At 36.4% G+C, this 109,610-nt stretch carries 158 protein-coding genes and 10 pseudogenes (1 of these 168 only partly in view); 146 read left to right on the forward strand and 22 right to left on the reverse strand.

Annotated elements, in window-relative coordinates:
* Positions 1–698 precede the first annotated feature (698 nt).
* The 7 genes and pseudogenes from NYE62_RS09115 to NYE62_RS09145 form a co-directional block, all read right to left on the reverse strand.
* Positions 699–853, reverse strand: a pseudogene (locus NYE62_RS09115) (hypothetical protein); the annotation flags it as partial.
* Between the two features lie 587 nt (positions 854–1,440).
* Entirely contained in the window at positions 1,441–1,716 is a 276-nt protein-coding gene (locus tag NYE62_RS09120; RefSeq protein WP_327973096.1) for an HU family DNA-binding protein, read from the reverse strand.
* A gap of 256 nt (positions 1,717–1,972) precedes the next feature.
* Positions 1,973–2,611, reverse strand: coding sequence for a hypothetical protein (locus tag NYE62_RS09125; RefSeq protein WP_342497399.1), 639 nt, complete (start codon positions 2,609–2,611; stop codon positions 1,973–1,975).
* Between the two features lie 221 nt (positions 2,612–2,832).
* Positions 2,833–3,735 carry an NUMOD3 domain-containing DNA-binding protein gene (locus NYE62_RS09130; protein WP_020954167.1) on the reverse strand — a complete coding sequence of 301 codons (903 nt, stop codon included), beginning with the start codon at positions 3,733–3,735 and terminating at the stop codon, positions 2,833–2,835.
* 185 nt (positions 3,736–3,920) lie between these two features.
* Positions 3,921–5,795 (reverse strand): annotated as a pseudogene (locus NYE62_RS09135) (hypothetical protein); the annotation flags it as partial.
* Positions 5,796–5,835: 40 nt separating this feature from the next.
* Complete coding sequence (locus tag NYE62_RS09140) at positions 5,836–6,015, reverse strand: hypothetical protein (protein ID WP_014417885.1); 180 nt, start codon at positions 6,013–6,015, stop codon at positions 5,836–5,838.
* Positions 6,016–6,134: 119 nt separating this feature from the next.
* On the reverse strand, positions 6,135–6,371 hold the full coding sequence (locus NYE62_RS09145; protein ID WP_021493593.1) for a helix-turn-helix domain-containing protein: 237 nt from the start codon (positions 6,369–6,371) through the stop codon (positions 6,135–6,137).
* Positions 6,372–6,549: 178 nt separating this feature from the next.
* Between NYE62_RS09145 and NYE62_RS09150 the strand changes: the two genes are divergently transcribed.
* From NYE62_RS09150 to NYE62_RS09200, 11 genes are all read left to right on the forward strand, one after another.
* Positions 6,550–6,834 (forward strand): hypothetical protein, encoded by a 285-nt coding sequence (locus tag NYE62_RS09150; RefSeq protein WP_124692900.1) that lies wholly within the window; start codon positions 6,550–6,552, stop codon positions 6,832–6,834.
* Complete coding sequence (locus NYE62_RS09155) at positions 6,834–7,946, forward strand: cell division protein FtsZ (protein ID WP_342497400.1); 1,113 nt, start codon at positions 6,834–6,836, stop codon at positions 7,944–7,946. Before NYE62_RS09150 ends, NYE62_RS09155 begins: the two co-directional genes overlap by 1 nt.
* A 989-nt stretch (positions 7,947–8,935) precedes the next feature.
* Positions 8,936–9,115: a hypothetical protein gene (locus NYE62_RS09160; protein ID WP_338706756.1), complete on the forward strand. Its 180-nt coding sequence runs from the start codon at positions 8,936–8,938 to the stop codon at positions 9,113–9,115.
* Positions 9,116–9,418: 303 nt separating this feature from the next.
* On the forward strand, positions 9,419–9,655 hold the full coding sequence (locus NYE62_RS09165; RefSeq protein WP_053574274.1) for a hypothetical protein: 237 nt from the start codon (positions 9,419–9,421) through the stop codon (positions 9,653–9,655).
* Between the two features lie 80 nt (positions 9,656–9,735).
* Positions 9,736–10,968, forward strand: coding sequence for a hypothetical protein (locus NYE62_RS09170; RefSeq protein ID WP_053574275.1), 1,233 nt, complete (start codon positions 9,736–9,738; stop codon positions 10,966–10,968).
* Positions 10,969–11,278: 310 nt separating this feature from the next.
* Positions 11,279–13,150: an LPD29 domain-containing protein gene (locus NYE62_RS09175; protein ID WP_253600103.1), complete on the forward strand. Its 1,872-nt coding sequence runs from the start codon at positions 11,279–11,281 to the stop codon at positions 13,148–13,150.
* Between the two features lie 53 nt (positions 13,151–13,203).
* Entirely contained in the window at positions 13,204–14,805 is a 1,602-nt protein-coding gene (locus NYE62_RS09180; RefSeq protein WP_342497401.1) for a DNA N-6-adenine-methyltransferase, read from the forward strand.
* 157 nt (positions 14,806–14,962) lie between these two features.
* A complete protein-coding gene (locus NYE62_RS09185) occupies positions 14,963–15,394 on the forward strand; it encodes a hypothetical protein (RefSeq protein ID WP_215601717.1) in 432 nt (143 codons plus the stop codon).
* Between the two features lie 136 nt (positions 15,395–15,530).
* The gene (locus NYE62_RS09190) at positions 15,531–15,848 is read left to right on the forward strand and encodes a hypothetical protein (protein WP_342497402.1); all 318 of its coding nucleotides are present in this window, start codon (positions 15,531–15,533) and stop codon (positions 15,846–15,848) included.
* Positions 15,849–15,948: 100 nt separating this feature from the next.
* The gene (locus NYE62_RS09195; protein WP_342497403.1) at positions 15,949–16,278 is read left to right on the forward strand and encodes a hypothetical protein; all 330 of its coding nucleotides are present in this window, start codon (positions 15,949–15,951) and stop codon (positions 16,276–16,278) included.
* 81 nt (positions 16,279–16,359) lie between these two features.
* Complete coding sequence (locus tag NYE62_RS09200) at positions 16,360–16,542, forward strand: hypothetical protein (RefSeq protein WP_342497404.1); 183 nt, start codon at positions 16,360–16,362, stop codon at positions 16,540–16,542.
* 215 nt (positions 16,543–16,757) lie between these two features.
* Here the strand turns inward: NYE62_RS09200 and NYE62_RS09205 are convergent, their stop codons facing one another.
* Positions 16,758–17,849 carry an acyltransferase gene (locus NYE62_RS09205; protein ID WP_342497405.1) on the reverse strand — a complete coding sequence of 364 codons (1,092 nt, stop codon included), beginning with the start codon at positions 17,847–17,849 and terminating at the stop codon, positions 16,758–16,760.
* A gap of 468 nt (positions 17,850–18,317) precedes the next feature.
* Here NYE62_RS09205 and NYE62_RS09210 point away from each other — a divergent pair, with 468 nt between their 5' ends.
* From NYE62_RS09210 to NYE62_RS09255, 10 genes are all read left to right on the forward strand, one after another.
* Positions 18,318–18,590 carry a hypothetical protein gene (locus tag NYE62_RS09210; protein ID WP_113766192.1) on the forward strand — a complete coding sequence of 91 codons (273 nt, stop codon included), beginning with the start codon at positions 18,318–18,320 and terminating at the stop codon, positions 18,588–18,590.
* 79 nt (positions 18,591–18,669) lie between these two features.
* Positions 18,670–19,107 carry a hypothetical protein gene (locus NYE62_RS09215; protein ID WP_199022564.1) on the forward strand — a complete coding sequence of 146 codons (438 nt, stop codon included), beginning with the start codon at positions 18,670–18,672 and terminating at the stop codon, positions 19,105–19,107.
* A gap of 93 nt (positions 19,108–19,200) precedes the next feature.
* Entirely contained in the window at positions 19,201–19,404 is a 204-nt protein-coding gene (locus tag NYE62_RS09220; protein ID WP_014470137.1) for a helix-turn-helix transcriptional regulator, read from the forward strand.
* Between the two features lie 116 nt (positions 19,405–19,520).
* Entirely contained in the window at positions 19,521–19,712 is a 192-nt protein-coding gene (locus tag NYE62_RS09225) for a hypothetical protein (RefSeq protein WP_342497406.1), read from the forward strand.
* Positions 19,713–19,745: 33 nt separating this feature from the next.
* Positions 19,746–19,922 carry a hypothetical protein gene (locus tag NYE62_RS09230; protein ID WP_342497407.1) on the forward strand — a complete coding sequence of 59 codons (177 nt, stop codon included), beginning with the start codon at positions 19,746–19,748 and terminating at the stop codon, positions 19,920–19,922.
* Between the two features lie 42 nt (positions 19,923–19,964).
* Positions 19,965–20,282 carry a hypothetical protein gene (locus tag NYE62_RS09235; RefSeq protein ID WP_020954144.1) on the forward strand — a complete coding sequence of 106 codons (318 nt, stop codon included), beginning with the start codon at positions 19,965–19,967 and terminating at the stop codon, positions 20,280–20,282.
* Between the two features lie 12 nt (positions 20,283–20,294).
* A complete protein-coding gene (locus tag NYE62_RS09240) occupies positions 20,295–20,768 on the forward strand; it encodes a hypothetical protein (protein WP_020954143.1) in 474 nt (157 codons plus the stop codon).
* A 50-nt stretch (positions 20,769–20,818) separates the two neighbouring features.
* On the forward strand, positions 20,819–21,415 hold the full coding sequence (locus tag NYE62_RS09245) for a hypothetical protein (RefSeq protein WP_020954142.1): 597 nt from the start codon (positions 20,819–20,821) through the stop codon (positions 21,413–21,415).
* A 33-nt stretch (positions 21,416–21,448) separates the two neighbouring features.
* Positions 21,449–21,676 (forward strand): hypothetical protein, encoded by a 228-nt coding sequence (locus tag NYE62_RS09250; RefSeq protein ID WP_020954141.1) that lies wholly within the window; start codon positions 21,449–21,451, stop codon positions 21,674–21,676.
* A gap of 426 nt (positions 21,677–22,102) precedes the next feature.
* On the forward strand, positions 22,103–22,327 hold the full coding sequence (locus NYE62_RS09255; protein WP_020954140.1) for a hypothetical protein: 225 nt from the start codon (positions 22,103–22,105) through the stop codon (positions 22,325–22,327).
* 14 nt (positions 22,328–22,341) lie between these two features.
* On the opposite strand, the gene NYE62_RS09260 is transcribed toward NYE62_RS09255, so the two are convergent.
* Positions 22,342–22,524 (reverse strand): hypothetical protein, encoded by a 183-nt coding sequence (locus tag NYE62_RS09260; protein ID WP_342497408.1) that lies wholly within the window; start codon positions 22,522–22,524, stop codon positions 22,342–22,344.
* A gap of 70 nt (positions 22,525–22,594) precedes the next feature.
* Between NYE62_RS09260 and NYE62_RS09265 the strand changes: the two genes are divergently transcribed.
* From NYE62_RS09265 to NYE62_RS09335, 15 genes are all read left to right on the forward strand, one after another.
* Positions 22,595–22,846, forward strand: a complete 252-nt coding sequence (locus NYE62_RS09265; RefSeq protein ID WP_147785901.1) for a hypothetical protein — start codon at positions 22,595–22,597, stop codon at positions 22,844–22,846.
* 2 nt (positions 22,847–22,848) lie between these two features.
* Positions 22,849–23,064, forward strand: a complete 216-nt coding sequence (locus NYE62_RS09270; protein WP_342497409.1) for a hypothetical protein — start codon at positions 22,849–22,851, stop codon at positions 23,062–23,064.
* 11 nt (positions 23,065–23,075) lie between these two features.
* On the forward strand, positions 23,076–23,207 hold the full coding sequence (locus tag NYE62_RS09275; RefSeq protein ID WP_014417905.1) for a hypothetical protein: 132 nt from the start codon (positions 23,076–23,078) through the stop codon (positions 23,205–23,207).
* 100 nt (positions 23,208–23,307) lie between these two features.
* The gene (locus NYE62_RS09280; RefSeq protein ID WP_014470150.1) at positions 23,308–23,844 is read left to right on the forward strand and encodes a hypothetical protein; all 537 of its coding nucleotides are present in this window, start codon (positions 23,308–23,310) and stop codon (positions 23,842–23,844) included.
* 17 nt (positions 23,845–23,861) lie between these two features.
* Positions 23,862–24,524: a UPF0489 family protein gene (locus tag NYE62_RS09285; RefSeq protein WP_014470151.1), complete on the forward strand. Its 663-nt coding sequence runs from the start codon at positions 23,862–23,864 to the stop codon at positions 24,522–24,524.
* Positions 24,525–24,561: 37 nt separating this feature from the next.
* Entirely contained in the window at positions 24,562–24,900 is a 339-nt protein-coding gene (locus NYE62_RS09290; RefSeq protein ID WP_342497410.1) for a hypothetical protein, read from the forward strand.
* Between the two features lie 154 nt (positions 24,901–25,054).
* Positions 25,055–26,209, forward strand: a complete 1,155-nt coding sequence (locus NYE62_RS09295) for an AimR family lysis-lysogeny pheromone receptor (RefSeq protein ID WP_342497411.1) — start codon at positions 25,055–25,057, stop codon at positions 26,207–26,209.
* 28 nt (positions 26,210–26,237) lie between these two features.
* A complete protein-coding gene (locus tag NYE62_RS09300; RefSeq protein WP_142671704.1) occupies positions 26,238–26,363 on the forward strand; it encodes a lysogeny pheromone AimP family peptide in 126 nt (41 codons plus the stop codon).
* Between the two features lie 125 nt (positions 26,364–26,488).
* Complete coding sequence (locus NYE62_RS09305; RefSeq protein ID WP_181461935.1) at positions 26,489–26,644, forward strand: hypothetical protein; 156 nt, start codon at positions 26,489–26,491, stop codon at positions 26,642–26,644.
* Between the two features lie 149 nt (positions 26,645–26,793).
* Complete coding sequence (locus tag NYE62_RS09310; RefSeq protein WP_014472000.1) at positions 26,794–27,006, forward strand: hypothetical protein; 213 nt, start codon at positions 26,794–26,796, stop codon at positions 27,004–27,006.
* Between the two features lie 14 nt (positions 27,007–27,020).
* The gene (locus NYE62_RS09315; RefSeq protein WP_014471999.1) at positions 27,021–27,251 is read left to right on the forward strand and encodes a hypothetical protein; all 231 of its coding nucleotides are present in this window, start codon (positions 27,021–27,023) and stop codon (positions 27,249–27,251) included.
* 38 nt (positions 27,252–27,289) lie between these two features.
* The gene (locus NYE62_RS09320) at positions 27,290–27,454 is read left to right on the forward strand and encodes a hypothetical protein (RefSeq protein ID WP_165867604.1); all 165 of its coding nucleotides are present in this window, start codon (positions 27,290–27,292) and stop codon (positions 27,452–27,454) included.
* 9 nt (positions 27,455–27,463) lie between these two features.
* Positions 27,464–28,522 (forward strand): tyrosine-type recombinase/integrase, encoded by a 1,059-nt coding sequence (locus tag NYE62_RS09325; RefSeq protein WP_342497412.1) that lies wholly within the window; start codon positions 27,464–27,466, stop codon positions 28,520–28,522.
* A 76-nt stretch (positions 28,523–28,598) separates the two neighbouring features.
* The gene (locus tag NYE62_RS09330) at positions 28,599–29,948 is read left to right on the forward strand and encodes a DNA sulfur modification protein DndB (protein ID WP_241458243.1); all 1,350 of its coding nucleotides are present in this window, start codon (positions 28,599–28,601) and stop codon (positions 29,946–29,948) included.
* 20 nt (positions 29,949–29,968) lie between these two features.
* A complete protein-coding gene (locus tag NYE62_RS09335; RefSeq protein WP_094032751.1) occupies positions 29,969–30,952 on the forward strand; it encodes an integrase in 984 nt (327 codons plus the stop codon).
* A 220-nt stretch (positions 30,953–31,172) separates the two neighbouring features.
* On the opposite strand, the gene NYE62_RS09340 is transcribed toward NYE62_RS09335, so the two are convergent.
* Entirely contained in the window at positions 31,173–31,394 is a 222-nt protein-coding gene (locus tag NYE62_RS09340; RefSeq protein ID WP_045207905.1) for a helix-turn-helix transcriptional regulator, read from the reverse strand.
* A 165-nt stretch (positions 31,395–31,559) separates the two neighbouring features.
* On the opposite strand from NYE62_RS09340, the gene NYE62_RS09345 reads away from it, so the two are divergent.
* The 25 genes from NYE62_RS09345 to NYE62_RS09465 all read left to right on the forward strand — a co-directional run bounded on the left by NYE62_RS09345 (position 31,560) and on the right by NYE62_RS09465 (position 41,381).
* Positions 31,560–31,859: a hypothetical protein gene (locus NYE62_RS09345; RefSeq protein WP_045207904.1), complete on the forward strand. Its 300-nt coding sequence runs from the start codon at positions 31,560–31,562 to the stop codon at positions 31,857–31,859.
* Between the two features lie 74 nt (positions 31,860–31,933).
* The gene (locus NYE62_RS09350; protein ID WP_045207902.1) at positions 31,934–32,179 is read left to right on the forward strand and encodes a hypothetical protein; all 246 of its coding nucleotides are present in this window, start codon (positions 31,934–31,936) and stop codon (positions 32,177–32,179) included.
* Positions 32,180–32,544: 365 nt separating this feature from the next.
* Positions 32,545–32,910 (forward strand): hypothetical protein, encoded by a 366-nt coding sequence (locus NYE62_RS09355; RefSeq protein WP_342497413.1) that lies wholly within the window; start codon positions 32,545–32,547, stop codon positions 32,908–32,910.
* On the forward strand, positions 32,907–33,131 hold the full coding sequence (locus tag NYE62_RS09360) for a hypothetical protein (protein ID WP_047936196.1): 225 nt from the start codon (positions 32,907–32,909) through the stop codon (positions 33,129–33,131). Before NYE62_RS09355 ends, NYE62_RS09360 begins: the two co-directional genes overlap by 4 nt.
* Positions 33,128–33,529 carry a hypothetical protein gene (locus NYE62_RS09365; RefSeq protein ID WP_146284101.1) on the forward strand — a complete coding sequence of 134 codons (402 nt, stop codon included), beginning with the start codon at positions 33,128–33,130 and terminating at the stop codon, positions 33,527–33,529. Before NYE62_RS09360 ends, NYE62_RS09365 begins: the two co-directional genes overlap by 4 nt.
* A gap of 12 nt (positions 33,530–33,541) precedes the next feature.
* Complete coding sequence (locus NYE62_RS09370; RefSeq protein WP_043867112.1) at positions 33,542–33,799, forward strand: hypothetical protein; 258 nt, start codon at positions 33,542–33,544, stop codon at positions 33,797–33,799.
* A gap of 4 nt (positions 33,800–33,803) precedes the next feature.
* Positions 33,804–33,941 (forward strand): hypothetical protein, encoded by a 138-nt coding sequence (locus NYE62_RS09375; protein ID WP_342497414.1) that lies wholly within the window; start codon positions 33,804–33,806, stop codon positions 33,939–33,941.
* Between the two features lie 13 nt (positions 33,942–33,954).
* A complete protein-coding gene (locus NYE62_RS09380; RefSeq protein WP_241457956.1) occupies positions 33,955–34,617 on the forward strand; it encodes a dUTP diphosphatase in 663 nt (220 codons plus the stop codon).
* Positions 34,617–35,036, forward strand: coding sequence for a YopX family protein (locus tag NYE62_RS09385; protein ID WP_342497415.1), 420 nt, complete (start codon positions 34,617–34,619; stop codon positions 35,034–35,036). Before NYE62_RS09380 ends, NYE62_RS09385 begins: the two co-directional genes overlap by 1 nt.
* Before the next feature lie 74 nt (positions 35,037–35,110).
* A complete protein-coding gene (locus NYE62_RS09390; protein ID WP_124692815.1) occupies positions 35,111–35,323 on the forward strand; it encodes a hypothetical protein in 213 nt (70 codons plus the stop codon).
* A gap of 166 nt (positions 35,324–35,489) precedes the next feature.
* A complete protein-coding gene (locus NYE62_RS09395) occupies positions 35,490–35,678 on the forward strand; it encodes a hypothetical protein (protein ID WP_334751313.1) in 189 nt (62 codons plus the stop codon).
* Positions 35,679–35,888: 210 nt separating this feature from the next.
* On the forward strand, positions 35,889–36,065 hold the full coding sequence (locus tag NYE62_RS09400; protein ID WP_342497416.1) for a hypothetical protein: 177 nt from the start codon (positions 35,889–35,891) through the stop codon (positions 36,063–36,065).
* A complete protein-coding gene (locus tag NYE62_RS09405; protein WP_342497417.1) occupies positions 36,062–36,232 on the forward strand; it encodes a hypothetical protein in 171 nt (56 codons plus the stop codon). The genes NYE62_RS09400 and NYE62_RS09405 overlap by 4 nt, the downstream gene beginning before the upstream one ends.
* A complete protein-coding gene (locus tag NYE62_RS09410; protein WP_342497418.1) occupies positions 36,229–36,540 on the forward strand; it encodes a hypothetical protein in 312 nt (103 codons plus the stop codon). The genes NYE62_RS09405 and NYE62_RS09410 overlap by 4 nt, the downstream gene beginning before the upstream one ends.
* Positions 36,537–36,674 carry a hypothetical protein gene (locus NYE62_RS09415; RefSeq protein ID WP_176428396.1) on the forward strand — a complete coding sequence of 46 codons (138 nt, stop codon included), beginning with the start codon at positions 36,537–36,539 and terminating at the stop codon, positions 36,672–36,674. Before NYE62_RS09410 ends, NYE62_RS09415 begins: the two co-directional genes overlap by 4 nt.
* A 12-nt stretch (positions 36,675–36,686) precedes the next feature.
* Entirely contained in the window at positions 36,687–36,899 is a 213-nt protein-coding gene (locus NYE62_RS09420; protein ID WP_217898731.1) for a hypothetical protein, read from the forward strand.
* Between the two features lie 150 nt (positions 36,900–37,049).
* On the forward strand, positions 37,050–37,256 hold the full coding sequence (locus NYE62_RS09425; protein ID WP_332274855.1) for a hypothetical protein: 207 nt from the start codon (positions 37,050–37,052) through the stop codon (positions 37,254–37,256).
* 49 nt (positions 37,257–37,305) lie between these two features.
* Positions 37,306–38,481, forward strand: a complete 1,176-nt coding sequence (locus NYE62_RS09430) for an ATP-dependent RecD-like DNA helicase (protein ID WP_236824402.1) — start codon at positions 37,306–37,308, stop codon at positions 38,479–38,481.
* A 49-nt stretch (positions 38,482–38,530) separates the two neighbouring features.
* Complete coding sequence (locus tag NYE62_RS09435; RefSeq protein ID WP_265463624.1) at positions 38,531–38,845, forward strand: hypothetical protein; 315 nt, start codon at positions 38,531–38,533, stop codon at positions 38,843–38,845.
* A 193-nt stretch (positions 38,846–39,038) separates the two neighbouring features.
* A complete protein-coding gene (locus tag NYE62_RS09440) occupies positions 39,039–39,242 on the forward strand; it encodes a hypothetical protein (protein WP_110124776.1) in 204 nt (67 codons plus the stop codon).
* A 43-nt stretch (positions 39,243–39,285) separates the two neighbouring features.
* A complete protein-coding gene (locus NYE62_RS09445; protein ID WP_169539258.1) occupies positions 39,286–39,540 on the forward strand; it encodes a hypothetical protein in 255 nt (84 codons plus the stop codon).
* Positions 39,541–39,571: 31 nt separating this feature from the next.
* Positions 39,572–39,913 (forward strand): hypothetical protein, encoded by a 342-nt coding sequence (locus NYE62_RS09450; RefSeq protein WP_169539259.1) that lies wholly within the window; start codon positions 39,572–39,574, stop codon positions 39,911–39,913.
* 108 nt (positions 39,914–40,021) lie between these two features.
* The gene (locus NYE62_RS09455) at positions 40,022–40,696 is read left to right on the forward strand and encodes an SLOG family protein (protein WP_166851895.1); all 675 of its coding nucleotides are present in this window, start codon (positions 40,022–40,024) and stop codon (positions 40,694–40,696) included.
* A 15-nt stretch (positions 40,697–40,711) separates the two neighbouring features.
* Complete coding sequence (locus NYE62_RS09460; protein ID WP_048355014.1) at positions 40,712–40,975, forward strand: hypothetical protein; 264 nt, start codon at positions 40,712–40,714, stop codon at positions 40,973–40,975.
* A gap of 175 nt (positions 40,976–41,150) precedes the next feature.
* A complete protein-coding gene (locus tag NYE62_RS09465; protein WP_205164328.1) occupies positions 41,151–41,381 on the forward strand; it encodes a hypothetical protein in 231 nt (76 codons plus the stop codon).
* 39 nt (positions 41,382–41,420) lie between these two features.
* On the opposite strand, the gene NYE62_RS09470 is transcribed toward NYE62_RS09465, so the two are convergent.
* On the reverse strand, positions 41,421–41,681 hold the full coding sequence (locus tag NYE62_RS09470; protein ID WP_205164329.1) for a hypothetical protein: 261 nt from the start codon (positions 41,679–41,681) through the stop codon (positions 41,421–41,423).
* Between the two features lie 120 nt (positions 41,682–41,801).
* Here NYE62_RS09470 and NYE62_RS09475 point away from each other — a divergent pair, with 120 nt between their 5' ends.
* The 3 genes from NYE62_RS09475 to NYE62_RS09485 all read left to right on the forward strand — a co-directional run bounded on the left by NYE62_RS09475 (position 41,802) and on the right by NYE62_RS09485 (position 43,968).
* Positions 41,802–42,290 (forward strand): deoxyuridine 5'-triphosphate nucleotidohydrolase, encoded by a 489-nt coding sequence (locus NYE62_RS09475; RefSeq protein ID WP_342497419.1) that lies wholly within the window; start codon positions 41,802–41,804, stop codon positions 42,288–42,290.
* Positions 42,291–42,564: 274 nt separating this feature from the next.
* Entirely contained in the window at positions 42,565–43,386 is an 822-nt protein-coding gene (locus tag NYE62_RS09480) for a hypothetical protein (RefSeq protein ID WP_342497420.1), read from the forward strand.
* Positions 43,387–43,554: 168 nt separating this feature from the next.
* On the forward strand, positions 43,555–43,968 hold the full coding sequence (locus tag NYE62_RS09485) for a hypothetical protein (RefSeq protein WP_205164332.1): 414 nt from the start codon (positions 43,555–43,557) through the stop codon (positions 43,966–43,968).
* Positions 43,969–44,033: 65 nt separating this feature from the next.
* Here the strand turns inward: NYE62_RS09485 and NYE62_RS09490 are convergent, their stop codons facing one another.
* Together NYE62_RS09490 and NYE62_RS09495 are read right to left on the reverse strand one after the other, a co-directional pair.
* The gene (locus tag NYE62_RS09490) at positions 44,034–44,846 is read right to left on the reverse strand and encodes an ATP-dependent DNA ligase (protein WP_342497421.1); all 813 of its coding nucleotides are present in this window, start codon (positions 44,844–44,846) and stop codon (positions 44,034–44,036) included.
* Between the two features lie 69 nt (positions 44,847–44,915).
* Positions 44,916–45,590, reverse strand: a complete 675-nt coding sequence (locus NYE62_RS09495) for an SOS response-associated peptidase (RefSeq protein WP_199022590.1) — start codon at positions 45,588–45,590, stop codon at positions 44,916–44,918.
* 70 nt (positions 45,591–45,660) lie between these two features.
* Here NYE62_RS09495 and NYE62_RS09500 point away from each other — a divergent pair, with 70 nt between their 5' ends.
* The 20 genes from NYE62_RS09500 to NYE62_RS09595 all read left to right on the forward strand — a co-directional run bounded on the left by NYE62_RS09500 (position 45,661) and on the right by NYE62_RS09595 (position 63,833).
* Positions 45,661–45,882 carry a hypothetical protein gene (locus NYE62_RS09500; protein WP_342497422.1) on the forward strand — a complete coding sequence of 74 codons (222 nt, stop codon included), beginning with the start codon at positions 45,661–45,663 and terminating at the stop codon, positions 45,880–45,882.
* Between the two features lie 360 nt (positions 45,883–46,242).
* Positions 46,243–46,389, forward strand: coding sequence for a hypothetical protein (locus NYE62_RS09505; RefSeq protein ID WP_342497423.1), 147 nt, complete (start codon positions 46,243–46,245; stop codon positions 46,387–46,389).
* A gap of 5 nt (positions 46,390–46,394) precedes the next feature.
* Positions 46,395–46,832, forward strand: a complete 438-nt coding sequence (locus NYE62_RS09510) for a YopX family protein (protein ID WP_311379261.1) — start codon at positions 46,395–46,397, stop codon at positions 46,830–46,832.
* Between the two features lie 37 nt (positions 46,833–46,869).
* Entirely contained in the window at positions 46,870–47,157 is a 288-nt protein-coding gene (locus tag NYE62_RS09515; RefSeq protein WP_342497424.1) for a hypothetical protein, read from the forward strand.
* Positions 47,158–47,290: 133 nt separating this feature from the next.
* Positions 47,291–48,115 (forward strand): poly-gamma-glutamate hydrolase family protein, encoded by an 825-nt coding sequence (locus NYE62_RS09520; RefSeq protein ID WP_342497425.1) that lies wholly within the window; start codon positions 47,291–47,293, stop codon positions 48,113–48,115.
* Positions 48,112–49,854, forward strand: coding sequence for a right-handed parallel beta-helix repeat-containing protein (locus NYE62_RS09525; RefSeq protein WP_342497426.1), 1,743 nt, complete (start codon positions 48,112–48,114; stop codon positions 49,852–49,854). Before NYE62_RS09520 ends, NYE62_RS09525 begins: the two co-directional genes overlap by 4 nt.
* A 38-nt stretch (positions 49,855–49,892) precedes the next feature.
* The gene (locus tag NYE62_RS09530) at positions 49,893–50,270 is read left to right on the forward strand and encodes a hypothetical protein (RefSeq protein ID WP_342497427.1); all 378 of its coding nucleotides are present in this window, start codon (positions 49,893–49,895) and stop codon (positions 50,268–50,270) included.
* A 192-nt stretch (positions 50,271–50,462) separates the two neighbouring features.
* Positions 50,463–50,846 carry a hypothetical protein gene (locus NYE62_RS09535; RefSeq protein ID WP_342497428.1) on the forward strand — a complete coding sequence of 128 codons (384 nt, stop codon included), beginning with the start codon at positions 50,463–50,465 and terminating at the stop codon, positions 50,844–50,846.
* A gap of 138 nt (positions 50,847–50,984) precedes the next feature.
* Entirely contained in the window at positions 50,985–51,359 is a 375-nt protein-coding gene (locus tag NYE62_RS09540) for a hypothetical protein (protein ID WP_342497429.1), read from the forward strand.
* Between the two features lie 28 nt (positions 51,360–51,387).
* Positions 51,388–52,302, forward strand: a complete 915-nt coding sequence (locus NYE62_RS09545) for a hypothetical protein (RefSeq protein WP_022553129.1) — start codon at positions 51,388–51,390, stop codon at positions 52,300–52,302.
* 87 nt (positions 52,303–52,389) lie between these two features.
* Positions 52,390–53,361 (forward strand): ATP-binding protein, encoded by a 972-nt coding sequence (locus tag NYE62_RS09550; RefSeq protein ID WP_022553130.1) that lies wholly within the window; start codon positions 52,390–52,392, stop codon positions 53,359–53,361.
* A 42-nt stretch (positions 53,362–53,403) separates the two neighbouring features.
* Entirely contained in the window at positions 53,404–53,874 is a 471-nt protein-coding gene (locus tag NYE62_RS09555; protein ID WP_342497430.1) for a hypothetical protein, read from the forward strand.
* 14 nt (positions 53,875–53,888) lie between these two features.
* Positions 53,889–55,403, forward strand: coding sequence for a replicative DNA helicase (locus NYE62_RS09560; protein ID WP_342497431.1), 1,515 nt, complete (start codon positions 53,889–53,891; stop codon positions 55,401–55,403).
* Positions 55,404–55,418: 15 nt separating this feature from the next.
* Positions 55,419–56,555, forward strand: coding sequence for a hypothetical protein (locus NYE62_RS09565; protein WP_342497432.1), 1,137 nt, complete (start codon positions 55,419–55,421; stop codon positions 56,553–56,555).
* Positions 56,555–58,285: a single-stranded-DNA-specific exonuclease RecJ gene (gene recJ, locus NYE62_RS09570; protein WP_342497433.1), complete on the forward strand. Its 1,731-nt coding sequence runs from the start codon at positions 56,555–56,557 to the stop codon at positions 58,283–58,285. Before NYE62_RS09565 ends, recJ begins: the two co-directional genes overlap by 1 nt.
* A 12-nt stretch (positions 58,286–58,297) precedes the next feature.
* A complete protein-coding gene (locus NYE62_RS09575) occupies positions 58,298–62,227 on the forward strand; it encodes a DNA polymerase III subunit alpha (protein WP_342497434.1) in 3,930 nt (1,309 codons plus the stop codon).
* Between the two features lie 26 nt (positions 62,228–62,253).
* Positions 62,254–62,961, forward strand: coding sequence for a 3D domain-containing protein (locus NYE62_RS09580; protein WP_342497435.1), 708 nt, complete (start codon positions 62,254–62,256; stop codon positions 62,959–62,961).
* An 11-nt stretch (positions 62,962–62,972) separates the two neighbouring features.
* On the forward strand, positions 62,973–63,176 hold the full coding sequence (locus NYE62_RS09585; protein ID WP_014417936.1) for a YorP family protein: 204 nt from the start codon (positions 62,973–62,975) through the stop codon (positions 63,174–63,176).
* Between the two features lie 4 nt (positions 63,177–63,180).
* Positions 63,181–63,339 (forward strand): hypothetical protein, encoded by a 159-nt coding sequence (locus NYE62_RS09590; protein ID WP_094032728.1) that lies wholly within the window; start codon positions 63,181–63,183, stop codon positions 63,337–63,339.
* Positions 63,336–63,833 (forward strand): AAA family ATPase, encoded by a 498-nt coding sequence (locus NYE62_RS09595; RefSeq protein WP_053574338.1) that lies wholly within the window; start codon positions 63,336–63,338, stop codon positions 63,831–63,833. The genes NYE62_RS09590 and NYE62_RS09595 overlap by 4 nt, the downstream gene beginning before the upstream one ends.
* A gap of 199 nt (positions 63,834–64,032) precedes the next feature.
* Here the strand turns inward: NYE62_RS09595 and NYE62_RS09600 are convergent, their stop codons facing one another.
* A complete protein-coding gene (locus NYE62_RS09600; protein WP_342497436.1) occupies positions 64,033–64,218 on the reverse strand; it encodes a hypothetical protein in 186 nt (61 codons plus the stop codon).
* A gap of 141 nt (positions 64,219–64,359) precedes the next feature.
* Between NYE62_RS09600 and NYE62_RS09605 the strand changes: the two genes are divergently transcribed.
* The 30 genes and pseudogenes from NYE62_RS09605 to NYE62_RS09750 all read left to right on the forward strand — a co-directional run bounded on the left by NYE62_RS09605 (position 64,360) and on the right by NYE62_RS09750 (position 78,272).
* Positions 64,360–64,575 (forward strand): hypothetical protein, encoded by a 216-nt coding sequence (locus tag NYE62_RS09605; protein ID WP_095353282.1) that lies wholly within the window; start codon positions 64,360–64,362, stop codon positions 64,573–64,575.
* A 37-nt stretch (positions 64,576–64,612) separates the two neighbouring features.
* Positions 64,613–64,840, forward strand: coding sequence for a hypothetical protein (locus tag NYE62_RS09610; RefSeq protein WP_053574333.1), 228 nt, complete (start codon positions 64,613–64,615; stop codon positions 64,838–64,840).
* A 14-nt stretch (positions 64,841–64,854) separates the two neighbouring features.
* Positions 64,855–65,052, forward strand: a complete 198-nt coding sequence (locus NYE62_RS09615; RefSeq protein WP_020954086.1) for a hypothetical protein — start codon at positions 64,855–64,857, stop codon at positions 65,050–65,052.
* 187 nt (positions 65,053–65,239) lie between these two features.
* Positions 65,240–66,001 (forward strand): hypothetical protein, encoded by a 762-nt coding sequence (locus NYE62_RS09620; RefSeq protein ID WP_342497437.1) that lies wholly within the window; start codon positions 65,240–65,242, stop codon positions 65,999–66,001.
* Positions 66,002–66,527: 526 nt separating this feature from the next.
* Entirely contained in the window at positions 66,528–66,758 is a 231-nt protein-coding gene (locus NYE62_RS09625) for a hypothetical protein (protein WP_124692953.1), read from the forward strand.
* Positions 66,759–66,956, forward strand: coding sequence for a hypothetical protein (locus tag NYE62_RS09630; RefSeq protein ID WP_124692954.1), 198 nt, complete (start codon positions 66,759–66,761; stop codon positions 66,954–66,956).
* Positions 66,953–67,484, forward strand: a pseudogene (locus NYE62_RS09635) (hypothetical protein). Before NYE62_RS09630 ends, NYE62_RS09635 begins: the two are co-directional and overlap by 4 nt.
* A 31-nt stretch (positions 67,485–67,515) precedes the next feature.
* The gene (locus NYE62_RS09640; RefSeq protein WP_020954083.1) at positions 67,516–67,695 is read left to right on the forward strand and encodes a hypothetical protein; all 180 of its coding nucleotides are present in this window, start codon (positions 67,516–67,518) and stop codon (positions 67,693–67,695) included.
* A gap of 16 nt (positions 67,696–67,711) precedes the next feature.
* Positions 67,712–68,161 carry a hypothetical protein gene (locus NYE62_RS09645; protein ID WP_225046053.1) on the forward strand — a complete coding sequence of 150 codons (450 nt, stop codon included), beginning with the start codon at positions 67,712–67,714 and terminating at the stop codon, positions 68,159–68,161.
* Positions 68,162–68,563, forward strand: a complete 402-nt coding sequence (locus NYE62_RS09650; RefSeq protein WP_342497438.1) for a hypothetical protein — start codon at positions 68,162–68,164, stop codon at positions 68,561–68,563.
* Positions 68,564–68,589: 26 nt separating this feature from the next.
* Positions 68,590–69,030 carry a hypothetical protein gene (locus NYE62_RS09655; protein WP_342497439.1) on the forward strand — a complete coding sequence of 147 codons (441 nt, stop codon included), beginning with the start codon at positions 68,590–68,592 and terminating at the stop codon, positions 69,028–69,030.
* A 240-nt stretch (positions 69,031–69,270) separates the two neighbouring features.
* Positions 69,271–69,600: a hypothetical protein gene (locus NYE62_RS09660; RefSeq protein ID WP_113766142.1), complete on the forward strand. Its 330-nt coding sequence runs from the start codon at positions 69,271–69,273 to the stop codon at positions 69,598–69,600.
* Between the two features lie 106 nt (positions 69,601–69,706).
* On the forward strand, positions 69,707–69,925 hold the full coding sequence (locus NYE62_RS09665; RefSeq protein WP_335432063.1) for a hypothetical protein: 219 nt from the start codon (positions 69,707–69,709) through the stop codon (positions 69,923–69,925).
* Positions 69,885–70,187 carry a DUF1653 domain-containing protein gene (locus NYE62_RS09670; RefSeq protein WP_335432287.1) on the forward strand — a complete coding sequence of 101 codons (303 nt, stop codon included), beginning with the start codon at positions 69,885–69,887 and terminating at the stop codon, positions 70,185–70,187. Before NYE62_RS09665 ends, NYE62_RS09670 begins: the two co-directional genes overlap by 41 nt.
* 13 nt (positions 70,188–70,200) lie before the next feature.
* On the forward strand, positions 70,201–70,473 hold the full coding sequence (locus tag NYE62_RS09675) for a hypothetical protein (protein ID WP_142295831.1): 273 nt from the start codon (positions 70,201–70,203) through the stop codon (positions 70,471–70,473).
* A gap of 46 nt (positions 70,474–70,519) precedes the next feature.
* Positions 70,520–70,669: a hypothetical protein gene (locus NYE62_RS09680; protein ID WP_176428393.1), complete on the forward strand. Its 150-nt coding sequence runs from the start codon at positions 70,520–70,522 to the stop codon at positions 70,667–70,669.
* 18 nt (positions 70,670–70,687) lie between these two features.
* Positions 70,688–71,038: a hypothetical protein gene (locus tag NYE62_RS09685; RefSeq protein WP_094032718.1), complete on the forward strand. Its 351-nt coding sequence runs from the start codon at positions 70,688–70,690 to the stop codon at positions 71,036–71,038.
* Positions 71,035–71,430, forward strand: coding sequence for a class Ib ribonucleoside-diphosphate reductase assembly flavoprotein NrdI (gene nrdI, locus NYE62_RS09690; RefSeq protein WP_141137944.1), 396 nt, complete (start codon positions 71,035–71,037; stop codon positions 71,428–71,430). The genes NYE62_RS09685 and nrdI overlap by 4 nt, the downstream gene beginning before the upstream one ends.
* A pseudogene (locus NYE62_RS09695) lies at positions 71,393–72,112 on the forward strand (ribonucleotide reductase N-terminal alpha domain-containing protein); the annotation flags it as partial. The gene nrdI and the pseudogene NYE62_RS09695, both read left to right, overlap by 38 nt.
* A gap of 253 nt (positions 72,113–72,365) precedes the next feature.
* Positions 72,366–72,788, forward strand: a pseudogene (locus NYE62_RS09700) (ribonucleotide-diphosphate reductase subunit alpha); the annotation flags it as partial.
* Between the two features lie 280 nt (positions 72,789–73,068).
* Positions 73,069–74,025 (forward strand): annotated as a pseudogene (locus NYE62_RS09705) (ribonucleotide-diphosphate reductase subunit alpha); the annotation flags it as partial.
* A gap of 19 nt (positions 74,026–74,044) precedes the next feature.
* On the forward strand, positions 74,045–74,347 hold the full coding sequence (locus NYE62_RS09710; RefSeq protein ID WP_342497440.1) for a hypothetical protein: 303 nt from the start codon (positions 74,045–74,047) through the stop codon (positions 74,345–74,347).
* A 31-nt stretch (positions 74,348–74,378) separates the two neighbouring features.
* Positions 74,379–75,359, forward strand: coding sequence for a class 1b ribonucleoside-diphosphate reductase subunit beta (nrdF, locus tag NYE62_RS09715; RefSeq protein ID WP_094032796.1), 981 nt, complete (start codon positions 74,379–74,381; stop codon positions 75,357–75,359).
* Positions 75,356–75,604: a thioredoxin domain-containing protein gene (locus NYE62_RS09720; protein WP_342497441.1), complete on the forward strand. Its 249-nt coding sequence runs from the start codon at positions 75,356–75,358 to the stop codon at positions 75,602–75,604. The genes nrdF and NYE62_RS09720 overlap by 4 nt, the downstream gene beginning before the upstream one ends.
* The gene (locus NYE62_RS09725) at positions 75,604–76,110 is read left to right on the forward strand and encodes a hypothetical protein (RefSeq protein ID WP_094032715.1); all 507 of its coding nucleotides are present in this window, start codon (positions 75,604–75,606) and stop codon (positions 76,108–76,110) included. The genes NYE62_RS09720 and NYE62_RS09725 overlap by 1 nt, the downstream gene beginning before the upstream one ends.
* A 49-nt stretch (positions 76,111–76,159) precedes the next feature.
* Positions 76,160–76,522 carry a hypothetical protein gene (locus NYE62_RS09730; RefSeq protein ID WP_094032714.1) on the forward strand — a complete coding sequence of 121 codons (363 nt, stop codon included), beginning with the start codon at positions 76,160–76,162 and terminating at the stop codon, positions 76,520–76,522.
* Positions 76,523–76,595: 73 nt separating this feature from the next.
* Positions 76,596–77,024 carry a dUTP diphosphatase gene (locus tag NYE62_RS09735; RefSeq protein ID WP_342497442.1) on the forward strand — a complete coding sequence of 143 codons (429 nt, stop codon included), beginning with the start codon at positions 76,596–76,598 and terminating at the stop codon, positions 77,022–77,024.
* Between the two features lie 109 nt (positions 77,025–77,133).
* On the forward strand, positions 77,134–77,298 hold the full coding sequence (locus NYE62_RS09740) for a hypothetical protein (protein ID WP_165913814.1): 165 nt from the start codon (positions 77,134–77,136) through the stop codon (positions 77,296–77,298).
* 117 nt (positions 77,299–77,415) lie between these two features.
* Positions 77,416–77,814 (forward strand): hypothetical protein, encoded by a 399-nt coding sequence (locus tag NYE62_RS09745; protein ID WP_342497443.1) that lies wholly within the window; start codon positions 77,416–77,418, stop codon positions 77,812–77,814.
* A 158-nt stretch (positions 77,815–77,972) separates the two neighbouring features.
* Positions 77,973–78,272 carry a hypothetical protein gene (locus tag NYE62_RS09750; protein ID WP_327942566.1) on the forward strand — a complete coding sequence of 100 codons (300 nt, stop codon included), beginning with the start codon at positions 77,973–77,975 and terminating at the stop codon, positions 78,270–78,272.
* A gap of 453 nt (positions 78,273–78,725) precedes the next feature.
* Here NYE62_RS09750 and NYE62_RS09755 read toward each other — a convergent pair whose 3' ends face one another.
* A complete protein-coding gene (locus NYE62_RS09755; RefSeq protein ID WP_327942565.1) occupies positions 78,726–79,334 on the reverse strand; it encodes a DUF1643 domain-containing protein in 609 nt (202 codons plus the stop codon).
* A 70-nt stretch (positions 79,335–79,404) separates the two neighbouring features.
* Here NYE62_RS09755 and NYE62_RS09760 point away from each other — a divergent pair, with 70 nt between their 5' ends.
* From NYE62_RS09760 to NYE62_RS09785, 6 genes are all read left to right on the forward strand, one after another.
* Positions 79,405–80,244, forward strand: coding sequence for a thymidylate synthase (locus NYE62_RS09760; protein WP_342497444.1), 840 nt, complete (start codon positions 79,405–79,407; stop codon positions 80,242–80,244).
* Entirely contained in the window at positions 80,244–80,798 is a 555-nt protein-coding gene (locus NYE62_RS09765) for a dihydrofolate reductase (protein WP_095353306.1), read from the forward strand. Before NYE62_RS09760 ends, NYE62_RS09765 begins: the two co-directional genes overlap by 1 nt.
* An 81-nt stretch (positions 80,799–80,879) precedes the next feature.
* The gene (locus NYE62_RS09770) at positions 80,880–81,236 is read left to right on the forward strand and encodes a hypothetical protein (protein WP_061573841.1); all 357 of its coding nucleotides are present in this window, start codon (positions 80,880–80,882) and stop codon (positions 81,234–81,236) included.
* Positions 81,237–81,304: 68 nt separating this feature from the next.
* Positions 81,305–81,652 carry a hypothetical protein gene (locus tag NYE62_RS09775; protein ID WP_342497445.1) on the forward strand — a complete coding sequence of 116 codons (348 nt, stop codon included), beginning with the start codon at positions 81,305–81,307 and terminating at the stop codon, positions 81,650–81,652.
* Positions 81,649–82,434, forward strand: coding sequence for a hypothetical protein (locus tag NYE62_RS09780; RefSeq protein ID WP_342497446.1), 786 nt, complete (start codon positions 81,649–81,651; stop codon positions 82,432–82,434). Before NYE62_RS09775 ends, NYE62_RS09780 begins: the two co-directional genes overlap by 4 nt.
* A 218-nt stretch (positions 82,435–82,652) precedes the next feature.
* Positions 82,653–82,931: a hypothetical protein gene (locus NYE62_RS09785; protein ID WP_342497447.1), complete on the forward strand. Its 279-nt coding sequence runs from the start codon at positions 82,653–82,655 to the stop codon at positions 82,929–82,931.
* A gap of 120 nt (positions 82,932–83,051) precedes the next feature.
* Here the strand turns inward: NYE62_RS09785 and NYE62_RS09790 are convergent, their stop codons facing one another.
* Positions 83,052–83,270, reverse strand: a complete 219-nt coding sequence (locus tag NYE62_RS09790; protein WP_328182085.1) for an alpha/beta-type small acid-soluble spore protein — start codon at positions 83,268–83,270, stop codon at positions 83,052–83,054.
* Positions 83,271–83,421: 151 nt separating this feature from the next.
* On the opposite strand from NYE62_RS09790, the gene NYE62_RS09795 reads away from it, so the two are divergent.
* The 7 genes from NYE62_RS09795 to NYE62_RS09825 all read left to right on the forward strand — a co-directional run bounded on the left by NYE62_RS09795 (position 83,422) and on the right by NYE62_RS09825 (position 86,418).
* Positions 83,422–84,249, forward strand: coding sequence for a metallophosphoesterase (locus NYE62_RS09795; protein ID WP_342497448.1), 828 nt, complete (start codon positions 83,422–83,424; stop codon positions 84,247–84,249).
* Positions 84,250–84,282: 33 nt separating this feature from the next.
* Complete coding sequence (locus NYE62_RS09800; RefSeq protein WP_342497449.1) at positions 84,283–84,477, forward strand: hypothetical protein; 195 nt, start codon at positions 84,283–84,285, stop codon at positions 84,475–84,477.
* Between the two features lie 39 nt (positions 84,478–84,516).
* On the forward strand, positions 84,517–84,768 hold the full coding sequence (locus NYE62_RS09805; protein ID WP_342497450.1) for a hypothetical protein: 252 nt from the start codon (positions 84,517–84,519) through the stop codon (positions 84,766–84,768).
* A 52-nt stretch (positions 84,769–84,820) separates the two neighbouring features.
* On the forward strand, positions 84,821–85,240 hold the full coding sequence (locus NYE62_RS09810) for a hypothetical protein (protein ID WP_342497451.1): 420 nt from the start codon (positions 84,821–84,823) through the stop codon (positions 85,238–85,240).
* Positions 85,209–85,640 carry a hypothetical protein gene (locus tag NYE62_RS09815; RefSeq protein ID WP_342497452.1) on the forward strand — a complete coding sequence of 144 codons (432 nt, stop codon included), beginning with the start codon at positions 85,209–85,211 and terminating at the stop codon, positions 85,638–85,640. The genes NYE62_RS09810 and NYE62_RS09815 overlap by 32 nt, the downstream gene beginning before the upstream one ends.
* Before the next feature lie 380 nt (positions 85,641–86,020).
* The gene (locus tag NYE62_RS09820; protein ID WP_342497453.1) at positions 86,021–86,206 is read left to right on the forward strand and encodes a hypothetical protein; all 186 of its coding nucleotides are present in this window, start codon (positions 86,021–86,023) and stop codon (positions 86,204–86,206) included.
* A gap of 26 nt (positions 86,207–86,232) precedes the next feature.
* The gene (locus NYE62_RS09825; RefSeq protein WP_322823946.1) at positions 86,233–86,418 is read left to right on the forward strand and encodes a hypothetical protein; all 186 of its coding nucleotides are present in this window, start codon (positions 86,233–86,235) and stop codon (positions 86,416–86,418) included.
* Here the strand turns inward: NYE62_RS09825 and NYE62_RS09830 are convergent.
* Positions 86,408–86,647, reverse strand: coding sequence for a helix-turn-helix transcriptional regulator (locus NYE62_RS09830; RefSeq protein ID WP_014470254.1), 240 nt, complete (start codon positions 86,645–86,647; stop codon positions 86,408–86,410). The genes NYE62_RS09825 and NYE62_RS09830 overlap by 11 nt on opposite strands.
* A 97-nt stretch (positions 86,648–86,744) precedes the next feature.
* On the opposite strand from NYE62_RS09830, the gene NYE62_RS09835 reads away from it, so the two are divergent.
* The 8 genes and pseudogenes from NYE62_RS09835 to glnA all read left to right on the forward strand — a co-directional run bounded on the left by NYE62_RS09835 (position 86,745) and on the right by glnA (position 94,246).
* A complete protein-coding gene (locus NYE62_RS09835) occupies positions 86,745–87,344 on the forward strand; it encodes a Holliday junction resolvase RecU (RefSeq protein WP_342497454.1) in 600 nt (199 codons plus the stop codon).
* Positions 87,341–87,487 (forward strand): hypothetical protein, encoded by a 147-nt coding sequence (locus NYE62_RS09840; protein WP_021493449.1) that lies wholly within the window; start codon positions 87,341–87,343, stop codon positions 87,485–87,487. Before NYE62_RS09835 ends, NYE62_RS09840 begins: the two co-directional genes overlap by 4 nt.
* A gap of 84 nt (positions 87,488–87,571) precedes the next feature.
* Positions 87,572–89,275 carry a recombinase family protein gene (locus tag NYE62_RS09845; RefSeq protein ID WP_342497455.1) on the forward strand — a complete coding sequence of 568 codons (1,704 nt, stop codon included), beginning with the start codon at positions 87,572–87,574 and terminating at the stop codon, positions 89,273–89,275.
* A pseudogene (locus tag NYE62_RS09850) lies at positions 89,241–89,666 on the forward strand (stage V sporulation protein K); the annotation flags it as partial. The gene NYE62_RS09845 and the pseudogene NYE62_RS09850, both read left to right, overlap by 35 nt.
* A gap of 129 nt (positions 89,667–89,795) precedes the next feature.
* Positions 89,796–91,058 carry a GTPase HflX gene (gene hflX / locus NYE62_RS09855; RefSeq protein ID WP_042635219.1) on the forward strand — a complete coding sequence of 421 codons (1,263 nt, stop codon included), beginning with the start codon at positions 89,796–89,798 and terminating at the stop codon, positions 91,056–91,058.
* A 16-nt stretch (positions 91,059–91,074) separates the two neighbouring features.
* On the forward strand, positions 91,075–92,340 hold the full coding sequence (locus NYE62_RS09860) for an aminotransferase class I/II-fold pyridoxal phosphate-dependent enzyme (protein WP_007410367.1): 1,266 nt from the start codon (positions 91,075–91,077) through the stop codon (positions 92,338–92,340).
* Positions 92,341–92,449: 109 nt separating this feature from the next.
* Positions 92,450–92,854 (forward strand): MerR family transcriptional regulator, encoded by a 405-nt coding sequence (locus tag NYE62_RS09865; RefSeq protein WP_007410366.1) that lies wholly within the window; start codon positions 92,450–92,452, stop codon positions 92,852–92,854.
* Positions 92,855–92,911: 57 nt separating this feature from the next.
* Positions 92,912–94,246 carry a type I glutamate--ammonia ligase gene (glnA, locus tag NYE62_RS09870; protein ID WP_007410365.1) on the forward strand — a complete coding sequence of 445 codons (1,335 nt, stop codon included), beginning with the start codon at positions 92,912–92,914 and terminating at the stop codon, positions 94,244–94,246.
* A 305-nt stretch (positions 94,247–94,551) separates the two neighbouring features.
* On the opposite strand, the gene NYE62_RS09875 is transcribed toward glnA, so the two are convergent.
* Positions 94,552–94,764, reverse strand: a complete 213-nt coding sequence (locus NYE62_RS09875; RefSeq protein WP_260854736.1) for a hypothetical protein — start codon at positions 94,762–94,764, stop codon at positions 94,552–94,554.
* A 95-nt stretch (positions 94,765–94,859) separates the two neighbouring features.
* Here NYE62_RS09875 and NYE62_RS09880 point away from each other — a divergent pair.
* From NYE62_RS09880 to NYE62_RS09920, 9 genes and pseudogenes are all read left to right on the forward strand, one after another.
* Positions 94,860–95,106: pseudogene (locus NYE62_RS09880) on the forward strand (ArpU family phage packaging/lysis transcriptional regulator); the annotation flags it as partial.
* Between the two features lie 108 nt (positions 95,107–95,214).
* Positions 95,215–95,844 (forward strand): hypothetical protein, encoded by a 630-nt coding sequence (locus tag NYE62_RS09885; RefSeq protein ID WP_041482194.1) that lies wholly within the window; start codon positions 95,215–95,217, stop codon positions 95,842–95,844.
* 670 nt (positions 95,845–96,514) lie between these two features.
* Positions 96,515–97,099, forward strand: coding sequence for a hypothetical protein (locus NYE62_RS09890; RefSeq protein ID WP_342497456.1), 585 nt, complete (start codon positions 96,515–96,517; stop codon positions 97,097–97,099).
* Positions 97,100–97,319: 220 nt separating this feature from the next.
* Positions 97,320–97,913, forward strand: coding sequence for a hypothetical protein (locus NYE62_RS09895; protein WP_144664668.1), 594 nt, complete (start codon positions 97,320–97,322; stop codon positions 97,911–97,913).
* Positions 97,914–97,973: 60 nt separating this feature from the next.
* Positions 97,974–98,309 carry a phage holin family protein gene (locus NYE62_RS09900; RefSeq protein ID WP_064107798.1) on the forward strand — a complete coding sequence of 112 codons (336 nt, stop codon included), beginning with the start codon at positions 97,974–97,976 and terminating at the stop codon, positions 98,307–98,309.
* A 42-nt stretch (positions 98,310–98,351) separates the two neighbouring features.
* Positions 98,352–99,217, forward strand: a pseudogene (locus NYE62_RS09905) (N-acetylmuramoyl-L-alanine amidase).
* Positions 99,218–99,278: 61 nt separating this feature from the next.
* A complete protein-coding gene (locus NYE62_RS09910) occupies positions 99,279–99,869 on the forward strand; it encodes a DUF1668 domain-containing protein (RefSeq protein WP_342497457.1) in 591 nt (196 codons plus the stop codon).
* 101 nt (positions 99,870–99,970) lie between these two features.
* Positions 99,971–100,597, forward strand: a complete 627-nt coding sequence (locus NYE62_RS09915; protein WP_342497458.1) for a kelch repeat-containing protein — start codon at positions 99,971–99,973, stop codon at positions 100,595–100,597.
* A 4-nt stretch (positions 100,598–100,601) separates the two neighbouring features.
* Positions 100,602–100,715 (forward strand): annotated as a pseudogene (locus NYE62_RS09920) (peptidoglycan-binding domain-containing protein); the annotation flags it as partial.
* A 52-nt stretch (positions 100,716–100,767) separates the two neighbouring features.
* Here the strand turns inward: NYE62_RS09920 and NYE62_RS09925 are convergent.
* The 4 genes from NYE62_RS09925 to NYE62_RS09940 all read right to left on the reverse strand — a co-directional run bounded on the left by NYE62_RS09925 (position 100,768) and on the right by NYE62_RS09940 (position 106,367).
* The gene (locus tag NYE62_RS09925; RefSeq protein ID WP_144664880.1) at positions 100,768–101,208 is read right to left on the reverse strand and encodes an SMI1/KNR4 family protein; all 441 of its coding nucleotides are present in this window, start codon (positions 101,206–101,208) and stop codon (positions 100,768–100,770) included.
* A 14-nt stretch (positions 101,209–101,222) separates the two neighbouring features.
* Positions 101,223–103,049: a T7SS effector LXG polymorphic toxin gene (locus NYE62_RS09930; protein WP_144664879.1), complete on the reverse strand. Its 1,827-nt coding sequence runs from the start codon at positions 103,047–103,049 to the stop codon at positions 101,223–101,225.
* Positions 103,050–103,110: 61 nt separating this feature from the next.
* A complete protein-coding gene (locus NYE62_RS09935; RefSeq protein WP_186314452.1) occupies positions 103,111–104,166 on the reverse strand; it encodes a DUF4917 family protein in 1,056 nt (351 codons plus the stop codon).
* A gap of 1,106 nt (positions 104,167–105,272) precedes the next feature.
* The gene (locus NYE62_RS09940) at positions 105,273–106,367 is read right to left on the reverse strand and encodes an L-dopachrome tautomerase-related protein (protein WP_342497459.1); all 1,095 of its coding nucleotides are present in this window, start codon (positions 106,365–106,367) and stop codon (positions 105,273–105,275) included.
* A gap of 559 nt (positions 106,368–106,926) precedes the next feature.
* Between NYE62_RS09940 and NYE62_RS09945 the strand changes: the two genes are divergently transcribed.
* Positions 106,927–108,318 carry an MFS transporter gene (locus NYE62_RS09945; RefSeq protein WP_063095190.1) on the forward strand — a complete coding sequence of 464 codons (1,392 nt, stop codon included), beginning with the start codon at positions 106,927–106,929 and terminating at the stop codon, positions 108,316–108,318.
* 42 nt (positions 108,319–108,360) lie between these two features.
* On the forward strand, positions 108,361–109,610 hold the 5' portion of the coding sequence (gene xynB / locus NYE62_RS09950) for a xylan 1,4-beta-xylosidase (RefSeq protein WP_342497460.1). The gene runs 352 nt beyond the window's last position; the window shows 1,250 of its 1,602 coding nt (coding positions 1–1,250); it begins with the start codon at positions 108,361–108,363; its stop codon lies off the right edge, out of view.

The raw sequence follows: 109,610 nt of genomic DNA on the forward strand, positions 1-109,610 counted from the left end.
CACGTAGGTACGCAAAATCTACAGGGAATACGCTGATTACGGGTTCAGCGATTGAAACCTTTGTAGTCGACAAACTATAAGTAAGCCGAAAATAACAAAAGACGTCATAACGACGTCTTCAGGAACTCCTTGTACACCATGGTACATGAGCATAAAAACCGGATTGTCCTTCTACACCTGGCAGATGAGCTAATTCATTTATAGGCTGCGAATGAAGGAAATCAATCCTGTGTTATTGCCAACTACTCAATCATAAAATGGGTTAAGTAGTCGCCGAACAACCTCTGAATTCGCAGTGAAACACTTGATTAGTAGCTGGCTTTGGAAGGAATCCCAAAGCTGGACGTATCGAGGTGTCTTTTGTGTCTCCCACGCGGGATTAAACGGCTACTCTCGTTTAATGAATTCAAAAACAAATTACGAGAAGGAAAGACCCTAATAAGCCTTCTCAATGGCATTTTTAATGCTCTTGTCAGGTTACACGCCTTATTGAGAAACAAAGCGTCCCAAACGCTCGCCGTTTATTTTGCACAGTTTTCTCTGACCCGTGTAAGGAGGTATGTGCATGGGAAAGGTAAGGCTCCATTCAGAACATTGAAGGAGATAAAGTGAAATAAAGTGAACGTGTTGCTAAGTGAAATTGAAAAGGCAAGACCGAAAATAATCCTTTCCTGCAAAATGGGAGCGATGATCAAGCGCCCAAAAACCATTTCACTTATTTTACGAGTATAGAAGACTCGCTAACCGGAAAAGTTTTGATTACCGCATAATAAGCATCAAAGCTTACAAGGGCATTATTTAAAGGGAAGGGAGACGCGTCTGCCTTACCTAAGTGTAAGCCGAAGCTATACACCGCAATTAATTTTCAGGCTACATGTCACCCATAATAAGACTGTGATGGGATTCACCCTACATAAACAGCATTTTTCAGCTTGTGTAGCAAAGGTCTTACCGACATGTTTAGCCTGATAATAGCCATTTACCTGTCTCTTTAAGATAAAGACATCCGAGTTAACCTCGAACCCTCATAAATGACCATTATCCGACTAACCACAATGACCAGTTGTAGTTGTAAAGTCGAATTTAATGATTTTGTTCGTATGAAAGTGAGAATAAACATGTTTAGAAAAGGCTTCATCCACGATGGGGCAATACCCCGCTAATATCCACTTATCCGAAACCCTGGCATTCCAAGTCCTCAAACAAATGAATATTAGCGGAGAACTGATATCCCACATATCAGTAAACAGCTTATTATTGACGACACCCCAATGCCATCAATAAAAGAACTCTAATTAATTAAACTGGAGATGAACACATGCGAAAAGAGGGGAGGGCGACAATTTCCTCCATAACATCTAACTCTGCCACTTTTAGGAGCATAAGCTCTATGTGACAAAGCGTGCAGGAAGCCTTTCCTGTCGTCCTCATTAATTTTTATTAAGCTTTCACTGCGTCTTTTAGAGCTTTAGCAGCCTTGAAGGCAGGTGACTTTGTAGCCGGAATATCAATTTCCTCACCCGATTGTGGATTTCTCCCTTTGCGAGCTGCGCGTTCACGAACTTCAAATGTTCCCACTCCAGGAATCTTGATTGATTCACCTTTTGTTAGTGTTTCAACGACCACATTAAATACTGCTTCTACTTTAGGTGTTGCTTCTTTCTTAGAAACTCCTAATTTTTCTGCAACTGCTCCTACAAATTCAGTTTTGTTCATGTTTTAATTCCTCCTAGTGATTTTGTTTATTTTTGTGTTAAGATATAATTACGGTAACGTTTGTGTTTCTTTTGAAAAATGGGAGACGTACTCACCCTTATATGTGGAAATTAGCTTTCTTTCTCCCTTATGGCGATTATCTCAAAAGGGGCTTTAAGACCAGTCATATCAAGGGCTCAAGGCGCTTTTTTTGTTAAACTTTTTCCGGTAAAATCGCTGTACCCCTTGGGGGAGTAAGGCTCAGGTCACTTTCTATTTAGGTAGCAGAGCGATATTTGGTTTTATTCTTATGCCATTTTTCTCTTTGTCGTTCTTTTTCTCTTTTATTAAAACAGCTAGTGCAATATTTTTTGCGGTTAGAAGAGGATTTGATTATTTTTAAACAAGAACTGCATTTAGTTGTATTCTTTAAGTTCTTACGTAAATTCACTAGGATTGTATCCCCGAAACATTCCCATAATGTTGATTTGAATTTGCTTTTCTTTTTATATAAATGCTTAACTAAAACATCAGTAACATATTGCTCGTCGCTATGAATCTTTAATAACCTGTCTTTAATGACCTCATAGACATAAAGTTTTTGTCCAGGCTTAATGTCTTCATCGTTCATGAGCCATTTCTTGTTCTGGTCTAATCGTTTGTATTCACGAATAATTGCATCGTCCAATTTAATCTCCCTGTTCTTGAGCAGGAAGCGATAATCAAATTTTCCTGCCACTGCTGCGAAATTAATTCGGTCAGAAGGGATAATGGAGTCTAACTTATTTACTGTGCTTTCATTAATTAACTCAACGCTATGTTCTTCTTTATCCTTTGCATTGATGAAGAAGTGGGGGACTTTATTTTTTATGTAATCTTTAATTTTTTCATCAACATGATCAGGTCGGGTAGGCATGAATAAGGTTTTTGCGAACTTTGATACCCTCGGTTTCCCGATATTTTATTAGGGAATAGACCATATCATCATCTGTGCTAGACAGATGGTCAGCGCTTCATAATAAGGAATTTCACCTTATTATTACTCCATAAAGGATGGTCGTTGCACCTTCATTTACAAGTGCTTCCCAGCATGATGTAAACGCTTGGCACAGGGTTTTCATATAATACATTCTACATTCATTTTACATTTTTATAGGTTCTTCCTTGTTTAATTCCATAGACAACATTGGGTTTTATGTTACACATTTTTGCAACATGGGGTGCTGATAACCCTTTTTTAAGAAGTTCTCTTATGCAAAATACTTCTTTTGAAGTAAGAGTGCTTTTCTTCTTGCTTTTGTATTTAAGAATAAAGTCGTCCCACCCAGTAACATGAATATGATTCCATACTTTACACTCTAATATTGATTTAACGATGGGGTAGGAAACACACATTGACTTTGATACTTCGAACATCTTTTCTCCATTAATCAATCGAACTTTTATCTCGTATGCTTTCGTTTCATTTATTTTTGAGGATTTATTTTTTGACCCTAAATGAGACTGACGCATCTTTAATCTAGATTCTGGCGAATGCCTTTTATTCATTCTAGATTGTAAAAGCTTTTCCTTATGCTGCGGAGAGAGCTTTCTGCCAATTCTCGCTTTACTCATTTTGGCTTTAGTCTCATCACTAAGCTTTCTTCCGGTGTTATTAATCCTATTCTTTTCCCCAATAATTCTTTTGGTGGAGTCAGACATCTTACAATTACTCTTGCCCTCTCCGCCGGTGGTCATGTTAAAGCCATTTAAATAGGCACCTAGTTCGTTTATGTAGTGAGTTTCTAATTCGTTCATATCTGAGTTTGGATCAACTGTTTGCAATACATGAAATTGGAAATCGTTTTCTCCATATTTATTCCAGGTATTCTGCAAATGTCGATTACAGTGCGAATTGTTTTTCAGCTTCCAAGTGTGATGCCAGTAACGCTTAATAAATTTCATCTTAGTTTTCCCCACATATATTAAGCCGGTGCTTATCTGCTCAATCTTATATATCCCGCTTAAATATTTATGCTCATCCTCATTTATAAACTTCACTTTGTCACCCCCTTGTTTTAAATATCATTGTTCAAAAATGTAAAATGTATTAATTAGAATTCCCCTGTTAGCACACTCATTGACGATCATTTCCTATCGCTACTTTTCGCTGAATGTACACCCTAGATTTCTAGGTTCACTGACTTTTCATCCGCATATCGCTATGCGACGCGACTATAAATTTAATCGATAGTAAAGTTATTTTCCATGCATAACCATTTGATCACGTCCAGATTTATATTGTCACTGTTCCATATCTTAGTGATGTTGTTGCTGTACTCCCCGATATTGATCCCATAAGCAAGAGTTAGTGCTTCATAGATGTTCCTGCTATTAATCTCTTGTTTCTGTGCTACAGACATTTCATAATACAACGGAACAATGTTTTCCATATTACGCTTGGCAATATTGACGATTAACTCATCAGAAATAATCAAGGCCTTATCCCCGTCATTGTCAAACTGCAGCAACTTAGATATCGGATCATGAATGCTTGTGTAAACACCTGGGGTAATGAACCACTTTTCATATTTCTCATCTTTTTTGTTCCGCCTAACACCATGTTCTCTATATAAGTGAGGGGAGCGGAGGATATCAATATACCCTTCATCATATAAAGAACAATGGACATCACTTCCTGAAAGCAGTCCTTTTGGATTCTGCATATTCAGAAATAATTTTTCGCAGAAAGCATATAGATCAGGGCATAAGTATGTATAACGAGCACCGTCAACAAGCAATTTTCCTGATTTGGCATCTTTAATCATGCTTTTCTTTTTATTTTTAATAATTTCTTTCGTGTGATCATCGTTAAGAAGTTCTGGATATAGAAGCAAAGCGTCCTGAAGAGCTGTCCGATGTTTCTTTTTCTCCGTAGCTCCAAGAACTCTTAACATGGTTTCTTTGTCAGTTCCCAATGTGGTTATTTCTTTTACAGTCTTTGAGCTCATTTGAATTAATTCTTCATCCGAGATATCTGTAAGTGTCTGGAGCATTTGATAAGTGAGTTTACCTTCAACAGAAGGGTCTTCTTCGTTGAGTTTTGCCCCTAAGCATCCATATTTTTTATAATTGCCTTGATATTCTTCCCACGATGAATAATACTTCCACATTTTAAACTGGCTTTTAGTGAAGATAATTTGAACATCATCTTTCACTACGTCCCATTCCTTGCCGTATATATCAGTTACTTTAAAAGCTTTGTTTTCCTCAGCAAATTTACGAAAATCAAAAGGGACTAATAAACCCTTTACCCACGGGAGCCTTACCATGAAGCTTTTACGACTTAGAGTGGGGAGTATCATTCCGCAGCCATCTGTATGCTCAATGGGAATGTTCATTGTTTTTCGTGTGATTTCGTAGGTGTCTCGGTCAATATAGTCAACAAGGCTTGATACATCCGTTTCTAGGTCGTTGACAACAATTGCTTTATCAATATCGATCTCCCAAGGGCTACTGGCGCTGTTTGATAGGGCCATATAGCTATTCCATTTGTTAATGCTGCTCCCTCCAAGGGAATTAATCTTTTCAATGCTCAAGCCACAGGTCAAAGCATCCTGATACTTGTCGTAGGTGCTTTTTTTAATGAAACATGATTTCTTTGTGCGAATTTGACCGGCGCTGCTCGTGAAATAAACGTATTTTTCATTGTTATGTAAAAATCCTTGATCAATAATGTCCTTCAATACTTCAAAATGATAAGTTTGTACAACCATGATTTCCTCTGAAAGGGTGTTTTCTTTAATCCCTAATGTTCGGGTCAACACTGAATCAAATAATGAAATCACTTTGTTGTCTCTTAAACTGTCAGTTCGAAGTGTTCTTATGTCATTATGTTCATCGAATGCAGAGTAGAGGCATTCTTTAAGGTATGTAATTCTTTGCGCAATGTATTTCTTATGTCTATTATGTACACTAACTAATGTCTTAAGATAATCTCTGTATCTATAAGACTTCAAAATCCTATTATGTAATGAATTTTCTTTGTCATTATAAAATGCTGATGTGTCCACACTGTATATGTGAACTTGCTTAGACAATCCATCCTTTTTTCTTTTCAATAAATCCCCTCCGTATATTTTATTTTTACTCTAAAAGTGCTTAATATTCGCTATTAAGATATTGATTTACTAAACTTCGATATGTAAAGCTTTGCTTATTAATCTTTCCGTACCATTTGTAATCCTGATAAAGGTATTCTTCTTCGGGTGTTGCTGTCCCATCGACTACTTTTCCCTCAATAAACCCCATTAAATGACTAAATAAATACTGCTTTTTCATCTTACACCTCCATACTATTTTATTTTTACTCTTAAAATGATTAAAATAAAGACCACTTCATGTGGTTGTGTTTTTATTATATATTTTATTTTTACTCTTGTAAATATAAAAATCCAAAGTTAATTGGATTTAATTTCGATCAATTCAAAAAGATCGTCAACTTTACAATTTAGAATATGTGCCATTAATAAAAGATTGTATGTACTAGGGAGGACGGTTGCAAATCCCTCGCTGTCATTTTTACACCATCTAGATATACTTGCTCTTTCAGCTTTTATTTGCTCTGCTAACCAGCCTTTTTCGATACCTTTGCTGTTTAGAAATGAATCCAACTTACTTTTAACCCTATATTCCATTTAAATCATCCTTTTGCTGTTTGAATAAATTTTATAAAATGACTGGTTTACATACAAGCAGAGTATGATTATTTGCATTAAGATACAAAAATATTTGCATTTAAATGCAAATAAACAATATAATAATCGTATATCAACCAAGATACTTCAAAATCATCAGATATTAAGGAGGGGTTACATGGATACTTATTTTGATTCAGTCATTGACAACTTAACTCGAAATGATTTGTATATTCTAGGCTTATTAAGCGATGAAGGGGCTGATTTAAAGTTTAAATCAATTAGGAAAAAAACCATTCAAGCTAAAACTCAACTAACTGATGCTACTTTTAGAAAGAGCATTGATCGTCTGGAAGCCTTGCAGTTTATTAATATAGTGAAAAACAGTAAAGAGCATACAATTTTTATTACTCAATATGGTCAAGAAGCTTTGAGTTATCAATTAGAAGGGGAGAGGGTTTGATGTTTGGATTTATTGGAGTTGGTCAGGCCGGTGGAAGTGTAGCAGATGAAGCGATGAAGAGAGGATTTCATTCTGTCGCAATAAATTATTCACGTTCAGACCTTAATTCATTGGTCAATATTCAAGATAAGCTTCATCTGGTAGGGACAGAAGGAGTAGGTAAAGACAGAAGCGCAGCAGCGAAACATATGAAAAATAACTGGGAGTCCTCAATTGAGTTTATAAAGAATACAATGGAAAAACCTTCAGTACAAGTTATTTTTGTTGTTTTCTCTGCAGCTGGTGGAACCGGTTCAGGGGTAGCTCCTATATTATTAGAATTGTTAAACGAATGTCTTACACATAAAACAATAGTGGCTGTACCAATCCTTCCTGACAATAATGAGGTATTGGTTAACCAGATGAATTCACTGGAGCTACTTGATGACTTATCTATGCCAGAAACATGTGTTTTACCTTTGGATAATCAAATGGTTTTGGGTAAATATGAAGGAAAGATTTCAGAGAGCAGGCTTTACAAGGAGACAAACAAGATGTTCCTTGATTTAATTGAAGTCTTACTCAATTACACGGATAGAGGATCAAAGATCAGTACATTAGACAGGAAGGATTTAAATCAGCTTTTTGACACACCAGGAATCATGACTATTGCTCAAACAGACCTCAATGAATTTACAAATGAGGGTAAGTATTTTGATAAGCTGCATGACGATATACAAAAGTCGTGGAACAATTCGATATTCACTCCTGTTGAGTTTACAAATGTGATGAGAGCTGGAGTTATTCTGGATGTTCATGAATTCTTAACAGAGCATATTTCGTATAATGAACTGTTTAATGTCTTTGATAACAAGATGCCCCTAGACTTATTTAAAGGACATTATGATAAAGGTAATAGGGCGATAACGATCCTTAGTGGATTAAACTGGATCAATGAGCGGATGAAGCGGTTAGATGATTTAATTGAAAATGGGAACACTGGGATTAAAGAAACAACTGTTTATAAAGCTAAGAATCGACGTAGAGAGGATTTATTTAAACCGAAGAAACTGGAGAACAAGGAATCGAAAAAGACCTCGTATATGGAGGCACTGAAGAGACTAAAACGCTAATTTTAAAGGGAAGCTACCTACTAAGGTGGCTTTTTTATTTTGATTTTTAATGACCCCCTGGTGATCGTGAGCTGAAAAAGTGCTTATCGTAAATGAAGATCGGAAAGGGGTAATTAGTTGAAATAGCAATGTTTTAGGGCTGTCAAAGGGGACAATAGGTGTTTTGTGATCGTAAAACGTAGGCAGGAGAGCGGAAAAGTGGTCGTTGAATTATAAATATGATGAAAAAGAGGAGAATGAGGGATGGAAAAACATTGATATTATAAGCTTTTACGATAGCGATTACGATGCGAAAATAGGCTGAAAAATGGGAAAGTGAAAAAATAAGTTGGGTGTGGAAATGGAAGTGCTAGGGGTACGTTTGTTCCTGTTTTTAACCCTTTAGATGTTAATATACCCCCTATATATTGGTATTGAATTCCCTATATAAGATACGTTATGTAGGGTTTTTATGATTTGGCTGATAAATTTAGATTTCTAACACAATTTCAAATGAAAAACAATATTTATTTTTGAAAAAATAATAAAGCGGTCAATTTAAAAGTGAATACCTATTCATTAAAATAAATCGTGTGTATAACGAAAGGGAACGAATCGAAGTGTTATCTATCCTATATAATTTCCATCTAATCCACACACCTATTTTATATTCACTCTAATCATATTCCCTCATCTCATTACATCTACAACATTACAGATCCTCAGCTTACCTAATCATCTCCATCCAATTCCTTCACCACACATCATCATATATCCATCCCATAACACACTAACAACACCATCAGAAGCATTCTAATACACCTAGAATCAATTTTAAATTAATCATAGTATCATTGGGTGTCCAATCCACATACACGCCTTATACAGCCTATAAACACCCATAAATAATGTCCGAAATAATTTGAAAAAATCCTTTTTAAGAGTAAAAATAAAATGACTTTGTAGGAAAAATGTGTTATAATAGAGTTATAGGAAAGGAGGTGAAAAGAGTGCTTGAGAAAGTGGGTATAACAATTGCTTTCCTTATTCCTATCACGGTTTTAATCATCAACTGTTTAACGATAGCTGAGAAGATTCAAAACCTGATGAAGAATAAGAAAAGCAAAAAGAAAAAGCGTACACGCAAGCGCCTCCGTAGCAAGAGACAACGCCAACGTATACGCAGATAACACGCTAAAGGGGATTAAGTTCCCCTTTAGTTACTACCCATATTATAACATGGACAAGCACATTGTAAATATGAAACGATTCTCATTATGGTTTACGAACATAACATTTATTGTTTTATTCTTATTGTTCCTCTTCATCAAAGATTACTTCAGCAGCGGAACACAGTCGCTTATTACAGGTATCTTCATAGTAACGTGTATCATCATCATTTTATTATGGATTGCTTACTTTGTATACGCCAAAAGAAGGTAAACAAATCTAGCTAACATCATGCTATACTAAGCTTATTAGAGGTGAGCGGAATGGAAAAGATCCTTGAAGCAATACAGCAACTTTCCAGGGATATTAACACAATTAAGCAGGACGTTAAGGATATTAAAGAAACGGTTAAACGGATCGAAGAAAATGAACCTGAAGAGGTTGTATCCATGCTTAAGATTATTAACAAGAATATTGAAAGTGACCACCGATACAATGATAAGAAATTTTCTGGACTTGAAAGACGTATTCATGATCTTGAAGAAAGAATCAACAATTGAATTTCATATATGAGAAGGAGCGGTAAAATATTTATCCGTTCCTTTATTTTTAATATTAAAGGGGGAAGTCTATATTTATTATGAATAAAATTAAAATAATTGATTCTATAATGGGATCAGGTAAGACAAGTTACATGATACAAAAAATGAATGAAGCACCTACAGACGATAAGTTTATTTTTATTACACCTTATCTTGATGAGGTAAAGAGGATCAAGGAAGCGTGTCCAGATAAGAAGTTTATTGAACCTAAGATACACAGCGTAAACGGAGAAACATTTTATAAACTGGATTCGTTACATAAGCACCTTTCAGATAATAAGAATATAGCAACTACACACGCACTCTTTAAGATGGCAAATGAGACAACAAAAGAACTCATCTATTCAGGTAATTATACTTTGATACTAGACGAGGCAATAGAGGTTGTAAAGCAGTTAAACATATCTGCAGATGACCTGGATATGTTATTTAAAAATAACTGGATAATTAACAAAGACGATCGGATAATCTGGAACATGGAGCAAGAAAAGAATATGCAAAGGGAATATGATGGAGAGTTTAAACACTTGAAACAGCTTGCATTAAATAACAACTTAATATTACATAATGATTCAGTCATACTTTGGAACTTCCCTGCTGACATATTCAAATTGTTTAAAGAGGTATACAACTTAACATATCTGTTCGATGGACAGTTGCAGAAGTATTATTATGATTTAAACAATATTCCTTATGAGAAATATATGATTAAAAAAGATAAGGGAAAATATAAGTGTGTGCCTTATGATTCAGCAGCCGATAAGCACATTAAGAATAAAATTAAAATCAATATAAATGTATATGATGGTGATCTTAATAAAATCGGTGAAGAAAAGTACTCTTTATCAAAAGGATGGTACAGAAATAAAAGGGTTTTACATAAGCGACTGCAGAATAATATCCTGAATTATTTTCAGAACATATGTAAGTCTAAATCAAACTTTAATATGTGGACAACGTTTATTGATTATAAACCAAGGCTTTCAGGCAAGGGATATACTAAGGGATTCATACCATGTAATATCCGGTCTACAAATGAACATAGTCATAAAAATACACTAGTTTATGCTATTAATCGTTATTGTAATCCCTTATTAGTTGAATACTTTAGCTCTAAGGGTATTAAAGTTGATGAGACTTATTTTGCCCTTTCAGAGATGATTCAATGGATATGGAGAAGCAGCATAAGAAATAATGATTCGATTTCAATTTATATTCCATCAAGAAGAATGAGATTAATGTTAATTGATTGGTTAAATAATGATTTATAAACCTTATTGCAAATAAAGCAATAAATCACAAAAAAAAGTCAACTGTCCCAAGGGTTTGAAGGGTGTGTCCCTTAAAGGGGAAGAGGGGTAATAATTAAATAAAAAATAATAAATTCGTCCGTAAAGAAAGTGCCTTTACGGCCGTCTCGTTTCAGCAAGCTGAACCTCGATAATATGTTTTTCTTTTTTAGAATAAAAATAAAATAACTATTGAATATTTAAAGTGATCATGTTAAAATTAAATCAAGTCAAAGGATTACATACATTTAGAATAAAAATAAAATTGTAATAAAGAATGGAGAGGTTGAAAATGACAGCTGTTTTAAGAATTAACGAAGAGTTAAACGGAATTGAACTTTATTTTGATAGTAAACCAGAACAAGAGGTTTTAACTCATCTTAAATCAAACGGTTTTCGATACTCTGGATTCAAAAAATGTTGGTGGAGCAAACGGACAGAAAAATCAATGCAGGTCGCTAATGGTGTCACTAAACAAGAAATCTCATCTTCTAAAACAATCACAAAAACCAAAAAGAAAGCTAAGGGTGTAAATATGAGTCTGTGGGATGCAACACAATGGAGTGAATTAGAAGTAAATAAGGAACAAGAAGTAAAAGAAATGGCAAAGGAAATAAGAAAGCATATAAGACAACGTTTCCCACAATGCAAATTCTCTGTTACTACTGGGGGAAGCTATTTACATAGCACTATTAACATCAAAATCAAAGCAAGCCCTTATGAAAAAGGCTCAGCTTATTTGACTGCGATTTATGATTATTGCAACAGTCTTTTAAACAATTATCGCCATTGCTACAGCCCAGCAGATCCATACACTGATTACGCAGGCAGTTACAATTTCTATGGTCGTGTTTCATTAGATTGGGAATACACAGTGACAGAACAAACAGAAGAAATTAAAGAAGATATGAATCTGTTTGATTCAAAGATGGAAGAATTCGAAAGAGCCGAGAAAGCGAGAAAAGAAAAAGAACTTCAGGAATATTTAAAAGAGCAAGAGTTTAAAAATGCTGAATATAAGAGACGGCAAAAAGAAGAAAAGAAACAAGCCGAAAATATCTATAGCAGCATTGTAGTAAAACAACTGAATGAAGATCAAGAGTATTTTGTTATTGATGCACAGTTTGCCAACTTAAACAAAAATCAAACACTTGATCAATACAAAGACGAGGTTGCTAAAGGTGACTACAGACTTGAAAATGTGAAAATTACAAAAGAAGTACATTTCAATACTGAAGAAGCTTTAAACAACTTTTCTAACTTGCTTTTAAATGATTTTGATTTTCTTGCCGAAACCGGTGGAAGTTTTACAGAAGACAACAGAATCAACTCAATGATTGATTATTACAATATGGACGATCTTGAAAAGAACACAGTCAAATGGAATTTATATGGCGTAGGAGCGTACTACGGAGGGAAATTGCAATTTATTATAGACGCTCAAGGCCATTCTTATGCGAGATATGTTGGCTTAGTGGATAATGCAAAAATTGAAAAGGCGATTTCTCATAAGCAAGCGTTAAAAGAAGAAGAATTGCAGGAGTTAAAATATCAAGCGGGAAAAATAGAAGATCTTTCTAACTCAGTCATTGAAGAATTAAATATATTTGCAACCTGGAATAATAAAAACTGGGACGCATATAAAACTTCACTTAAAGAAAAATTGAAATTGAATAATTTAAAATTGAGTAAAAATCTTATCCAACAAGTAAATACAGAAAAATTAAAAACTGCTTTATACAGAATTCTCCATGAAGTTGACAGCATTCAAGAACAATTTAAAAGCGCTGATCTTGAAAAAGGTGAAAAATATACTCTGTTTTACATATCTGATCTTGGATCTTTAATTACTGAAAGAATAACATATGACAGTTACCGGCCAACTAAATATGCCCAATATGATAATGCAGTCAAGTTGACATACCAGCCTGAAAATAAAAGAAAATTATATTATCGTCACTTCTATTCAGAATTATTGATGTTCAAAGGGTGGCACTCGCTGCCCAAAACAGTATTGAATAATGTAGAGGTTAGACCAGATGGAATGAAAATAATTCATAGTAAGTACTACTCTTGTGACAAAAGACAATTTGATGAGGTTTTAGGTTACTTAAATAAAAAAAGCTTTAAACCAATAATCAACACATATAAGCCTAATCTATAAACTAATGAGGGGATGGGGAAACATCTCATTCCCTAAAAAGGGGAGAACAAAAAATGTTTAAAGATAATCCGGATTTTTATCCAACACCACCACGGTTAATCCGAAAAATGACATCTAAAGTAGAATGGAAGTACATTAACTCTGTTCTGGAGCCGTCAGCAGGTAAAGGAAACTTAGTAGAAGCCATTTATACTCAATTTAAAAACACCAGCAACTATAGAAGGAATTCGAAATATGACATTGATACAATTGAACAATATGAAAACTTACGACACATACTTAAAGGCAAAGATTACAGAGTGATTGCAGATGATTTTCTGACGTTTAACACTTACAAGAAGTATGATTTGATTTTTATGAATCCACCTTTTAGTAACGGTGTTAAACATTTATTAAAGGCGATTGAATTAATTGAAAAGCAACAAAGATCCGGCCAAATTGTTTGCTTACTAAATGCCGAAACATTAAAAAATCCGTATTCAAATGACAGGAAATTTCTTATACGTAAGCTAGAGGAAATAAATGCAGAAGTTGAATACATTCAAAACGCTTTTTCGAACTCAGAGCGAAGCACAGAAGTTGAAACGGCGTTAATATACATAAGCATTGAAAAACAAGAATATAACAGCGTTCTAATAGAAGAATTGAAAAAAGATGAGTCCCATAAAATTAGTGCCGATTATAAAGCAACACAGTTAGTGAATGCAGACTTTATAAAAGGAATTGTAGAACAGTTCAATTATGAAATCAAAGCGGGTTTAAAATTAATCAATGAATATAACAGTTTAAAACCATTAATGCTGCATAGTTTCAATGATGACAGTACTCCAATATTGAAGCTGCTAATTGATAAGAATACCGAAGAAAATGACATAGAGAATGCATATATAAAACAAATTAGGGCGAAGTATTGGAATACGTTATTTAACAATGATCAATTTATGGGGCTCTTCACAAGCAACCTGAAACAAAAGTACTTGCAGCACGTTGAGGAATTGAAAGACTATGATTTTTCTTTATTCAATATCTATACGTTAAGAATTCAGATGAGCAAAGAGATGACCCAAGGCGTAGAAGATACAATACTTAACCTTTTTGAAGAATTTAGCCACAAGCATTACTATGATGAATCATCAAAAAATGTGCACTTATATAATGGGTGGAAAACAAATAAATCATATAAAATTAATAAAAAAATAATTATTCCACTAAACGGGTATTGTAGTTGGCTCGGTCAATATAGTCCAACAGACTACAAGGTCTTAGAAAAGTTGAAAGATATCGAAAAAGTTTTCAATTATCTTGACAATGGGTTAACAGAAGACATAAACATAGATGAAACTCTAAAACTAGCTAAGCATTACGGTGAAACGAAAAAAATAGAATTAAAGTACTTCTATGTAACTTTCTATAAAAAAGGAACATGTCATATTGAATTTAAAGATATGGAAATTCTGAAGAAATTTAATATTTTTGGCAGTCAAAAGAAAAATTGGCTTCCTCCTTCATATGGCAAAGTGAAATATCAGGATATGACAGCAGAAGAAAAAGACGTAATTAATGATTTTGAGGGTGCGCAATCTTACAGTGAAACGGTAAATAACGCTTCTTATTATATCCTGGATACATCGAAGCTTCTCATGCTTACATCATAATAAAATACGCACTTTTAGAATAAAAATAAAATTAGTATTGATTATTTAAAATGGTCATGCTATACTTAAATCAAGTTAAAACAACAGCGGAGCATACATATTTCAAGGATAAAAATAAAATAAAATTCATATTTTAAACAGAATGGGGATATTTAAAATGAAAACAACACTTAAAAAATTGTCTCAAAAAGAACTTCATAATCTAATTGGAAGTACTGTTATATTAACAGAAAATCACACAACGATTTCTGGGGACAGAGTTTTAAAGAAAAAAGGATCTCAAGGGATACTGGTTGATTATCAAATGTTTTGGGGCGAGGCCACCATCCAATTTGGCAAAAGAAATTACAAAGTTGGCATGGACATTGTTCAGCTTTTAGAGCAATCAGGGGAAATCGAACAAAAGAGCAGCGATGTATCCAAAAAAGCAGAAACAGAAAAAGCTACTGAAAAGGAGTGTATTTTCAAAGAGACAAGAACAGTAGACCAAATTCTTGATGAACATAATGATTATATGACTTTGTATAGAATCTTTAATGATGATGCTTACTTAGAAAAAGCAAGACAAACGCTACAGCAACTGAAATAGTTATAAGTGAATCAAAATAAAACAGCAGTTTCATGCCATTCCAAATAAGCAAATACCTGCCAAAAAACAGTTGACTATTTAAAGTAGTCAATATATAATTAAAAGTATAGAAAAAATTGAAACGAGGGAACGAGAAATGAAAACATTAGTTCATCAAATTAAAGAAATCAGCAACAATCAAAAAGAAGAGATTAACGGATACACAATCTTTAAAAGAAACCAAAATATTTGTACAGTATCTAAATTTGGCGAAGTGATGTTCGAAGGGACTCTTATAGAAGTTTCAGAGTATATAACAAAGAATAGAAAGGACACTTTAAATAGTTTTTCTCAAAATGAAATAGAGACTCTAGCAGAAGTAATGGGAAAAGATAAGAGAACGATTTTGTTCGATATTGAAGATAGTCGAGTTACAACCGAATTATACAGAGAAAGACTTGCCCATGTCATCTAGCTCCTCAGGGGGAGAATAAACCACATTAAGCCCTGAGCGTTCCTGCTTATGCAGGAGGTTGTTAGTATTTTTTAATTCTTGAATGGGAGATGAAATAATTATGACAACTTTAAATGAAAACGTCCTTCAATTTTTACTGGATAATGGCTTTAAATTAAAGGAGTATGAAGATCAGGGGTTAATATTTTATTCAAAAGAAATAAAAGATAGTCAAGCTTTAAAAAAATTGATTGAGTATCATTATGAGATCGAAGAAGATGAAGATATTGTAGAAGGCGATACCACCTTTATAATGGAGATTCAAACAAATGGTGAGAATCCACAATGGCTTTTTACAGGCGAACATGACATGTTCGACATTCTTGACGACCAAGACGATTTTTTTGATTATGTAAAAGGGATTGAACGATTAATTAGGCCAACTGAGTAGTTAAAGAGAGGGGAAATATAATGGCCATAAAGGCATAGAGCAAGTATACAAACAATTACAAGAAATGAAAAAGGGGTTGTAATGGGATATAGCAAAGATTTTGCAATCAATCTTGCAAATGAGAGAGCAAACAAACTTGGATTTAAGCATTATGTTATTCATAATCCTAAAGATTATAGAGAAATTTTTAATAATACAGGCTTTGTTGTGGTACAGACAGTAAAAGAAAATGAAAAGACATCTGTTGTTTACGAAACAGAATGAAAAGGGGAGATAAAATGGATAGCTTACTTATCACGTGTGAAGAGTGTGGATATAAATGGAATGGCGATGACTTTGATGAAGACTGTCCATCTTGTGAAAGCGAAAATATCAAAGTCATTGGATAGGACTCTAGTATTCTAAAGCATAACTTCAATAAAAACACCATTTCATGCTAAATAGGATTCGGGCTGCCTACATAAGAACAGCCCTTGCAGTTAGCTCGCAATCCTTGTTTTGACTGGTTTGTTTTTCTTGATATTACGTAATTTAAGAGCAGGTTTTTCCACTATTCTGTACGAAAGAAATGCGATTGCAGCAGTGACAACAATTACAACTATAATCAGCGGGTAATCAGACAATGTTTTATTAATTCCAGTGTATAAGAAGATGTTGATGATCACCATGTGCCATATGAAAATTCCCATACTGATATCGTCTAACCGGTTCAGCTGCCACAATATCTTCGGCCCATTGTAACCGAACCAAATGATTGCGTAGCTCAAAGGCACAAACCATAAAAAGCTCCATAGTGTGCTGTTTATTGAACTAAGATGTATGGGGTCTACCTTAATAAGTAAAAATAAAATAACAGAAGATAAAAACAAAACATTATGTTGCGGCGACTTGCTCCATGCCTTTGCCCAGAAGATGCCTAATGTCAAATAAAACATCTGTGGCAGGAAAGAATGTAAGTACAGGTTACCGAACATACTGCCAGGCCAGAACTTTAAAATTATGAAAGAAACCAACACACTGAAGGTGGCAACAGCAAAAGAGCAAAGAATCATTTTTTTGAATCCGAAACGTTTATAAAACCAATAAATTGCGGGTAACACCAAGTAAAAGCTAATTTGAACAGGAATTGTCCAAAGTGAATCGTTAAGGCGACCTGTGCCAATATGATGGAATATGTCAGGGAAGTATTGAGGGTATAGCACAAGATTGCTCAGAAGCCATATCCAGTACTCTTTAGCAGTGAATACTGAGAATGAAAGAGCTCCTAGAACAATTAACAGTACAGTGGAGGCAAGAGCATAGGTGTATATAGCAGGGGCAATTCTAATGATTCGGCTCCAATAAAAATCGGTTATATTATTTCCTTTAAGCTTGGATCTCTCATAAGAAGTGAAAAGAAAAAATGCGCTTAGAAAAAAGAAAATTGATATGCCGGTGTGAAATATTGCTTTACTCTCTGGGGTGTAACCAAAGACAGAAATGTTTAGATCTCTTGTAGCATGACCAACCAGCACACACAGAGCAGCAAACAGCCTGATAACAAAGAAACAATTAGAGTGTTTTACGTTCATTAAAAGAACCTCTTTCCTATACCATATGGCGAATAAGCAGTAAGGCTGCCTATAAGCAGTGATGATTATATCATAAAAATGGAAGAAATGTTCTTTAAAATGAATATTTTTGTTCTTTATATAATTTTTTGTGTGATTTATGATGATATTGATATATATAGACACACATAGATACTCATAGATACATGTATATCTTGCTGTATCACGGTGAACACAGATAAAGAAGGAGTTTCATTTCCTAGGCTAAGTACCGATATAAATCATGGAAAAGAAGCAGGTAGGAAAATACAGAAATTATGAGGTAGGTTTGGAGATGTGAATATTTTAATTTTACCCAGGAGGAGACCTTATTAAATTTAAGGCTGAAAAATAAGAATAAATATAAAATAAATTATTGACTATTTTAAGTAGTCGTTGTATACTTAATTTACAAGATGAAAATAAAATTATCGAATGGGAGAGGTCAACATGACAAAATATAAACTTTTCTATGGCGTGGGCGGTTCAATAAACGATATCACAAGAGATGAAGAAGCTTTTGATTTTGATAGTTATGACGAGGCTATTAATATTGCTAGGCAGCAAGCCTTTGAAGCGTTTGAAGATTACGAAGTGATTTGTAGAGTATTAAGTGTTGAAGAAAGAATGCAACAAGAAGGTTTAACAGAAGAAGAAGCCATTGCTGAGTACGAAGAAGATGTCGAATCTTTTATTGAATATGGCGCAGAAGAAGTAAAATAAAAAGTCTCTGTGATGACATCCTATTATAGACCACCCCCTTTTTTAAATGTAGTATAATTTGGAAGAAGGGGGTGGGGAAATGAAAAAGTTAGGTTTGAGCATTGCTGCTGTGTCTTTAACTTGGTGTTTGAGTAGCGGAAGTACTTTGGCCAAGATTACAAAAGATGAACATAAGGTCAGCTTTAAAATGACTGAGAATGAAACGGGCTTTTTTATGGCTGATGACACCAATCTCGAGTATTGGCCAACTAAGTTGGGATACAGGTTCACCATTTACAATGCTGAAGGTTGTACATTAAATTTTAAACTCCAAAGAATTACACTGGCAGGTTATGATTTTACCCTTAGTGAAAAGAATTTCACGGGTAATCATTTGAACTTGAGCGCGGCTGATAAGGTGAATGGTGATGCAAACAGAAATCATTACTTATTGATCACAAAAGGAGCCGGCTGCGGAGATGTGTGGATTAAAGGCTTTTATGGATTCGAACATGATGAGCCGGATGATGATTGGTAGGCTTAATACATAGTCAAGGTATATCCTTGACCTTTTTTATGCATATGATGATAATTTAAAGTGATCATATATAATGAATGTGGGGTAGTTAAATTGATTAAATCAAATCTAAAGCCGATATTAGACGAAAGGAATATCAGTATTCGAAAGCTGTCCAATGATATTGACCATGGTTTTAACACAGTTAGGAAGCTTTATCATGACGAAATGGAGCGGTATCCAAGGGATCTGCTTGATAAAGTATGTACATATTTAGACATTGAGCTGCATGAGCTGTTGATTTACAAAAAAGATTAAAAAGATATTGATCACTTAAAGTGATCATGTTATACTAAAGTTACAAGAACAGTAAATACTTACAAAATTTCTAGGTCTACATAAAATCGTACTTTTAACTTAATAAGGAGATAAATATGGAAACAAGAAACTCGAACCCATTTGAAGAAGTTGAGCAATTGCTTTTAATGCTAAATAATGCAAATGAAACTCTTAAGAATACTGACCCCGAGTTCTTTGATAAAGACGATTTAGAGAAGTTGATTATATTTGCTGATGAAATTAAATTGACTTCTGCAGAAGTGTTTTCCTGTCTAAATAAAGGCTAACCGAATGAAAACAAGATGGTGAGGGGGTGTACTATGAAACGCAGATATAGAGTAGTAGTGGACATTCCTGAAGGATGGGAAACCGGGGCGGCAATAGGTGATGTGTTATCCCTAAAGCATTGGAAGGGAGTGTTGACTTTGATGAAAGGTGATAAAGCTGTATGTGACGCCGATTCTAAATACGCTAAAGATTATTGCGAAGAGATTTAATAAAATCATTCTTTCATCTTAATAAATGAAGGAGAGTACATAATGTATAAGTTCATATCAGAGTTAAATTTAGACGACTCGACAATTCATAAAATGGAGATATCTAAAAGCTTTAAATATATTGGTGGTTTTTATATGTATAATCCCCGCCAAAATGAAATTCAACTCCCAGAAGGAGAATCATCTTCGCTCAGTGATTTAGCCCATTTAAGTTTTAATTCTTATGACTGTGAAAACCAAATGATTGCGGATATGAAAAGGGAATTCACTGAAGAAAAGCTATTAAATATTTTTAATTCTAAGTGCCCAGAAACAGCTTTTAATGACGCTGCTTCAAGAATCATTGAAAAATATAATTAAGGTGGGTTTTAATTGGCTAGTGATAAAGAATGGGTTAAAATAAGCGAACTTTCTGAAGAAGAAAAACAAAGCTTGACTGCCGGTACTGAAGTTTTGCTGCATGATAATTATTATAATGGGTCATCAGATAAAGCTGCCTTGATAAGAAAAAAAGGTTCTCAAGGAAAACTAGAAGGCCAGTATTACGAATTGACCGGCCAAATGGTTAGAATTCTTTTCGGAAGCAGAAGCTTAAAAGTCCCTTCTTCTTTATTATCTGTTCCAGTTACAATCGACAGGAAACAGGAAGTCGAACTAAATCTTTCACCAGTCCAAATTGTTAAAGTTGTGAAGTCATTAGAACTGTTACTAGACTTAGACAAGGAAGAATTTAAGTTTAATCGAGATGAGATTGCCCTATTATTGGGGCAGCTAAGTGAAAATCTAGATAGTAATGGTATTGATCCTGACAGAGTACTGAACGAGCTGTTCTCAAGGATTGATTAAGTTGTAATGAAACCAGTCTTTCATCCAAATATAAAAATGGAAGTGATTGATTGCAATTATTAATAGGAATCATTAGTAACAAGATATTTATAATATTGGCACTTTTGTTATTTTGCCTTTACATCAAGAACAAATATCCTTTCTTTGTATTACGTCTAATTGTTAATATCTTAATATATTTATTTGAAGCATACTTGGGTTCTTTAATTGTAATGAAAATTTTAGGATATGTAGCCGATGGAACTGTCTTTTCTTCTACGAGAGATATGATTTTTTCTTACACTGCTTATCAATTGATTTTGTTTTTTTCTTTAAAAATTTACGATTCATTAATTGAAGATGCCTTAGTTTCAATAAAAACATCCCTATATAAAATTGAAAACTACATTACTTATAATCAGACAATTCCTTCTGAATATTTGCAATTCCTTGAAAAAATTGCTCAAAATAAAGGGGTTGATTATAAAAAAGAGCACAGAGAATTGTTAAAGAATATAGTTGAGTTAACAAGAAAATACAATTCGTCAGAAATGAAAACAGATGATATTAGAATGAGGTTACGATCTTACATCATTAATATAGAGCATGATTTGAGCATGTTGAAATTTTCCTGGTCGGGATCATTGTTTTTAAGAATAGTAAAATGATAAAACTGCGATTTTAAAAGGAGAGGATGACTTATGGCAGCTAAAATGATAACTGTATGGTACAAATACGATGATAAAGTCAACGAAGCCAAGCTAAATCATATTGAAGAGGGATGGGTGAACGGTGAATATCCAAAACCTATATATCCATCATACACAAATCAAGAAGCATGGAAGAAAAGTGATTGGGAGAGGAAACATGCTTATTTAGATGAACAATATCGAGTATTGAGCGTTCCACCGGCAAATTGGATTAAATAATGAGATAAGAATAACTTATAAGTTGAAATAGGCTTGAAGACTATGTATTCAACAAGAGATTGAGATACATAAAGGCACTATCATCTGAGGTTTAAATCATGAATTTAATAATGTTCACGGCAAGTATAAGGGCAGATGTTCCAAAGAAGATATATCCATAGCTCTTTTGTTTCTTTGAAAGCAATTCCAACCCGACTATGATAAAAAGAACTGCAACTAATACCTGAAGAGAAATCAACAGGATTCCACTTTGATTAAACAGGGAATACACGGCTAGTAGTAATGCCATAAAAGAAATGAAAATTTTTGAAGCCTTTAACATGAAAACACATCCTTAAGCAATTTGATTAACCTTAACACGTTACAGACTTTTTTTGGAGAGGCGTATGTATTAAGAACAAAGAAGTATTTTGGAGGGGAGTATACATGATAAAGGTTTACACAATAGGTCATGAAATACCAGAAAAGATTAAGCCCTGCATAACTGAATGGAATTATTGGTCTTGGATTGTTGCTGCAAATAGTGAAAAGGGCAATAAAAGTGCAAAGCGGCTTATTGAAAAGATTGAATCGGATCCAGACAAAATTGCGGAATATAAAACTGAAGACGGAATTGAAGTATATGTAAGCTACATGATTCCAGTGAAATAAAAAAGAGCATCAAACTAAATGCTCTTCTTCATACCACACCTACGACACTCGCGCAAAAATACACCACTTTTCACTGAACTCTTGAATAAAGCGTAATCACAGTTGTCACAGCGACCATATTTAACATCGGGATACTCCTTATAATCATATACAATTGTTACATCGTAGCCATTAGCCTCAAAATCTTTCTCTTCCATTAAATTTCACCTACACAAAGTATTTAACACTACTATAATACCAGACGATGTATATAAGGAGGGTTTTAATTTGATTGGAATAGCGTATTTTTTAATACTCTGGCTTGGGGTCGGCTTTCTGACAGGATTTAAGGCCTTATTCGTTGATCAAGTTTATGATGAAGAATTTAAGCAGGAACTGATTGATTCATTTTCACCAGGTATGGAGCAGAATATGATTGAACTGTTCTTTAAGAATAAAATAAATATTATGGTGTTTTACATATTAATTGGATTGCTGCCACTGGTCATAAAAATTGCTGGTCTGCTGAAGAGGAGTTAGCTATGCCGGTTATCGATAACTTTTTTGTTATTCAATTTGAAAATGATGATTTCTTTAAATCATTTGAATTAGATGGAAGTGGTTATAAGACTTCTAAGGGGCTTCATGGCGCTTCTAAGTTCACTACAATGTCAGAGGCTTTAGTGGTCTCAAATGAGCTGCATATACAGTTTAAAGCCACTTCTACAATAAGACAAATTGAAGTTATTACTAGGTGAGGAGTTTTTAGGTGTACTGGATTGAATGGATTGAGGATGGGGAGAAGAAAAGCATTGTTGCGGACGGCTGGGTTGAATGGGCCGCAATCCTGGAAGACCTTTATCAGCAACGATTTGAGTATGTTGAATGGAAGCGGCTTTAATGAATAGCATGAAAAAACCAAAAAACTGGTCAGAAGAAACGTACGTTCTGAAGAAATGTACCTTTAAGATTTTAAAAAAAGGAACCAAAGGAGATAATTAATGAACAATAAGACTCAAGCTATTAAAAAAATACTAACTTTTATTGAATCAAATGAAAAAATTGCTCTAGTAACTGGGACGAACATGTATAAGAAACATGAACTTGTACTTAAAACAATAACAGAGAATTTTGTTGGATCAAAAATCATGCTTAGAACAAGTAGCTTAAATAATGCCAAGGAATTTATGCAGGCCTCACGTGCTTTAAAAACAGGAATTCCTTATAATTTGAACGGAAGCTCAATTTATATCGACACTATTACAAAAAGCACATGGGGGAATACACCGAATGATTTGGACTTTGCTATTGTTTATCCTCTTATGCCTCTGACAAAACAAAAGCTGAGAGAAGAGTTAATGCAGGATATTACCGTTTTTAAAAACATCAAGAAAATATTATTAGTGAGTTCACAAGATACATTTGATATGTCTTGGACTGACAAATACACGAAAACTAAAATTGTATATGATGTTATAGAAGAAGATCCCGAATATCATAATAGAGTTTTAGAAGATTTAAAAAGATATAATTTATAAAAATTAGGGGGGTTATAATGACCGAAGAAATAATTAAAGAAGGATATCGTATAAGTTTTCCTAACAAGAAAATATTTATAATGAGAGACCACAATTTTGCGTTTGCAGCTTGGGAGATAGGAAGATTGCGGGGGGATATTCAACCTGGTGCATCATTAATCCATATAGACGCACATCTTGATTACTGTGATAATCCAGTAAATGCAAAAGGTATTGACAGTGAATTGAAGGCAAAAGAAGTAGCATCTCAATTAGATGTTTCAGAATTTATATTGCCAGCACAAAGAATAGGGACAATAAAAAAATGTTTCACTATTAGTGACGATAGCGTGCACATTGAACAAAATGATACTTTCCAAAGAGCATATTCATATAATCATTATGAACAAAACCTAAGACACAGGTGGTATAAAGAGACGGAGGGGACAAGTGTAATCCTCGACCTCGATCTAGACTTTTTTAATAAAAATTTTAATGATTACAATTCAAACGCCGTTTTATTACCAGAAGATTCAATAATAACACAACTAGAAAATATCAGGGATAATATGTGGGTATGGGATATGATTACTGTTGCATTATCACCAGAGTATTGCGGCGGAGAAAAGGAATCTAATTATCTTTTTGAGCTTTTTTTGAATGTCTTTGGATTAAATATTGAAGAAGCAGTATCATGGTGAGTATTTAAATTGAGATTTACAAAAGGCGGAATAAAACATGAGCTATGAAGAGATTCAGAAACAATATGAATTCAATAAGCTGGAATCCGATGCTTTTAAAAGAGGATACAAAGAAGGAATGAAACGTGCTGAGCATATTAAAAAAAGAAATAAAAATATGCAAACATTATTATTAGAATGTATTGGTTATGATGATGAGTGGCTTACGACGCGTAGTGGCTATAAGAATCAAAAAAGGGAGGTGCTCATTGACATTATATTTGAGCAACGTTCGCTTATGAAATCTATATTCAATAAACTTGATGAAGATGCACAAAAGGAAATAAAAAAGAAGATAGAGAAATATTTTTGGCCAGTTATGCACGATGAGGATTAACCCTCATTGTGTTTATATAAAATACGAATTTTAATCAGATAAGGATCCTTCAAAAAATAATTAGAATAAAAATAAAATAAATACTTGTAATTCTGACAACTCTAATGTATATTATAAACAAGGGAACATTAGTTGGGAAGGGGTGGAGTAACCAATGAATCTTAAGCAGAAGATTAAGAATGAATGTGAAAAAGACAACCAGCTCGCAGCGAAACTCTCAAAAATAGCAGGTTACGAAAAGGTTAATGGCTTTTACAAATTCATCAACACCCCAGAGAAAGAAATGGACAACTTAGGCGGTTTAATTAATATTGTTAAAAGCTTGTTTCCTGATAATGAAGAGCAGCTTCTAAGTGATTACTTCTTATCATTGGATCCCAACAAAAAATGTGCTAGACAATCTGTTGAATATGCAGATTTAAATCAGTGGAATGCGTTAACTGATAAGATCGTAGGCAATCTTTGCGAATCATCTAATTCAATAAGTCGTGAATGGGGACAGGTTTATTCCCTACATAGAAAACTGAATAATAATAAAATTTCTATAAATGAAGCGATCCGGGAAACTGGGAAATATAGAATTAAATCTCCTGAAATGTATTCATTTTCGAATATTATGATTATGTATGAATACTTGAAAATTGGAGAATTTGGCTTAATGAAAAGTACAGCTCAGTTTCTGGAGATTGACGAACTGTCTGATGGATTTATAAAAGATTCGTACATTGGTCGAATTGAACTGTTAAAGGCCAATATAAGCTTAAATGATTATGAACTAGAAGAAACCCGAAAACATTGTAGCGCTGTAATTGAAGAATGCAATAATAACAGATTGATTGTATTTAGTTATTTAACACTTGGGAATACATACATTTTTGAAGATTATGATAAAGCAAAACTATGCTATGAAAAAGGCTTGAACTTTGCAAAAGACAATAACCATCATCATTATAAATTGCGACTCGCACTTTGCTTTTTAGATAATGTCTGGGTGAGAGAAAACAAATGGGTAGATTTCGAGTCTCAAGAAATACCGGATATGATTGAAGCTGCTTTTTATTTGACTAATATCAAAGAAACTAAGAAAGCAGAAGATGTAATTAAAAAAATTGAAGAACATGATGTTCTGGATGATGATTTAGGGTTTCTTTATCACGTTAAGGGCTTGCTGTATAATGATATGTCCAATTTTCACGAGAGTATAAAGAAATTCAAAAAGTCAGGCGATAGGCTCTGTCTAAATCTACCTTTGCTTGAATTGAAAAAGCGTGGATATTCAGATGAAATATTAAATTTAATTGCGCTCTAGTTTTCTTTACTTGAAAGGAGGTGAAAGAATGAAGAAATTTTATTGCGCGATTGTCATTTTACTAGCTTTAACTGTAGGATTTGTAAGTGGACAACAATCAGTCCAAACTGCTAACGGAGATATCACAGTGGCTTCAGCTAGCAGAGGAGCATAACACAACTAGGCTTTTACATAGTCAACGGCTAGACGTTTGATCCAAAGGATCAGGCGTCTTTTCTAATTTAAAGGGGAAGTTCCTATATTTTATAAAACCAAATATAAGACCATGGGGGAATTAAAATGAAAAAGCATTTCGGGAAAGCACTTTCTTATGAGGAAATGGCTAAGGGATACATGGAAATGGGAGATATTAATTTAGAAATTTCCCAGGAAGATAATCATCTTGAAAATGAAGCAGAAATGATTAGACCAAAATATAAAGCAAAGGTATCCTAATGAGGACTAAAGACAAATCAGCAGACATTTTAACACATACATAGGGGATGTGTTATTTGTCGTGAATAAAAATAAAATAAATTATTGCATATTATTGTAGCAACATATATAATGAAGTTACAAGATGAACGTTGTTGGGAGATGAAACAATGGAAACAACCAGTGCCACTCAAAAGGAAGAGTTGAAGATTACATCATTAAGACAATATCAATACATAAAACAACTAAAGAACTTCACACGAGTAAATCTCCACCTAGAGGATCCAGATGTGTTTACACCTAATAATGTAACTACAATGAGAAAAAATCATAAAGAATATAACCTCATTAAAGAACAAAAGAATTCTATAAAATGCATTTAAGGAGTAAAATTAAAATGAATAATAAATATTACACAGAAGAAAACAAGGCTAAAGTTTGGAAAAAGCATATGATCGTTTTAAAATTTCTAGAGCAGCCTGAGATAGCAGTTGCTTATAATGAGTTCTTACGAAGAGAAGCAACAAGTGATGAATGGGTTGGGTTCGAAGAGGAGCTTTATGAGGAATTGACGGGGATGCCAATTATAAACGTCTGTAAGGACGAGAGGGTAAATGTCCTAAACTGAATTTTATTATAGGATAAAAATAAATTAGGTGTGATAAAATGAATGCAGACATCTTAATTAACGCTCTTAAAGAATACGACATGTTAAAGCAAATGGAAATCTGTAACGCCAATATAATGCTGCTGAGTAATATTCAAGGTGAAAATGAATGGATTGTTGCGTGGAAAGAATTTGATCAATACTTAATGAAAAAAATGATATGAGGTGTCAGTATGGAAGCTCAAAAGAAAGCGTCAACACTAAGGGATTATTCAATATTCAACAACATAAATAGGTGGTTTGATGAATTAGATTTAAGAAACAGGGATCAAAAAACTGGAGAAATTGAAAAGTCTAATACTAGAGCCACGTATGAAAGGCATATAAGAGAGTTTTTCAACCACTATGCTGCCAAGGATATTGAATATTTAACTGAGAGTGACCTGGCGATCAAGAAGAGTGACCTGTATGATTATCGAAGCCATTTGGCTAAAAATAAAAGTAACTCCAATTCAACAATTAACAACAAGATTGCCGCACTGAAAAGTATGATTAAGTATCTTGAATCTGAACATAAGTGTGATGCATCTGTATTTAATTTTAGGCCTCTTCCAACAGAAAAGAACCCAGCAGGCTCTTTTGAAGGAATATCTGAAGCTGATGAATTTGCTGAGGCAGCGTATGTTACTGAGCGGCAGAACAGATTAATGAAAAAGATGTTTATTTTGTTTAGTGCACGCACTGGAGGGCGTAAATCAGAGGTGCTTAGAGTTGGGTGGGATGATATTACTTATTCAGAAAAGCATCAATGCTATCTCGTCAACTTTAAAAAAACTAAGCAAAAAAAGGCTAGGCCAGTTGGAATTTCCACAGCTTTTTATGAAGAGTTGTTGCTGTTAAAGCAAGAGTATGGGGAACATGAACTGTTATTTCATAAGTTAACAGTTGATTCAATACAGGATATGTGGAATCGCGTATGTAGAGTTATGGGTATTCCCAAAGAAAGAAAGATAACTCCGCATAGTTTACGCAATACTGCAACAAACTTTTCTTACAGCGTTAATGGTGATATTAAAAAAGTGGCAGCGTTCTCTGGTCACAGCAATATCAATGTTTTGAATGATCATTATTTAGTCAGTGAAAGGGATTATTCTCAAGATCCAGGGGTTTTGGTTGATCAAAAAGAAGATATGACCTTTTTAGATGATGTTACATTAGAGCAATATAAAGAATTCTTTTTAAAATCAGACATGTATATACAGAGTAAACTTAAAATGTTTTTGAATAAGTGATACAAATTATCATATAAAAGCTTTACTTGCTTATGAAAATAATGATAAATTTAATATGATTATGTGAGGTGATAATGTGTCTGATGTTTTGTTAACAACGGATAAACTTTATAAGTTAAAAAGTGAAATAGAGGAAAGGCTTATTGATATTAAAGATGATTCCAATATGGTGAAGGAATTAAAAGCTACGATGGCGGAAAAATACAAGGCACTCCCTGGTTATATCCAAGAAATTTTAAATAATAATGATAACAACGTACAGCGTTTAAACGAAAAAGAAGTCTACATTGTTTCAAAAGAGATGTATTCAATTCTTGGAGCGCCAGCTTTAGATCCGTCAAATTATTTTCCAACCAGATTGGCAAAAGAGCTTGAAGGTGGGAGAGTATTCGCCGGTGAAGAAGTAGTTAAGCTCCCATACAAGTTTAAAAATGTGATTAAAATCAAAGAGGATAACTATGTCACTTCCATTACTGCCAAAGAACTTAGTGAGTTATATAATAGCTCCATCCTGCAGTACAATTACAACACTCAGCGTGAAGGAAAGTATATTAAAGGCAGTCTTATTCCTGTCCCTAAAACAAACCCTAAATCAGTTGATGAGATCAAAGAATTGTTTATCAAAGGTGATTTAATTGTATCAATGTTAACTTTTAACGCTCGTCTTGGAACATCTGATGGTGATGAAGAAGTTGAATATGATCCAAGCACTCAAACCCTCACTGTAACACGCGGAACCTTATTAGATGCTCTAGATGGATACCATCGAATTTCAGGTATTGTTAAGGCCATTGCTGAAGTCCCTGAATTGGATCAACCATTCATTTTAAATGTACTCAATTACGATGAAGAAAAGGCTAAGGTTCACTTTGCTCAAATGAACACAATAAACCCAGTTGAAAAATCCAGAATTGAAGAATTAGGGCAAAAACGGTATTCTTCAACAGTTGTCGAGCAGCTGAAATTTAAAAGTGAACTTAAAAATAAAATAAGCCCACAAAGTGAAATTGGTATCGATAGCAATTTCCTTGTGACATATTATACTTTATCCGAAGCTATAGACGATGCATTTGAGTTGAAATCTCGAAAAGATGCGTTGAAAATTGCGAAATACCTGGTCGACTTTTTTGATAACCTTTTTTATGCCTTCCCAGATGAATTTCTTGAAGATGATTTATCGTCCATTAGAAAGCAATCATACATTAATCATAACGTAATGTTTTACGGTTATGTTTATTTGGCCAAGAAGATGAAGGAAAACAATGTAGAACTAAACAAGCTTGAAAGTATCCTTAATACAATTGACTTTAGTAAGAGCGGAAGAGTGTTTGAAGAATTAGGAAGACGAAATAATGAAAATCAACTGAAGACTGCTATGAAGAAGAAACTAAAGAGAATATTTTATGATGAAATTGCTGTTGTTTAAAGCTTAAAGGAGAATTTAATATGAGTGAAATGTATAATGCTGAATTGAAGGAAAAGTTTTTAGAGAAATACGAAAGTGAAGCAACAAGAAACCATTATTGGCTAAGGCTAAGGGATTTCTCAGCTACAGAAAAAATACTTCAAAAAGACATATTTAATTTTTCTTTGGAAGAGCTGCGTACGTTATTTTTAGATTTAGATAGCAAATCTATAGATTCACTAAGAGGAGCAAGAGCTGTAATTGGACAATACACAACATGGGCAATGGAAAATGGCTTGGCAAACAGTAATATTAACAAAGTGTATCAGATACAGGATGGTGACCTAAAGCAGTTTATAGACAAAAACAAAAAAACACTATTCACCAATAAAGAAGTAGAAGAGTATGTTGATTTTATGGTTAATTATCAGGATAAGGCCATGATACAGGCTATTTATGAAGGTATAGATGGTTATCAGCATTCTGAGTTACTGAATTTAACAGGTGATGATTTACTCGATGATAACAAGGTGAAGCTGGTAGATGATAAACATGGTATAAGAATAATTACTGTAAGTGATAAATGTTATGAGTTGCTTAAGCGTGCTAATGACCAAAGAACATATCATCTTAGCAATGGTTCTCCAGATAGTGGCCTTAAAAACAAATTTGCCACATTAGTTAAAAGCGAAAATATTTTTAGGCTAAAATATAAGAGTTCTAATCAGAGTATGAAAGCTGACAAATTTTTAGTTCACCGTTCTTTTAGTCAGTTTCAAAAATTTTTAGAAGAACCTTTCTTTACACCTAAAAATCTTATCAACTCAGGAAAGCTCAACATGGCGTATGAGATATATAAAGAGAAGGGTGAATTAAAAGTACCTGATTATAAAAAAATAACTAGACAATATGGATTCCTGAATGAAGACGCGGAGTTTAATTCACAATCACTGAGGAAAGTAGTGAATATGGAGAACTTAGAAAAATATTGTATCAAGTCTGAAGTAATTGAGGCTAATTCTTAATCCCTGTTACAGGGATTAACTTTACATAACTTTTAGAGTAAAAATAAAAACAATGTGAATTAACTCGTGATATTTTTAGAAAAATATCAGGATTTTGTTCATATTTTTCAGAATTCGACAAAGTTAGACAGAGACAAATTTGTACATATGCAGTAAAATAGTTCTATACCCTGAAAAGGGTACAAGGAGGTTCGCTAGGCCAAACTCCCTAGCGTTTAAGTCAATGTTTGATTTTCCATTCATAGAGATCTTCAATCGAACAGTTAAGTGCAATAGCAATGATTTTAGCCGTTTTTATATTCATGGAAGGTCTAAAGCCGTTTGCATAGTCACTTAATCTTTGCGTACTAATGCCTGTTCGCTTTGAAAGTTCTCCTAAGGACATTCCTCTACTTTCAAGGAGAATGGATATCAAACATTGTCCGATTTCAACCTCAAGCATCGGACAACCTCCTGTTATAGTATTGCTTATCATACTATATCAATTCTTTCCAAGTTTTTAAATGAAAGAAAAAAGATTTGCCACTAACTAGGTAAAAGGTTATAATTAAGTCAACAAAAAAGGGAACGTAAGTTCGGTTAATTACTACCAGAGAGAGGGAAACGTATGTCAGAAAAGGATTATTTTATTCAAGGGGAGCTGTGCATTCCTTTTTTCGGCAGAATAAAAGCCAAGAATGAAGAGGAAGCACTTTTGTTCGCATATCAATCAATTAAAAAGAAATTAAGAAATAAAACAGGAAAAATGGGGTTTCTTCAAAAAGATCAAGAAAAATATGAGGCACTATTTGATGTAGACATCATGTGTACAGAGGATGCAGAAATAACAACCTCTTATGCCGAAGAAATAGACGATTCGTTTGAAAATGAAGGCTATAAATCTTCTCAGCTGTTATCAATAAAATAAATGTACATACACATCTTGTCAGTCATCATGAGACATAAAAAATTGGTGACTTTTTAGTCAGACTGGAGCATACAATGGATTTTAATCTTGAAATTGACTTGAAAGACATTATGAGATCAGTTTCCATGAGTGTTGGTTCTAAGAACATACAAAGTGGAGATTACTACATAGAGATTATTTTTAAAAACAATGGGGATTGTTTGAGGATTAGAATGGATCATGCTTCAGTTTTAGAATTTAGAGACAAAATAAATGAAACTCTTTGGAAACTGGACGGCATGAAGACGTTTATGAAGACAGCAGCTTTACAGTATGAGTAAAGCTGATTTTTTTAAAATTATTTAGAGTAAAAATAAAATAATTATTTACAACATATGGTTGAGGTTATATAATCGAATTAGAATCAGGAAAGGAGATAGCTTTAATTATTGATTAATGAACCAACTAATAATCAAATAAGAACTATGGTTTTAAGGAAATATGCAAAGCTCTTAGCATCTTGCGAAAGGTCTTTGCGCAGCATAGAGAATAATGAAATCAGAATGGCAATAGGAGACCTGGACTTTGTTAAAGACAATTTAGAGGAAATACAATACATACTTCGAGATGTTGTAAATCAGCATGAATATTTTAAGGATAAAAATAAAATGTAAGTTTTATCGAGATTGAAATAAGGAGGAAGAGTATGGATAAATTAAAGGAAATTATATGTGACTTGTCATTGTGGCATTTAGCTTCTGAAGAAGAGTTGAAGCCATTTGATTTAAACACAGGGCCTTGTTACATCATCGAGCAAAGTTATGTCAAAGACATAATGATCGGTTTTATGAAAAAGCAGCAGGCTACTATCGAGGAAAACAAGCGTCAGCAGGAAATCGCGGTCAATCAGTTTCGGCAGGCTCAGGAAGAGATACAGCGGCTTACAAAAGAGAATGACAATTTCAGAAGGTTGCTTGCTACATTCACCGATGAAGAGGACGACCCTTTCGGAGTGGTAAGGAAGGCCTTAAACGGTCAGTTTCCTGCTGCATGGGAGGGTGATGCGGAATGAGCGGATTATCACAAGAACAAATTAACAAAAATTTGTTCGACGAAGTCCAGCGGCTCAGAAAGAAATCTAGGCATGACGAGGAAGAAATTCGACGGCTAAAGGTGGAGAACAAAAAATTAAGATCGGAAATTGAAGAACTGGAACAGATAACAAGAGATTTCGAATCTGCAAATAGCGATTTGGAAGATAAAATCTGGGGATTGGAGAATGATGCGGAATGAAAGTGAAACATGTTGATCAAGGTGGTTTGAAAAGTAACTGGCGGGAATTTGTTGATTTTGTTAAGTCAAATGGTACTGGCGCTTTTTTCGAATATTTCTTTGTCTTTCATGAACATGAATGTGACGAAGCCTATATATTTGAAAATTCCTTGGAACTAGACGAATGGTTAGAACAGGAATTTTCGGAGGGGAATTATTACGAGGCCGAGGATATTGAGAACTCAATGGATGAATGGATAGTATGGGGGCTTGTTCCTGCTTCATCTGTTGAAAAATATCCGTCGTTATACAAGAAAGCAAGGAAAACATCAATTGTTATAGATGGTGAGACATTTCACAGAAAAGCAGCGACGATAAGCGTTGAGCAGACAGTTTCAGTATCAGCTTCAGTCATTTAAGGGGGAACAAAAATGATGCCATTACAAGTAGAACTTCAGCGGAACGTGAAGGCCACGAAGGACGAAGCAATGACCGTCGAGCAGGCGGCCGAGCTTTTAAAGGTTCACCCGGACTACATCCCGACGCTGGTTGCTCGGTCTGACGATCTGAAAATGATTGGCGATCATACCATTATCGCTAAACGGGATAAAACAAATATCTGGCTAGTCGGGGCATGCGTGGGGCTTTTCTTCTTCGCTGTCGCTGTCCTGCCGGGATTGATGGGGTGAAATAGTGAAACAGGATTACAGGCAGGCTTTCGAACAAGCATTGGCTGTCTTCCGTGAAAAGCATGGATCGGAAAAAGGCGGCATGCTGCTTATGTGTCATGTGCATGAATTTCTACAAAATACCGTCGGCGGGCGGAAATAAGGGAGCGGAAACAATGAATCTACAAAAAATGTTTGAAATGCAAAAGGCGCTTGATGAACGGATCATCAAAGAAAAGGGGCTTGAGGGACAGGACTTGCTGCCGAATACTTATGTGGCTTTAGATACTGAGTTAGCTGAATTTGCAAATGAGGGGCGCTGGTTTAAACATTGGAGTAAAAATCAAAATCCACGGACGAAAATAGAGCATTTTTGTCCAACATGTGATGGCACTGGCGATGAAAATCACGATATTAATTTGCAATATCTCGAAGAAGGACATGCAACTGAACCTTATTCCAAATGCCAAGACTGCAATGGCTCTGGAAAGCTGGGTGAATCGAATCCACTACTTGAGGAATACGTGGACTGTGTACACTTTTTTCTTTCAATAGCCATTAAAAAAGGCTGGGAAGACGCTATGAATATACAAGAAGAAGGATTTGAGGAATTGAAGAAAAAAGGATTCGAGGGCGGTTTAACAGGTATTTTCCTAGAAATGAAATGGTGGTTGTTAAACTCTTACATGTCAAGCACTAAAAAGACCAGTTTCAGCGTGGCTTGGTCCTTGTTCTTGAGCATTGGAACTATTGGTTTCGGCTTTAAATGGGAACAGATCGAAGCTGCTTACATGGAGAAAAACGCCGTCAATCATCAGCGGCAGCAGGAGGGGTATTGATGAACACAGCATACAGAGTGTGGGACGGCGAGCAGATGCATCATTGGGATGATGAAGGGTTGAGCCTTGAAATAAAAATGGATGAATGGATTTTATGGCGCGAAGAAGGAATAGGGTGCAGGGTTAGTATCGCAGAAAGCGGAGACAGTGAATCCGTTCTCATGTGGGGTATAGGGTTGAAGGACAAGAAAGGGAAGGATATATACCAAAAGGATATTACTGAGGAATCGTTTATGAATCCTTTACTCAAAGAAAATGTTATTGACCGTTACGTTATTGAGAGACGGAAAGGTATCGACAGAATGAACCACGTCAGCAAAAAGAGTCAATTGGATAGGTTTTTATGGTATCGACTTGATGAAATCGAGGTTGTTGGAAACGTTTTTGAAAATCCTGAGTTATTGGAGGGCGCGGAATGATTGGAGTCATAGTATTCCTGCTCCTGTTTTGGGGGGGTATAGTCTGGTGGAGAAATTATTGAGGTGGATGCGCGATGAAAACTAAATCAATTCAGCTTTTCAATCTGTTTGATGAATTGAGCGAACAGGTGAACAATGTCATGCATGACGCGATGATTTTCAAAAAACGAAACAGACTCAATGTGATAGATCAAGGGGCAAAAGAGGCCGAGCGGATCACAAGAGAGATTCAAACGCTTGTCAATTCGATGCGGCGGAAGAAGGTGGACACGGAATGCCAAAAGTGAATGGAACATTAATCGGATACTATTGCGACGACTGCGAGGAATGGACATTCTTAGAAAGGCCTGCCAGCACGTCCGAAATTTATTGCCCTTTTTGTGGAGATCAAACTCTTGCGATAGATTCTGACGATTTAAGTTTACTGGAAGAGGCGATGAAGGAGGGCGCGGAATGAACGAATACACCGAATGCCCGGAATGCGGGAACGACCAGATTATTGATTATGGAGAAATGGCGGTTGAGTATGAAACGTCAGTTAAAACAGGGAAGCTGTTGAAACGGAATAAAGAAGGGCATTCAATATGGTGCGCGCAAAAGTGCCGTTGCGGCTGGGATAGTTATACCGAAAAATATGAGTGAGGAGGGCGCGGAATGAAATTTAAAAGCTTTGACATACATCGTAAAGAACAATGGGATTTAAACAACATTAAGCCGCTGATATGCATACACAAAGAATATGATAGTGGTTGCGGATGTAAAAGAGTTCTGTGCATAGGGTTCGATAAACGTAAACCTGTGTTTGTTTTTGCCAATCCGTTTAAATATAGATACTGAAGAGGAGGGCGCGGAATGAAACGTGTGATTTTACAAGAAAATATGATTGATGACAATGATCTAGTTATTTTTGAAGCTGACATTCCTTATGCAGTCGAAGACAACGCAATAAGAAATGAAAATGAAATGATGGTTCTGTTAAAAGATATTTGGGTTGAGTTTCAAATATTTGAGGAGGGCGCGGCGGAATGATGAAGACAAAAAAGAATCCGGCACGTGTTGTTGATACTAGAAATAATGCCACATTGTTCACAGGGACAGAATGGGAATGCATGGAGTTCGCATTAAAGAATTATCCTCATGAAGAATTTCCCCATGTCTTGGTTGGTTTAAATGATGATGAGGAGGACGAGGAATGACAAAGACAAAAATCACAATCAAAACAAGCGATAAGGTTGAGGTCACACGGAAACAGGCGCGGGCGATTAAGGAAGGTATGAAGTTTTATTTAAGAATGGCTGATAATGACCCTCAGAGAGTGAACGACTTAACAAATGGGGATAAAAAAGAATTTGCACGCCTTCAATTCGTCGGGAAACAACTGGGTATTAATATGGGTGTTACTTATCCGTGGACTGGATTGTTTGAACCGTTGAACAGCATGCATGCTTATGATCTTAATAAGGCAATTTTAAAGGGATATATCGTGAAGGAGGACGCGGAATGAAGAACCGTGATTTAATTAAGAAGTTACTTGAATTTGATCTAGATGATATTGTTGTCCTGTCTATTGGAGAAGAATTCGCAAGGTATTTTGAAGTTAAACAAGGATTCGACGAGCAGATACAGTTAGGAGAATAAGGAGGGCGCGGAGTGATGGCATTTCATAAAGAAGTGGTTGAGACTATATACAAAACGGTTGTTATTTGCGATAAGTGCGGTAAAGAGAAGGTTTTAAACATAGGGGAGCCGTTATCATGGGAGGGGCATATGAATGGGGCTTTGCACCGTGATTACACATTCACGGAGAAGGGGAACGGTTTTGAAACTTTATGTCCTGACTGTCAGAAGGAGGACGTGGAGTGAGTGAGATAGTTCCTTGTATCCAATGCGGAAAGATGACAGAAGCGGACATGACTATGTGTTGTGATGGATATATGTGCGGCTGTAAGGGGCTTCCTATTCACCCGCCTTTATGTGAAGAGTGTGAGAAGAAATTTTTTGAAGGGGTGCGGAATGAACCAAAATAACAAGGTACTTACAAGCTTTATCTATTATACGAATTTGTACAAACTAGCAGAATCAAAAGGATTTAAAATCCTCCCACAGAAAGACCATTTAGAGATTTTTGCTCCATTCTACGGGAGTGACCAAGGCGTAAAAATTAAAACAGATGAAGATTTAGCTGAAGTTATTCAAGACATCCTTCAGTATAAAATTTAAGCCAATAAAAGATGCCTTTTAAATAAAAATAAAAAGGATGTATGTGATAGTGGATATCAGCCTTTCTAAGACGCAAGAACAAGCTGTAGAAAGCATTGAAAAATGGTTTAAAGGCAATCAAGATCAAACATATTTTTTATCTGGTTACGCAGGTACAGGCAAAACAACATTGGTGAATTATGTTATTGAAAAATTAGGGATTAAGCTAGATGAAGTGGCTTTTGCTTGTTATACCGGTAAAGCAGCGTTAGTAGTAACACAGAAAGCACAGGGAAGATACAAAGCGAGCACTATACATAGCTTAATATACAAGGTTTATACGGATAAGAGCGGAGAAATCAAGGTTGCTAAAAAAGCTAAGAGTATGTTACAGGATTTAAAATTGATTGTTATCGATGAAGCCTCAATGGTGGATGGTCAAATAATGCAAGACCTAAAGTCTTTCGGAATTAAGATATTATTTATTGGTGACACTGGACAGCTGCCTCCAGTATCACAGAATGGGAACGAAGAGTTTTTAAAGATGTTTAATAATCCTGATTTTCAGTTGACGGAGATCCATCGACAGGCAGCTGAAAATCCAATAATTAAACTTTCAATGCTGGCCAGAACTAAGCAAGAAATTGAACCAGGCGTTTATGGGAAAGATGGAGAGGCTGTTGTTATAACGCATGCTACTTGGGAAAACGTCAAAGATAGGTTGTATAAAAAAGCAGATCAAATCATATGCGGTTACAACAGAACAAGAAAACAGTTAAATTCGGAAATTAGAGAGGTCTTAGGTTTTACAGGTGATGTACCTTTAAATGGAGATAAAATGATTTGTTTAAATAATGATTGGAATAAAAGTATTGATGATGTGAGCCTTGTAAATGGAATGACCGGGTATGTTAAAAAGGTATATAAAAGAGAGGAGATCAAAGAAAAGTTCACACACGAGGCAACAACAATTGATTTCAGACCTGACTTTTCAGAAGAGTCATACTTCAGGAAAATTACTATCCCAAATAAATTATTAACCGATCCGACATTTAAGCTGCTGCCATATGAACATAAAGTTTACAACAGTTTCGATTTTGGCTACGCAATAACATGTCATAAATCACAAGGATCGCAATGGAAAAATGTTGTTGTACTAAATGAGGTTTTAAACAAAGAAACTCATCATAGGTGGTTATATACAGCAATTACACGAAGCTCAGAAAGATTAGTTCTGGTTATTTAATATCTAAATGAAAGTAAAATTTTAATGGAATAGAAGGGAAGAGATTTTTTTGACACATTACAAGTACATTTGCAGAACTGGCTGCGGCCATACCACTATTATTGATAAATTTTATAAGAGACAGAGAGCGTTTTGTGGAATATGCGGGACTCGTTCAACAATGGAGTACATGGGTGAGGTTGAACTTAAAGAGGGTTCCTTGGATTTAGAATTAAGCATTGAAAAGATTAAGCACTATTCAAAGAAACTTGAACGATTGGCAAGCTTTAATGCAGCAGACGGTGAAGAAATCTTAAAGGATAAGTTGTTTGAAATTGACCAGATTTCAACAGATATGAACGAGTGGTGTAAAACCATTTTGTAAAATACGCAATGAATCGGAGGATTTTAAAAATGTAGAATGATGTTTCATATATGGAGTATATAATACACGATCACGAAAGTTTTGCTTGGAATAACAGAACCATCAAAAACAAAAGCAAGAAAAAAGTATTCGATCGAATTGGCTCAGATGCCTACAAATGGCGTTTAAAAATTAAAAGAAAGTAGATGAAAAAATGAAGTTTGCACCAATGGATAAAGTTAAATTAAAAACAGCTAGTCATTTCAACAAACTTCGAACTTTAAAGAAAAGAGTTCCTGAATTAGATGATCCTTTACTAGGTGAATGCTGGGAATTTGAAGAAGATGGTTTAAAACAATTTGATTGGGAGGAGAACTACGAATTTGTCGCTAGACCCAAACATTTTAATTGGGATTAAAACAGAATCTAATTGAAGTTAAATGAGCATCGGGGGAATAAAAATGGAGAAAATGAACTTGCTAAAAGAAGTAACAATATTTGACCCGGATAAAATCCAACCAGGAACTGAAGTTAAAGTGATCTGGTATAAGGGTTCAGAGATGGAGTATACGCACCATGGTGAAGTTATCATCAATAATGGGGAAAAGTTCTTCTATACTTACATTGATAAAGAAGGCCATGTAGGACACTGTCATGTGAACGCACTTGATTTGAAGAACTATCCAGACAGTCTAATTGTTGAAATTAAATCATAACAAACATATGAAATAAGGGAGGGAAATAAAGATGACGGAATCACAATTAAGGGAAGAAAATGAAAATTTAAAAAGGCAAGTCGATCATATGAAAGATGTCTATAAAGAAAATATGTATCTTCATATGGCAGTAAGACAAGGCGAACAGTTAAAGGCTAACCTACAAGCTTATTTGCGACAAGATGACCGAGTATATAGTCCTCATTTCATTACACCAAAACAAAAACAATATATCGTGACTCTGTTCAAAAAACATGGCTTGTCTCCACTCAGTAAAGCAAAACGAAAAATAGTTAGGCGTTTTAATGGGGGCGGTCTGCTTTCAGAGCACGAAGCACATCAAGTTATACAAATGTATGAAAGAAAGCAATAGTTAATCTTGACTTGGCTGTTTAAACAGTAACCAAGAAGGAAAGAGATTTTTAATTGAGCCTACAGAATCACAATAAAAAGACTGTTTTAAAGAGAAAGGAGCTGAACTATGGCAATTGATTTTGCAAAGTTAAATGATCCAGAATGGAAAAAGCAGTGGGCTGATGAAAGAAAAGAACGAGAGCGGCTTTTAGAAGAACAAGAAACACTGAGAAAGAAGACAGTTTGCTTTACCGGTCACAGACCAAATAAATTGGGTGGCTATGATATGAAAAATCCCACAATGCTCAAACTCAAAAATAAGCTGCTTGAAGTGATTGAGGAGTTAATCATAAAAGAAGAGAAGTCCAGGTTTATAACTGGTGGAGCATTAGGAACTGACCAGGCTGCTTGCTGGTGTGTACATATTCTAAAGAAGAAACACCCTCATATCAAAAACATAATTGCTACACCTTTCAAAGAACAAGACAAAGTGTGGTCTGCAGACCAAAAAATGTGGTACAAACGTATGCTTGATGTGGCAGATGAGATTATTAATGTTGAAGAATTAGATAAATATAAAGTTAGTGGAGATAAACCAGGTGAGTTTTCACCAGCTAAGATGCAGAAACGAAATGAATACATGATTGATCACAGTGAAGCAATAGTAGCTGTTTATGACGGAAGTAAAAGTGGGACAAGGAACTGTCTGAATTACGCTAGGAAAACATACTTAGGACATCAAATTTGGAGGCTGCATCCGAAATGCGAATTTGAATTGGATATAAGCTATACGCCTGGATGAGGAGGAATATATAACATGAATGAATTTAAAATTGTGAATTTAGATGGAGTTAATTGGGGATCGCATAATGACGAAACTTTAGATTTCAAAGAATTGATTACAGGAGGAACGATTGCAGTAGGCGACGTTGTTAAAGTTGAAGGACGAGGCGATTGCCCACTTCCTCTAAGGGAGAACCAATTTTGCATAACATTTAACAAAGAAAATGAGTTGTTTCTTGAAGAACCATTTACTTTAGAAGAATGCAAATCATTGTTTGGTGCAGAATTTAAATATTGAATTAAAAGGATTATTTCATTGTAAGGAGGAAGGCACATAGGTTATTTAAAGCACATAATTGATACAGCCTGGTTTAACTTAGTTTGGTTTAGATGGCATCTTGGAGCGGACATAAGCGTATTTGACGGCTGCGGATGGTATACATATAAATATTTAAAGAGTAAAAATAAAATAAATGGAGGTTATAAGGGTGATAAAGAGGAATCTGCTTAGTAACCACGTTGATGAGATTATTGGTGAATATTACGCTGCTAAAGGATATTCAGTCCAGAAAATTGACCGTCAGGAGAATGGCCAACTCATTGTTATTACGGAGCGAGCAGCTAAAGAACAGAAACAAGAAAAAGTCGATATTGCATTTGATTTTGTACATAGAAGACAGCATAAAAAGAAATGCCTTTCTTAAAACAAGAAAAAAGGAGCTAAAAAGCCCCTACCTTTAAGCTTAAACAACTTTTGTATAAATAGCCGTATAAAACTGAATTGAGTAATCGAAATAATATCTTGTAAGAGTATAAGTATATCCGTTGTATTCAATAGAAGGCTTGAAGTTTGGTATTGGGCTAATCTGATATATGGTGTCATAATCATATTCATCACTTTTTACTACCACTTCAGACGAAGAACTTGTTGCCAAGGCAGGAACAGCGGATGTTAGCATGCCAAATGTTAAAGCAGAACTCAATAAAATTTTTCGAGGGTTCAATTATATCAACTCCATTAACATTTTATACATTAATTATGAGGTAAATGGAAGATGCTTCGGAAGTGAATAATGGATCATAAATAGTTAAAATCGTGATTTTAAACAATGGGAGGAAGCGAAATGAACGTAAATATAAAACGGTTATCACCAGACGCACAGGTTCCGGCATATGCGCACGCAACAGACGCCGGCTTCGATTTAGTGGCGGCAGAGGATGTTATTATCGAACCGGGCGAGACGGCGTGTGTGCCGACGGGCTTAGCGTTTGAGATTCCGGAAGGCTTTGAAATGCAGATAAGACCGCGCTCTGACATTACGCTGAAGACGCCTTTGCGCGTGCAGCTCGGTACAGTTGACGCGGGCTATAGGGGCGAGGTCGGAGTGATTGTCGATAATATCGCCTGTGATCCGTTCTGTCCATCTACGAGGTATCTACTATTTATTGACGGGTCCCAAAAACGTAAGGATTACGAAATGCACGACGACACTTATTCTATTCGCAAAGGAGATCGTATCGCACAAGCGTTAATCAAGCCGGTCGAGCAGGCGGTGTTTACGGAAGTTGATGCGCTCGGCGATAGCGATCAGTATACGAGTCAGTCAATTTAAAGTCTGAATCGACGCTTTTTCTCAAAGTCATCGGGATACTCATTCTGCTTTGACTTAAACACAAACCAAATTACAGCTCCTAGTGAATAATCCATGACTTTATCAAAAATCCAAGTTGTGAAAAGATCCATTAGAATTTTCATTGGATTTCACCTCCGAGAATATTTGGCATCTGTCTTGCATAATGCCTTTGCAATATAAAGAGTGAAATCCAATATGAAAGTCTAAAAAGATTGAAAAAACTTTTTAAAAAAATATTGAGGTGGGATAAATGATGGAAACTAACGCAAATACCCACGTACTGCCTGACGAAACACTTGGCGGCATCAAGCGGGAATACGTAAAGGTCGATCGGAAGGCGGAGGTCGGTGAGAAGATCGTAATTATTGGGAAAGAGGAGTTCGATGAAGGTTACGAAATCGGCGATATTTTTACAGTAAATCACACTCATCACACAATGGACGGAGACGTACACAGCGACGCAGCCTCATCTGGTATTAATTGCGACGGACTTATCTACCGCGAAGAATACCACGTTCTCGAACCTACCAACATCGTGCACATTGACGGTCGACGCTACGAAATGGTCGAACGTGAGGGGGAAGTAGGCGATAAAGTTATTCATGTTTATAAAGGAGAGTCGAATGGCATTGTCCGAGTTGTTCGCAAAGCCGCCGACGATGGAGTGGATGTTGATACATTCGAAGATGAGGGAGAATTATATAGCGGTTTTTATCATGGACATTATTACGTTCTCGTCTCTCTAGATAAAGAGAAGACCTTTGAAAATAAAAATAGTATATACAAAGAAGTCAAAAACTACATACATAATGAATTAGGTATTTCAAGACAAGACGTACAAGAAATGATTAGCATTGCGGTTTCTAATGAAGTTCAGAAGATGTCTGAGTCAGGAAAGCTGGATAGTATTGCAGGAGCAAAGATTGACAAACTTATTGAAGAAGGTTTTGAAAACGGAGGTCGGCTGCTACATGGATTTAAAGAAAGGGTGTCACAAACATTTTCCGATGAGGTAGGCAAACGTATTGCAAACGTATTGAATATTAATGTGGAATCAAAGGAGGAAGGGAATTGACCAAGAACGAACGAGAAGATTATTTAAAGAGACTTGATGAATATGGATTGACAGAAGAAGAGAATGAGGAAATGACGAATATTTTAAATGATTTTGTGGGCTATGATATTTGGTAAATTATTTAGGGATCAAAATAAAATAGTTATTTTATAGAAGGAGAGGGTGTAGATGGCATCAGGAGAGCAATTGAAAAGAATGAACGACATAAACGATTTGATTAAGCTTATCGCAAGCATTGATAGATGTACTTTCTTCTGTAAGTCAATGAATCGCATAGCGTATTTCAGGTTTAAGAAGAAACTGTTTTTCGTTGATGATTACACGGGAGCTGACGTTTACCCATATGAAATGGGATACGGTAGTCCAAACGGCTTTTCACATGGAGGCAACATGTGGCAACTGGTCAACAGTTTTAGAAAGTTCATCATAACAGGGAAATTCGGTGAGCTGAGGGATTATAAAGAAATATGGGCTTACAGCTATGAAGGATGTATGAAAATCCGTCAGAAGGCAAAAGAAATAGGGTTTATACAGACTGTTGATTATCCTTATAGCTTCGATGAATGGATGGAAACTAATTGATCCATGTACTAAATTTTCATTAAGCTTTAAAGGGCTTGGCATTAAGGAGTTATGTACAGGAGAGATTATACTCTCCAGGATACGAAGGAAGGTATGCGGAGTTTGCCATGCTTAGTCTTAAATCTGTGCTTAACCTTACATAAGATAGGTTCGATAAATACATATTCATCAGATTCAGACTTTACATGTTTCATAGAGTGCAACTTACTTCGTTCCGCGTTCGGCATGAATTCCATAAATCCAGCTGCAGTTCCATCAGGATAAGACAGAAGGAATTTAATATCCTTCTTCGTGTAGCCGGTTATGAGAACTTCAGTGTAATCATAATTAATCACTTTAAGCCAATTATGCGAACGTTTATTGATCTCATAAGGGGAGTTAGCTTTCTTGATTACGATTCCCTCTAAATTCTTTTCTTTGGCCAGGTTGAAGTAAGCAAGACCGTTACCTTGAATTCCTTCGATAACACAAACATTTGGATGATTCAGTTCAAGTGAGTTCAGAACTGTCTTACGCTCAGTGAGCGGCTTAGCTGCTATTGACTGACCGTCTTTGTAAATAACATCAAAGACACAGTAAACGATCTTATGGGCTGATTTTTTGGACATGAAACGTTCCATTACAGCTTCAAAGTCAGGAGCACCGTCTGAGGCAGCTACAATAACTTCACCATCGAGCACGGTTCCATCTGGAATATCTAAGTCCAAGAGTTCTGGGAACTTACTTGTTACTTCGTTGTTGTGACGAGTGTATAGCTTAATCTGATTATCAAATTTAGAAAGGATGAGTCTTATTCCATCAAATTTCAGCTCGGTAATATAACTATCGTCATCAAATGGTTCTTTGATTGAATGCAATAACATTGGCGATACAAACAATATATCACCTCCTACTTAGAACATAATAGCTAAGCGAAGGTGATATATAAAGCAAAACGACTGTGGTACTTAATGGGATTCAATGAGCTCCGGTGAGTTGTTTTTAGGTGAGTTAACTAAGGATGAAACTTGATAAGCTTCCATGTCATTAGAGTTATACGGCAACAGTAAGCTTTGAAGATAATCAGGGTCAGTGTTTTTAGGATTTAGCCATTCCTTTTCATTCTCATCTGTAAGGATAACTGGCATCCGATCATGAATGTCTTCCATAAGCTCATTAGGCTTTGTTGTGATGATTGTGCAAGTATACAGCGGATTGCCTTCTGACGTGTTCCACTTTTCATATAAGCCGGCAAAAGCAAAGAGATTGGAGGATTTGAGCTTAATACGCATAGGAATCTTAGTCTTTGGATCAAGACGCTTCCATTCATAAAAACTGTCAGCTGGGATAATACAACGTTTGCTTACGAGTGGCTTTCGAAAGCTGGGTTTCTCGGCCAATGTTTCAGCACGAGCATTAATCATTTTATACCCGATCTTTTCATCCTTAGCCCAAGGAGGAATAAGACCCCATCTAAGCTTACCCAGACGATTGTTTGACCCATCATTAATGATTGTCAGGATGTTTTGTGAAGGAGCGACGTTATAACTTGGATGGTATTCGTCTTCAGGCAAAAATTGATCTATATTGAATTGCTCAATGATGTCATCGAACTCAGAGAATAAAGTGAACCTGCCACACATGTTCATCATCCTTTAGGGTTTTTGAATATTGTACAGGCTTGATACACGAAAATCAAAAAGGAGGAATGTGATGAAGCAACAAACAGTTGAGGTTAAAGAAGTGGATGTGTTAATTAGAGGGATATGGACAAAGAAGAGGTTCACTGATATTCAAAAGGGGCAAACATTTAAGATTAAGGAGAATGGAAGAGCAAAGAAATACATAGCAAGAACAGATCCTTATTGGGATGACATGTATGAGACTTACATAATTGATTTATTGGATAAAAATAAAATAAGTGTATTAGGGTGATGTTTCTGAATTTATTGAGAGATGCACGGATATTAAGAAGAGAACTTTTCCTTGGAGCTTTAGCGTTAGTAGGTATGAACTTGTTCGTATATTTTCTATTTGGTGGTTTAACTGCCATAGACAATCAGAGGATAATAACACGAAGAATTGGAATGTTTGTTGTAAGCATTGGAATACCATGTTCTTTTATTCTAAAGTACTTGATCGTTTGGAGACCGTTAATCCGTAAGGTAATGGAAGAGTTAAAGGAAGAAGATCAGAATGAACGTACACTCAAGAAATATGAATTTCTAAGAAAGAAATTTGATAAAACAGAGATTTTATAAGGAGAAAAATAAATTGAAAATGGAGGTAAGGAAAATGAGATACAAAGCGAAAGTGAAAGCGGTAGCCGAAATGGAGGTATGGGTGCATGAAGATGCCGCGGGAAATATCGAAATAGAATACGTTGAATATGTTGATGAAATAGAGGATTTTGAAAATATTAGGCCAATGGACGGGAGGTAAGGAGAATGAGAGAGATTAAGTTTCGGGCTTGGGACGATGTCAAAGACAGAATGCTTTATTTAGGCGAAGAAGATGACATTGTTTTTGATTTTGGTGGAAGCGGTATTGTTGCTACAGACATTACAGAAGACGAACCTAATTTTAAAACGTTGCACCATCTAATTTATTTGCAATATACCGGGCTGAAGGACAAGAACGGTCAGGAGATTTATGAGGGAGATATTGTAAGGAACCACCGTGATAATTCAAATGAGCTATTAGAAGTTTTGTGGCAGGAAGAAGTGGTTGAACATGCTTCAGACGGGATCTATTGGACAAAAGAGGTGCCAGGTTTTAGATTCAAGCGAACAAAGCGAGGCTTGACTACTGTATTTGTAGCTCATGTTGATTTAGAAGTCATCGGCAACATTTACGAAGACCCTGAGCTTTTAGAATCTAAATAAAAACGATATTTTAAACAAATTAAAGGAGGAGACAATTATGAAAGTTAAGGATATTGAATTTTACGAGAGTTGGAAGTCTAAAAATAGATGCATGTATGGCTCAGGTATATTTAAGTATGTAGAGAGATGGGCTAATCTAATGGAAAATGAGATTGCTAAAGGTGCAAAAGTAAGCGATATTGCTGGAAAATTATCACGTGAAGCTGACACAGAAGGTATTACAGGATATATGTATGGTGCGTCTGTAAGTATATTATCTCAATGTTGGGAACATGGAGATCAACTAAGAAGATGGCATTATAAAGAATACGGTTATGAAGGTTAAGGAACAGTAAATCCTGCAATACTTACGATCCAATAAAAGTGAATTGCTATTTAAAGGGGGTGATTTCAATGTGATTGATCCATATGATTTGAGTTTTAAGAATAAAACAAAAATAAAAAGGAGTGGTTATTAATTGTTAAGGATTAAAACCAGAATAGAGGATTTGTTAAAAAAGACTAAAGGAGCAGAAAAGAGAGACTTTGGACGGTACACTCTAATCTGCCCACCTCACCGCGAAGTGAAGCTATTAAAGTATATCACAGTTAAGAAGACTTTTCCAATCTTGGTGACAGCTTTGGTTTCGTTCCTGAATCCAGTGAGTATTTTAGCAGCGGACAAGTATCGTAACTTTGAAGAGCTCAAAGCGAATGAATCACCGTTCAATTTTAGCGTGTTCTCAAAAGAGCAAGACACTGATGTATTAATTCTTGCTCCCCATGGAGGTGGCATAGAAGGGGGAACAAGTGAGCTTGCAGAGGAATTAAGCGAAACATACTCTACATATCTTTTTGAAGCACTAAAGATACCAGGAGCATTTGATTTACATTTGACCAGTACGAATTTTGATGAACCACACGCACTTGAAATGTTGGAGGAACATGAGTTCACAATGTCACTTCATGGCTATGCAAGTAATGAAGAACATGTTTTAGTTGGCGGCACAGATCGAGACAAAGCTGAAACGATAACAAGTACATTAAATAATGCTGGTTACTCTGCAGAGCTTCTTGATGAAGGCACAAGGTTATCTGGTAGTAGCCCGAATAATGTTGCCAATAAAAATAAAACAGGAAAGAGTATTCAGCTTGAATTGAGTACTGGATTACGAAAATCAATGTTTAACACCTTTTCTCTAAAAGGACGCTCGGGAACAAGAAATGAAACCTTTTACAACTTCATTGACATCCTATCACGGTTTCTCAATGAAAATGTAGAAGGGAAGGTTTTGACAACATGAGTATACATCAGCCCTTATACTATTTTGTTAATGCTCTGGATTGGGGAATTGATGATAAAGGGTCAAATGCAATTGAAACAACAGAAGGAATAAACCGAGCCTTAGAGTACGCAAGCTCAAAATCATTTTATAAAGTACATATTCCAAAAGGCACCTATTTAATTGATGCAGTGAATACGTCAAGGCGGTTGCCTGAATTTGGCGGAGGTATTAATGTGCCGTCAAATATTGAGTTAATACTGCATCCAGAGGCTATATTTAAAGTGCAGCCAAATGATTCTCAAGGCTACTCCTGTTTCTATATCGGCCAAGCGAGTAATGTAACGATTCGTGGCGGTCAAATTATAGGTGACCGGTATGAACACGATTATTCAAAAGTAACTTCAATTAAAAGGACACATGAATGGGGATATGGAATTCATATTCATGGCAGCAGTAATGTGTTAATTGAAAATGTACAAGTCTCTGACTGTATTGGAGATAACATTTGGATAGCAGCTGATGGGATGATGAACACTTCAGGAACATATACGCCTTCAAAGAATGTAACCGTTCGAAAGTGCACTCTTTTAAGAGGGAGAAGAAATAACCTGGCTACCAATGGCTGTGAAGGTCTTCTTGTCGATGACTGTGATATAGAGGAAGCTGGGGGAGATACAATTGGGCCACAATTAGGAATTGATTTAGAGGGCTTTGGAGAAAACGGAATTAAATATGATCACCCGTATAAATTAACTGTGCGAAATTGCCGGTTTAAAAACAACGGACGTGGATCCGTTACAGCTCACACAAGCGGTCAAGTAATTATTGAAGGGAACTACAGTGACAATGTTATTTCTTACGGATTCAGCACTGATGTCAGCATTAAAAACAACAAGATAATCAATGATGCAGAGACTAAGAAATACGGAATTGACTCGGTCGGTGTTTCAAGTACGGAATCCGGAAACAGAGTTCAAATTGAGGGCAATACGGTAAGAGGGTTTGAAGTAGGAGTTTGCACAAGAGGAAAAGGCGTGTCGATATCAAATAATACTCTAGAAGGGATAAAGGCATGTCCAATTTCAACACATCAGGCAGAAGATGTATTAATCACAGATAACAGAATAGAGAACAGTGACTGTATTCAAGTCCAGGTTAGAAACTCAAATGATGTAAGGATTGTGAACAACAAAGGGAAAGGAACAATCTCTGCATACGCTGTAAAGATTATGGACTCTACCCGAATCAGTCTAATTAATAATGAATTTGTAAATGTGTACGGTGGAATTTATTGCGAAAGGTCTCAGTCAGTTCGTTTAAAGGGGAATGACTTATTGTTAAACGGAAGTGGATACGGCATCTTCTGGGATAAAGACTCTTCCGTCTCGCTGCAACGAAATGAAATTCATGAGCCTAGGAACGTAGCAATTAAAGGTACTCCTGAGAAGTACAGTTGTCAGATTAGTGAGAATCAGATTTATTTCTGTAAAGCATTAATCGCAATTCAATTGACTGGTGGATCAGAACACATATTAAAGGGTAATGAGATCATGTTTAACCGGTCAACAGACCAAGGATATGGTGTTTATTTAGAGAATACAAACAAGGTACGTCTCGTCAGAAACGATGCGCGTGGAATTGGAGGTAAGGTATTATCTCACCCGTATTGCACAGATAAAGCAAAGAATACAACCTTAATTCATAACACATTCGATAGTGGAACGCTGAAGACTGCAGAAGGAGATATTGTGGTCTAGATAAAACTGTAGTTTTAACAAGATTAGGAGATGGATATATGACCAATATTTTAAGCAAAGAACAAGATGAAGCAATCCGGTATTTCAAGAACAAGCTAAACATATCTGAAAAACTGTACATATCCCTGATTAATTTTAATCTGCTTAGAGATAAACACGAAGACTTTGGTAATAGACTATATGAGCTTTATAAGACAGACCCTTATCTGTATATTAGAGCGCTTAAAGAAGGTTATGTGGTTGATCAGCCAATTGAATTTAATGAAGCAATTGTAAGGTTCTATGATGGTGAAGATCTTGCTGTGATCCATAAGACTACTGGGAAGAGATATAATGTGAATGTTAAAATGAAAAAACTTCCTGATGGGTTTACGCTGCAAACAATGAACATGTGGTCTTGGAGTGAGGTTGTTTGATTATTCAAACTCCTTTGCAAATGGTATAATTGATTTAATAAAAGGAGTGGTACTATGTCAATCAATTCTATTGGAGGCTGAGTCATGGGAGTTAGAGTGGGAGGCTAATAAGATAAACATTTTGAGTTGCTATTTAAGCGGCTCTTCTTTTATGAGGTATTCTAAAAAATATCGTCGATAAAGGAGAAACTAATGAATTTCTTAACAGCAAAAAACGAGCACGGTGAAACGGTTTACTTTCAAACTCTTAATAGAAGACCTCAATTGGGTGATTTTGTGAAGCCAATCGATACAAGACGTATAGACAATGATGGTAATAGAATTGAAGAAAGTGGCAATGGTGCAAACAAATATGATGATCTAGATATGAACTCCTTTTATGAAGTATACAAGATTTTTAATGTTAAACACGTAATTATTAAAGATAAACTCGGTCATAAAGTTCAATTAGATTCAAGTCAATACCAATTAACAAAGAAAATCACTAAAGAGGAATATACAAATTTTAATGAAAAACTTCATTTATTAAAACATATGGATAACAACCTTAAAAGGATTAACAACTTTTCCAGCTAAATATAAGCACTTTGTCGAGCTGCAGATAGTAGCTCAACTCTTTTTAAAACTTTTTAGAATAAAAATAAAATAGTTATTGACCAATCTGTTTTGGTGATGTAAGATTAAGTTATCCCACAGAGAGAAAGGAGGAAAGAGATGAAAAAGGAATTAAAGATACTGAAAGTATCTGCTGAAGCTTTACATACATACAAAAACGATGTCAAAAGGAATTACGACATCGATGAAGACCAAGCAAGGAGAAAATTAACCAGGAATGTGATGTTGGTAAAGGAATTTAAGCCAAGAGGAATTAAAAGAGGTCTTTTTTCTAAAACATATTCATACGGAAACTTAAAGATCACAATCCGGCATGGAACAGTAATAAGGATAGAAAATGTAAAAGGTGATCCTGAACCTTGGGACTTTCCAAAAAAGAGATACATAGAATTAAACAAGCTACTGGGTATCAAGGATTGTAAGTTTAGTAGTAAGTCTCATTATAGGCATTTTAAGAGTAAAAATAAAATATAAACGAAAAAGAAAGAGGTTGATTATTTAAATGGCAGAAAATAAAACAGTATTACGTGAAGCATCAAATGTTGTAACTATTGAGGGGACACTTGCTGAGGTAAGACACACTGAGTGGAAAAGCGGCAAGGGGTTAAATATTGAATTAGACATTGAGGTTGCGCCAAATGAAGTACATACAGTGAAGGGCTTTTCAAAATATAAGAAAGCTGATGGCACAGATAATGCTATTGCCAAAGGTTATCAAACTATTATCAGTGATTATAAGTCCATTGCAGAACACGGGAGAGATCAAGCTGATAAAGTGAGAATTACCCAAGGAAAGATTGGATTAAACGAATATTACTCACAAGGGATTTTAAAGGCGTATCCACAGTTAACGACTAACTTTGTAAATAGACTGGACGCCAATGAAGAATTCAATCCAAGAGCAGAATTTGATGTTGAGCTGTTTGTAAAGAACGTAATCGAAGAAAAAGTAAAAGGTGAAGAAACGGGCAGAGTTAATTTAAATGGTTATATTCCTTTATATGGTGGGAAAGTAATTCCGTTTGAATTTGTAGTCACAAAAGAAGGGTCTCATTACGTTGAAAATAATTATGAAAAAGGGTCTACGGTTAACGTTTTTGGGAAGATTATTAACTTTAAAGAGCAAAAAGTAACGACCAAAACAGCAGCATTTGGCGAAGACAAGAAAGAAATAACAATTAATTCGAAAAGAGAGTACCTAATTACAGGTGGCAATGATCCATATGACGAGGATAGCAAAAATGCTTTTAATGCAGATGCAATTAAAAAAGCGTTGACTGAAAGAGAGATTTACCTAGATGAGCTTAAGAATGAAAGTGGCAATGAGAATAATAAAAAGTCTGGGTTTGGCGGAAGCGCTCCTAATAACAAGCCTTCAAAGCCAGTTGAAATTTCAGATGATGACCTCCCTTTTTAATGGATAAAAATAAAATAATTTAACTGAAAATACATAACTGGGTGGGCTTTGACTCACCCATCAAATCATAACTAAAGGAGAGTTTAAATGACAATCGATATTTTCAACCCTCAAATTTCAGTAGTAGCACAAGGACTAGAAGGAAAAAAAATACTTATTTACGGCAGTAACAACTTAGGAAAAACATATCAAGCTTCAAGAATGGAGAAGCCTTACTTCATCGCTTTTGAAAAAGGATTGGCAGCGAGAGATGGCATTCCATTTTACCCAATTAATCGATGGTCTGATTTTTCAAAAATTGTACGACAATTTGAGAAAAATGCAGAAAAAGCAAAAGAAATATATAAAACAATTGTAATTGATGGTGCAGATATTATGGCAAGATATTGCTCTAAATATATTTGTGATACATACGGTGTAAACAGATTAAAAGAAGGTAACAGTGGGTATGGATTGTGGTCTGAATATGAAACTGAATTATGGGAACAAATCGATAAACTAATATCACTTGATTTTACAATCGTGTTTATCACTCATGAAACTGAAGATGAAAATGGAAAGATACAGCCAAAAGGCGATAAGAGGTTAATGCCAACCATTCGTGATAACTGTGAATTCACTATTTATCTTAAGTCGAATGGAGTAGATGAGAATGGCACTGTAATTAAGTCAAGCGCATACCTTGCTGAAACTGATGAATTCTTCGCTCGATCAAAATTTGACTATGTGCCAACATTTATTGAGGAGTTTACAGCGGAAAATCTTACAAAGGCTATTGTTGATGGGATTGTTAAACAAGGAGAAATGGAAGGCATTAAACTGGTAACTGAAGAAGAGAAAAAAGAAGTGTATTCCATTGGGGAAAATAATTATGAAACGCTTATGGCTGAGATTAAGGAAGTCGGGATTCGCCTAAACGAAAAAGGCAAACTAGAGGAATTGAATGAAATAGTTGAAAAGCACTTAGGTAAAAATGCAAAAGTAACTGAATGCACTAAGAAACAAGTTGATGTAATGTCAGTTATTTTAGATGATCTTAAAGATCTTCTTGAGGATTAAAAATGAGGGAGTCATCTCCCTCTCTTTATGAGAGGTGATTAAATGGGTAGGCAGGTAAAGTGTCCCTATTGTGAGACTAAATTAGATAAAGATTTAGCGATTCCTTATAAAAAAAGATACTACCATGAACAGTGCTTCAACACGTGGAAGCAAGAATCAGAGCACCGAAAAGAGCTAATGCAATACATATGCAATTTATATGGCCTTTCATCCCCGACCGGTATGATGTTAAAACAGATCAAAGAGTTTCAAGAGGATTATGGTTATAAGCTAAAAGGAATTGAGCTTGCACTTAAGTACTTTTATGAAACACTAGAGAATCACCCAAGAGAGGGAGACGGCATTGGAATCGTCCCTTTTGTATATGACGAGGCTAAGCGCCATTACATAAAACAAAAGGCAATCCAAAAATCAGCTGAAGACCCTAAGAATCACAAAAGAGAAGAAATCACATTAATTATAAAAAAGGGATTGCGGAAGAAAAGGGGACTTGTTGACATCTCAACATTATAGGAAGGAGAGTCCATTTGCTACAAGATAAACAGGCCATTATTCAGGTTTTAGGAAGCATACTCAAGGATCCCACAATCTTGTCTGAAAGCAACAAGTATAGGATTACTTCGGATGATTTCCCTTCAAGATTTCACTCAATACTGTTTTTTGCTATGAGTAACTTATTCCAGCAAGGGACAGAAGTATTGAATGAGGTTGAGATAGATGGATATCTAAAAGATTACGACATCCAATATAAGATTTTTCATGATAACAATGGTCTTGAATACATCGAGAGAATTCAAGAGCTGGCTGTGGTCGAAAACTTTGATTACCACTACAAAAGACTAAAAAAGTTTAGTTTGCTCAGAGAAATGAGCGGCTTAGGTTTCGATATCAAGGAGATTTATGATGAAACTATAATTGATCCAAAAGAACAAGAAAAAATGCAAGAACAGTTTGATAAGAAATCGATTGATGAAATTCTAGCAGCTTATGAAATGAAGATTGTAGATGTAAAAGAGAAATTTCGAACTTCATCCGAAAGCGTGGGAATTCAAGGCGGAGAAGGCATTAATGAGTTATTAGATTCTTTTGAGGAGTCGCCAGATATTGGAGTACCACTAAATAGCGAAATGCTTACGTCAATTTTCCGCGGGTCTCGCAAGAAAAAATTTTACATTCGCTCAAGTATTACTGGTGGTGGTAAAACAAGAAATATGGTTGCTGATGCTTGTCGATTGAGTGCAACTGAGTTGTACGACCTTAAAAAGAAGGAGTGGGTGAAAAATCCTTGGAATGAAAGTTCTACGGTAATCTCAACAGAAATGATGGCAGAGGAATTACAAAGTTTGGCACTTGCCTATATCAGTGGTGTAGAAGAGAAAAAAATACTCAGAAATACTATTAATGAGCAAGAAAAACTGCTTGTGCGTAAAGCTGCTAAAGTTCTTCAAGAGTCCAATATTTGGTTCGAGCATCTGCCTGATTTTAATATCCAGGAGATCGAGAGAACGATTGAAAAGAATGTAATTAAAAATAATGTTGAGTACATTTACTTTGATTATATTCACTCCTCGGTGACAATTTTTTCGGAGATGAGTAAAAAAAGCGGCGTCAACCTAAGAGAGGATCAAATCCTTTTGCTTATGTCTGATAAGTTAAAGGGCTTATGCAACAAATACGATGTCTATATGATGAGTGCTACTCAGTTAAATGGTGAATGGAAAGAGGCATGGCAAAAAGGTCAAGTTATAGATGCATCTTACCTTAGAGGGAGTAAAGCTATTGCAGATAAGACTGATGCTGCAATGATTATTCTTCCTCTAAGTAAAAAAGAGAAGGATGCTATTGATCCGATTTTAAAAGCAGGTTTTTATTCAGAGCCAAATTTTGTTACACACGTGTTTAAAAACAGGGGAAATGAGTACGACAAAGTAAAAGTCTTCTCCCATATAAATATGGGAAATATGCGGATCAAGGATTGCTTCACAACAAATCTCGATAACGAATTAATTACAGTTGAAAAATTGAATGTTAAAGCAGGATAAGGGGTGTAGCACCCTTTGAAATATGATAAGGACAGAATAAAAGAAAGTCTTACGCTTGAGGATATACATAAAATATTAAAAGAATTGGGTAGCGAAAATAATCAATGGGATCAACAAGGAAACCCAATATACAGAACCGTTTGCCATAACGTTTCTGGTGGTAGCTACAAACTGTATTATTACCACGAAGCAAAGCAATTTCATTGCTATACAGAATGTGGAGACACATTCGATGTCTTTGAGCTTGTTATACGAGCCAAAAGACAAAAAGGGGTCAATATATCTTTTAATCAAGCCATTGAGTATGTTGCAAGGCTAGCTGGGGGAACATTTGGTTTCGGTAACAGGGAAACATTCACGAACAATGATTTAATTGATGACTGGGAATGGATGGGGAAGTTCAATAAGAAAAAAAAGATAGACATTGAGCTTCCCAGCTTCAATGAAACTGTTTTAGATGTGTTTTTGCCTTATCCTCATCAAATGTGGCTGGAAGAGGGGATAAGCATGCAAACATTAAATGACTTTGAAATTGGCTACTATTTTAGAAGCTACACAGAAGGTATAACCATTCCTCATCGAGATTTAAATAATAGATTGATTGGCATACGTAGACGATCTCTTATTAAAGAGGAAGTTGATGCCGGTTATAAATATATGCCTTTAAAAGTTGGGAACACCCTGTATAATCATCAGACCATGATGAATTTATATGGATTACATAAAACAAAAGATTCAATTGAAAGGTTTAAAAAAGCCTTAATTTTTGAATCAGAAAAGTCTGTTTTAAAATGCCAGGACTTTTATGGTGAAGCAAATTTCACATGTGCAGTCTGTTCAAACAACATTTCAAATTTTCACCGTGATATCTTACTTTCTCTTGGAGTGGAAGAAGTGTTTATTGCTTTAGATAAATATAGACCACCGAAAGAGCATGAGACAGAGGAGATGTATCAACGTAAACTGCTAGAGTATCAGAAAAAAATCTTGAAGCTTGCAGCAAAATTTACGCCGTATGTTCGTGTGTATGTTTTATGGGATTTTGAAAACATGTTGGATTATAAAGACAGTCCAGCTGATAAGGGAAAAGACGTTTTAGAGGAGTTGATGAGAAGAAAAATTGAAATCAATACGAATGAAGGAGGGATTTAGTGGCTTATAAGCTCATTGGCAACAATGATTATAATTTCAATCCATTATCGACAATTTTAAAAAACAGAGGGATTGAAAATCCGAAGAGCTTTATTGATGTGAACCAGAGCTCGGTCATTCATTTTTCAAAACTCGATAACATTGATAAAGCATCTGATTGTTTAATAAAGCATTTAGAGAATAAAAATAAAATATTTGTTCAAGTGGATAGCGATGTAGATGGGTACACATCCAGTTCAATCATTATCAATTATATAAAGAAGATTTGTCCGAAAGCAAATATACATTACAGAATTCAAGATGGGAAGGAACATGGGATTTTTATTGATACAATTCCTGATGATGTTGACTTAGTCATAATCCCAGACGCAGGTTCAAGTCAATTTGAGGAACATGAGGCTCTTAATAAGAGAGGCACAGAAATAATTGTTATTGATCACCATGAATGTGAACGAGAGTCTGAACATGCGATCGTAGTAAATAATCAACTTTCGCCTAATTATTCGAATAAAACTCTAACAGGTGCAGGAATGGCCTATAAATTTTGCCAGGCAGTTGATGAAAAGCTAAATAAAAATGAAGCCGAACAATTCTTAGACCTTGTATCTATTGGTAACATTGCTGATTCGGCTGATTCAAGAAACCTTGAAACCAGGTACTTTATGAATGAAGGCTTGAGGAACATAAAGCATCCATTATTAAAGAAGCTGTTTAAGAAGCAAGAGTTTTCAACCAAGGGTGACAAGAACATACAGAATACACAGTTCTTTATTAACCCTTTAATTAACGCTGCCATTAGGGTTGGAAGCAGTGAAGAAAAAGATCAAATGATGAGAGCATTCCTTCTTTCTAAAGAAAAGGTTCCCTACAAAAAACGTGGGCAAAGTGAAACAGAGCTTGTGTCAATACATGATGACACAGTTAGAATTCTAGGAAATCTAAAAGCAAAGCAGAAACGGATTGCAGATGCAGCTGGAGTGGAAATTAAAAATAGAATAGAGGAGAAAAGTTTAACAGCGAATAAAGTACTCATTGTTTACATTGAAGGAATTCTAGATAAGAGTCTAACTGGTCTGGTGGCCAATCAGCTTGCAGAAGAATATAAAAAGCCGGTCTTGTTAGCCAGAAACGATCCCGAAAAAGGTAAAGATATCTTGAGTGGCTCTATACGTGGGTATGACAAAGGGTTTATAAAGGATTTTAAGAAAGTGCTTATAGATACTGGATTGTTTGAGTTTGTTGAAGGTCACCCAAATGCAGCTGGTTTTGCAATTAAACGACAGAACTTAATTCTGGTGAACAAAGTGCTGAATGAAAAATTTAAAGACATAGATATTGAAGAAGATGTTCAAAATGTTGATTTTGAGATACCAGCTAATCAACTTAGAAAGGAATTTTTAATTAAGCTGTATAGCTATAAAGATTATTGGGGCTATAAGGTCGAAGAACCATTGGTAGCAATAACAGAACTAGAAGTTGATGTTGATCAAATTGAACACATCGGGAAAAAGAACAAGACAACAGTCAAGTTTAAGCATGGAGATATTGAATACATACGCTTTAAAAGCGATATAGAATACTTTGAGAAACTTACTCAATCAAATGGAACTTTAATACTTAATGTTGTTGGTAAGGCAAGGGTAAATGAATATAAGGGCAGACAAACACCTCAAATTGAAATTTATGACTTGGAGGTGGTTCGCACAAAGAAAAAAGAGCTTGTGTTTTAAGGGGGATGAAAATTGATTGGATGCCACTGTCACACTGATAAAAGTAACATAAGGCTTCTCGATTCAACAAATTCAGTAGGAGAATTGCTTAAAACAGCGGTTCAGATGAATTATAAAGGATTGGCCATAACTGACCATGAGGTTCTTTCAGCGCATTTGGAAGCAATTAAGACTGTCAGAGAAATGAAGAAAGAAGGGGATATGCCTGCAGATTTTAAACTCATACTTGGGAATGAAGCATATTTAGTCGATTCACTGGAAGAAGTTCGTGATAACTATAAGTCAGGACAGACAAAGTTTCCGCACTTTTTAATGTTGGCAATTGACCCTATAGGACATGAGCAGCTAAGAATACTGTCTTCACAAGCCTGGGAAAATTCATTTTACACAGGAACAATGGAAAGAGTGCCAACAGTTAAAAAGGATGTAGAAGGACTGCTTGGCAAAGATCCAGGTCATATTATCGCTACAACAGCTTGTCTTGGCTCCGAGGTGAATATCAATTTACTCAGAATCAAAGAATGCGAAGAAAACGGAGACATTCAGTCAATCAAGCAGCACAAATTAAAAATTCATGAGTTTTTAACATGGTGTATTAAAGTCTTTGGGAAAGATAAGTTCTTTATTGAGCTTCAGCCAGCTTTAAGTGAAGAGCAAATTTATTGTAATAAGAAACTTGTTGATATAGCTAACGGCTATGGATTGAAAGTGATTGTCACAACCGATGCACACTTTCTTAGACCGGAAGACAGGGCAATTCATCAAGCCTTTTTAAACGCCAAGGATGGAGAGAGAGAAGTCGATTCTTTTTATGAAGCATGTTTTGTTCAGAATGTTGATGAAATTCATGAGAGAATGGACTACATGGACGAAGAGCTCATCAATGAGGCTATTGAAAACACATTGCTAATTGGAGAGATGATTGAAGACTATACTATTGAGCACGAACCAATTATTCCAAAAATGGCTTTACCTGAGTTTGAATTATCCCATTTGTTCAAGCCGGCTTATGAGAAATATAAATATATAAAATTAATGGCTGAATCTGATGAAGAACAGGACAGGTATTTGTTAAAGCTAATTGAAGATGGTTTTAAGGCAAAGCTAATGAAAAAGGATATGTCTAAAAAAGAATTGCACTCAATTTTAAAACGGATTGATCTAGAATTGGGTGAGCTTTGGGAAATTAGTGAGAAGCTAAAACAGGCCATGTCATCTTATTATGTTACTGTCCGGGAAATCATCAATACAATTTGGGATGATGAGTGTGGAGGAGACAGCTTAGTTGGAGCAGCAAGGGGGAGCGCAGCAGGTTTCTTAGTAAACTACTTGTTAGATATTACGCAAATTAACCCAATGCAGTACAACCTTCCTCATTGGCGTCACATACATAAATCGAGACCAGATTTACCGGATATCGATATTGATACTGAAGGATCTAAGCGTCCAAGAATCTTAAAAGCATTAAGGGACAAGTTTGGAGAAAAAAGAGTACTGCAGATTTGCACTTTTGGAACTGAGAAATCTAAATCCGCACTTCAAACTGCTTGCAGAGGCTTAGGAATTGATAACGATATCTCTCAATATTTAAGTGGAATGATTCCATTTGAAAGGGGGGCAAACTGGACTCTCTCCGATTGTTTCTTTGGCAATGAAGAATTAGGAAGAAAGCCTATTAAGGAATTTATTAGAGAGGTCGAGGGATATCCCAATCTGAAAGAAACCTGTCTGAAAATTGAAGGTTTAACTAACAAACGATCTTCTCATGCAGCCGGCGTCCTAATATTCAATGATGAATACACCAAATCAAACGCAATGATGAGGACACCAAAAGGAGCATATATCACACAGTTCAATATGGGCGACAGTGAAGCAATGGGTTCAGTTAAGTATGATCTATTGACTATTGAGGGATTAGATAAAATTCGAGTAGCCTTAGACCAGCTTATCGAAGACAATCAAATAGAGTCCCAAGGAACTTTAAAAAGAACTTATACTAAGTATTTGCATCCAGACACTTTGGAGTATAACTCTAAGAGAATATGGGAAATGGCTGGCGAAGGAGAAATAATGGATTTGTTTCAGTTTGATACAGAAGTGGGCAACCAATCCGTTGTTAAAGTTAAGCCGAAAAACTTATTGGAAACAGCCGTAACAAATTCTTTAATGAGACTGATGTCAGAAGGGGAAGAACAGCCTGTAGATACATATGTAAGATTTAAAAAAGACATCGACCACTGGTATCAAGAAATGAGGAATTACAATTTAAGTTCAGAAGAAATGGATGTACTTAAAAAACATCTATATAAACCAGAAGAAGGTCTATACGGGATCGCAGATACACAGGAATCAGTTATGATGCTATCCATGGACAAAGAAATTGCTGGGTTTAGCATTGAAGAATCTAATAAGCTAAGAAAAGGGATAGCCAAAAAAATCAAAAAAATGATTGATGCAATAAAGACAATGTTTTTTGAGAAAGGGCGAAGCTTGGGAACATCTGAAAACCTTTTAAATTATGTCTGGGAAGTGCAATTTAAAAGACAATTCGGATACTCGTTCAGCAGTCTGCATACTCTTGCATATTCTATTATTGCTCTTCAAGAATTGAACCTTAACTATAAGTACAACCCATTGTATTGGAGCACAGCTTGTTTAACGGTCAACAGTGGTGGAATTGAGAGCGAAGAAGATCAGGCCACCAAAAAATCAGCCGCCACAAACTATGGGAAAGTGGCTGCAGCTATAGGGAATATCAGAAAAAGAGGAATTAAAGTTGATTTACCTGATATCAATAGCGCAAATTTTGGTTTTAAATCAGATACGGAAAGTAACTCTATTATATTTGGATTAAAAGGAATGAATGGAATCGGTGACGATGTTGTTCATCAAATAATTGCAAATAGGCCATACAGTGACTTTGACGACTTCATCGAAAGAATGTTCAGAAGTAGCATCCTTAAAAAAGGACAGGTAATCCAACTAATAAAAGGTGGTTGTTTTGATTCTTTTGGTGATAGACAAAAAACAATGAAATCCTTTATTAGTTTGATATCTGAGCCTAAAACCAAACTAACTTTATCGAATTTAAAAATGCTAATTGAAAACAATATTGTTCCCCAGGGATATGCTTTAGAAATTAGATTCTTCCGTTTCAAAGAATACATCAGCAAAAAGGTTTACAAGACAATGAAATCTCCAAAAGACAGGCTTTTCTTATTAGATGATATGTCTTCCGACTTTTACAATCAGCATTTCAGTGAAAGCGGAATCGTTGATATGATTAATGGACAACTTGTTATATCAGAAAGATTGTTTAAAAAAGAATATGACAGTAAAATGTCCAAAATCAAAGACTGGATATCGACTGAAGAAGCCTTAAGTGGACTTAACAATTGCTTACTTAAGAAAGAGTGGTCTAAGTATGCCGATGGATCTCTTGGTAAATGGGAGATGGATTCATTGAGTTATTACTATAACGATCATGAACTTTCTGGTGTTAACTTTGCTAAGTATGATATTGCTGATTTTTATGAGCTGCCAGAAGAGCCAATCAAAGGGAAACCATATCAATGGCGAGGAAAAACTCTGTATGAATATGAAACGACTAGAATTATAGGAACCGTATTAGACAGGGATAAAAACAAGCACACAATCACACTCCTTACACCTACAGGGGTGGTTACAGTTAAACAGTGGGCTGGTAGCTTTGGGCATTATAATAAACAGATTTCTCGACCTGTTGCTGGCGGCAAGAAAGAGGTTGTTGAGAAGTCTTGGTATACCAGAGGAACTTTGCTCATGTTCACTGGATTCAGAAGAGGCAACAATTTTATTCCTAAAGTATATAAGAACAGCATCTATAGCCACACGGTCTGTAGAATTGATCATGTTGACAGGAAAGGGAATATCAGTCTAACAACCAAAAGAGCTGAGGCATAGGAGGCAGGATTATCAATAAAAATTTTATGGATAAAAATAAAATAAAAACACACATTTTCAAATCTGTTTATGGTATGATGATTTTAATTCCCTTAACAACTTTTTCTTACATAAGTTATGAGCAGCATTTACATAAAACAGAGGGAAATGAAGACTCAATAAAAGAATCATTTTATAAGAAACCTAAACAGATTAGGATCCCATCAAGTGAGAATATTGTCTTGCGGTTATTTAAAAAAGCTCAAACGAACAAAGAACAACAATTAAAAAGGCATACAGAGAAGATTATCTCAGCAAAACTCATTAAACCTAAGCAAAGTAAGAAAAGGCACATGAGAGGAGGTGAAAAGGCAAAGCATAGAGTTTTTAAGAGTAAAAATAAAATTGATATTAAAGAAAAAGAAAACAAGCCGCCGGCCGCAAAGAAAACCATCCAGGTTAAGCTGAGTGCTTATATTGCCCACTGCCAAGAAGGATGCACAGGAACAACTAGAACAGGTGTTGATGTTACTCAATCAATCTATTACAAAGGGTATCGTGTTATTGCAACCGATCCAAGTGTCATTCCCCTGAATTCAATTGCTGAAGTGAGCATTGGTGGGAAAACGTTCAAAGCAATTGCAATTGATACTGGAGGCGCAATTGTTGGAAATAAAGTGGACTTGCTTGTAGCAACCGAGCGTGACGCAATAAATTTTGGCAAGCAAAATGGGACAATATCGATTATTAATTAGGAGGCGATTAATTGCCGAAGTTTTGGTCTTATCCAGAAGGGTTAAAAGTCATCATAAATGAGAATGCAAAGAACGCTTGTCCTCATCATGTTGGACGGGAAGGGAAAATTATTGAATTGCTTCACTCTGCCACATATGATTACGCAGTCAGTGATGAGACAGGTGATATTACATTCTTCAAGGAGCATGAATTAAATCCAGCTAAAGGAGGTTAATTGAATGTTTAAAAAGGGAGAGAAGGTGATTGCAGGTTTTACAGGAGAGATTGGTGTTGTTGCGCAAGTTGATAAAGGACATGAGCAATTAGAAGTTGAGTATCCAGATGGCTCATATAGAGTGATTGGCTTCAGCAATGTGAGAAGGGTGGAAGATAAATGACGATGATAATTTTAGAAGGAACTGACTGCTGCTACAAATCAACAGTGGCAGATAAGCTTAGCAAAGAACTTGGATATCCGGTCATAAAGGGATCCAGCTTTGAATTAGCTAAGAGCGGTAATGAGAAGCTGTTTGAACACTTCAACAAACTGGCCGATGAGGACAATGTAATTATTGATCGATACATATATTCAAATTTGGTTTATGCGAGAAAGTTCAAGGATTACTCAATCTTAACGGAAGATCAGCAAAGGGAGATTGAGGAGAAGATTAGATATAAAGCAAAAGTGGTTTATTTACATGCTGATCCGAAAGTTATTAAGCAGCGTTTACTTGAACGTGGTGATGAATACATAAATGATCGAGACATTGAGCCGGTCTTAGAGTTATACCGAGAAGTAATGAGCGATGTAGGATTACATACATATTCGTGGGATACAGAACAATGGAATAGTGATGAGATCGTAGAAGGTTTGATTCAATTATTTGAGTAAAAAATTGAGAGAAGGAGTGAATTAACACTCCTCAGTAACTAACGTGCTTCTACTGTTATTTTAAAAATTACATAATTGTCGTTAATGTCATACGCGTAAACCAATGCTGTGCCTAATGTTGAATGAGAGGATACAACACCACTGGAACTAATGCTAATAAGGTTGCTTCCAGAAACAATTTCCCACCGGGTGTAACCTTTTAATAGAGATACGTTAGAATTCCTAAGCATGTGTAATCAACTGTACCGAGCTGATCGCCTAGCTGCTTAACTTGGTCAACTGATTTGACAGGTGTTAGGGCTGAAGCTTGTGATGTGAATGCAGGGAGAGCTAGTGTTGTAAGCGATAGAGCAGAAACAATCAAGCCTTTGTAAAACTTTTTCATAAGAATTACCTCCTAGGTTTTGATTGTAAGTACAACCCTAGTCTAACATGTAAAAAATTTGAAATGTGTGAAGTGTTTGTGAAACCAATTAAAATATCTCTATTAAAGAGTAAAAATAAAATATAAGAGGTGGAGTCTGCGGTGAACTATCCAGAAAGCTTAAAAGAGAAAGCCGAAAAGATTAAAGACGAAGTAAGAAGCGGAAAATTAGACGAGGAGAAAATAAAAGCGATTGCTAAGTCTGCAGTTGAACTTTTAAGATCCGAAGAGAAGAGCCATACACATTATGCAGAAGTTGTCGGTGCAATTGCTGCAAACCTAGAAGATTTCTTTAAGTCTTATCTAAAAGAGGATTAATATAACAGGATTAAAAGAAAGGATAAAGGGATGTTTATTGAAAAGGTACTATGTTAGATGTAAAGATCACAAAGACGAAAATACGTCTTTAATAATTGAGGCGTTATCACCTGAACAGGCAAAAGAACAAGCATATGAAGTACATAAAGTAAGAGATATTTATAATGTGAGTCTGGGAGAAGGAAAGTCAAGGAATTATCTTGAACGAAAATATGCTCCATACATAAAAAATAACAACAGCAAGGCGGTAATTATCTTTTCATAAGGGAGGACAGATCCATGTATATATCTGATCCAATAAAAGAAACACTCGTGCAAAATATGGATCAACTTAGTAGCAGAGTTGATGAGTTGTTCATTTACCTTGAAAATGAGTTGCCTTCAACATCTGAAAGACAATGGAAAACTATAGACAAAAAATTCGGTGAGATTTTTACTAAATCTAAGGAATTACAAAATTACATAAGTTGTTTATAAAGGTGAGCAATATCCCTTTGATATAAGAACATCTGTGTTACTTAATATTCAAAATCGTCAGTATTTCTTAACAATTATTTATATGATTGGTAGCATTTATTAAAGAAAGAAGGTGATTTATGAGATTGTCTGTTTGATAAGTATTGGTGCCAGATGAGAATTATATTTTTACAAAGGGGATATTTTTATGAACAATTATTTTTATCGAACGATCTTAGCATTAGTTGCCGTATTTGTGCTGGCCTTTTCAACATTTCCTCCGAACAGTGATGCAAAGAGCACAATCTCAACAGATAATGTCGACAAGGATAAAGTAAAATCAGAGGCAGAATTTGTTGCAGATCACACTATTGATGTGAGTAAAAAGACTAAGGAAAAACTTCTATCCAAGGCAGAAAAAGCAATTGAAGATGGAGACATTAAATATCATAAATCAAACGAAAAGGTATTTGATAATGCATCAGTTAGAGCTATTAAGTATGATGATGGCACAGTAACTTATTCGGTTTCTTATTTATACGTGGACACTGAAAAAGTAGACAGAGTTAGCTCATTTAATGTTTCGTTTAATAGCGATATGAATATTGAAGAGTACTATGAAGTTGACATGAAGAAAATCAGCAGCACTCAAAACGAAATGAATTATTGGGTTAATGGTGTTAAGGATGAGGACAAGTCTGGGGTCTTTGAAACAAAACAAACTTCAGAGGACAAAAGAAGTACATCTAACATGATGAGTGCTCAGAAGAGTTGGACTGGATGCGTATCAGATTGCTTAGGTGATAAGAATATTAGCCAATGGGCAATTACCGGTTTAGCTATTTTATGTGGAGTTTCATGCACAGCTGGTGTTCCAGCAACAGCAGGGACTGCTTGCTATGCTTGTGTAAATTCTGCTGGTATTATTGGTGTAAATGCATTCTTTGATTGTATGGAGAAGTGTAAATGATCAATATCTTAAGTAAAATACTATTTATTTTGTCTGGTTGCGCTTTGTTGATCTTTGGGATAATTTTAAAGAATGGATCAATGGCTTTTGGATTGTTTGCCTTATTCTTCATAGCAGCAATAATTGTTCGTGTATTTCATAAACGAACTCAAAACCATTAGCAGCAGCCTTATTGTACTGTAGGGGAGGAAACTCTCCTACTTTTTAAAAAATATTCAGAGTAAAAATAAAATAGTTATTGATTGTTCAGGAGAAAGCGAGTATATTAGAAGTATAGGGAAGCGAGGTGATGCATTGGAGTGTGTTAAATGCAGGGATCACATTGGCGACATCGTTTATTTCATAAGAATAACTGACAACAAAGAATACAAGGAATTCCCGGTACATAAAGAATGCGGAGAAGCAATCAAGAAAGAATGCATTGAGAATTGCAAAGACATGAAATTAGAAAAGACATTGGGTTACTTGCAACTACTTTAAGAGTGAAAATAAAATATTCCTTTTATCGAGAATGGAGAGATGCTAAATGGATAAATTGAAAGTTTGTTTACATAAAAAAGGTGCTCATACGTTAGAAAGAACTGTTAATGGGGCCTGGATATTAGATTCAAAACCAATTACTCAGGATCAAGCAATTAAAGAACTAGTTGAAGCGGTTAGTGATTTAGGATATTGGTGCCAAGTAGCAAAAGATGTTTTAGATAAAGAAGATTTTAATGCAGTTCAAGAAGCGTATGAATACAAAGAGGAGGTATAAATGGCGAAATCAAGATTAAACGGTTATTGGGATAACAAGTTGGATGCCAACGAAACAGTTTATGTTGAGAGGGTTTATAAGAAAGGATATGTAACTGGATTTAAGTATTTACAAGTTGGTGAGAAAGAAGTTACTTCACCATTTAGGGCTACATATGAAGAGTTAGAGGGGAATTATAATCAACGGAAATATTCATAATTTCCCGGGGAAGCGCAGTATACGACAAATCAAAACAAATAATGAGGGGTGAGGGGTATGCAAACCTTAAATGCACCGATTTATGAAGTTAAACAGGAGAGCGACTGGTATAAAGCAGAGAAGAAACGAAAAGAGGGCATTAACAACTTCTTCGACAAGTTTGAAGAAAAGTATGGCGTCGAGGAAGGTTTCTCGTTTTATCACTCTGAATATTTCGGAGTCTATGAAGAAACTGAAGCGTATGAAGTATTTAAAAATGACATTGTTAAAAATCCAAAAGACGGTTTTTACGCTTTCAAAAAACGATCTAAGCATTTTAACGAGATAAAATCTATGATTGAGAAAATTGAAAAGGTAAGTCCTTTCAAGTCTCATGATGAACTTGGTTTAAATAACATGACTGGTCGTCAGTGGATAGACGACAGGTGGTTCTTTGGAGTTAAAAGTGAACAATTTGTCAAAGGAGACAATGTGGTTGCTATTGACTATAAGGATTATCTAAAAATTGTAATGGAGCATTTAGATTAAAATTCAATTTTTATAAAGAAAGGAGAAAACCATGAGAGACATTACATCCGAATTCACATTAAGAGGAGTAAACAGAAAAACTCTGAAACTCCTGGCAACTAAGAGTATTGATTATCCAGATACATGGGTAAAGGTGCAAATTGGAGATCAAATGGCAGAAGTTGAGGCAAAGCAACTGTTGGTGGCAATAACAGCATTTAATGAAATGTGAGAAGGGGGCAACTAAAATGAAGCTCAAAAAAGCAGCCCGGGCTATTATCCAAGAAGCGGAGGGACAAGGCTTAATGGTTGGTATGGCTGGTCTAATTGAAAGAAAGCGCACCGATTTAAACAATGAATTAAGTGATTATTTTAGAAAGCAACTCTCCGGCTATACTGGCAGCTTTGATGAAAATGAAGGGGAAGAAATCCTTTATTCAATTAACCAGTACATAACAGAAAACAATATTGATATGTATCCTTTAGACTTTCCAGTAGATGGAACAGATGTTCATTTGATTCCTATAACAGAAAATATTCAATTAAAAGTAGTTGTGGCAGATAAATATTATGGCGATGGTGACTATTCAAAATATATTATGGCAGATTTCTTCTTGATCAATGACAAGGCAACTACGAAAGACGTTGATACACTCCTTCAATTTGTAAAGAAACATCTTTTACAAGGAGGTGAATAAGTGGGACGGCATAAAGCAACATTTGAAGGGAAGGTAATTAAGAAAAGTTGGACATTAGGTCTGTGTGATGCCCTTGTCCCAATTGAGCAGCAATGTGAATACCAGCCATTTTTTGAAGGGATCATTGACTTAGACCCAATTGAAATCGAAGGGAAAGTGTATATCCCAGGGTTTAACGAATACATAGTCGTAACAGACAGGCAGCGCAACACAAAAAATGAATGGACATATCAGACTGACAAGGTCATTAAAACAATTGAGGATAAAGAGAGTCTTGAAAAAGCAATTCAAAAACAAGAAAAAATAGAGGAATTTAATCAGCAACTTAAACAAGAATATGAACGTTTTAAAGAGCAAGAAGAAAAACGTAAAACTTCCTGGTGGAAGAGGATTTTTTCTTAAGTAAAGAATGAGAAGGGGAATTTTGAATGAATAAAATCAAACTTAGTTATAAGGTTGGGGCTGCACTAAAGGAGTTAGTCAAAACGATTGGAAAAGCTGAGCTTTATAAATTTGAAAATTTATTATGCCATTACAAACACAGCAATAAGTATGAGGGAGAAACTCAAAAACAAATTTCAACAGTCGTTGATTTTGTAAGAAGTTCAGAGAAAAATCGAATTACATACTATAATGCTTTATCTAATGATTTTACGGTATTAGAAGAGGAGGGCTACAGCGGAGAGCTGTCTTATGATTTTTATAAAAATGAAGGGGCGGCTGTCTTCATTAAAGGAAAAATGGTTTTTGGAATTCATCCCGACAACCTTCACAATAATTTAAGGGCTTTGGAAAATGGAGATTTAAAAATAAAGTGGTGGCAAATATACTGTCGTAATGAAAAAAAGGAGGCATCTGAAAATGATTAAATCTCAGAAAGTTAATGTTTTTAGAGAGACGTTACATTGTGATGAATGCGATGAAGCTCCAGAGCTTGTATTTTCAAATATGATGCTCACATCAAACCCTCCGAAGTATCCGTTTCAATGCCCATTGTGCATGAAAAAAGTTTATATGAAAACAACCTATCCAAAGGTTAGATACGAATCAGTTAATTGAAATTTAATTAAAAGTTTTATTTTCAAGACATTTGACAGGAGGAAGTAAAAGTGCAAATTGAACAGTTAGAATTTTTTAATATGGGGTTATATAAATGGTTGCCGTGTGAGCCAGATATATGTTTAGTTTTAAATGATATCTATGTAACTGAAGTTGATGAAAAACTTATTATTCATCTAGCCAATAGTCAAGTGAAAAAGCTTCGAAAAGGGATTAGAAGTTCCTTTCCGTTATATTTATCTATATATAAAGATAAAGAATTCCTTTATCTTGCATTAAAAGTTACCAATGTAGAGTTTGAAAATCCTCAAGCTCCAATAACGAAAGCTGTAATAACTGTTCAGGAATTAACTGAAGATGAAAATAAGGAAATTGGATAAAAGGATGATTTTAAGGAGTTGATTAGACATTAGTATAAGTCAAAGGCAGTCTCAACGTATTCGAGAAGCTCTGATAAATTCAAACACAACTGCTGAGGAAATTGGAATGGATAAGGCATTATCAGAAGTTCTCAATCTACTCAAGAGAAGAATTTTGGAGCTGGAAACTTTGTATTATCCAGAGTGGGAATATGAAAATGCAAAAGTGAAGCTTGAAGAGCTTAGAGAAATGGTGAATAGAATTAATGCACTTCGAGGAACCGGGAAGGATGAACAAAGTGAATATGAAAATGCAGGAAGCGGTTTTACATCTCAACAAATATGACAGCAGTTCAAAAAGTGCTCAAGATGCACAGAAGTTGTTGGATGCTTTGAAGGATACATACGATGTAGTTGGTTTCCAGTTTAGACATTATAAAGGCGGTCTGTATAAGGTTATTGGAGAGGCTATTCACACTGAAACAGAAGAAAAGCTGGTTATATATGAAGACCATGACGGAGTTCTTTGGGCAAGACCTAAAGAAATGTTCTTTGGAAAAGTGATTATTGATGGTAAAGAGATTAAGAGATTTACAAAAATAGATTAGGAGTTGACGAAATATGATGAAATTCTTTGAGGTAAGCGATCCATATTACGCATTAATCAAGGCAAATACAAAGGAAGATGCAATGAAGCTGTATACAGAAGAAGTTGCTGATGATGACGAAGAGAATCTTAGCAAAGAAATGTATGAAGTTTCATTAGATCATGCAGTAAAAGCCTACATTCATAGAACTGGATTTGAACAAGGATTCTTCTTTAAAGATGAGATTACAAACAATTTAAAAGGCAGAGAAGAAGGCATAGTTGTAATGGATGGACATTTATTGTAAGAGAATAACTCTATAAAATCACAGTTTCATAGGAAGGGGAAACAAAATGAGTGCAGCAAGAAAGTGGAGAGATCTAAGAAGCAAATTAATTGGATATAAGGCATTCGGTAAGTTTAGCGATGTTGTTATTGACCATATTCTCAACGATATGGATGCGTTGGACGTAAGACATGAAAAAGATAAAAACAAAAAATAGAGAAAAGGGAGTTGTGGAATGGGAGCTGCTAAACAGTTATACGTTAAGCGCAGTCACTTTGTAACCTTGGATGAAGCAAAAGAAAATACGCAAGTACATATGAAGAATGGTGGTTCTTACACTGCTTTAAAAGGAGAGCTGATTGCGACCAATTTAGAAGGGGATCAAATGGTTATCACGCAAGAGCAGAAGGATAACTACATTCCAGTACCAATGTCAGAGCTTTCTGATTTAAAAGCTAAAATGGCTAGGGGATACATGGAAATGGGAGACCTTAACTTAGAAATGTCTGAAGCATTCCATTATGCTGAAAATGAAGCAGAAACAACCACAAATAGCTTAGTTAACGGGGAATATAAAGAATATTGATTATTACATATGAAAGCAAGACAGGTAATGTGAAAAGGTTTGCTCAAGCATTACAAAGGGAGTTAAACTTCGATGTCATTGAAATAACAGATGACTTAATTGTTGAAGAAGAATTCATACATATTACATATACGATAGGCTTTGGGGAAGTACCTGAAAGGACTTTGCATTTTATTATTAAGAATAAAAATAAAATAAAAGGAGTTGTTGTGAGTGGTAACAAGGTTTGGGGTGATAACTATGGTTTAGCTGGGGACAAGCTTTCAGCAATGTTCCATGTACCATTGTTATTAAAGTTTGAACTAAGTGGAACAAAACAAGACTTGCAGAAGATTAATCGGGAGGTACAACTTATTGACAAACACAATACCAAAGTGGATCAAGCTCAATAATGAGATCATGATTCAGAAAGACGGGAAGTTTCAATTTGAGAAGGATAAGGAGGCAGTACACAGTTACTTTGTTGATTACATTAATCAAAACACAGTCTTTTTCCATGACTTAAAAGAGAAACTGGATTATCTGATTAAAAATGATTATTACGAAGAAGAATTCTTAAGCGAATACACATTTGAGCAGATTAAATCAATTTATAAGATTGCTTACAGTTACAAATTCAGATTCCCATCTTTCATGAGTGCCTTTAAGTTCTACAATGACTATGCATTGAAGACAAATGACAAAACAAAGATTCTGGAAAGATATGAAGATCGCGTCTCAATTGTAGCTTTGTATTGTGCGGATGGTGATTATGAAAAGGCTGTTGAGGAAGTACACGCTATGATGAAGCAAGAGTATCAACCGGCAACACCTACTTTCCTTAATGCCGGCCGTAAGCGAAGAGGTGAAATGGTGAGCTGCTTCCTACTTGAAGTGGGAGACAGTTTGAATGACATCTCTCGTGCAATTGACATTTCAATGCAGCTGTCTAAATTAGGCGGTGGTGTAGCATTAAACCTAAGCAAATTACGAGCCAAGGGTGAAGCGATTAAAGACGTAGAGAATGCAACTAAAGGTGTCGTAGGTGTTATGAAGCTATTGGATAATGCTTTTAGATATGCAGATCAGATGGGTTGATTTGGCCCCTTTCGTCAGTAATGGCGATCGAAAACCTCTTTAATTCATGGGAACTCCTACAAGGACAATCATGAGCGAAGCTAGACTAAAGTCTTGAACGTGCAACGACTAGCCGAAAGGCGTAGGCTGCAAGCTATTGGCAGTCGAAACAGGAGGCACCCTAAGAGGGTGAAGATATAGTCTAATCTTCATGGTAACATGAAGCAGCCATATGGCGGGGCGTGCTTAGCGAACACGTCTGAATGGTCTGCAAAGACAAGGATCAGGAGCAGCTTATCTAAGTGTATTCCATCCCGATATTATAGACGTCCTTGATACCAAAAAAATTTCAGCAGATGAGGATGTCCGAGTTAAAACACTATCCATTGGTGTAGTGGTTCCTGATAAATTCATTGAATTGGCAAGAGAAGATAAGGACTTTTACATGTTCTATCCTCATTCAGTTTACAAAGAATATGGACAGTATCTTGATGAGATGGACATCAATAAAATGTATGAGGAGCTTGTTGAAAATCCAAGGGTTAGAAAAGCAAAGGGGAATGCTCGGAAGCTGTTGGAGCAATTGGCCATTCTGAGAAGTGAATCTGGCTATCCTTATATTATGTTTGCTGACAATGTAAATAAAGTGCATCCAAATGAACATATTTCAAAAGTGAAGTTTTCTAATTTGTGTTAACTGTAGCACCTTCGGTCAGTAATGATCGTAGCAAACCCGTCTAAACGGTGAAACTCTATTCAATAGACAATACCGTGCTAAACCGCACCTTGCGGAAATGCCGAACGACTATCGAAACCACGCATACGCGTAAGGGAGTAGAGTACATCGCAAGCATATGGCGATGGAAACGGCGGGCGGCCTTATAGGTCGATGATATAGTCTATTCTTACGAGTGATCGTAAGTAGTTCATAAGAGAACGGACGAGAGTGTTGCGCCTTTCGTTGAATATTAAAGTCAGAAGTACTCCAAGCATCACAAGTGTCAGTTTATACAGATTACGATCAGGAAGATGAAATTGGATTAGATATCTCATGTAATCTTGGATCCATGAACATTGTAAATGTAATGAGTAACCAATCAATTGCTTCAACGGTCAGAATAGCAATTGACTCACTGACAACTGTCACAAGGAAAACAAACATTGTAAATGCCCCAGCCGTTGCGAGAGCAAATACACTAATGCGATCAATTGGTCTAGGGCAGATGAACCTGCACGGTTTTCTAGCTCAAAATAAAATTGCTTATGAAAGTGAAGAAGCAAAAGACTTTGCAAATACATACTTTATGATGGTTAACTTTTACTCCCTGCAGCGTTCAATGGAAATTGCAAGAGAAACAGGGGAGACGTACTACAAGTTTGATGGATCAACCTACAAATCAGGCGCGTATTTTGATAAGTACGTGACAAATGATTATAGCCCTAAATATGAAAAGGTTAAAAACCTGTTTGGAGATCAACATATTCCTAACATTGAAGATTGGATGAAGCTTAAAGAGGATGTAATGAAATATGGTTTGTATCATTCGTATAGGCAAGCTGTTGCACCTACTGGAAGCATCTCATATGTTCAATCATCTACGGCCGGTGTAATGCCTATTATGGAGAGAATTGAGGAACGTACATACGGAAACAGTAAGACATATTATCCAATGCCAGGTTTATCGGCTCAAAATTGGTTCTTTTATAAGGAAGCGTACGACATGGATATGTTTAAGGTAGTTGATCTTATTGCAACTATTCAGCAGCACGTAGACCAAGGGATTTCATTTACGTTGTTCCTAAAGGATACGATGACGACGAGAGATTTAAACCGTATTGACTTATATGCGCATCACGAAGGAATTAAAACGCTGTATTATGCGCGAACAAAAGACACCGGCCAAGATTCGTGCTTGAGTTGCGTAGTTTAAACAAAGAGGAGGCGGAGAGATGAAGCATTACTATGAATTCAGAGAAAACGAGTATTACGCATTGGCTGTTGTGAGTGTTGAGGATAACGATCTTTATACAAAGCCGTATGTAAAGGCGACCGAACTTTATTTAGAGTGCGTTGGGGGCGAGAGTGTAGCCGGAATTTTAGAGGAGGCTCTTCCAATATTAATAACCGAAGAGCTCGCGTTTTTACGAGTTGCTCAAGATAAAGGCGTTTACAATATCTGCGTAGGAGATCTGCTGAAGGACTTCCGAGAAGCGACAGACGTAGTTTTATTGGTAGATGGATCTCTACTTTAAACGATTGGAGGACGAATAATTGACGAACGCAATCCATACGGCGGCCGACTGGTCGCGCCACGAAGACGACTTCACGCAAATGTTCTACAACCAAAACGTAAAGCAGTTTTGGCTTCCGGAAGAGATCGCATTAAACGGCGATCTTCTCACTTGGAAGTATCTTGGAACAAAGGAACAAGACACTTATATGAAAGTTTTAGCCGGGCTTACATTATTGGACACAGAGCAGGGGAACACTGGCATGCCTATAATTGCTGAACATGTAGATGGACATCAAAGAAAGGCAGTTTTAAATTTCATGGCCATGATGGAAAATGCTGTTCATGCGAAATCCTACAGCAACATCTTTCTAACTTTGGCTCCAACCGAGAAGATTAATGAAGTCTTCGAATGGGTGAAAAACAATAGGTTTCTTCAAAAGAAAGCAAGAACAATTGTTTCAATTTATAAAGCAGTTGAGAAAAACGATGACATTTCCCTATTCAAAGCAATGGTTGCATCTGTGTTTCTGGAGAGTTTCCTTTTCTACTCAGGTTTTTATTATCCACTTTACTTTTATGGACAAGGGAAACTCATGCAGAGCGGGGAAATTGTGAATTTAATTATCCGTGACGAGGCGATACACGGCGTTTACATCGGATTGTTAGCCCAAGAGATATACAAGAAACAAACGCCTAAGAAGCAAAAAGAAATGTATGAATGGGCTTTAAGCTTGCTACAAGAGCTTTATGAAAATGAATTGGAGTATACAGAAGATGTTTATGATCAGGTTGGCTTAGCCCCAGATGTAAAGAAATTCATCAGATACAATGCGAATAAAGCTTTAAACAATCTTGGATTCGATCATTGGTTTGAAGAAGAGGATGTCAATCCAATTGTTATTAATGGATTAAGCACAAAGACTAAATCCCATGACTTCTTTTCAATGAAGGGCGTTGGCTATAAAAAAGCAACGGTTGAACCATTAAGGGATTCAGATTTCATTTTTACCGAGAGAGGATGTATTCGATGAGATTAATTAAATTAGAGCAGTCTAATTGTAATCCATGTAAAATGGTGTCCAATTACTTAGAGCAAGCGAATATTCAATTTGAGACAGTTGACGTTACACAGGAACCAGAAGTAGCGTCTAGATTTGGTGTTATGGGAGTACCAGTAACCATTCTGCTGAGTGATCAAGGAGAGGAAGTAAAACGAAGTATTGGCTTTAAGCCTGATGAGTTAGATGCCTTAATAAATGATTTAAGGGGTCAATAATGGGATTATTGATATTGGCTGGAATTGTGCTTGTTATAACAACAATAGTTGTTTTAATAGATACATACGGGGAATTGATTTTATCTATAATCTGTGGATTCGTTGCTGCATTTGTTTTACTATTTTTTGTTGGGCTAATTGCGGTGTTTTTCCCCTTTGATAACCACGCAGTATTACAAGAAAAGGTAAATGTTTATTCAATTAAAGACTCCTCGAATGTCAGCGGTAATTTTGTACTGGGTTCAGGAATAATTGACGATACACAATATTTCTATTTCGTAAGCGAAAAGGAAGGGTTCAAATCAGTACATAAAGTTAAAGCAGAAGCTTCTAGAGTAAAAGAAGGAGATTATAAAACTCCATATGTGAAAAAGTACGGTTATGAATATACTAATAAATTTGTAAGGTTCATGTTTGGGGAATCTCCACCGTTTAAGGATAGCTCATATGATTTCTTTTTACCGAAAAATACTGTGACCAAGGAATATAAAATTGATCTTGAATAGTCAATAAAAGGGTAATTTTAAACAAACTTAAATTTAAAGGAGCTAATAAATGTATTTCATTGAAAATCAGGAAGGGTTAATCGGCAAAGAAGTTGCTTATGTTTGGGCAAATCAATTTTGTGAGCAAACGACTATTATTACTAAGGATGGCGGCGTGTTTATGGTTTGTCAACAATCTGACTGGGATGATGGTTATGAGACAAGAATTTTATACCCACATGAAGCTAAGAAGATATTACACCCTTTGAAAAGAGAATTGCATGAAAAAGGGGTGATCGATGAATCAGAGTGGGAAGAGTATGAGAATGAGTTGAAAAAGAAGGAAGAGGCAGAAAGAGAAAAGTATCTCAAAGAGAAAGAAGAACGTGATCGTAAACTATATGAAGAGTTGAGGGCGAAGTTCAAACAATAAAGAGCCATTTGTTTAACTGAAGAAGGTTATACAAGAACTTACAAACACTAAAAACAAAAGGAGCTAATACATAATGCAAATTAAAATCAAATACTTAGATGAAACACAAACAAGAATCAGCAAAATTGAGCAAGGTGATTGGATTGATCTTCGTGCAGCAGAAGATGTAGCGATCAAAAAGGACGAATTTAAACTTATCCCATTAGGAGTGGCAATGGAGCTACCAGAAGGATATGAGGCTCATGTTGTTCCGCGTTCAAGCACATTTAAAAACTTTGGCATCATTGAGACTAACTCAATGGGTGTTATTGATGAGTCCTACAAGGGAGACAATGATTTCTGGTTCTTTCCGGCTTATGCCTTACGGGATACAGAAATTAAAAAAGGGGATCGTATCTGTCAGTTCAGAATCATGGAGAAGATGCCTGCAGTTAAATTGATTGAGGTAGATCATCTAGACAACGAAGATCGAGGTGGTCACGGATCGACTGGAACTAAGTAATACAAGCCCTGGCTTAGATCATGATGTTTGTCCAGTGGAGGGTCTTAGCCAGGGTACAACTTAAAATACTCAAAAAATTCAACAATTATACCTACAAAGGAGATGCTGGATGAAAAAAAGATTACGTAAAAAGGCGTGGATGACAGGGAATATAAAACATGGCGAATTCATGTTTAATGTAATTGATAAGGTAAATGCAGATGGGCATGTATATTATCCAAAAGGACACTATCATGTAGACAGGAAAGGGAATATGTACAAGTTTAAAATATAGAAAAAGCGAAATTATGATGGCTAAAGTTTATAAAGAACTTAGGGATACCAAAGGGTGTCGATTGAACGAACATCTCTATAAAAGAAGACTTTTATACAAAACTTTAAGGAGGAAACCATGAATAAAAGAACTGAATTCTTAAATCCAAATGAACAGATTGCCTTCTTTTTTAAAAGAAGCGGTTATTTAGATGATTATCATGGAGACTTAAAGAATCTTAAGCTTGGGCATGTGTCTTATGATAAAAGTGTTAACGAAGAATTTGATTATAAACTGACTGCAAATAGCACACATGATGGGACTCTGTTATTTGAAATTCAAACCATTGAAGAAGCTCTAATTAAATTGATAAATCGAAAAACATATTGCCCAAACACTTTTCCAGTTGATAAAAAAATCGAAGAACTTAAAGACATTAGCTATGTAGTTGGTGACATTGAGCTGGTGAATGATTTTTATAGAGCTAAACAGAAAACTGCAGTCTCAATCCCAGTTGTGTGCAACTATGTGTTTTAGATAAAATTCCATTGATTATATGAGACAGAATCAAATTAAAGCAAAAAGGGGCAAAGGAAAAATGAACAAACTCGATCAGAAACAAAAAACAGACCTGGGAAGACAGCTAACAGATAAGCTCGCTGAAGTTTTAGAAATTGTTGAAAGGTTTAGCAATCATGGATAAACACATAGAGAAAATAAAAGCCCATCTAAAAGAAATAGAAAATCTTAAACAAGGCCTCCAATTATTCAGCGAGAATGAAGAGGAACATATAAGCTTACTAGCTAAGATTCAACATCAGTTTGATTTAATTTCAGACGAATCGATGGAAGGGTTTAAAGAGTTAACTTTACATATAAGAAATACAGGTCAGAAAAGAATACAACGAGGAATTGACCGGCTACCTCATGCAATCAAAGAAAGTGTGAGTGAGGAAATCAAAGACATGAAGAGAGCCGGAGAGTTATTTGATTAGTTGTAGTTGTTTATAGGATAAAAATAAAATAAGGAGATGTATTATAATTACATATTTTACGTTATTACTTGCAGCATACTTTTTTGCACTAAACATTAATGAAATTAGATTAGTTACTCGAGGAGAACAGAACGTATACGCTAAAGTTACACATATGCTTTCTAATTCACCGTATAAAGAACTGAAGAAAAATAAGAACCTAGTGTATGTCATTACATTGTTCAAGGGGATTTCGTTCATTATCCCCTTGGCTACTATTGGACTGATTACGCACGGTAACGTGCTAATGTTAGCTTGGACAGCTTTTGCTTTAATATATACCGGTTTAACAATGTTTAAAATTCTTGATGTTTTGGACGGTGACTCAAACAATAAACAAAACAAGTTCGTATATATGCTTTTTGTTTGCGGTAATATTGTCTTCGTGGTTAACTTTATTATTGATTGTTTCATTTAAGCGTCTAATTCATGAAACGGTTCGAGCCATTTAAGCCCAGGTCTAGAGGGATGTCTTGGTGAATTCTTAACTGTGAGAAGCCTGTTGTAATGGGTTTTGATAACAAATGCCTCGTCTTTATTTATTCCTTTTAGGAGCTGTTTAACATCGTGGCATTGCTTATTAAAACTTCGTTTATCGAACCGCTTTGGACAATCACCCCAAGCAAAGATTACCTTTTTAGATTCTTTGGCTAAATTGGCTATAATTTGATGATTAGTCTTAACAGTAGCTTCATACAGGCTACTGTCCTCTTTTTGAAGCTTCTGAATTATTGAGGACAATTCTTCTGAATTTGTTTCGTAAAAAGGATAGAGATTGACAATATGAATGGATCCAACTTCATTTAATGAGTGGCTAAAATTACATAACTTAGTTATAGTGAGGTCGGATACTTCTTTGTCAGCAATACTTGGATTTAACATAATAAACACATGTGAAGAGTCTAAATTATTATTAAGCTTTATTGATAAACAATATCTTGCTTCAATTGAGTCTGTTAATCTTTCAGTTTTACATTCCAGTACTTCTTTAACCACCGCTGGCTTGTATTTGTAAACAGACAAAAAGATCACCTCATTCCATTATGTGGGCAAGGATATTTTACCAAACAATGGAATTGAAAGGAAGGAAATTATGAGTCAATTTGATATGCAGTACAACACAATCATAAATGACATAATTAATAATGGAGTATCTGACGAAGAATTCGATGTCAGAGCCAACTGGGATACAGATGGAACCCCAGCTAATGCACTCAGTGTAATCAGCAGGAAAATGCGATTTGACAATACTGAAGTACCAATTTTAACGACTAAAAAAGTTGCCTGGAAAACAGCAATCAAAGAATTGCTTTGGATATGGCAGCTTAAATCAAATGATGTCAACGAATTAAACAAGATGGGTGTGCACATCTGGGATCAATGGAAACAAGAAGATGGTACAATCGGCAAAGCATATGGATATCAGCTTAGTAAAAAGAACAGAGTGCTAAACTGTGAAAAAGTTGATCAGGTTGATTATCTTCTTCATCAGTTGAAAAATAATCCATCATCACGCAGACATATTACAATGCTTTGGAATCCTGATGATTTAGACTCAATGGCTTTACCACCTTGTGTATATGAGAAACAGTGGTATATAAAACAAGGAAAGCTTACCTTAGAGGTAAGAGCTCGTAGCAATGACATGGCTTTAGGGAATCCGTTTAATGTGTTCCAGTACAATGTTTTGCAGCGTATGATTGCTCAAGTTACTGGCTATGAGCTAGGTGAATATGTCTTCAATATTGGAGACTGTCACGTATACACTCGTCATATAGACAATTTGAAAATTCAAATGGAAAGAGAGCAATACGAAGCACCTGAGCTATGGATTAATCCGGATGTAAAAGACTTTTATGATTTCACAATTGACGATTTCAAACTGATTAATTATAAGCATGGAGACAAGCTTTACTTTGAGGTAGCAGTATAATGCTATCTCTTATTGCTTGCTGCGATAAATCAATGGCCATTGGGTATGAGAATAATTTGCTTTACCATATTCCTGAAGACATGAAACGTTTTAAAGAACTCACTACAGGAAAGTTGTGTATTCAGGGAAGGCTTACATATGAAACGATCGTAAACATTACAGGAAAGCCACTTCAAAACCGAAAGAATATCATACTGACCAAAAATAAGGATTTCAAGCCTGATCACTCTTCATTCGTTTACCATTCGGTTGACGATGTTTTAAAGCTTATACGTGGTCAATTGGATACAAATGAAGAAGTAATGGTTATTGGAGGAGGCGCTATATACGAGGCATTCTTACCACATGCAGACAAGGTTTATTTAACGATTGTTGATTCAGTCGCTGCGAAGGCAGATTCATATTTTCCCTGGTTAAATGACGATTGGAGAGTAATCGAAAAGGATCACAGAAAAGAAGACAACAATACCACATTTAATTATTCATTTGTGACTTACTCAAAAAAATTTAAGGATAAAAATAAAATAGTTATAGACATCCGAGAAGTTGAATGATAAGATAAAGACAAGTTAAAAGCTTGTCTTTTTTTTACATACTTTTAGAGTAAAAATAAAATAATAAATAGGAGTAACGATATGAAAACTGCAACAGATTATCTTGTTTCCATTTCAAAACCTCTTGCAGCAATTGAGGAGACTAAACAACGACTTCAAAATGAAATTGATAACCTTTATAAAGAGCTCGGGAAAGTTGATAAAGAGCTCAATGAATTTTATCACAAGCTAGAAGAAGACAAATTTAATGCTTCAGAGGGATATCATCTTTCGTTAAAAGGTCAAAAGATATTAAGAAAGAGAAGGAACTTAAAACAAGAACTTCAATTATTGAACACACTTTTCGGGAGTTTAAACAATAACGGATGGACTCTTGAATCACTAAAAATTGCAGAGTATAGAATTAGCAAAAAGAAAAACAAGCACTTACAGTATTAATCAGTTTAAAAACATAATCCACATTCACATTGTGAATACATACTTAACCCTTATAAGGAGGTGATTAGTTGCAACAAAAAGAGCAAGAATTGTTGTCAAAGAAAGAGCAACTTGAAATTGATGTTTTAGAAAAGGAGGCAGCTCTACTCCGGCTAGAAGTGGAACAGGAAAATTTTAATCTCCACAAAATTGGGGAGATCGGAGTACTTAAAGATTTTCTTTTATACATAAAGAAATACAGAGCAATGTTTACTGTGCAGCAAGCAGAAGAGTTTAGAAATATGGATGGCCGGATAAAAGAAATTGTTAAAGTCCATGATGAACAAGTTATGGTTGATGAAGAAGCTTTAGAGGGATTTATTGAAGAAATTGAGAATCAAATTAATTTAATTGGAAGTGGAGGAGATAAGGAATGAAAAACGTAAATCAAACGGTGATCAATAATGCGAATACGGTATTTGAAAAGAAGGACGATAAATATTTAGGCTATAAATCTCGTTTTGGAGATGTCGTTATTGGTGGAGCATATTCATATAGATTCGTAGTTCACTACGCAAAAACGAATCAAGACGTTGTTATTATATCTGGCGATGTGACTCCGATCTGTACGACGTTAGAGGAACGTTTATGGAAGCCGGAGAAAAGCGCCCAAGCCCTACGCGATGAAATCGTTGAGATGGCAAAGGCGGACGTTGGGAATTTGAAGGCGTACGGAAAGCAGTCGTCAAGATCGACCAGGCTCGGAAATTTGACGTATAGAGAGTATTATTATTCGGTTGAGTTTAAGGTCAGTTCCAACAAGCGGAAGGTAAGCGCATTAATCTATCCTATCGGCCGTCTCGGCTTCATATCAGGTAGACCCATTCATGTCGGTCGAGCAAAAGCCGTACCTGACGACTGCTTCAACGTTCACATCGGAAAGGCGATTGCGCTAAGACGTGCGTTAGGCTTGGCGGTGCCACACGAATACTTGAACGCTCCGCCGCCGACTGAGATTCGTGTGGGCGATGTTGTTTGCGGAAAGTACGAAGAGAGCTATTATCGGTATGAAGGCAGACTTTTCGGCGACAGTTACGAAGAACAGATAAAAGAAATTGAGGACGGCAAGTTCCGATACATGAGCGGAGGTTACGACTTTATAGACAGTGCCGACCTAACGATTATCGACGACTCACGCGAAGAGGTGGGAGGTGAGTGACGTATCATAGACGCCTGAAGACGACGGTGTTTAAAAAGTATAGCGGATATGATTGGACTTGCGATGGAATGTTTCAAGCACCAAAAGTTAAAGGAAGCAACAAAAGAAGGAGATCGAAACATGAGCGAATAATCCGAAAAGTGATGGATAAAAAAGAAATTAGTTATTACGACTAAGTTAATATGAAATCTGTATTTTATGAAGAGGAGTCGCGAGCTATGGAGAAAATCAATGGCAGGTATAGGATAAAAATACCTTGTCCAAAGGGGATTTCAGGGTGTGCGGTTTGTCATTATGTGTGGATAGACGAAGAAGTATATGACCAGATTCACGATTGTTATTATGATTACTATGGCAAAAAACCAGATCCAACATCTGTAGTTCAAATACATAAACACCTGCCGAGAGATATTCATTTGTTAGCAGAAGAATGGGGATGGAATGACACAGAGGTCGGAGAAAAAATTTATAAATGGCTGAGAGAAGAATGGTTGTAGGCTTTAGAGTGATGATCGAGGTGGTTATATGAGAGTTTCCGAGGTAAATGTGATGCTATTAGTTCTATACGGATTCGGAAGAGGGGCATGAAAAAAGAGGGGGATTAACCCCTCATAAAATTAATGAAATTGACCACCCATTTGTTGTTGAGCTAAGCGAACTAAACGTTTAGTGATTTCTCCACCAACAGAACCATTGGCTCTAGAAGTAGTCTCGGCCCCTAATTGAACACCAAACTCTTGAGCTATTTCGAATTTCATTTGTTCAATTGCTGACGCAGCTTGCGGTACAACTAACTCATTATTATTGTTTGATCTTGATCTGTTTTGTTGAGGCATGTGATCATCTCCTAAATTAATATGTAAACAAGCTTGTTCGATCATATTATGGAGAGTTTTTCTGAGATTATGCATTTGATTTCAAATGACTATTGGTCGAGGATGAGTAATTGATTTCTTTAATACTAATGTTTAATGGAAGGAGGACAATATGAAAATTGATTACGTTTCTGACCTCCATATTAACCATTGGATACCTTGGAACAACAACCAAATCAAATGGGAGAAGCGGACAAGGGAGATTATTAGAAGGCTAATATCTAATGGAAATGGAGAAATATTAATCATTGCCGGAGATTTCACTGAATGGAACCAACAAACGTTATGGGTTCTTGATGAAGTAGCAAAGCATTATGACAAGGTTTACTTTACATATGGAAATCATGATCTTTATTTACTCAGCAAAAATCAGCAGCGAAAATTTTCCGATTCATTGGGAAGGGTGAACGATTTAATTAAGAAGGCTGCCGACATCAAGAATGTAACTCCACTGATTAAATCAACGGATACATACAAAGGGAAAGTCTTCGCAGGAGATGTTATGTGGTATCTACCAAAAGGAAATGAAGGATGGGATTTTTTCAAAGGAGTCTCTAATGATTCAAACTACATCACCGTTAATGGATACAGCAAAGAAGATGGAGTAAGAGCCATGTGGAAAGAGTCAATGAATTGGTATGACACTCTTGAAAACTCTCACATCGATGTATTTGTTTCACATGTCCCACCTGTTCACAATCCTTATTCCCCGTTTGAGCCTAATACATGCTATATGGTTGAAGTACCGTTCATTAACGCAAAACATTGGATTTGTGGCCATGATCATTTACAAGCTGAATTTGACAAAGAGGGAACGAGCTTTCACATGAACTGTATTGGATATCCGGATGACTATGATAATTATCCGTGTGTCAACGTGATACCCGATAGAGAAGTAGATTCATATAAAACTTTTGAAGTAAAGTCATTTGAGATTTAAATCAAAAATTTATCTTATTGAGAGGTGGTATACATGAAAGATTTTAGGCATGTAATAAATGATGAAAACAAAAAGAAAGCATTATATTTATTGTGCAATATGAGAATAAAAGGCTTTGTAGTAGAGCACGGAGTTAAAGGTCTTTATTGGTTCAATACAAAGGAAAGAATGAAAGAAAATAAGCGCGATTTATTAGTATCTGCAACAGATGTGAAAATCTTGTTATAATGTACGGAATTTTGGATTTATACAAAGGGAGTCACGAAATTGGTAGATAAAGCATTAATTGAGTTATATGATTTAGCTGACGATTTAGAAGTAGATGAAGATGTAGTAAAAATTGCAAAGAAGGCTATCAATATAATCAAGAATCTTCGGGATAAAAACAAACATTATGAGTTGGCGTTAAAAGTCTGTAGAGCAACTATACAAAAGAATTTATCGTCTGCAATGTATAAAGATGAATATGCATTATTAGAGGCGTTTGAAACCATAGAAAAGGCTCTGAATGTTAAATGAGTTAAATTAAAATAAAAGGTTGATTCTATATAGAAAGGATGATTAAGTGCATTTGGATGAATGGTGGGGAGTTACTCTATCTGGAGATAAGAAGGCTGTTAAGGCTTTAAGTGAACTGATGGTCATTAATAAAATGTTGTTCGAAAACCTCTACAAAGAGAAAGCGAACACAATTGAAGAGCACGTTAACAAGATTTATGAAAAGGTTCCTAAGTATGAGAGGTTATTCATGGATTTTGTCAGAGAGCAACTGCCTAATTTGAAAAGGTATTTACAGATGAATCTGCCCTATAACCCTCAATTGATTTCCAGTATTGAATATGACATATACATATCTGGCGCAGAGGTTGATTGTCAGTATCCTGATGATGCTAGAGGTTGTATTATCAATTTCTTTCAACGAACACCAGAAATAATCGAATTATATCGGGAGGAGTTAAATGAAGAACAAAAATACAGGAACATGGTTTGATTTAAATTTTGAAGTTAAACCAGGCAATAACATTAATGAAGCTCTTTTGAGATTGTTTGATCTCATGAAAGAGAGTCTCCACATTTATTTCAATATTGAGAACTCTTCTGATATTCATGAGTTTTTAAAAATCGCAGCAGCAAAAAACAATGTTGATTATTCCTTTATTGAATGGATTAGGGAAAAGGGCATCCAAAGATTAAAGAAAATTGATTTTGAAAATTTACCAAGCAATGATCAATTTCTTGCAATGATTGAGTTCGATGAATACTGTCTTAAATGTGAGATGGATTTTAAAGAACCAGAAGAGGTAAGGAGCTGTATCATCACGATTATTAATAGTATTCAAGAATATATTAATATCTGCAACCAGTTAATTAAAGGAGGGCGAGTGATCTGATTGTTACTGCATGGGTTTTATTAGTTGTATTTGGGCTTGTGTTTTTAGCAAATGTGGATTCCGAAGGGGATATTAAATTTGCAGTGTATATTGGTGTAATAAAATTTGTTTCAGTTTTCATTGTTGCAATTGCAGCAGGTGTAATATGGGGAGGGTTATTTCAATGATAAAGAGGATTATGAGTTTTAAGTCTGACGACTGGAGACATATTTTTTTCTTATTAAAGAGTGCGGCGAAGAATTTTTTTAAAGGTGATTTTCATGAAGCAAACGATGCGCTTTATTGGATACGGATACACTTGTCTTTTGAATCAAATAAAGTGAAGTGAACATTAGATAAAATCGGTCTTTTAATGAAAGGCATAAAGGGAGGAAGCGGTCATGTCAATAGTTAAGAAAGGGGACACAGTTAGAGTAAAAAAGGAAGCACAAGGTCATTGGGGCAACATTATCTACCCTGTTGGAAGCGAATGGGTAGTCAAAGAGGTAATTACACCTGACACAGGAACGGTTTTTTGCAAAGGGAATGATTATGGAATACCACAGACACATTATAAGGTTATTTAGGATAAAAATAAAATGAGGTGAAAGGTATAAACGAGGAATATAAAACAATTCAAATACTGTTCAACAAAATGGAAAGACAAATGGGTACGGTGAAAGAAGCTCTCGAGAACAAAGAATACGAAAGAGCCCACCGTAACCTAATCAACCTTTCGGATAATAATGAAGAATTGATGCAGGAAATCAGATGGGCTCGAAAAGGAATTAAGATTTAACTTTTCTTCTTTCTTCATGGTTCCATTCGTACAGCTCTTCAATTGAGCAACCAATGGCATCAGCAAAAGTCATTCCTGTAGCTAAGTTCATATTTGCTTTTGCTCCACTTATATAATCGTGGATACGTTGTCTCGGGTATCCTGTACGTTTGAAAAGGTCATCAACTGTGAGGTCATATTCAAACATTAATTCATTTAAACGAGGGCGCAGGGGTGTCCATTGCTTCATTTCATACACTTCTTTCAATATTAATTAACATAAAACAGTGTAGCAAAGGTCTATTCTAATTTCAATTTTGGTTTCAATAATTTAGGAGAGTGATTGATTGGGAGGTACAAACCAAGGTAAGGTTTTTGAAGCAAACATAGAAAAATCAGCTGCAGATCAAAAGCTGTTCTTCTACAGAATTAAAGATGTTAATCCAATGTTTTTAAAAAAGGGTGCAGCGGTATCTAAAAACAAATATGATTGCTTCTTACACATTAAAGGATATCTGTTTCCATTTGAACTTAAATCAACAAAGAACAAGTCTGTGTCTTTTAGTGAAAAGATCATAAAGCCGCAACAGATTAAACACTTAAAAGAGGCAGCGCAATATCCGAACATAATTCCTGGTTTTCTGTTTCAATTTAGAGAGCCTGAGAATAAGGTTTATTTCGTACATATTAATGATTTCCTTACATATAAGACCATAGCTGAAAATCAGTTACCACATACATATAAGAATAAAGTAAACAAGTCCAGCATTCCGATTTCCATATGTGAAGAGATCGGTACTGAAATACGCTGGATGAAGAAAAAAGTTAACTATACATATTATTTGAACAAACTTTGCGATGATTTGATTAAAAGATCCAATGCATTGGACAACCCCAATAAATCATACATTGATGGCAAGTCATCAATAGGGGTGATACATCAATGAGCAAGCGAAAAGAGTGCCCAGAGAATTACAAAGTAACCACAGAAGTAACAGAGAGTGTGCGTGAATGGATTGATGAGGTAATGGGGGGCAAGGAGTTTTATGATTTTGCTGCAATGCTTATGTACAAGTACAAAAAAGCCTAAGACTTAAGTATACCGTCGATTATGATGGTATACTTCTTAACATGTACAGACGTAAAAGATTAAACAATAGGGGGAAAGATGACATTGCTTATATTAAAAGGTGATCAAAAATTAAATACTGAGCAGATTATGTCCCTCATTGGAAAAGTAAATGCGCTAATTTATGCAAGGGTATCAACCACAGATCAAGCTAAAAAAGGTTTCTCAATTGAGTCACAGTTGGATAGGTGCAAAGAAAGGGCTATGAGCAAATTCGGTTACAAGGACAGTGAGCTGATTGCTTTAGTTGAACCAGGAGGAATGGGCGATGATCCTAATAGACCGGCTCTAAATCATGCTCTTTATTTACTCCAAAAGGGATTAGGTAAGAAATTTTTAGTTCTTCACCCAGATCGCTTAACAAGGGATAACACTTTACAAGGAGTTATTTCACGGAGAATCTGGGGGATGGGCGTTGACATTGAGTTTATCGAGTTTGAAGTGAATCCGAATGATCCTGAATCGATGCTAATGTACAACATTCAAGGATCTATTGCTCAATACAACAAAGCGAAAATACATGCAAACTCAAAACGTGGACGCCTTGCAAAAGCAAAGAAAGGTGAGTTTCCTTCATTTAAAAGGTTGTACGGTTACAAGTTTAATACAGTAACAGACCTTCCAGAGTACAATGAAGAGGAAAAAGAAGTATTGTTAGAGATGAAGGACATGTTGATTAATAAAAAATTATCTTCAAACGAAATTGCTAAAGAACTTTCTAGAAGGGGTGTGGCAGCTCCGAACGGTAAAACGTGGTTCCAGTCCACGGTAAGCAGGATGTTACAAAATGAAGACTATACTGGAGACTTTTATTATGGTAAGTCAAAAGTGGTTCAAGTAAACGGGAAGAAAAAACAAATAGCAACACCTAAAGAGGAATGGATTCTTATTAAAATCCCTCCGATGTGGAATCATGAGACTCGGGATCAAATCATTAAACAATTAAAAGCAAATTTCAAAGGAAGAAGTCGATCAACACGCGATTACTTACTAAAAGGAAAAGCCGTGTGTGGAAGATGTGGGGGCTCTTGTGGTTCAGGCATAACATCAAAAACGAAATCGGGAACTTATAAATATTATTCATGTCGAAATAAAAACGCAAAAGCATATCAAAATGGCAAAGAGCTATTTAAATGCCAAGGAAAGAACTGGAGAGTAGACATTGTAGACGAAGTTTTTTGGAAATGGTTTAAGAAACTAATTAAGAATCCAAAAAAATTCTTGGATCAATTCTTAGAAGAAGCATCTAATGAAAAAAGTATCGAGGAGATAAAAATCAAGATTAGTCGGTTACAAAAACAACTTGAGGAAATCGAATCGGAAATAGCCAATTACGTAATCCTCTTTGGTAAAGGCAAAATAAAAGAAAGCATGTTCGATGAATTAACAAAACCATTAGAGCTAAATAAAGAACATGTTGAAAATGAATTAGAAATACTGCAATCACAGTTAAATGCAAACAAGAAAGTGGAGGACAGAAACGAAAAAACAATCAAGTACATGAATTCTTTTGCTGAAATGGTTGACAAGGATTTATCAATGAGTGAGAAAAGAAACTTCTTAGACTTTTTCATCGAAAAGGTCACATTGTATGATGACGATCATATGGAGGTTGTTTGGAAAAACAAAACACTAAATGGGGAGAGGAGTCAAAAAGTTGATTTTACTGAGGATGAACCAGAAGAGGATTCTGATAATCAACATAAAAGATTAAACCGTATTCAAGCATATGGAAGACAAACAGCATGAATTTATTCTGATCCTGGCAGGGTACTCGAGAGAAATGACACATTTCCTGTCATTAAATCCCGGCCTGCAATCGCGTTTCCCTATCAGCATTGATTTTCCGGATTACTCTGTCACTCAGCTGATGGACATCGCAAAGCGCATGATAGCAGAGCGGGAGTATCAATTAAGCCAGGAAGCTGAGTGGAAGTTAAAAGATTACTTAATGACAGTGAAAAGCACGACAAGCCCCATTAAATTCAGCAACGGGCGCTTTGTCAGAAACGTGATTGAAAAATCAATCCGCGCTCAGGCCATGAGACTTTTAATGGGAGATCAATACTTAAAAAACGATTTAATGACGATCAAGAGCCAGGATTTACTTATAAAAGATGAGGCGGCAGCTTACGAATAGACCTCTCAGCCGGTTTGAGGGGTCTCTTTTTTATTTCTCTCTTTAAAACCCGCCGGATGTGTGGTATACGCCCTGCGGGTTTGGTATGATAGTACTACTGCCCAATACGACACAGAAAGGAACATCCATTTGAACGAACAGGAAGGAAAAAAAGAAACGGTCATTTTGGTCGGCTGCCAGCTTCCGCACATGACAGATGAGCACTTTGAACATTCCATGGAAGAGCTTGCTTCATTGACAAAAACGGCTGACGGAACGGTGCTGACCCGGATTACGCAAAAACGGAACAGAGCGGATGCCGCTACATATATAGGCAAGGGGAAAGTAGACGAGCTGAAGGCGCTGTGTGAAGAGCTTGAAGCGGATCTGATCATTTTTAATGATGAACTGTCACCGAGCCAGCTTAAATCACTCGCCACTGCAATTGAAGCGAAGATCATCGACCGCACGCAGCTTATTTTGGATATTTTCGCAAAAAGAGCGAAGACGAGAGAAGGAAAGCTTCAGATCGAATTGGCCCAGCTTCAATACGCGCTGCCCCGTCTAAGCGGACAAGGAATCAATCTCTCAAGACAAGGCGGCGGAATCGGGACGAGAGGGCCCGGTGAGACAAAGCTTGAAACAGACCGGCGCCACATTAGAAACCGCATACACGAAATTAACGTGCAGCTTTCAACGGTTATCCGCCACAGAAGCCGTTATCGGGAGAGACGTAAAAAGAACGGCGTGCTTCAGGCTGCACTCGTCGGGTATACCAATGCCGGAAAATCAACATGGTTCAATCAATTAACAAGTTCAGACAGCTATGAAGAAGATCTGCTGTTTGCAACACTTGATCCGATGACGAGAAAGATGGCGCTCCCGAGCGGCTACAGCGTCCTTTTGTCTGATACGGTCGGCTTCATTCAGGATTTGCCGACGACGCTGATTGCCGCTTTCCGCTCAACGCTTGAGGAAGTGAAGGAAGCAGACTTGATCATTCATGTCATTGATTCATCCAATGAAGATTATGCCGGGCATGAACAGACGGTCCTCGGTCTGTTAAAAGAGCTTGAGGCAGATGATATTCCGGTGCTGACCGCCTATAACAAACGTGATGAGACACTTCCTGACTTCATCCCGACAGCGGGAGAAGGCCACATCATGATCAGCGCCAGAATCGCCGGGGATGAAGCAAAACTAAAAGCGGAAATCGAAGCTTATTTGCGCCGGGAGCTGATGACGCCGTATGAAGTTCATGTGCCTGCCGCCGAAGGCAAATTGATGTCACGCATCAAATCAGAGACCATGATCGACAGCCTTTATTTTAATGAAGAAAATGAACGCTACGAAGTCTCAGGTTATGTACAGGAAGAACAAAGCATACTCGGAGAACTGAAGAAATTCATGTAAGGAAGGTATACACAACATGTTTGATACACTGACCCACGGCGCTCTTTTACAAAAAACCGCCGAAGAAACAGAAGCGGAAATCTCCGCCGTTCATAAAAGAATAGAAGAAATCAGTGAACGGAATGAATGGAGAGTCCTGCAAAGCTACAGAAAACATAAAGTAAGCGATACGCATTTTACGCCTTCAACCGGATACGGTTATGATGATATCGGACGAGATACACTGGAGAAGATCTATGCTGATGTGTTCGGAGGAGAGGCGGGACTCGTGCGGCCGCAAATCATTTCCGGAACGCATGCGATTTCAATCGCGCTCTTTGGTGTGCTGAGACCCGGGGACGAATTGCTTTATATAACAGGCAAGCCTTACGATACACTCGAGGAAATCGTCGGAGTAAGAGGCGGGGAGTATTCAGGCTCGCTTAAGGAATTTCAAATCGGATACAATGCAGTCGATTTAACATCAGAAGGCAGAGTGGACTTTGAAGCGGTCCGGGCTGCAATCCGGCCGAATACAAAAGTGATCGGCATCCAGCGTTCAAAAGGATATGCGAATCGTCCGTCTTTCAGAATAAATGAAATTGAAGAGATGATTCGTTTCGTAAAGGAAATCAAAGAAGATGTCATTGTTTTTGTGGACAATTGCTACGGAGAATTTGCAGAAGAGCGGGAACCCTGCCACGTCGGAGCGGATCTTATGGCCGGCTCCTTGATCAAAAACCCGGGCGGCGGCCTTGCTAAAACGGGCGGCTATCTTGTAGGGAAAGCCAAGTGGATTGAGGCCTGCTCTTACCGGATGACCTCACCGGGAATCGGAAGTGAAGCCGGCGCTTCGCTTTATTCACTGCAGGAAATGTATCAAGGTTTCTTTCTCGCTCCGCATGTAGTGGCGCAAAGCTTGAAGGGAGCGGTATTTACCGCCCGTTTTCTTGAAAAGCTCGGCTTTACGTCAAACCCTGCATGGAATGCGCCGAGAACGGATCTGATTCAATCAGTTGAGTTTCAGGACCCTGATAAGATGATCGCTTTTTGCCAGGCGATACAATATGCTTCACCGATTAATGCGCATGTGACGCCTTATCCGAGCTATATGCCGGGATATGAAGACGATGTCATTATGGCAGCGGGCACTTTCGTACAGGGAGCAAGCATTGAATTATCAGCAGATGGACCTATCAGACCGCCTTATGTCGCGTATGTCCAAGGAGGATTAACCTACGCGCACGTGAAAAATGCGATTTGCAGCGCCGTAAATGCTTTAATGGAAAAAGAGCTGATTTAGGCCGTTTGCAATTTTCAAAGAATTTGATGTTAAGATTCCTTACATTGTGTTGACACAAAATATAACATCACCTATAATGAGACTAAGATAAGAAAAGGAGGAAATTGAGATGAGTGATAACATTCGCCGCTCAATGCCTTTATTTCCAATTGGGATTGTCATGCAGTTAACAGAACTTTCTGCCCGGCAAATTCGATATTATGAGGAAAATGGATTGATATTTCCAGCGAGAAGCGAAGGAAATAGACGATTATTTTCATTCCATGATGTAGATAAACTGTTAGAAATCAAAAATCTGATTGAACAAGGCGTCAATATGGCGGGGATCAAACAAATTCTGGATAAGGCATCTGCCGAACCGGAAGAAAAATCCGAAAAAACCGCCAAACCGATGAAGCACAATCTGTCTGATGACGAACTCAGAAAGCTTCTGAAAAACGAACTGATGCAGGCAGGCCGTTTCCAGCGGGGAAATACTTTCCGCCAAGGTGACATGTCCCGATTCTTTCATTAATCCGTTAGCAACTGTTTTGCTATATACATTTACCTTTTAGAGGAGGAGTTTTACGAAATGGCAAAGTACACAAGAGAAGACATCGTAAAATTAGTAAACGAGGAAAACGTAAAGTATATCCGCCTTCAATTCACAGACATTCTCGGAACGATTAAAAACGTGGAAATTCCTGTGAGCCAGCTTGAAAAAGCACTTGATAATAAATGCATGTTCGACGGTTCTTCCATCGAAGGTTTCGTCCGTATCGAAGAGTCTGATATGTACTTATACCCTGATCTGAACACATTTGTAATCTTCCCATGGACGGCTGAAAAAGGTAAAGTAGCACGCTTCATCTGTGACATTTACAATCCGGACGGCACGCCGTTCGAAGGTGACCCGCGTAACAACCTCAAACGGATTCTGAAAGAAATGAAAGAACTCGGTTTCAGCGATTTCAATCTTGGACCTGAGCCTGAATTCTTCCTGTTTAAATTAGATGAAAAAGGCGAACCGACGCTTGAATTGAACGATAAAGGCGGATACTTCGACCTGGCTCCGACTGACTTGGGAGAAAACTGCCGCCGCGATATCGTGCTTGAGCTTGAAGAAATGGGCTTTGAAATCGAAGCATCTCACCATGAAGTTGCTCCGGGTCAGCACGAAATCGATTTTAAATATGCCGGTGCCATCCGTTCTTGTGACGACATCCAAACTTTCAAACTGGTTGTCAAAACGATCGCCCGCAAACACGGTCTGCATGCGACATTCATGCCAAAACCGCTGTTCGGCGTAAACGGTTCCGGTATGCACTGCAACCTATCACTCTTTAAAGATAGCGTTAACGCGTTCTTTGATAAAGACGCTGATCTTCAGCTGAGTGAAACAGCAAAACATTTCATTGCCGGTATCGTAAAACACGCGACAAGCTTTACGGCTGTCACAAACCCGACAGTGAACTCTTACAAACGCCTTGTTCCGGGCTATGAAGCACCTTGCTACGTGGCATGGAGCGCGCAAAACAGAAGCCCGCTGATCCGTATCCCGGCTTCCCGCGGCATCAGCACGCGTGTTGAAGTCCGCAGCGTAGACCCGGCGGCAAACCCGTACCTGGCGTTAAGCGTATTGCTTGCAGCAGGCCTTGACGGAATCAAAAACAAACTTGAAGCACCGGCTCCGATTGACCGCAACATCTACGTCATGAGCAAAGAAGAGCGCATGGAAAACGGCATCGTAGATCTTCCGGCGACACTGGCGGAAGCTCTCGACGAATTCAAATCAAACGAAGTCATGGTTGCAGCACTCGGCGAGCACCTGTTCGAACACTTCATCGAAGCAAAAGAAATCGAATGGGATATGTTCCGCACACAGGTTCATCCGTGGGAGCGCGAACAATACATGTCTCAGTATTAATCTCTCAATCCCTTGGCACTATTGGTGTCAGGGGATTTTTTGGTTTCTTAACAAGTTTAACATCTTAATATAAATCAAGTATCACCCACAAAACAATAAAAAATTACTCCATAATTTGGAGATATAATCCTCATTCATATGCTACACGAAAAAAAGGTATGTCATCGCTATTGATAAACTCCATATTGTATTCTCGTTTTTTATTTGTTTTAATCTCGATACCATAACAAGGGTTTTTCAAGCTTTCCTAATATTACTGCTTTCTCCATCGTATTTCGCATTGTTCCATGGATAATTTCGATGGTTCATTTACTATATTTTGTTCGCAAAGGTGGTTGATAAATTTTTGGTAGAGGATTGATTTTATGTCTAATGTGAATGTCTTTGAAGTACGGAATGATATGATTACTTATGTTTCGTTTATGTAATTCAAAAGTGTTTTTACGCACTGATCCTAATTTATACTCTTTTAACCGGTCTTGCAGGTAATTTTTAAAATAGTAGGGTTGATGATCCATTCGTTTTTCTTTTTTAGCTACAGCCAATTGAACCTCTTTTTTGTGGAAAAACCACACTTAGACTCTTCTTTAAATTTTTGAAGGAATCGGTTGACGCTGGTATCAGCCCGTTTCCTTCAATCAGAGATTCTTTCATATTAAATGAACTGAAGGTTAAGCAGATGGAAAGGGCGTTAGAAAACAGCCTGGACGATGAAGAACGCATGATCATTGAGAAAAAATACTTAGCAGCCAGCCAAACGAAAGACATTCATATTTATATGGAACTCGGCATGAAGAAGGACACCTATTATGAAACAGCGTGCCATTTTACGCATTGCTACAGCACTCGGAATAATCTGAGTGCTTTTTTGTAGTAAGCAGTTGTGTAGGTGAGATTTCCTATTTTAACGTTATATGGTGTATTTTTCATTATGACTATGTTAGTCTCCTTAAAGGAGGGATAATAATTTGAAAACAAAAATAGTAAGCTTGCTTCTTGTATTGAGTTTAGTCTGCGGATTTGCACTTCCTTCTTATGCTAAGACATCGATGAATGAAAAGGTAAAAACCAATGTTTCTGGAATGAATGTTATAAGTCAGTCTGAAGGTGAAGCATCTTATACAATCGAATATGGCGGAAAACAGTATTTTATTGATCAAAAAACTCTAGATAAAGGAACCTCTAAAGAGTCGATTAAAGTTGATCAATATTTGTTAACTGATGGCCATCGAACACTAGTCGATTCTGCTACAGTTAATATTTCCGATGAATCAAGTGAGATGTCAACTCTAGCAAAATGTAGAGGGAAACAAGGTGTTTCGGTAGCAATTCCTATAGTCAAGGTGAGCATGAATTCGTGTGTAATTAAAAAATTCTTAGATATTGTTGAGGATGCTGACGGTATGGCAGGGGCTATCGCCGGGATAGCAGCATTGATAAAAAAAATACCTGGGATTTCAGTATATGCTGGAGCAATTGCAGGGGCAATGTTTGCTGGTAAGTATGCCATAAAAAAAGTATCCGATAATGGAAAGTACGGAATTTCTTATAATTGGATAATTGGTACCCCTGTTGTTGTACCTTGGAGAAATGGTTAATTATTAAGGTGGTAATGTCAAATGAATCGTATATTAGTCTCAATAGCTATTATTATATTCCTGATTGAATATATTGTAGCTCCACTCACAGATATAGATACCGGAAAATACGGCACGTTTATAGGCTTAATATTATTGAGTATTACGGTTCTAAGGCTATCTGATAATGACAAATCATAAACTTTTGAAGGGAGCAGACTTCGGTCTGCTCTTTTTTGTTTATTTTATTTGGGTGGGAAAACGACAAATAAGCGACAAATTCCCGACAAAACAGGGGACAAATTGGGGGAGAAAAGGGGAGACTATATATGTTTGAAATCTCGATAAACTTAACCTATCAACAAAACACGGGTGACGCGCCTAACCCTTATAAATGGCGAATCCGGATACGGAACAAAGTTGTTGAGGAATGAAGTCGAATGAGAGGAACATTCTGAGCCTGGATAGCAGCTAGTCTGCGGCGGCCGTATCGGGGAATAGTATTATCGTGGTTCATTGTGCGATCTTGCTATACTTGGCCTTCCTCTCGGAGTATATGTGAGATCAATTTAATAAGCAATTAGCATAAGGAGGTTAATGATTAAATTTATCTTGAACTTTCTTTCGACAAATTTTGCATATTGTTTCTTTGTCCTTTTCTTTCACCGATAATAAGGTGGGGGCGATTAAGTTGAATTTTGAATCGAAATATTTAGTAAGATGGGGATTACCAGGATGGGTGTTTATGATATTTATAACCCTGTTGTACTTAATAAACGAACCAGGGTATATACCCCAAATTCTAAAGTATAAAGGTTTCTCGCTTGTAGGCTTTACTGCACTAGCAGCAGCACTAGGAATAATTTTAGGGCATATCATTCATCAGATTAGCTTGTTTTTGTGGTTTGTAATTCCTGAATACAGAAAAAGAAAATGGTTAGTTTACTTTGATAGAGAGTTTAAGATAGACAAGCGAATCGTTGAAGAAGAACTTGGTAAGGGAATCAAAAACATATACAGTTATCGTTTAGGGCAACTACATGGAAGAAGGGGCTTGCTTACAAGTTTAATGCTGTCATTTATGACTATAATAATCCTCTGTTGTACAGATCTAAACTTACTCAGCGTAAAAACGATAATACTTGAAAGTGGTAACGGTGCTCTAATAATGATTATGCTGATAAATTATTATTATTTTGATAGGAACCTAGAATATTTTATGGACAGAGTAAATGAGTTTGAAAATCAAAGTAATTCAAGTGATAACTCTCAATAATATAATAATGAATAAAATTGCACCTCTATTAAGGTGCTTTTTTATATTCTCTGTAAACTGCGTCCGGTAAAACTCAGGGTAGACTATTGGCGGTTAACAGTATGAGTGTGGGGAGAGGTTAAAACAACATTATTAGGCTGTTTTTTCAATCCAATAGGGAGGACGTTATTGTTTCTTAATTCCTTTTTTATGTATAATGAATAAAAAAAGGATGAATAATTTGGCTATAGTACCTCTCATTATAAGTAGTTTTGCAGCTCTTATATCTTTATCTAGTTATTTCTTAACACGTAAAAATCTTCAAATTAACGATGCTCCCCGTCTAATAGCTAGCAATATAAAAAAGAGACTCGAGAATCAAAAAGTTACTATTTCTTTTGAAGTGAAGAACTATGGAAAAGGGGTAGCTTTAAAAACCTTTTTAATTATCACCGTAAAAGGTGGAAATAAAAAGGGAGATCAACATTACTTATCTAAACCATTAGTAACTCTAGAACCTGGGAAAACAGGAGTTTTGGAAATAGTCTTTAAAAAAAAGGAAACAGAAGATCAAATCTCTGGTGCTATTTTGGTAAGTCAAGATTTTTTTGATAATTTTCATATAACAGAAACTAATTTACAATTCAACAATCAGCATTTGAAGGAGTTTAGTAAACCAGTTAAGCAGATTTCAAAAATATTAAGAATGTGTACTCATAGAAGAATAAGGAAAATGATGAACCTTGCAAGCGATCAAGGCAACACAGCTGTTGACAGAAAACAAAAAGAGCAAAAAGAAATTATTGAAGAATTACAAAAAGCATTTCGAAAGTAAAAAATCTCTTATTACTTATTGTATTTTTTAAAATTGAATCTTTAAACCTTACTATATTTAATGCTGGTGCTGAACATCATTGACATCATTACCGGTATGATAAAAGCATGGAAATTCAAGGAGCTTCGCAGCCGGATCGCATGGTTCGGCTATGTCCGTAAAATGCTCAGTTTCCTTGTGGTTATCGTGGCAAATGCTATTGATACGATTATGGATCTGAACGGCGTCATGACCTTTGCAACCGTTCTTTTTTATATCGCAAATGAGGGCCTGTCCATCACGGAAAATTTGGCACAGATCGGCGTTAAAATTCCGGCCGTCATCACTGACCGGCTTCACGTAATTGAAAGCGACAACGATCAGAAAACAGAAAAAGAGGACAAAGCTGCTGAGTAAATTCAGCGGCTTATTTTATTACTCAAAAGGAGACGATAAAACATGGTGAAAATCACTAGAGACTTTATTCCAGTGGGGCACAATAACAGACCGGGATACGCAATGAACCCGGCAACATCACAGTTCATAACACGGCAAACACGGCACAAGGGGCAAGCGCAGCCATGCACGCCCGTTATGAGAAAAATCCGGAAGCACCCACCAGCTGGCACTTTACAGTAGACGACAAAGAGATTTATCAGCATCTGCCATTGAATGAAAACGGATGGCACGCGGGAGACGGAAACCGCGGAACCGGCAACCGGAAATCTATCGGCATTGAAATTTGCGAGAATAGCGATGGGGATTTTGAGAAAGCCGTGGCGAATGCTCAATGACTGATCAAAAAGCTCATGAAGGAGCAGGGCATTTCCCTTGCAAACGTGGACCCTCACCAACACTGGTCCGGTAAGTATTGTCCTCGTAAGCTACTTGATCGTTGGGACTCTTTTAAGGCCGGCATAAGCGGTGCCACATCTTCACCTGCGAAAACAGAATTCAAGATCGGCGGGGCGACGTACACCGTGAAGAAAGGAGATGCCCTTTCTGTCATTGCACAGAAAACAGGCGTAAGCATGGCAACCCTGCAAAGCTTGAACGGTATCAAGGACCCGAACTTTATCAAAGCCGGTCAAGTATTAAAGTTGACTGGCTCGGCCAGCTCTCCGTCCAACGGAAAGAAATCATCTTACACGCTGCCGTCAGGCGTTTTAAAAGTGACAAGCCCCTTAACTAAGGGGACGGCCGTAAAACAGATTCAAACAGCGTTGACGGCTCTCTATTACTATCCAGACAAAGGGGCAAAGGACAACGGAATAGATGGCTATTACGGACCGAAGACAAAAGCAAAGCTTGAAAAATTAATTTGAAAGAATAAAAAAATAACCGATACATTAAATGGCGTGCTATTAAAAGTTAGGAGAGATATATGTGAAAAAAAGCTTGTTAGTGGTTTTTGTAATTTTAGCTTTTGCTGTGTTAGTAAGTTATGTACCAGTGCAGGCAGAACAAACATCATCAGATTCAAAAGAATGGGTGCCGAAGGCTAATTTACCTGAAAGTCGTACCTCTGCTATGACAGCAAGTGTTAACGGGAAAATTTATGTGTTGGGAGGAACCTATAACGGAAATTCTACGAGTACAACTTATGTTTATGACCCGAAAAGTAATGTATGGATACAGAAAAAAAGTATGCCTCAAATTGTATCATCAGGTTCAGCTGTTGTGGTAGGGGAAAAGATATATGTACTTGGAGGGTCTTATTGGAGCAATGGCACACGTGTTCAACTACAGACCGTTTTAATATACGATACTCAAAATGATACTTGGGAGAAAGGAACAGATATGCCTGTTAAAGGATCAAGTTTTGGTTCTGCAGCAGTTATCGGCAATAAAATTTATGTGGTGTGGGGGAACAATGAGGGTCCTTCATCTAACTATTGTTACGATACAGAGCAAAAATCATGGTCTAAAAAAATGATTTACCTTTATCAATACATGGTGCAACAGTACAGACTGTAGACAATAAAATTTATTTAATGGGCGGCTCTGATCAAAATTTGATACCTCCGAAAACAACCTATGATGTTATTTATGAGTACAATCAGAGTACTGATTCGTGGTTGGAAAAACAAAATTTAATTACTGGTGTAGCATTTGCTGCATCTACTGTATTAAATGGGGAAGTTTACATCATAGGTGGAGCAACTAGCAATAAAGAGGTTTCCGCAAAAGTCCAAGTATACAATCCAAAAGACAATACAATATCAGAGTTTAAAGAAATTAAGAATGCTAGAATGGCGGCTGGAGCAGCAACTATTGGACAGGATCTTTATATTATTGGTGGGCAATCTAAATATGATCCAATAACAAATGCAAAACTAGGTGTTTTAGATTCTGTCGAGATGTTTTCTACCAATGCTCAAACAGATGGGAATACCGATACATCAGATAAACCAACATCTGATCAGCACAGTGAGGGTGATCGAGCTATCCTTACTATAACAATGACAACAGGACTTGAAAAAGAATTTGATCTTTCGATGGAAGAGGTAAATGATTTCATTAACTGGTACGATCAAAAAGATTCAGGAACAGGCCCTTCGAGATACGAGATTGACAAGCACAATAATAATATTGGACCGTTTGAGAACAGAAAAGATCATGTAATCTTTAAGAATATCCTTACTTTTGAAGTAAATGAGTACTCAACGAATACAAGCAATAATCAAAGTGCTAAAACCACTTAACACGTATAGTCCCAAAACAGCAAATGCGGTCAAACGGTTCCAATCTATATACGGGTTAACTGCTGACGGAATTTACGGACCAAAAACGAAAGTAAAACTGGAAATATTATCGAAATAACAAAAAACCCTTCTCAAAAGGGAAGGGCTTTGTTTATATGGACTTTTTGTTTCTATTCTTCGTAGAGCTTATCTACCAATTCCGTAAACGAATTACATATGTGACTCAGAGCACCCTCTGGGTTTTCAAATGCAATTTCATGATCCCAAAAAACAAGAGGGGGATTACTATGATTCTTTCTAAAATCGTAGCAGATCTCATTACCAAACACATCATCCGCAATAGGAATTACTTTATCTGGCATTCTGCCGTCTCGATAACGATTAGAAACGTTAATTATGTATGACTCACTATCCTCATGGAAACTATGTAAGTATCCGAAAGCAATCCCTTTTCTTCCTTCAAAATCAAAAGTCTCAGGAGTTGGGGTAGCGCCAGAATAGCTTTTGACATATTCTAAATAATCTTTTGGAAACTTTACTTGTAGCGTATTTTCAACTTCTTGAATTTCTTCGTTACTGATAGGATGTTCACCGAAATCCCATTCAACCATGTTATAACTCTCCTTTATCTGTATTCGGAACCTCCGCCCCAGATATTTCTTCCGCCAGTGTGCCCTGTCTTACCATGTATATCTGAATCAACTAGCTGCATTATACCTTCATTTTGATGATGATGCCACGTAAACCCTCTTGGTTTTTTCCCTTTTATAATTTGCTTCAACTGCATTTCTGTAAAGTGATTTCTCAACTCGGGATTTTTGTTGATTTCTTGCAACAGGAGTTCGGTTGCTTTTTTAAACTGTACAGTATCTTTTTCAAGATATAATGATTTATCAATTTTCACTTCTACAACGGGATCAAATATTGGAAAACCATCTTTATCATAAGGTATACCTGTTATAGGATGCACATCATTTTTTAAATGACCATTTTTTAAGTTAGTTGTTACTGTATTTCCAAAAGCATCTTTATGTGTGAACGGCGCGGCCTGTGTCAGCATATCTTGCTTTTTTTGAATTTCTTTCTTTAAAAGCGGGGTGTTTTTTACGTTATAGGTGTTTTCAATATCTTTCGCTATTACAACAAGGGCAGGTTCGTTTTTATTTTTCAATAAAGAGTTGATATAGTCTGTTCCGTTTTTTATTCCTGTGTGTACATGGCTTGCAGCGCCAGGCTCCAATACTTTTCCTACCTTGGAGATGCCTGTTTTTGCGAGTTTGCTTGATACGTTAACCGTCGAGCCCACACCTTTCAGGCCGACAAGGCTGCCCACCGCATAGGAGACGTAGTGCGCTCTAGAGTACGTATCACCATTCACCATTTGATCATTCCACGAATCGGCTAGGTGTGTCCATATGATTTTTGCGTAAGACGGAGTATTCAATACAGTAGAAATCGTTTTAACAACCTTTTGTTCATCAGAGAGCTGATAAAAGTCCCAAGCGCCGACAGCGAGATCTTTCAGCCCTAACACAGTATCTTTCCCAACATCATAAAGGCCGACTGCAACCCCTTTGAAACCGTCTGTGAGTTCTTGCGTGTTTTGAATTTGAGTAAAGTATCGCTGCTGTTCTTTTGTCAGGTTTTCATAACCGATCGTTTTGGCCATTGAGTAGAACTCAGCAGCATTCTCATAGTCGAAATTGTTCAGTCTATCTTTCAGTTTTTCAATCTCACGTTCCCTTGCTTCTTTTTCCTTAATCGTAAGATAAGCATCAGAGTGTCTTGCAATCTCGCCTTTTTTCTTATGTATGTCGCTTTCACGGTACGCCTTGGCGTTGTAGTGAAGGGGAGTGGCGTTTTTCCCTTTGCCTGTGGCGTTTTGAAGCTGCTGGAAGTCAGCTTGGATGAACTGTTCGTTCGCTTCGGTTTCTGCGTATTCTCTGGTTAGATCGTGATCAAGCTTGCTGAGTTTATGTATTGTTTCGCTTCTTTTTTTGTCAGCTGAAGTAAGCTTCTGATCTGTGCTCTCGGTTGAAAACAAATCGAGCGAGATGATGTCTTCGATCTCACCGAGGATGGAGCGCATATCCTTTTTCTGCTCTTCCATAATCGCCTTTGATTTATTCAAGGCGTGAGTGAGCTCGTGCTCCAGAAATGATTCTTCTACATGAGACTGGGAAAGACCTGCTTCTTCGACTTTGCCGGGAAGGCTTGTGAGAAATGCGATTTTCATGTTAATAAGATCGAGCCACTGGTCGGCAAATCCAGCATGGTCTTGAAAGTACGCCTTTATATTATCCGCGCCTTTTCCGGAAAACTCATCGGCACCCAGATCGGCAACACCTTGGAAAGCTTTTTTCAATTCGATCATCTGATGCCGTAACTCTTTATACTCGTTTACACGTTTTTCTGCGGCAGAAAGTAATGTTTTCGCTTCAAAAACTTTCATAGACACACCCTTTCATATGGATTTATAACAAGATTTTACCATATGATTGACGTGCCTGCAGTTAACTGTTAACCTGCTTTGGCGGTACGAAGGGAGGGAAGTCTATGAAACTACGAGATATAAAGCCTGGGAAACTGGAAATTGCTTTTGCTTTCGCATAGTCAAAAAGGCTCTTTGAGTAAAAGAAGAGTAATGTTTTATCAGTGCTTCTGAATAATTTTTCAATTTTATGACTGACATCCTTTGCAGGATTTTGTTCAGTTTCATAAATCCCGTATGCAATGTATTCCGTTTCTGAATCTGATATGGCTTTAATAAGATGCCTGTCATATTCTTCATTGAGATCCTGACCGAATATAGTTAAGCCGCCGCTAATACGCCTTAAACTTCTATAACAATATGAAAGATACGGATTTTGCTTTATTTGTGTCAGTTTCATATTGGAATTACCCTCCGAAACATATAAGGGGAACTTCTTTTCTTCAAATTGTTCTGTTATTGCCATTAACAAGTCGCCGGAGGACGGGGTTTTTTTTATGTTTCCATACTCTTCATAAAAATGAAGGGCTCCATGCAGGTAAAATACACTCAGCTTATTTGTCTTTTCAAATACCTCTTCTGAAAAAATTACTGTTTGATCATGGTAAGACCTCCAGCCAAAGCCATCGCTTACTAATTTTTCGTCAAACATAGGAGCGCAACCCCAATATGTCAATAGATCATAATTTGTGGTAAAAATATTTTGCCTAAACATGTGAAAAGTCCAAGCTATCTTATCTTGATTTACGTCCCAAAAAGGCGGATGCATGTCCTTTACAGCTTTAATTAAAAGGTTTTTAATATTACGGTAACTTTCGTGCAGGTGATCAGACGATATTTGATATGCATTATTCACCGCTTCTGTTTTCAAGAGAGAATTAAGTACCATTTCGAAATTTGTAGTGTTTAATACTGTTTCAAACAGTTCTCTATCCACAGAAGTTAATTCATCCTTTATCTTTTCATAAAACCCTATGTAACCAAAACCGCGGTTAATAGCTTGTGAAAAACCATTGCCATACAAAAAATTATCTAATACTTCGGGATGATCTGTAACTATGTCTTCGAACTTATTCAATGTTATAACACCTCATTTTGTTTATTATGCGCCGCGTTGCGTACAAGTTAAACAGAGTAGTATACTTTTAATAACAAATTTCGGAGGTACAATAAGTGGAATACAAAACAATCACTGTTACAAAACCTCGTTTCGGAATCGGGAGAATCCTGTGTTTATTGGTTGGATTATTTCTTTTAGCCAGCGCGTTACTTGTGAGCCTGACTATCATCGGAATTTTTGCCGGCGCAGTCTTATTGATATTGAGCCTACCTTTTTTCGCTGCTGCGAAAGGCGGGGCTCGATATACGTGTCCAAACTGCGGTTACCAAAAAAATGGGGTGGCTAATGGGAAGGTAAACGCCTCCTGCAAACGTTGCAGGCAGAACATAGCTGTCAATTGGATAGACAAATCCACAAAAAATTCAGAAAGCATAAGTTAGAAAACACCCTTTCCTTAAATCGGAAGGGGTGTTTTTTACGTTTATGATATCCGCAACCTCACGAAATTACCACCCCCTCATAAGCCCTTCACGCGAAATTCCTTTCGTTTTCAGAGTAGTTCTATCAAAGAGAGGGAGCGTCTGCCCATTATTTCTTATTCCCCCCTAAAAACCTCTACTCGATTGTTTAAGGTGTTATTCCCTTTATATGTATATCTTTAGATTACAATAAAAATCCAAAAATGAATAGATGTGGGCACCCACAAAGACACCCACAAAACACCCACAAAACACCCACAAATATAATATACTTGATGATTTCTTATTCGAAGAGAAATAATAAAAAGTCTGTAATTCAACATTTATCATGCACTATGACATTGCAATATTGCCTAGGTTATAATCCGCACACAGGTTCATCCGTGGGAGCGCGAACAATACATGTCTCAGTATTAATCTCTCAATCCCTTGGCACTATTGGTGTCAGGGGATTTTTTGGTTTTGGTCATAAGATTAAAAGAACAACATTTTTGTCCTTGACCAAAATATGATCAAAAAAAATGAAGTTATGAATCTAACTCCATAATTGAGGACACGTATTTATTGTAATCCCTTATTCGGTTTAGGATGAAGGCTAAATGAAGCCAATTATGTTCTAAAAAATTGAACCGGCCATTTTTATTTTCAAAAAGCAGGAGCAGGAAATTCATCAATTTTGATACGAAGTAAACTATAAGGTTTCTGTCGTAAGTCTTTTCCATAATGAAATCTAGCCTGCCGATGTAATTGGTTCACGATGACATATAAGTATTCATCCGGACCAATCGAAAAAGTATCCGGCCATAAAATTCTCGGATCATGTGCGATGGTTTCCATTGTGCCATTCGGCAGCATCTTTCGAATACTATTGTTCTCATAATCTCCGGCATAAATGGCTCCTTTCGCATCTGTAATCATTCCATCAGACGCGCCTTTTTCTCCCCAATACGCCACATGATAAAGTAAATCCATGTCCGATATATTTCTATCTCTCAGGGCTTCTGTTGAGATCGAGAACAGATGACGGCTGGTCAGGGGACAAAAAAATAATACCTTTCCGTCGGGAGAAATCGCAATACCGTCGGATGCCAGCCTAAATGGGGAAGTTGAACCATCCCTGTTACGATTCATCAAAATTTTGCCTTCTACTTTCGGTATAAAATAGGAATCCGGTGAAGTTGGATTTGCTCCATTTAACCGTCTAAATGCGTTTCCGGTTTCTAAATCCACGACGATAATAGCTCCTGGTCCTTTGGAAGAAGAATCCGTTATATAGGCATAACCTGCAGTTCCAACACGAAAATCAAATCGGACATCATTCAGGTAAGTTGTTGGAAGGACAACATCTTCTGTAAAGGTATAAATTCTTCTGATTGTATTGGTTTTTAAATCAACAGCGACTAATTTTGCCCCGCCTTTAATTGGTTCAGAAAAATTGGGTGCCGCCGTATCTAGTACCCAAAGCGTTTCTCTTCCATCAGTAACTACACTTTGGACACTGATGAAAGTCATTTTGATATTCTCAGGGTTAACCAAATTGGTTTGTAAATCAGGATAAGGCTGCAATTTATCCCCAATTATCTCCGCCACCGTAAATTTAACATCGTCTCCCCATTTCGGAAAACAAATGAAAATACGACCAGTTTCTGAAACAGTAACACCGGTAGGCATAGCTCCATAAAATACATATACCAGTTCTAAATCCCCAAAATATTTTTCAAAAGGCAGCATAGGTTTCATAATATCCTCCTCAACCAATTAAACGGGATATCACTTATATATGATTCGCATTTTTTCAAGTGCATGTTTCTTAATAAGTTTTTCTAAACAAAAGATGATGGAAGTGCTTATCATTTAATAAATCAGTCAGGTGACACAGGGGGGTTTTTACTTAACGTCTGTCGAAGCAGTCGGCAATTACAACATGTCCTTTGCCGGTTTTAAATTCTCTGAAAAAAGAGTTGAAAAAGCAGAAAAGATTTTATAATATGAAATCAAGTTAGTTTGTTTGATCAACAAACTAATAAAACCACTTTAATTGTCCATCATGTAAAGGTCTTAAATGGGAGGGGGATAAGAGGCTCGATTTAATTGGAGGTATATAAAAAGCGAAAGCCAAGCTTTTATCCTGTTCACTGCTATCTGATCACCATTTGGATGTTGAAAATGCGCTGTGAAAGTAAACCGCTATCATTTTTTGAAAGCGCTTTTATATGCCGCTCACTGGCCGATAATTTTAAAGAAAATGTTATACCATTCATCATGTTCCTTATGTAAAGGATCGAAAAGGGGAGAAATCATGCTCAGTGAAAATGTAAAGAAGATCAGCATGGTTGAAAAAGTTGGATATGCGTCTGGAGATTTTGCTTGTAATTTAATTTATGCAACAGTGTCTACGTATCTTTTGTTCTTCTATACAGATGTTTTTGGTTTATCGGCAGCAGCAGCCGGTACGATGTTTTTAGTGGTTAGAATCATCGACGCTCTCGCTGATCCTTTTATTGGAACAATAGTTGACAGAACAAATAGCAGGTTTGGCCGCTTCAGACCGTATCTTTTATTCGGAGCTTTTCCCTTTGTCATATTGGCCATCCTCTGTTTTACAACCCCCGATTTTTCGGATATGGGGAAATTAATATATGCCTATATCACCTATGTCGGCTTATCGCTTACATACACCATGATAAACGTGCCATATGGCGCGTTAACATCTGCAATGACCAGAAATAATCAAGAAGTTGTTAGTATAACGTCTGTCCGTATGTTATTTGCGAATCTTGGAGGACTTGTCGTTGCATTTTGTGTTCCCTTACTGGCTGCTTATTTAAGCGATAATTCCGGCAGCGAATCTCTTGGCTGGCAGCTAACCATGGGTATTATGGGAGTTATAGGCGGGTGCCTTTTAATCTTTTGTTTTAAAAGCACAAAAGAGCGTGTCACGCTTCAAAAATCGGAAGAAAAAATTAAATTTTCGGATATATTTGAGCAATTTCGTGTTAATCGGCCTCTAGTTGTATTAAGTATTTTCTTTATTATTATTTTTGGAGTGAATTCAATCAGTAATTCGGTTGGCATCTATTACGTAACGTATAATTTAGAAAGAGCGGATTTAGTGAAGTGGTACGGTTTGTTGGGAAGTTTGCCTGCTTTGGTCATTTTACCGTTTATTCCAAAGCTTCATCAATTATTAGGGAAGAAGAAATTACTAAACTATGCATTATTACTGAATATGATCGGCCTCTTAGCTTTACTTTTCGTTCCGTCAAGTAATGTATTCCTGATACTTTCCTTTCGATTGCTGGCTGCTGCAGGAAGTCTCACTGCCGGGGGATATATGTGGGCGCTTATTCCTGAAACAATAGAATATGGAGAGTATAAGACCGGGAAAAGAATGGGCGGTCTCATATACGCTATTATCGGATTTTTCTTTAAATTCGGCATGGCCTTGGGAGGAGTTGTACCGGGTTTGGTTCTAGATCAGTTTGGATATGTGGCAAATCAGGTGCAAACGCCGGAGGCATTGACGGGAATTTTAATTACAACAACCATTATTCCCGTGTTCTTACTGGTTCTGGCCATGATTGATATTAATTTCTATAACTTAGATGAGAAAAAATATAAAAGCATGGTTCGAGAATTAGAGAATAGAGACAAAGTTTATTTGGATCATATTGACGATTTCAAAGCTTAAAACATGATGAGTCAACAGAAAATAGCTGAGGAGGAGTTCAAAATGAAGATTATCAATCCAGTACTTAAAGGATTCAACCCCGATCCGAGTATTTGCAGGGTTGGAGAGGATTATTATATCGCTGTATCTACATTTGAGTGGTTTCCGGGAGTCCAGATACACCACTCAAAAGATTTAGTCAATTGGCACTTAGTTGCACATCCATTACAGAGAGTTTCGCAATTAGACATGAAAGGAAATCCTAATTCAGGCGGGGTCTGGGCGCCATGTTTAAGTTACAGCGACGGAAAGTTTTGGCTGATCTATACGGATGTTAAGGTTGTAGATGGCGCCTGGAAAGATTGCCACAATTATTTAGTGACTTGTGACACGATTGATGGTGATTGGGGGGAGCCGATCACATTAAACAGCTCGGGTTTTGATGCTTCTTTGTTCCATGATACGGATGGGAAAAAATATTTATTAAATATGTTATGGGATCAGCGTATTGATCGGCACTCCTTTGGAGGCATTGTCATGCAGGAATATTCTGATAAGGAGCAAAAACTAATCGGTAAACCGAAAGTGATTTTTAAAGGAACTGAAAGAAAGCTGACAGAAGCGCCGCACCTTTACCGTATCGGGAACTATTATTATCTATTAACTGCAGAAGGAGGAACGCGGTTCGAACATGCTGCTACAATTGCCCGTTCTGCAAATATTGAGGGCCCATATGAAGTTCATCCCGGTAATCCTATCTTAACGTCATGGCATGCGCCGGAAAATCCGCTGCAAAAATGCGGACATGCATCCATTGTACAAACACATACAGGTGAGTGGTATTTAGCTCATTTAACGGGACGTCCCATTCATCCGGACGATGATTCAATTTTTCAGCAGAGGGGATATTGTCCTTTGGGCAGAGAAACTGCTATTCAAAAACTCTATTGGAAAGATGGCTGGCCTTATGTAGAAGGCGGAAAAGAAGGGAGCTTGGAGGTGGATGCGCCTTCTATACCTGAAACAATGTTTGAAGACACGTATCCGGAAGTTGATGAATTTGAGGATGCAACATTAAATATTAATTTTCAAACGTTAAGAATCCCGTTTACGGAGAAATTAGGTTCATTAACTCAAGCGCCAAATCATTTACGATTATATGGCCATGAATCCTTAACTTCGACATTTACTCAGGCATTTGTAGCCAGACGCTGGCAAAGCCTCCATTTTGAAGCGGAAACGGCTGTTGCGTTTTATCCGGAAAATTTTCAGCAAGCCGCTGGTTTGGTGAACTATTACAATACAGAGAATTG

Source organism: Bacillus sp. FSL K6-2861 (assembly GCF_038630725.1).
Classification (GTDB): Bacteria; Bacillota; Bacilli; order Bacillales; family Bacillaceae; genus Bacillus; species Bacillus velezensis.

What these genes read in the sequence shown, in the direction of transcription:
- NYE62_RS09600 (WP_342497436.1), bottom strand. Translation starts at nt 64,218, where the DNA reads ATGAAAAAGTTTTACAAAGGCTTGATTGTTTCTGCTCTATCGCTTACA.
- NYE62_RS09315 (WP_014471999.1), top strand. Translation starts at nt 27,021, where the DNA reads ATGAATAATAAATATTACACAGAAGAAAACAAGGCTAAAGTTTGGAAA.
- glnA (WP_007410365.1), top strand. Translation starts at nt 92,912, where the DNA reads ATGGCAAAGTACACAAGAGAAGACATCGTAAAATTAGTAAACGAGGAA.
- NYE62_RS09355 (WP_342497413.1), top strand. Translation starts at nt 32,545, where the DNA reads ATGGATAAATTAAAGGAAATTATATGTGACTTGTCATTGTGGCATTTA.
- NYE62_RS09195 (WP_342497403.1), top strand. Translation starts at nt 15,949, where the DNA reads ATGACAACTTTAAATGAAAACGTCCTTCAATTTTTACTGGATAATGGC.
- NYE62_RS09215 (WP_199022564.1), top strand. Translation starts at nt 18,670, where the DNA reads ATGAAAAAGTTAGGTTTGAGCATTGCTGCTGTGTCTTTAACTTGGTGT.
- NYE62_RS09120 (WP_327973096.1), bottom strand. Translation starts at nt 1,716, where the DNA reads ATGAACAAAACTGAATTTGTAGGAGCAGTTGCAGAAAAATTAGGAGTT.
- NYE62_RS09190 (WP_342497402.1), top strand. Translation starts at nt 15,531, where the DNA reads ATGAAAACATTAGTTCATCAAATTAAAGAAATCAGCAACAATCAAAAA.
- NYE62_RS09485 (WP_205164332.1), top strand. Translation starts at nt 43,555, where the DNA reads ATGGCATCAGGAGAGCAATTGAAAAGAATGAACGACATAAACGATTTG.
- NYE62_RS09335 (WP_094032751.1), top strand. Translation starts at nt 29,969, where the DNA reads ATGAGTGAAATGTATAATGCTGAATTGAAGGAAAAGTTTTTAGAGAAA.
- NYE62_RS09125 (WP_342497399.1), bottom strand. Translation starts at nt 2,611, where the DNA reads ATGCCTACCCGACCTGATCATGTTGATGAAAAAATTAAAGATTACATA.
- NYE62_RS09765 (WP_095353306.1), top strand. Translation starts at nt 80,244, where the DNA reads ATGCTATCTCTTATTGCTTGCTGCGATAAATCAATGGCCATTGGGTAT.
- NYE62_RS09140 (WP_014417885.1), bottom strand. Translation starts at nt 6,015, where the DNA reads ATGAAAAAGCAGTATTTATTTAGTCATTTAATGGGGTTTATTGAGGGA.
- NYE62_RS09675 (WP_142295831.1), top strand. Translation starts at nt 70,201, where the DNA reads ATGATGAAATTCTTTGAGGTAAGCGATCCATATTACGCATTAATCAAG.
- NYE62_RS09390 (WP_124692815.1), top strand. Translation starts at nt 35,111, where the DNA reads ATGAAAACTAAATCAATTCAGCTTTTCAATCTGTTTGATGAATTGAGC.
- NYE62_RS09360 (WP_047936196.1), top strand. Translation starts at nt 32,907, where the DNA reads ATGAGCGGATTATCACAAGAACAAATTAACAAAAATTTGTTCGACGAA.
- NYE62_RS09410 (WP_342497418.1), top strand. Translation starts at nt 36,229, where the DNA reads ATGACAAAGACAAAAATCACAATCAAAACAAGCGATAAGGTTGAGGTC.
- NYE62_RS09230 (WP_342497407.1), top strand. Translation starts at nt 19,746, where the DNA reads ATGAAACGCAGATATAGAGTAGTAGTGGACATTCCTGAAGGATGGGAA.
- NYE62_RS09740 (WP_165913814.1), top strand. Translation starts at nt 77,134, where the DNA reads ATGAAAAAAAGATTACGTAAAAAGGCGTGGATGACAGGGAATATAAAA.
- NYE62_RS09395 (WP_334751313.1), top strand. Translation starts at nt 35,490, where the DNA reads ATGAACGAATACACCGAATGCCCGGAATGCGGGAACGACCAGATTATT.
- NYE62_RS09260 (WP_342497408.1), bottom strand. Translation starts at nt 22,524, where the DNA reads ATGGAAGAGAAAGATTTTGAGGCTAATGGCTACGATGTAACAATTGTA.
- NYE62_RS09725 (WP_094032715.1), top strand. Translation starts at nt 75,604, where the DNA reads ATGGGATTATTGATATTGGCTGGAATTGTGCTTGTTATAACAACAATA.
- NYE62_RS09625 (WP_124692953.1), top strand. Translation starts at nt 66,528, where the DNA reads ATGGATAAATTGAAAGTTTGTTTACATAAAAAAGGTGCTCATACGTTA.
- NYE62_RS09460 (WP_048355014.1), top strand. Translation starts at nt 40,712, where the DNA reads ATGAATGAATTTAAAATTGTGAATTTAGATGGAGTTAATTGGGGATCG.
- NYE62_RS09380 (WP_241457956.1), top strand. Translation starts at nt 33,955, where the DNA reads ATGAATCTACAAAAAATGTTTGAAATGCAAAAGGCGCTTGATGAACGG.
- NYE62_RS09670 (WP_335432287.1), top strand. Translation starts at nt 69,885, where the DNA reads ATGAAAATGCAGGAAGCGGTTTTACATCTCAACAAATATGACAGCAGT.
- NYE62_RS09875 (WP_260854736.1), bottom strand. Translation starts at nt 94,764, where the DNA reads ATGGATCATCAACCCTACTATTTTAAAAATTACCTGCAAGACCGGTTA.
- NYE62_RS09535 (WP_342497428.1), top strand. Translation starts at nt 50,463, where the DNA reads ATGAATTTCTTAACAGCAAAAAACGAGCACGGTGAAACGGTTTACTTT.
- NYE62_RS09370 (WP_043867112.1), top strand. Translation starts at nt 33,542, where the DNA reads ATGATGCCATTACAAGTAGAACTTCAGCGGAACGTGAAGGCCACGAAG.
- NYE62_RS09295 (WP_342497411.1), top strand. Translation starts at nt 25,055, where the DNA reads ATGAATCTTAAGCAGAAGATTAAGAATGAATGTGAAAAAGACAACCAG.
- NYE62_RS09620 (WP_342497437.1), top strand. Translation starts at nt 65,240, where the DNA reads ATGAACAATTATTTTTATCGAACGATCTTAGCATTAGTTGCCGTATTT.
- NYE62_RS09745 (WP_342497443.1), top strand. Translation starts at nt 77,416, where the DNA reads ATGAATAAAAGAACTGAATTCTTAAATCCAAATGAACAGATTGCCTTC.
- NYE62_RS09425 (WP_332274855.1), top strand. Translation starts at nt 37,050, where the DNA reads ATGAACCAAAATAACAAGGTACTTACAAGCTTTATCTATTATACGAAT.
- NYE62_RS09760 (WP_342497444.1), top strand. Translation starts at nt 79,405, where the DNA reads ATGAGTCAATTTGATATGCAGTACAACACAATCATAAATGACATAATT.
- NYE62_RS09820 (WP_342497453.1), top strand. Translation starts at nt 86,021, where the DNA reads ATGTCAATAGTTAAGAAAGGGGACACAGTTAGAGTAAAAAAGGAAGCA.
- NYE62_RS09940 (WP_342497459.1), bottom strand. Translation starts at nt 106,367, where the DNA reads ATGAAACCTATGCTGCCTTTTGAAAAATATTTTGGGGATTTAGAACTG.
- NYE62_RS09480 (WP_342497420.1), top strand. Translation starts at nt 42,565, where the DNA reads ATGGAAACTAACGCAAATACCCACGTACTGCCTGACGAAACACTTGGC.
- NYE62_RS09505 (WP_342497423.1), top strand. Translation starts at nt 46,243, where the DNA reads ATGAGATACAAAGCGAAAGTGAAAGCGGTAGCCGAAATGGAGGTATGG.
- NYE62_RS09790 (WP_328182085.1), bottom strand. Translation starts at nt 83,270, where the DNA reads ATGCCTCAACAAAACAGATCAAGATCAAACAATAATAATGAGTTAGTT.
- NYE62_RS09540 (WP_342497429.1), top strand. Translation starts at nt 50,985, where the DNA reads ATGAAAAAGGAATTAAAGATACTGAAAGTATCTGCTGAAGCTTTACAT.
- NYE62_RS09445 (WP_169539258.1), top strand. Translation starts at nt 39,286, where the DNA reads ATGGAGAAAATGAACTTGCTAAAAGAAGTAACAATATTTGACCCGGAT.
- NYE62_RS09655 (WP_342497439.1), top strand. Translation starts at nt 68,590, where the DNA reads ATGAATAAAATCAAACTTAGTTATAAGGTTGGGGCTGCACTAAAGGAG.
- NYE62_RS09750 (WP_327942566.1), top strand. Translation starts at nt 77,973, where the DNA reads ATGGATAAACACATAGAGAAAATAAAAGCCCATCTAAAAGAAATAGAA.
- NYE62_RS09385 (WP_342497415.1), top strand. Translation starts at nt 34,617, where the DNA reads ATGAACACAGCATACAGAGTGTGGGACGGCGAGCAGATGCATCATTGG.
- NYE62_RS09770 (WP_061573841.1), top strand. Translation starts at nt 80,880, where the DNA reads ATGAAAACTGCAACAGATTATCTTGTTTCCATTTCAAAACCTCTTGCA.
- NYE62_RS09465 (WP_205164328.1), top strand. Translation starts at nt 41,151, where the DNA reads ATGGAGGTTATAAGGGTGATAAAGAGGAATCTGCTTAGTAACCACGTT.
- NYE62_RS09255 (WP_020954140.1), top strand. Translation starts at nt 22,103, where the DNA reads ATGATAAAGGTTTACACAATAGGTCATGAAATACCAGAAAAGATTAAG.
- NYE62_RS09510 (WP_311379261.1), top strand. Translation starts at nt 46,395, where the DNA reads ATGAGAGAGATTAAGTTTCGGGCTTGGGACGATGTCAAAGACAGAATG.
- NYE62_RS09165 (WP_053574274.1), top strand. Translation starts at nt 9,419, where the DNA reads ATGGAAAAGATCCTTGAAGCAATACAGCAACTTTCCAGGGATATTAAC.
- NYE62_RS09865 (WP_007410366.1), top strand. Translation starts at nt 92,450, where the DNA reads ATGAGTGATAACATTCGCCGCTCAATGCCTTTATTTCCAATTGGGATT.
- NYE62_RS09735 (WP_342497442.1), top strand. Translation starts at nt 76,596, where the DNA reads ATGCAAATTAAAATCAAATACTTAGATGAAACACAAACAAGAATCAGC.
- NYE62_RS09525 (WP_342497426.1), top strand. Translation starts at nt 48,112, where the DNA reads ATGAGTATACATCAGCCCTTATACTATTTTGTTAATGCTCTGGATTGG.
- NYE62_RS09630 (WP_124692954.1), top strand. Translation starts at nt 66,759, where the DNA reads ATGGCGAAATCAAGATTAAACGGTTATTGGGATAACAAGTTGGATGCC.
- NYE62_RS09200 (WP_342497404.1), top strand. Translation starts at nt 16,360, where the DNA reads ATGGGATATAGCAAAGATTTTGCAATCAATCTTGCAAATGAGAGAGCA.
- NYE62_RS09615 (WP_020954086.1), top strand. Translation starts at nt 64,855, where the DNA reads ATGTATATATCTGATCCAATAAAAGAAACACTCGTGCAAAATATGGAT.
- NYE62_RS09900 (WP_064107798.1), top strand. Translation starts at nt 97,974, where the DNA reads ATGCTGGTGCTGAACATCATTGACATCATTACCGGTATGATAAAAGCA.
- NYE62_RS09450 (WP_169539259.1), top strand. Translation starts at nt 39,572, where the DNA reads ATGACGGAATCACAATTAAGGGAAGAAAATGAAAATTTAAAAAGGCAA.
- NYE62_RS09640 (WP_020954083.1), top strand. Translation starts at nt 67,516, where the DNA reads ATGAGAGACATTACATCCGAATTCACATTAAGAGGAGTAAACAGAAAA.
- NYE62_RS09945 (WP_063095190.1), top strand. Translation starts at nt 106,927, where the DNA reads ATGCTCAGTGAAAATGTAAAGAAGATCAGCATGGTTGAAAAAGTTGGA.
- NYE62_RS09475 (WP_342497419.1), top strand. Translation starts at nt 41,802, where the DNA reads ATGAACGTAAATATAAAACGGTTATCACCAGACGCACAGGTTCCGGCA.
- NYE62_RS09780 (WP_342497446.1), top strand. Translation starts at nt 81,649, where the DNA reads ATGAAAAACGTAAATCAAACGGTGATCAATAATGCGAATACGGTATTT.
- NYE62_RS09530 (WP_342497427.1), top strand. Translation starts at nt 49,893, where the DNA reads ATGACCAATATTTTAAGCAAAGAACAAGATGAAGCAATCCGGTATTTC.
- NYE62_RS09815 (WP_342497452.1), top strand. Translation starts at nt 85,209, where the DNA reads ATGAAGAACAAAAATACAGGAACATGGTTTGATTTAAATTTTGAAGTT.
- NYE62_RS09785 (WP_342497447.1), top strand. Translation starts at nt 82,653, where the DNA reads ATGGAGAAAATCAATGGCAGGTATAGGATAAAAATACCTTGTCCAAAG.
- NYE62_RS09280 (WP_014470150.1), top strand. Translation starts at nt 23,308, where the DNA reads ATGAACAATAAGACTCAAGCTATTAAAAAAATACTAACTTTTATTGAA.
- NYE62_RS09550 (WP_022553130.1), top strand. Translation starts at nt 52,390, where the DNA reads ATGACAATCGATATTTTCAACCCTCAAATTTCAGTAGTAGCACAAGGA.
- NYE62_RS09340 (WP_045207905.1), bottom strand. Translation starts at nt 31,394, where the DNA reads ATGCTTGAGGTTGAAATCGGACAATGTTTGATATCCATTCTCCTTGAA.
- NYE62_RS09495 (WP_199022590.1), bottom strand. Translation starts at nt 45,590, where the DNA reads ATGTGTGGCAGGTTCACTTTATTCTCTGAGTTCGATGACATCATTGAG.
- NYE62_RS09150 (WP_124692900.1), top strand. Translation starts at nt 6,550, where the DNA reads ATGGATACTTATTTTGATTCAGTCATTGACAACTTAACTCGAAATGAT.
- NYE62_RS09665 (WP_335432063.1), top strand. Translation starts at nt 69,707, where the DNA reads ATGGATAAGGCATTATCAGAAGTTCTCAATCTACTCAAGAGAAGAATT.
- NYE62_RS09860 (WP_007410367.1), top strand. Translation starts at nt 91,075, where the DNA reads ATGTTTGATACACTGACCCACGGCGCTCTTTTACAAAAAACCGCCGAA.
- NYE62_RS09345 (WP_045207904.1), top strand. Translation starts at nt 31,560, where the DNA reads ATGTCAGAAAAGGATTATTTTATTCAAGGGGAGCTGTGCATTCCTTTT.
- NYE62_RS09180 (WP_342497401.1), top strand. Translation starts at nt 13,204, where the DNA reads ATGTTTAAAGATAATCCGGATTTTTATCCAACACCACCACGGTTAATC.
- NYE62_RS09795 (WP_342497448.1), top strand. Translation starts at nt 83,422, where the DNA reads ATGAAAATTGATTACGTTTCTGACCTCCATATTAACCATTGGATACCT.
- NYE62_RS09415 (WP_176428396.1), top strand. Translation starts at nt 36,537, where the DNA reads ATGAAGAACCGTGATTTAATTAAGAAGTTACTTGAATTTGATCTAGAT.
- NYE62_RS09730 (WP_094032714.1), top strand. Translation starts at nt 76,160, where the DNA reads ATGTATTTCATTGAAAATCAGGAAGGGTTAATCGGCAAAGAAGTTGCT.
- NYE62_RS09710 (WP_342497440.1), top strand. Translation starts at nt 74,045, where the DNA reads ATGAAGCATTACTATGAATTCAGAGAAAACGAGTATTACGCATTGGCT.
- NYE62_RS09290 (WP_342497410.1), top strand. Translation starts at nt 24,562, where the DNA reads ATGAGCTATGAAGAGATTCAGAAACAATATGAATTCAATAAGCTGGAA.
- NYE62_RS09515 (WP_342497424.1), top strand. Translation starts at nt 46,870, where the DNA reads ATGAAAGTTAAGGATATTGAATTTTACGAGAGTTGGAAGTCTAAAAAT.
- NYE62_RS09930 (WP_144664879.1), bottom strand. Translation starts at nt 103,049, where the DNA reads ATGAAAGTTTTTGAAGCGAAAACATTACTTTCTGCCGCAGAAAAACGT.
- NYE62_RS09840 (WP_021493449.1), top strand. Translation starts at nt 87,341, where the DNA reads ATGAGCAAGCGAAAAGAGTGCCCAGAGAATTACAAAGTAACCACAGAA.
- NYE62_RS09205 (WP_342497405.1), bottom strand. Translation starts at nt 17,849, where the DNA reads ATGAACGTAAAACACTCTAATTGTTTCTTTGTTATCAGGCTGTTTGCT.
- NYE62_RS09250 (WP_020954141.1), top strand. Translation starts at nt 21,449, where the DNA reads ATGGCAGCTAAAATGATAACTGTATGGTACAAATACGATGATAAAGTC.
- NYE62_RS09145 (WP_021493593.1), bottom strand. Translation starts at nt 6,371, where the DNA reads ATGGAATATAGGGTTAAAAGTAAGTTGGATTCATTTCTAAACAGCAAA.
- NYE62_RS09235 (WP_020954144.1), top strand. Translation starts at nt 19,965, where the DNA reads ATGTATAAGTTCATATCAGAGTTAAATTTAGACGACTCGACAATTCAT.
- NYE62_RS09440 (WP_110124776.1), top strand. Translation starts at nt 39,039, where the DNA reads ATGAAGTTTGCACCAATGGATAAAGTTAAATTAAAAACAGCTAGTCAT.
- NYE62_RS09545 (WP_022553129.1), top strand. Translation starts at nt 51,388, where the DNA reads ATGGCAGAAAATAAAACAGTATTACGTGAAGCATCAAATGTTGTAACT.
- NYE62_RS09185 (WP_215601717.1), top strand. Translation starts at nt 14,963, where the DNA reads ATGAAAACAACACTTAAAAAATTGTCTCAAAAAGAACTTCATAATCTA.
- NYE62_RS09270 (WP_342497409.1), top strand. Translation starts at nt 22,849, where the DNA reads ATGCCGGTTATCGATAACTTTTTTGTTATTCAATTTGAAAATGATGAT.
- NYE62_RS09320 (WP_165867604.1), top strand. Translation starts at nt 27,290, where the DNA reads ATGAATGCAGACATCTTAATTAACGCTCTTAAAGAATACGACATGTTA.
- NYE62_RS09350 (WP_045207902.1), top strand. Translation starts at nt 31,934, where the DNA reads ATGGATTTTAATCTTGAAATTGACTTGAAAGACATTATGAGATCAGTT.
- NYE62_RS09175 (WP_253600103.1), top strand. Translation starts at nt 11,279, where the DNA reads ATGACAGCTGTTTTAAGAATTAACGAAGAGTTAAACGGAATTGAACTT.
- NYE62_RS09645 (WP_225046053.1), top strand. Translation starts at nt 67,712, where the DNA reads ATGAAGCTCAAAAAAGCAGCCCGGGCTATTATCCAAGAAGCGGAGGGA.
- NYE62_RS09580 (WP_342497435.1), top strand. Translation starts at nt 62,254, where the DNA reads ATGGATAAAAATAAAATAAAAACACACATTTTCAAATCTGTTTATGGT.
- NYE62_RS09455 (WP_166851895.1), top strand. Translation starts at nt 40,022, where the DNA reads ATGGCAATTGATTTTGCAAAGTTAAATGATCCAGAATGGAAAAAGCAG.
- NYE62_RS09830 (WP_014470254.1), bottom strand. Translation starts at nt 86,647, where the DNA reads ATGAAGCAATGGACACCCCTGCGCCCTCGTTTAAATGAATTAATGTTT.
- NYE62_RS09300 (WP_142671704.1), top strand. Translation starts at nt 26,238, where the DNA reads ATGAAGAAATTTTATTGCGCGATTGTCATTTTACTAGCTTTAACTGTA.
- NYE62_RS09500 (WP_342497422.1), top strand. Translation starts at nt 45,661, where the DNA reads ATGAAGCAACAAACAGTTGAGGTTAAAGAAGTGGATGTGTTAATTAGA.
- NYE62_RS09155 (WP_342497400.1), top strand. Translation starts at nt 6,834, where the DNA reads ATGTTTGGATTTATTGGAGTTGGTCAGGCCGGTGGAAGTGTAGCAGAT.
- NYE62_RS09305 (WP_181461935.1), top strand. Translation starts at nt 26,489, where the DNA reads ATGAAAAAGCATTTCGGGAAAGCACTTTCTTATGAGGAAATGGCTAAG.
- NYE62_RS09210 (WP_113766192.1), top strand. Translation starts at nt 18,318, where the DNA reads ATGACAAAATATAAACTTTTCTATGGCGTGGGCGGTTCAATAAACGAT.
- NYE62_RS09405 (WP_342497417.1), top strand. Translation starts at nt 36,062, where the DNA reads ATGATGAAGACAAAAAAGAATCCGGCACGTGTTGTTGATACTAGAAAT.
- NYE62_RS09285 (WP_014470151.1), top strand. Translation starts at nt 23,862, where the DNA reads ATGACCGAAGAAATAATTAAAGAAGGATATCGTATAAGTTTTCCTAAC.
- NYE62_RS09225 (WP_342497406.1), top strand. Translation starts at nt 19,521, where the DNA reads ATGGAAACAAGAAACTCGAACCCATTTGAAGAAGTTGAGCAATTGCTT.
- NYE62_RS09595 (WP_053574338.1), top strand. Translation starts at nt 63,336, where the DNA reads ATGACGATGATAATTTTAGAAGGAACTGACTGCTGCTACAAATCAACA.
- NYE62_RS09720 (WP_342497441.1), top strand. Translation starts at nt 75,356, where the DNA reads ATGAGATTAATTAAATTAGAGCAGTCTAATTGTAATCCATGTAAAATG.
- NYE62_RS09685 (WP_094032718.1), top strand. Translation starts at nt 70,688, where the DNA reads ATGGGAGCTGCTAAACAGTTATACGTTAAGCGCAGTCACTTTGTAACC.
- NYE62_RS09555 (WP_342497430.1), top strand. Translation starts at nt 53,404, where the DNA reads ATGGGTAGGCAGGTAAAGTGTCCCTATTGTGAGACTAAATTAGATAAA.
- NYE62_RS09400 (WP_342497416.1), top strand. Translation starts at nt 35,889, where the DNA reads ATGAAACGTGTGATTTTACAAGAAAATATGATTGATGACAATGATCTA.
- NYE62_RS09365 (WP_146284101.1), top strand. Translation starts at nt 33,128, where the DNA reads ATGAAAGTGAAACATGTTGATCAAGGTGGTTTGAAAAGTAACTGGCGG.
- NYE62_RS09590 (WP_094032728.1), top strand. Translation starts at nt 63,181, where the DNA reads ATGTTTAAAAAGGGAGAGAAGGTGATTGCAGGTTTTACAGGAGAGATT.
- NYE62_RS09800 (WP_342497449.1), top strand. Translation starts at nt 84,283, where the DNA reads ATGAAAGATTTTAGGCATGTAATAAATGATGAAAACAAAAAGAAAGCA.
- NYE62_RS09925 (WP_144664880.1), bottom strand. Translation starts at nt 101,208, where the DNA reads ATGGTTGAATGGGATTTCGGTGAACATCCTATCAGTAACGAAGAAATT.
- NYE62_RS09170 (WP_053574275.1), top strand. Translation starts at nt 9,736, where the DNA reads ATGAATAAAATTAAAATAATTGATTCTATAATGGGATCAGGTAAGACA.
- NYE62_RS09325 (WP_342497412.1), top strand. Translation starts at nt 27,464, where the DNA reads ATGGAAGCTCAAAAGAAAGCGTCAACACTAAGGGATTATTCAATATTC.
- NYE62_RS09310 (WP_014472000.1), top strand. Translation starts at nt 26,794, where the DNA reads ATGGAAACAACCAGTGCCACTCAAAAGGAAGAGTTGAAGATTACATCA.
- NYE62_RS09680 (WP_176428393.1), top strand. Translation starts at nt 70,520, where the DNA reads ATGAGTGCAGCAAGAAAGTGGAGAGATCTAAGAAGCAAATTAATTGGA.